This is a genomic window from Streptomyces viridochromogenes DSM 40736, from assembly GCF_000158955.1.
GTDB classification, from domain to species: Bacteria; Actinomycetota; Actinomycetes; order Streptomycetales; family Streptomycetaceae; genus Streptomyces; species Streptomyces venetus.
This window is the reverse complement of the sequence record NZ_GG657757.1, coordinates 1,239,577-1,335,330: the sequence shown is the minus strand read 5'-3', so window position 1 is coordinate 1,335,330 and position 95,754 is coordinate 1,239,577. Positions and strand designations below refer to the sequence as shown.

Here is a 95,754-nt window from a genome sequence, read left to right as displayed (position 1 = left end):
CCGCCCCGGTCGTGCAGCGGGACGGCTCCCTCGGGAGTGGCCAGTTCGAAGTAGGTGGCGGCGGGCAGCAGGTGCTGGCGGCCGTGCGCGCAGGCCGCGGCCAGCGTGCCGGTCTCCGTGCTGCCGTAACTCGCGTCGTGGGCCTCGGCGTTCCACCACGTGCCCAGCCGTGTACGGAACGGCTCGGTGTTGACCTCGCCGAGCAGCATCAGCCGGTCGACCGACGAGCTCAGGTCGTCCAACTCCCCGCGCTGTGCCAGCAGCCGGGTGAACTGCAGGGCGACACCGGGGGCCACGAAGACCGTGGTGGGGCGGTAGGCCCGCCACATGGCCTCCAGCCGGTCCCAGCCGGAGATGCCGGTGGCGAACGGATAGGCCCGGATGTGGGCGACGTCCAGGTACTCGCAGACCCCGGCGACCAGATCCGCCACCGGAACGATGTCGGACGGCAGCAGGATCACCACGCGCTCGTCCGCTCCGAGCAGCGGACGCCACGCCTCGGCCACCGAGACGGTGTTCCAGATGGTGTCCTCGGCCAGGCGCGGGGTGGGCGTGGGCTGCCCGGTCGTGCCGGTGGTCTCGTAGTACTTCGAGGCGTCGGTGGGGGTGACGGCCGCGTAGCGCATGGGCTGCGCCTTCAGCGACTCACGCGGGGTCACGGGCAGGTCCCTGAATCGGTCGGGGGAGAACTCCCCGATATCGTCCCGGCCCTCACCAGGGCCGTAGGCCCTTGTTCCGCGCGCGCGTCGCCAGGCTTCGGAGAGTTTCCTCGCGTAGAAGTCCTCGGTCGGGATGCGGCCTTGATTCTCCCGAATCTCGGCCTGTGCCTCACGAAGTAATGTCTGGCGTTTGTCGGTGTGCAGGATCACACGAACCTCGCTCATTTATCGCTTGTCGCTTGCGCACAGCCGGAGAGGGGAGGGGCTGTGCGTGCTCCCGTGACGTCGGCGTCGACGGGCCGCCCGGCGGGAGTCGGGAGGCCACAGCTCAGGGCTTGGCAGAGGGGCCAGGAACCCGACTCGCAGCGAACGTATAGCACTAAAGGTCGACGGTGCAACCGGCCTCGGGGGCCTCAATCGGCCATGTGCGACTGAAAATCGACGGACCTGTTGTCATGTCAACGCGGCTACCGATCGGTACGTTGCCCGAGTCGGTTTTCCGGCTTAGCCTCTATGGCGCCGGTGTGAATCCGGAGTCTTTTCGAAGTCGCGGTTAAATGATCTCAAACAGCGGGTTTCGCGCTCATTGAAGCGCCTGCCGCACGCCGTTTTCCACGGCCGTCCGCGACCCTCATCCGAATCCGTGAGCACGCATTTTCACTCCCTCACTTGGAGCTTTCTCATGTGCGGAATCGCAGGCTGGGCCGACGTCGGAGGCGACCTGACGCGGGAGGTGGACAGCGTCGAGCCGATGGTGCGGACCATGGCCTGCCGCGGGCCGGACGCCGCCGGGATCCACGTCGGCGCGCACGCCGTCCTCGGACATCGCCGACTGGCCATCATCGACATCGAGGGCGGCAGGCAGCCCATGGCCGCGTCCGCGGAGCCGGACCGGCCCGCCGGTGAGAAGCCGGCCGTGGTGCTCAGCTACAGCGGCGAGGTGTACAACTTCCGCGAACTCCGGGAGGAGCTCCGTGGGTTCGGTCACACCTTCCGCACCCGCTCGGACACCGAAGTCGTCCTGCGCGCCTACCTCCAGTGGGGTCAGGACTTCGTCAGGCGCCTCAACGGCATGTTCGCCTTCGCCCTGTGGGACGAGCGGGATCGGCGCCTTCTCCTGGTACGTGACCGGCTCGGCATCAAGCCCCTGTACGTCGGACGGCTCGCCGGCGGCGTCCTGTTCGGCTCCGAACCCAAGGCGATCCTCGCCCACCCGCGCTTCCGGGCCCGGCTCGACAGCCAGGGACTCGCCGACCTCCTCGGCCTGATGAAGTCACCGGGCGTCACCCCCTACCGCGACATCGAGGAGGTGCCGCCGGGGTGCGTGGCCGCCTACGACGCCGACGGGCTGCGCGTCGAGCGGTACTGGAGCCTGGAACGGCAGCCCCACGAGGACGACGCCGGCACCACCGCCGACACCGTGCGGGCCCTGCTGGAGGACACGGTCTCCCGCCAGATGGTCACCGACGTGCCGCTGTGCACCCTGCTCTCCGGAGGCCTGGACTCCACCGTCCTCACCGCACTCGCCGCCCGGGTGCAGGCCGACGCCGGGGAGCCTCCCGTGCGGTCCTTCGCGGTGGACTTCACCGGCAGCGAGGCCGACTTCCGGGCCAGCGACTTCCGGCCGGAGCGCGACTCCCCCTACGCCCTCGAAGCCGCACGGCACATCGGCACCGACCACCGGCTCATCGAGCTGTCCGCCGACGAGCTCACCCGAGACGTCAACCGCGACGCAGTCCTGCGCGCCCATGATCTGCCCTACACCTTCGGTGACGTGGACACCTCGCTGCACCTGCTCTTCCGCGGGATACGCGAGCACTCCACGGTCGCCCTGTCCGGCGAGTCGGCCGACGAGGTCTTCGGCGGCTACGCCTGGTTCCACGACCCCGCCGTCATCCGGGCGGCGGCGTTCCCCTGGCTCAGCCGGATGCAGCTCATCACTCCCGAGCTGCTCTCCCCGGCCTTCCGCACGGCCACCCGCTTCGAGCAGTACCGCGCCGACCGCTACCAGGAGGCCCTCGCCGAGGTCCGGCACCTGCCCGGCGACTCCCCGTCGGAACGCCGCATGCGCGAGATCAGCCACCTGCACCTCACCCGCTGGCTGCCCGCCCTGCTCGACCGCAAGGACCGGCTCAGCATGGCCGCCGGCCTGGAGGTCCGCGTGCCCTTCTGCGACCACCGGCTGGTCGAGTACGTGCACAACACGCCCTGGGACCTCAAGACACCCGACGGCGACCCCAAGGGTCTCCTCAAGCGGGCCACCCGCGACATCGTGCCGAGGTCCGTGCTGGAACGGCGGAAGAGCCCCTACCCGACCACCGCCGACCAGCTCTACGAGAAGGACCTGCGCACCCGGACCCAGGCACTGCTCGCCGACCGCTCCTCACCCGCCTTCGACGTGGTCGACATCACCGAGCTGACCCGGCTGCTCGACCTCCCGCAGGGCCACTTCCACACCCAACTGCACCGCAACGGCCTGGAGACCGCCCTGTACCTCGACCGGTGGATGCGGGAGTACGACATCGCCCCGGAGTGACCCGATCCACCCGCGATCACGGACAATTCCGGTGATTCGGCACCGGTTGTGAGTGGTGTGCCGAGGTTCGTGGTGGACCAGGTGCCCGCACGCGTTAGCGTGGTGGGTGCTGACAGCGGGCCACTCCGGCCCGCCCGGATCGTGGAGCGGTAACAGGGGGAGACATGCAGGTCGGAGCAGGGTCTTGAGACTGCTGCACACGTCCGACTGGCATCTCGGCCGGTCGTTCCACCGGGTGAACATGCTCGGCGCCCAGGCCGAGTTCATCGGCCACCTCGTCACGACCGTGCGGGAGCGGGCCGTGGACGCGGTGGTCGTCTCGGGCGACGTGTACGACCGGGCGGTGCCACCGCTCGCCGCGGTCGAGCTGTTCGACGACGCCCTGCACCGGCTCGCCGCCCTGGGCGTGCCCACGGTGATGATCTCCGGGAACCACGACTCGGCCCGCCGGCTGGGGGTCGGAGCGGGCCTGATCGGGCGGGCCGGGATCCACCTGCGGACCGAGCCCTCGGCGGCGGGCACCCCGGTGGTCCTGGCCGACGCCCGGGGAGACGTCGCCTTCTACGGGCTGCCGTACCTCGAACCGGCGCTGGTGAAGGACGAGTTCGGCGTGGAGAAGGCGGGGCACGAGGCCGTGCTGGCCGCCGCCATGGACCGGGTCCGCGCCGACCTCGCCACGCGCACGCCCGGCACCCGCTCCGTCGTCCTCGCGCACGCCTTCGTCACCGGCGGCGAACCCAGCGACAGCGAACGGGACATCACCGTCGGCGGCGTGGCGGCGGTGCCCGCCGGCGTGTTCGACGGTGTCGACTACGTGGCGCTCGGGCATCTGCACGGGTGCCAGACCCTCACCGACCGCGTCCGCTACTCCGGCTCCCCGCTGCCCTACTCCTTCTCCGAGGCCACCCACCGCAAGAGCATGTGGCTCGTCGACCTGGCCGCCGACGGCACCGTCGACGCCGAGCGCCTCGACTGCCCCGTGCCGCGCCCCCTGGCCCGGATCCGGGGCCCGCTGGAGGACCTGCTCGCCGACCCGGAACTCGCGCGGCACGAGGAGGCCTGGGTCGAGGCGACGCTCACCGACCCGGTCCGCCCGGCCGACCCCATGGCCCGCCTCACCGAGCGCTTCCCGCACACCCTCAGCCTCGTCTTCGACCCCGACCGGGCCGAGGACGACCCCGAGGTGTCCTACGCCCGGCGTCTCGCCGGCCGCACCGACCAGCAGATCGCGGAGGACTTCGTCGCCCACGTGCGCGGCGCCGGACCCGACGCCCGCGAACAGGGCGTGCTGCGGGACGCGTTCGACGCCGTGCGGACCGACGAGACCGTACGGGAGGTGGCCCGGTGAGGCTGCACCGGCTCACGATCACCGCCTTCGGCCCCTTCGGAGGCACCCAGACCGTCGACTTCGACGAACTGTCGGCGGCCGGGCTGTTCCTGCTGCACGGACCGACCGGCGCGGGCAAGACCTCCGTCCTCGACGCCGTGTGCTACGCCCTGTACGGCTCGGTGCCGGGCGCACGGCAGGGCGGCGGACAGGGCGTCACCCTGCGCAGCGACCACGCCGCGCCCGCGACCCGCACCGAGGTCGCCCTCGAACTGACCGTCGCCGGACGCCGGTTGGAGATCACTCGGCAGCCGCCCTGGGAACGCCCCAAGAAACGCGGCACCGGCACGACCCTGGACAAGGCCCAGACCTGGCTCCGCGAGTACGACTCCACAGCCGGCGCCTGGAAGGACCTCAGCCGCTCGCACCAGGAGATCGGCGAGGAGATCACCCAGCTGCTCGGCATGAGCCGGGAACAGTTCTGCCAGGTCGTCCTGCTGCCGCAGGGCGACTTCGCACGGTTCCTGCGCGCCGACGCCGAGGCCCGCGGCAAACTGCTCGGCCGGCTGTTCGACACCCGCCGCTTCGCCGACGTCGAGAAGCGCCTCGCCGAGCGCCGCCGGGCCACCGAGGCCCGGGTACGGGACGGGGACGCCGAACTGCTGGCCGACGCCCACCGCATGCAGCAGGCCGCGGGCGACGCCATGGAGCTGCCGGAGCTGGCCCCGGGCGAACCCGGACTGGCCGAGGCGGTCCTGGGTGCGGCGGCCGTCGCCCGCAGCACCGCCCGCGAGCAGCTCACCGTCGCCGAGCGCACCCTCACCGCCGCCGAGTCCGCCCAGGCCGCCGCCGACCGCGCCCTCGACGACGTACGCGAACTCGCCCGGCTCCAGGGGCGGCACGCGCAGGCGCGGGAACGCGCGGCGCGCCTGGAGGAGGGCGCCGAGGCGTACCGGGAGGCACAGGCGCGCATGGAGCGCTCCCGCAAGGCCGAGGCGGTCGCGCCCGCACTCGACCTGCGGGAGTCGGCCGAGGCCGAACACCGGCGGGCAGCAGCCGCCGAGACACGCGCGCGTGCCCTGCTGCCCGAGAGCTTCGCCGACGCGGGCGTGGCCGGACTCGCCACCGCCGCCCGCCGCACCGCCGAGGAACTGGGCGGACTGGACTCGGCCCGCCGCGCCGAATGGCGACTCGCCGAACTCCTCGACGAGCGCACCGGCCTGGACCGCCAGGAGCGCGCCGACGCGGACGTCCTCCAGGAGGCGGAGGCCTGGCTCGACGGCTGGGAGGAGACCCGCACCGCCCTGCAGGACCGCGTCGACTCCGCGCAGCGGGCCGCCGCCCTCGCCGAACAGCTCGCCGAACGGCGTGAGCCCGCGCGGCAGCGGCTGAAGGCGGCCCGGCAGCGTGACCGGCTCGCCGAGGACACGGACCAGGCCGCCGACCGGGTCCGCGAGGCGCGGGACCGGACACTGCGCGCCAAGCAGCACTGGCTCGACCTCAAGGAACAGCGCCTGACCGGCATCGCCGCCGAACTCGCCGCGAACCTCGCCACCGGCGAGCCCTGCGCCGTCTGCGGCGCCACCGAACACCCGGCCCCCGCCCGCAAGGTCGCCGGACACGTCGACCGCGAGGCGGAGGAAGACGCCCTGGCCGCCTACCAGCGCGCCGACGAACAGCGCGCCGAGGACGAGCGGCGGCTGGGTGTCGCCCGGGAGGCGCTCGCCGCCGCCACCGCCGAGGCCGGTGACACCCCCACCGACCGCCTCGCCCAGGAGGCGGCCGAGTTGGAGCAGCGGTACACGCGGGCCCGCGACGGCGCCGCCGGACTGCACTTCGCGCAGGAGCGGCTGCGGCAGGCCGGGCACGAGCACGAACAGCGCGTCGCCGCCCGGCAGGAGGCCGCGGTGCGGACCGCCGCACGGGTGGGCCGCCGGGAGCGGCTGGAGCGCGAACGCGCCGCCCTGGAGGAGGAACTGGACCTGGCGCGAGGCACCCTGGACAGCGTCGCCGCACGGGCCGCACAGCTGGAGCGCCGCGCCGCGCTGCTCACCGACGCCGCCGACACCGCCCGCGCCGCCGCCGACACCGCACAGCGGCTCAAGGACGCCGACGCCCGGCTCGCCGACGCCGCCTTCCGTGCCGGCTTCGACACCCCCCAGGACGCGGCCGCCGCCCTCCTCGACCACGAGACCCACCGCGAACTGCAACGCCGCCTGGACGCCTGGCAGCACGAGGAGGCCGCCGTCCGGGCCGTCCTCGCCGAGGCCGACACCACGGCCGCCGCCGGGCGGCATCCCGCCGATGTCGTCTCGGCGCAGCAGGCCGCCGACGAGGCGGCCCTCCGCCTGCGCGGCGCCGCCTCCGCACACGACGCCGCCCGGCGTCGGTGCGCCGAACTCGACCGCCTGTCCGCCAGGGCGACCGCCTCCGTGCGCCGGCTGGCGCCGCTGCGCGAGGAGTACGACCGGGCCGCCCCGTATGGCCCGGCCTCACCGCCGGCACATCGACCGACAACGAACGCCGGATGCGGCTGGAGTCGTACGTGCTCGCGGCCCGGCTGGAACAGGTCGCCGCGGCGGCGACCCGTACGGCTGCGGCGCATGTCGTCCGGCCGCTACACCCTCGTCCACTCCGACGACCGCACCGGACGCGGCCGCAGCGGACTCGGACTGCACGTCGTCGACGCCTGGACGGGCCGCGAGCGGGACACGGCGACGCTGTCGGGCGGCGAGACGTTCTTCGCCTCCCTCGCCCTCGCCCTCGGACTCGCTGATGTCGTCACGGACGAGGCGGGCGGGGTGCGGCTGGACACCCTCTTCATCGACGAGGGTTTCGGCAGCCTCGACGACCAGACGCTCGACGAGGTCCTCGACGTCCTGGACTCCCTGCGCGAACGCGACCGCAGCGTCGGCATCGTCAGCCATGTGGCCGACCTGCGGCGGCGCATCCACGCGCAACTGGAGGTCGTCAAGGGCAGGTCGGGATCGGTGCTGCGGCAGCGCGGCACGTGAGGATTGTCGGAAGGTCCTAACCCGCTACGTGATGTGGCGAGCTGGCCTTGTAGGTTCTTGCCCCATGGTGCGATACGCGGAGCCGGGCGCGGTGGAGTGGGTCGAGTCGGGCGGCGGGCCGCTGATAGCGGTACCCGAGACGGTCCTGCCGTTCTGGGCGGGCGCCGACGGTGAGGAGACGGCGTCGGACTACGACCGGGCCTGCGAGGTGGACGGACACGTCGGACTGCTGCCGGTCGGCGACTGCACGGCGCTGGTGCTCGGCGGCGAGCCCGCATCCACCGCCTACCTGCCTGACCAGGGTGTCTTCGTCCGGTGGTGCGCGGGCGACTCCGAGGCCGAACTGCTGGCGAGCGTCCCACCGGCCGTCGCCGCCGCGGAGTGGGAGCCGGAGGTGCACTGGGACGTGCCGGGCACGGTCCTCCTGTTCGACGCCGCGTGGCCCGGCACGGACCCGTCGGCATCCGACCACGTACGAGTCCGCTTGGAGCCGGGCAGATACGCGGTGCGCGCGGCAAGGGTCCAGCCCGGCCCCGAGACCTGGCTGGACCTCGTCCAACTCCGCCTCGTGTCCCCCCGGTAGCCGCCACGCCTCAGCGACGCCGGCGGCTTCCGGCGGTGGTCCCCTCCTACAGCTGCGACAGTTCGTCCACCAGGTCGTCCAGGCCCAGCGAGCCCTGCGACAGGGCGGCCATGTGCCATGCCTTCGGGTCGAAGGCGGCACCGTGACGTGCGCGGGCCTGCTCACGGCCCAGCAGCCAGGCCCGCTCGCCGAGCTTGTAGCCGATGGCCTGGCCCGGCATGGACAGGTAGCGGGTCAGCTCGCTCTCCACGAAGTCCGCGGGACGGCTGCTGTGCGAGCCGAAGAACTCCTGCGCCAGCTCGGGCGTCCACCGCTCGCCGGGGTGGAAGGGCGAGTCGTCGGGGATCGTCAGCTCCAGGTGCATGCCGATGTCGATGATGACGCGGACGGCCCGCATCATCTGCGCGTCCAGGTAGCCCAGCCGGCGCTCCGCGTCGGTCAGGAAGCCCAGTTCGTCCATCAGCCGCTCCGCGTACAGCGCCCACCCCTCGGCGTTGGCGCTCACCATGCCGACACCGGCCTGGTAGCGGGAGAGGTCCTGCGCCACGTGCTTCCACTGGGCCAGCTGGAGGTGGTGGCCGGGCACGCCCTCGTGGTACCAGGTGGAGACCAGGTCGTAGACCGGGAAACGTGTCTTGCCCATGGTGGGCAGCCAGGTGCAGCCCGGCCGCGAGAAGTCGTCCGACGGCTCCGTGTAGTACGGGGCCGCGGCGCTGCCCGGCGGGGCGATGCGCGACTCGACCCGGCGGACCCGCTCGGCCAGGTCGAAGTGGGTGCCGTCGAGCGCCTCGATCGCCTCGTCCATCAGCGACTGGAGCCACTCCCGCACCTCGTCGACGCCCTCGATGTGCGTGCCGTGCTCGTCCAGGTGCGCCAGCGCCACCCATGGCGTGGCCGCGCCGGGCAGGATCTTCTCGGCCTCCGCCTTCATCTCGCCGAGGAGGCGGTGGTACTCGGACCAGCCGTACGCGTACGCCTCGTCCAGGTCGAGGTCGGTGCCGTTGAAGTAGCGCACCCAGCGCGCGTACCGCTCCCGGCCCACCACGTCCGGGGCGCCCTCGACCGCCGGCGCGTACACGTCCCGCATCCAGTCCCGCAGCCGTACGACGGCCTCGGTGGCCTGGCGGGCCGCGGTGTCCAGCTCGGACCGCAGCGCGTCGGGGCCGGTGGCCGCGAAGGTCTCGAACCAGCCGAGCCCCTGGCCGTCGGTGTCCGCCCACTCGCCGAGCTGCCGCACGAACGTGGCCGTGGCACGCGGCCCGCCGTACAGCTTCCGTTCCAGGCCGAGGGCCAGGGACTCACGGTAGCCCTCCAGGGCGGTGGGGACCGCGCGCAGCCGCTCGGCGATCGCGGCCCAGTCCTCCTCCGTCTGCGCCGGCGTCACGGTGAACACCTGCCGCACCGCATGGGCGATCGAGCTCAGGTTGCTCACGGAACGCAGGCTCTCGTCGGCCTCGTGCACCGCGAGTTCGGCGGTGAGCCGCTCGCGCAGCAGCCGCGCGCAACGGCGTTCGACGTCACTGTCCGCGCCGGGCCGCCGCTCCGCCTCGTCCAGCCGCGCCAGCGTGCGGCGCGCCAGCTCGGCGACCGCCTCCTGGCCCGCGGGTGAGGTGTCGGGCAGCCTGCTCGAACTCTCCTTCACGCCGAGGAACGTGCCGGTGATCGGGTCGAGGGCGACGAGCTCGTCGACGTACGTGTCGGCGACCTCTCGGGGCAGCGGGCTCTTGATCTCAGACATGCCGACCATCCTGGTACGCGGGGCAGCGCGCGTCATCCGGATTGAGCCGAGGGCGTAGGCGGCAGCAGCGGACCGCACTCCCACTGCTGGAAGATCAGCCGGGTCTCCACCCGGGCGACCTCCCGGTGCGCGGTGAACTCGTCCAGCACGAGCCGCTGAAGGTCGGCCATGTCGGCGACCGCGACATGCACGAGATAGTCGTCCGGCCCGGTCAGATGGAAGACGGTCCGCGACTCCGGCAGGGCCCGGATCCGCTCCACGAACGGCCCGACCAGCTCCCGCCGGTGCGGCCGGACCTGCACCGACAGCAGCGCCTCCAGCCCGCGCCCCAGCTTGGCCGGATCCAGCTCCAGACGGTGGCCGAGGATCACGCCCGAGCGGCGCAGCCGGGCCACCCGGTCCAGGCACGTCGACGGCGCCACACCGACCTGTGCGGCGAGGTCCCGGTACGTCGTCCGGGCGTCGTTCTGCAGCAGCCGCAGCAGGTGGAGGTCCACCGGATCCAGTACGACGGTTTCAGCCATAGGCCGAACGTAACACGGGGTTTCCCGTCGAAGACCCGCTCGGTGTTCACCCTTCCGTCATGGACACAGCGAGCATGGGCGCCCACGGCGACATACGTACCGCACCACGAGCACTCGCGACCGAGGCCGTGCACGCCGGGCGGGACGACCTCGCCCGACAGGGGCTGCACGCCCCGCCGATCGACCTGTCCACCACCTACCCGTCGTACGACAGCCGTGGCGAGGCCGCCCGTATCGACGCCTTCGCCGCCACCGGCGCGGAGCCGGACGGCCCGCCCGTGTACGGGCGGCTGGGCAATCCGACCGTCGCCCGCTTCGAGACCGCGCTGGCCCGCCTGGAGGGCACCGAGGCGGCGGTCGCGTTCGCCAGCGGTATGGCGGCGCTGACCGCGGTGCTTCTCGTGCGGGCCTCGATGGGATTGCGCCACGTCGTCGCCGTGCGGCCGCTCTACGGGTGCAGCGACCACCTGCTGACCGCCGGACTTTTGGGTTCGGAGGTGACCTGGACCGACCCGGCCGGGATCACCGACGCGCTGCGCCCGGACACCGGCCTGGTGATGGTGGAGTCCCCGGCGAATCCGACCCTCGCCGAAGTCGACCTGCGGGCGGTGGCGCATGCCTGCGGTTCGGTCCCGCTGCTCGTGGACAACACCTTCGCGACACCCGTCCTCCAGCGCCCCGCCGAACAGGGCGCCCGGCTGGTGCTGCACAGCGCCACCAAGTACCTCGGCGGGCACGGGGACGTGCTGGCGGGTGTCGTGGCCTGCGACGAGGAGTTCGCGGGACGGCTGCGGCAGGTGCGGTTCGCCACGGGCGGCGTGCTGCACCCGCTGGCCGGCTACCTCCTGCTGCGCGGCCTGTCCACCCTCCCCGTCCGGGTCCGCGCGGCCTCCGCCACCGCCGCCGAACTCGCCCGCCGCCTCACCGCCGACCCGCGTACGGTCCGTGTGCACTACCCGCGCATCGGCGGCGCGATGGTGTCCTTCGAGGTGCACGGCGACCCGCACGAGGTCATCGCCGGAGTCCGCCTGATCACCCCCGCTGTCAGCCTCGGCAGCGTCGACACCCTCATCCAGCACCCGGCGTCCATCAGCCACCGCATCGTGGACACGGAGGACCGCAGGGACGCCGGGGTGAGCGACCGACTGTTGCGCATGTCGGTCGGCCTGGAGGACGTGGAGGACCTGTGGTCGGACCTGGACGCGGCGTTGGGACAACGCCCCTCCAGGGGCGCGGGGAACCGCGCGAACGACCACACCGAACCCGCACCCGCACGCTGACCAGGGCGCCTACGGCGCTGAGGCGTTCCCCAGACTGGCCGCCTGCTCGGCGGCAGCGTCACCGAGTCGTGCGGTGATCACCAGCGTCCCCTCCTCGACCTGGTAGTCGAGAGGAAGCTCCAGCCCCCGCATCGCCGCGACCATCCCGGTGTTGGACGCCTGCGTCACGGCGTACACACTCGAGCACCCCGCCTCGCCGGCCATCCCCACCAGCCTGCGGAGCAACTCCGCCCCCACACCCCGCCGCTGCCAGGCGTCCTCGACGATCAGCGCGACCTCCGTCTCGTCCCCGTCCCACAGCAGATGACCGAGACCGACGAGGCGCCCGGAAGCCGTCTGCACGGCGAGCGTGCGGCCGTAGCGGGGACTCAGGAGGTGGTTCAGGTAGCGACCGGCGTCACCGACCGGCCCGTGGTAGCGAAGCTTCAGCGTGCGATCCGAGCACCGCTCGTGCATCGCCCGCGCGGCCTCCAGATCACGCGTGTCGGCCCGCCGCACGGTGATGTCGCGCCCCTCGGCGAGGGTGAGCACGTCCCGGCCGTGCGGAACGCGCGGACCGAGCCGGGCGTCCAGTTCCACCAGGGCCCTGGCCCGGGCGAACTCGGTCGGCGTGAACGGCAGGTACGGCCGCTCCACGGTGATCACTCCGCCTTCCGGGCCGCGCAGGCGCATCACCGTCTCGTCGAGGGCTCCCTCCACGGGCACCCCGTCGGGCGCCCGGCCGCCGCCGGCCTGCGCGGGCAGCGAGCGGATCGTGCACCGGCCCAGCAACTGGCGCAACGCCAGGGGCAGTTCCGCGGCGTCCACGGCGGTGCGGGCGGCGAGCCCCAGGACCCGGGTCGGCGCGTCCACCAGGTCGTGGGCGTCGGCCCGTTCGATCCAGGTGTCGGTGCCGCCGGCCGTCCGGACCGCCGTGGCGATCCCGGACGCCGGGAGCTCGCCAGGGGCACGCAGCAGGAACTCGTCCACCGTGCCCGCGGCCAGCGGATGCGTCTGCAGGCTCAGGATGTCGACCCGGTGCTCGGCGAGGGCCGTGCACAGAACCGCCAGGGACCCCGGCTCGTCCTTCACCGTCGTCCGCATTCGCCACAGCGTGCTCGCCCCCGGCACCTGCTCCGGTGCCGAGGACCCGGTATCACCCGTCGGCGGCGCGTGTTCGTGGCGTCGTGTTCGCCAGGCGTGGACCGCGCCCGTGACCCGCTGCCACGGGGTGGCGGGGCGGCAGTCGTTCAGGTCCGACACTTCAGTCACTTTTCGCGTCATGCACCCACTGTGACCGAACGGTGTTGCGTGATCACAAACGCCCTGTGACTGGCGGGTAAAAGAGTTGGCTTGCCCTCCTTATCGATCCTTCAAACGTTGTGCTCCGTACCGTACTTCGTCCCTCACTGGCCGACCAGGCCCGGCTGGAGCACCTTCGTGAACAGCACGGTGCCGTCCTGTTCCCGCAGACGGACCGTCAGCTCGCCGCTGCCGCCGTCGATGGCCACCTCGCCGAAGAACTGGTAGCCACCGGCGGGCGAGACGTTCGCGGTGGTCGGCGCCTTCACGAACACCCGGTCCGGGCCGAAGGTGCCGTCGAGCGCGTTCGCCGGGAAGGCGCCGGCGTTCAGGGGACCCGACACGAACTCCCAGAACGGCTCGAAGTCGGTGAAGGCGGCCCGCGACGGCTGGTAGTGCTGCGCCGAGGTGTGGTGCACATCGGCCGTCAGCCACACCGTGCCCGTGATGCGCTGGTGCTTGACGAACCGCAGCAATTCGGCGATCTGGAGCTCTCGGCCGAGCGGCTTGCCGGGATCGCCCTGCGCGACGGCCTCGATGTTCGGCTTGCCGTCACCGGTGTCCGGGACGACCAGGCCGATCGGCATGTCGGAGGCGATCACCTTCCACACCGCCCGGGAGCGGGCCAGCTCGCGCTTGAGCCACTCCAGCTGCTCGCGTCCGAGGATGCCCTGCGGGTCGGTGGGCTGGTCGTCCGGCGAGTTGGCGTTGCGGTAGGTGCGCATGTCCAGGACGAAGACGTCCAGCAGCGGGCCGTGGTGCTGGACCCGGTAGACACGGCCGTCGGGGCGGCGCAGCGTGGAGATCGGGAAGTACTCCGAGAACGCCTGACGGGCGCGGGCGGCGAGCACGTCGACGCGCTTCTCGGTGTACCGGGAGTCGGTGAGGATCTCGCCCGGGTACCAGTTGTTGGTGACCTCGTGGTCGTCCCACTGGATGATCGACGGGATCCGGGCGTTGAAGGCGCGCAGGTTCTCGTCCAGCAGGTTGTAGCGGAAGTTGCCGCGGAACTCCGTCAGGGTCTCGGCGACCTTCGACTTCTCCTCGGTGGTGATGTTCCGCCAGGTGCGCCCGTCGGGCAGGGCGACCGTCTCGGTGATCGGGCCGTCGGCGTAGATGTTGTCGCCGCTGCACAGGAAGAAGTCCGGGTCGAGTGCGGCCATCGCGTCGTAGATCCGGTAGCCGCCGAACTCCGGGTTGATGCCCCAGCCCTGCCCGGCCAGGTCGCCGGACCAGACGAACCGTACGCCGTCGCCGCGCTTGGCGGACGCCGTGCGGAAGGTTCCGGTGACCGGTTCGCCGGTGCGGCGGGGGTCGTCCGGGTCGGCGAGCAGCACCCGGTAGTGGATCTGCTCGCCGGGCGGCAGGCCACGCAGCCGGGTGGTGCCGGTGAAGTCCGTGCCCGAGCCCAGCAGCGGGCCCTGCCATCTGCGCGGATTGCGGAACGACTCGGTCGCCGACGTCTCGACGATCATCCGGGCGGGACGGTCGGACCGCACCCACACCAGCCCGGAGTCGGAGGTCACGTCGCCCGCCTGGACGCCCCACCCCGCCTTCGGGCGCCCCGACCGTGCGAAGGCCGGTGCCGCGCCGAGCGCGGTGGGCAGGGACAGGGCCGCCGACGCGACGAGCGAGCCACGCAGGACGCTACGGCGCCCGGGGAACGGACGGTGTGACATGGATACGCCTCCAGGGACGGGATCCGGCCAGGTGTGCACAGCCACAACTACTGGCACGCCGCAGCGCACACGCGAACCCCAAGTGAACAACTGACCGCGGGGGGAGGGGAACCGGCAAAAGCGCGCGAGCCCGGGGGAGTCACCCCGTGGCGGCCTCCGCCATCAGGCGTATGCCCTCGTGGATCCGGGCGGGCGGCACATGGGCGTAGCCCAGGACCAGCCGCGTCTTCTTCCCGTCCGCGGTCCCGGCTCGCGTGTGGGCGTAGGCCGACAGGGGGCGTACCGCCACTCCGGCCGTTGTCACGTGCTCCAGGAAACGCTCCTCGGGGCCGTACCGCTCGGGGAGGGTGGCGATCACGTGCAGGCCCGCGGCGATCCCGGAGACCTCGGAGCCGGGGAAGTGCTCGGTGAGGGCCGTGGTGAGGGCGTCCCGGCGGTCGCGGTAGGCGCGCTGGCAGCGGCGCAGCTGGCGGTCGTAGTCACCGCGCTCCAGGAAGCAGGCGAACAGGGCCTGGTCGAGGGCCGGGTGCCCGAGATCCATGGTGCGCTTGCGTTCGATGATCTCCTCCGCCCACGACTCGGGCACCAGCAGCCAGCCCAGCCGCAGTCCCGGGGCGAGGGACTTGCTGACCGAGCCGGTGTAGGCGACGTGGTCCGGGTCGAGGCCCTGGAGCGCGCCGACCGGGGCACGGTCGTAGCGGAAGTCGCCGTCGTAGTCGTCCTCCAGGACGATGCCGTCCACGTCCCGCGCCCAGTCGAGCAGGTCCGCACGGCGCCGCGCCGAGTAGGCGATCCCGGTGGGGAACTGATGCGCCGGTGTCGTCACCACGGCGCGGACGCCCGACGCCCGCAGCGGCTCCAGGGTGATGCCCTCGCCGTCCACGGGCAGGGGTACGACGGTGACGCCGGCCGAGGCGTACAGCGCGTCGTGCTGGGGACTGCCCGGGTCCTCCACACCGACCGTGCGCACACCGCGCGCGTGCAGCGCGAATCCGAGCAGCGTCGTCGCCTGGGCCACCCCCGAGACGACGACGATCCGCTCCGGGTCGGCCACCACGCCCCGCCGCCGGGCGAGCAGTTCGGCCAGCGCGGTGCGCAGCCGGGGCAGCCCGCGCGGATCGGGATAGCCCAGCTCCTGGTGCGGCAGCTCCGCCAGCACACCGCGCTGCGCTGCCGCCCACGCCGAGCGCGGGAACAGTGACAGGTCCGGCGTCCCGGGTACGAAGTCCGCCCGGGCACCGGGCAGGCGCGGAGCGAGGTCCCGCGCCCGAGGCCGGGCGGACCGCACCGCCGCGCCGACCCACGTCCCGGCGCCCTGGCCGCTGCGCAGATAGCCCTCCGCCGTCAGCTGCTCGTACGCCTGGGTGACGAGCCCGCGCGAGACCCCCAGGTCCGCCGCGAGATCCCGGCTCGACGGCAACCGCGTGCCCGGCGCCAGCCTGCCCGAACGCACCGCCTCGCGCAGGGCCGTCTGCAGCGCCCGGCCACGGGTGCGTGCCGGTGCCGAGACGGCGGGGAGCAGCAGTTCCCAGGCGGCGGACGCGGGAGCGTTGCGGTTCATGCCGTCAGTCTGCCCGACGGGCGGGGCGTTCCCCGAGCAGGTTCGAGGGGCACGACCGTGTCCGGTCAGCGGCTGCCGTCGAGGACGACCCGGGCGACGAGGGCCGGGTCGTCGTTCATCGGGACGTGGCCGCAGCCGGGCAGCCGCACCAGCCGGGCACGGGGAATGACGCCCTTGGCCCGCACGCCCTGGCGGGGGATGAGCAGCCGGTCCCGGTTGCCCCACGCCACGGTGACCGGCGTGCCGACGATGTCCTCGGTGAACTGCACGGTCCTGCCCGAACGCAGGGTCTCGGAGAAGCCCTGGGCCCGGGCCAGCGCGAGGGTCTCGGCGATCACGGCCTCGGGCGAACGGCGGCCCGGGCGGGCGTAGATGGTGCTCGTCAGCAGGGTGCGGCCGATCGCCGGGCGGGCCAGCCGTTCGACCACGGGCAGCGGCATGCGCCGGGCGATCTGCCGCATCGCCGTCAGCACCGCGAACGCGTAGCGGCGCTCGGCCTCGTTCCAGAACCCGGCGGGCGACAGGGCGGTGACGGAGCGGACGAGCCGGGCCCGGGCGAGCTCCAGGGCCAGCAGGCCGCCCAGCGAGTTGCCCGCCACGTGCGGCCGTTCGATCGCCAGCGCCTCGCACAGTGCCGCGAGGACGGTGTTCATCGTCGGCAGGTCGTGCGCCATGCCGTCCGGAAGCGCCGGCGACTCGCCGCATCCGGGCAGGTCCACGGCGATCACGTCCCGCTCGGCCGCCAGCGCCGGGATGACCGGGTCCCACACCTGCCGGTGGTGGCCGATGCCGTGCAGCAGGAGCAGCGGTTCGCCGCTGCCCTCGCGCGTGTAGGACAGGGTCACGTTCTGCTCGCCTCGCGCGGAGGCGACCTTGAAGGAGACGGTGGCGGGCATGGAGGTGCTCCTCGGCTGGACTCGCTGACGGACGCTGTAGACAGCTTGTCAGCAATTACTACCGGCGGGTAGCCCCGAGTCGCGACCACCTTCCCGGCGCCCGCCCGGCTCAACGCGCCCGGCGCAGCTCCAGGTTGAAGTCCGCGTGCCCGAACTTCTGCATCAGGCCCATCCACAGCGGCAGCCACATCTCGACGGCGCGCGCCGCCCGGATGCCCCCGAGATCGAGCACCCGGTCGGCCGGCCAGCCGAACTCCCCGAGCAGGGCCGTCACCTGTTCCTTGGCGCGCGCGTCCTCCCCGCAGACGAACACGTTGTGCTCGCCCGGCACCCGCCCGGGGTCGACCATCACCTGGCAGTTGACGGTGTTGAGCGTCTTCACCACGCGCGCGTTCGGAAAGGCCCGCTGGATCTGCTCGCCCACGCTGTCCGACTCCACGGGGGACAGCCGCAGCTCGCCCTCCTCGAACGCCAGCGGGTTGGAGACGTCCACGAGGACCTTCCCGTCGAGGTCCTCCGGCCTCACCGCCTCCAGTGCCGCGAGCGCAACTCGCCCGCCGACCGCGTTCACCACGACCTCGCCGAACGCCGCCGCCTCCGCGAACGTCCCCGCGCTCGCCCCGGCGCCCGCGGCGGCGGCCCACTCCACGGCGGCCGGATTGTCCGCCGTCCGCGAGCCGAGCCGCACCTCGTGCCCCAGCTCCACCAGCCGGCCACCGAGCGTGCGCCCGACCTGCCCCGTGCCCAGAACCGCGTACCGCATCGCCACCTCCTGTGCTGTGCCGCCGATCACCGGCGTCCTGCCGGCCATTCTGTCCGGCAACGGGCGATTCCGCCTGGACAGGGCCGCACCCGTGGGCTGGGATGGAGTCCGTGACCACCGAGACCGCGACCGACGTCTTCGAAGCGCACCGCCCCGTCCTGACGGGCGTCGCCTACCGCATGCTCGGCCGTGTGGCCGACGCGGAGGACGTGGTCCAGGAAGCCTGGCTGCGCTGGTCGGGCGGGGACCGCCGTGATGTGCGCGAACCCCGCGGCTACCTCGTCCGGATCACCACCCGTCTCGCCATCGACCGGCTGCGCCAGATCAAGGCGCGCGGGGAGACGTACGTGGGCCCCTGGCTGCCCGAGCCGTACGTCACCGACTTCGGCGACACCGTGCCGGACACCGCCGAACGGGCCGTGCTCGCCGACTCCGTCTCGCTCGCCGTCCTCGTCGTGCTGGAGTCGCTGTCGCCGCTGGAGCGGGCGGTGTTCGTGCTCCGCGAGGCGTTCGGCTTCCCGTACGCCGACATCGCCGCCATGCTCGACCGCGGCGAGGCGGCGGTACGCCAGCTGGCCGGGCGGGCCCGCAAACACGTCGAGGAGCGCCGGCCGCGCTACGAGGTCGACCCCGCCCAGCGCCGGGACCTCACCGAACGGTTCCTCGCCGCCGCGACGGACGGCGACCTCGAAGGGCTGATGGAACTGCTCGCCCCCGACGTCCGTCTCGTCGGCGACAGCGGCGGCAAGTCGCGGGCGCCGCTGCGGGTGCTGCGGAGCGCCGACAAGGTGGGCCGTTGCCTCGTCGGTGCCGCGCGGAAGGGCGTCCCGGATCACTCCTTGCGCTTCCTGGAACTCAACGGCGGCCCGGCCGTGCTGGTCCTGTCGGGCGACAGGCCCGACAGTGTCTTCCAGCTCGACATCGCCGACGGCCGCGTCCAGGCCGTCTACATCATCCGCAACCCCGACAAGCTGGGGTCGCTGGCCACCGCGTAGACGGCGCCGCCGCAGCCCGTACGCCACCGTCCTTACCGCGCGGACGAACGCCCCGTGAACGTTCCCGGGCATTGGTCTTGACCAAGGATCAGGGCGGACCTATGGTCGCAGAGAAGTGAAACAACCTTTAAAAAACAAGGGCGCTAAAACGCCGCCGACCACGGCGATCGCGGAGGACAGGGTGGGGACCACGCAGCTGGAATCGGTGCCGGAACCGAAGTACTTGCACCTCAAGACCGTGCTCAGCGAAGCGCTCGACTCGGAGTTCGCGGTGGGGGAGATCCTGCCCAACGAGCGCGACCTCGCGGCCCGTTTCGGCGTCGCCCGCGCCACGCTCCGTCAGGCCCTGGAGCAGCTGGAACTGGAGGGCAGGCTGCAGCGCCGCCGCGGTGTCGGCACGACCGTCGCGCCGCCCCGCATGGGCGTCTCCCTCGGCGCCGGCCCGCACACCTGGCCGGGTGGTTCCGAGGACGCCTGGCAGCCCGTCGACTGCACGGCGGCCGTGCCGCCCGCGGCCGTCGCCGACGCACTGGAGACCGGACGCGACGAGTCCGTGCACATCGTGCGCCGCTCGCGCGTCTCGCAGGGCAGGCCGGTGGCCGCCGAGCTGCTGTACGTCCCGCGGTCATCGGTGTCCGAGCTCTCCGCGATCGACGCGTCCTCGGGGGCGGCACGGGCGCGTGCGGTGCTGAGGGACTTGCGGCGTGTGGAGCTGGAGCGCCAGGAGAACGCGGTGGAGCTCGGCTCCGCCGGGGCGGACGACGCGAAGGAGCTGGACCGGCTTCCCGGGGCGCCCGTTCTCGTCGTCACGACTCGGTTCGTGTCCGCGGGGCGTGCGGCCGCGCTGTCGGTTGCGACGTATCGCGCTGACACGTGCCGACTGACCTTCGGTGACTCGGGTGGGGTGGAGATTCACACCGGGCCTCAGCGGCAGGCGTCCTGACCGTCACGTCGGTTTCAAGGGGGCGGTGAGCCGGCGGCCGCGGGTGCGTCGTGGCTGGTCGCGCCCACGCGGCGGAGCCGCACATCGACACAGCCCGCGCCCCCGAGAGGGGCGTTGTCGTCAGCGGCGTTCCACCGTGAACAGCTGTTCCTCCACGTGGTCCAGGGCCAGGCGCAGGGCGCCGGTCGCCACCGCCGCGTCCCCGAGGCGGGATAGGGTCACCTCGGGTGGGCGCAGGCAGTAGCGGGCGAGTTCGTGACGGAGGGGGTCGAGGACACCGTCCAGGCCCGCGGCCCAGCCGCCGATGACGACCAGTTCCGGATCGAGGGCCAGGGCGAGGGCCGCCACGTCGTGGACCAGGCGCTGGATGAAGCGGTCCACGGCCGCGCGGGCCCGCTGGTCGCCCTCCCGGGCCTGCGCGAAGACCTCGGCTACCGCCTGCTCGTCCAGCGGGTGGAGGGGCTCGTCCGTGGTGGACAGGAGCGTCTCGGGCGTCACCTCCCGGCCCAGCAGGTGCAGCGCGCCGATCTCGCCGGCCGCCCCGCCGTAGCCCCGGTGCAGTCGGCCCCCGATCAGCGCGCCGGCCCCGGGACTGAGCCCCGCCAGCACGAACACCACGTCCTGCGACTCGGAGGCCGCGCCCTTCCAGTGCTCGGCGACCGCCGCCGCGTTCGCGTCGTTCTCGACCAGCACCGGGCACTTGAAGGACCGGCTCAGCCGCTCGCCCAGCCGCAACCCCGTCCACCCGGGCAGCGCCGTGCCCAGCCGTACCGTGCCGTCCGCCTCGACGATCCCTGGTGTCGCCACACCCACAGCCCGCAGCGAGCCGCGGGCGACACCGGCCCGGCGCAGCAGCTCGGCGACGACCCCGCGCAGCCGTTCCAGGCGCTCGTCGGCCCCGGCCGTCTCGGCCACCTCCCTGGCCTGGGAGCCGATCACCCGCCCGTCCAGGTCGGCCAGGAGCGCGGCCACCCGGTGCGCCCCGATCTCCAGCCCCAGCAGATGCCCGGCCTCCGCACGGAACCGGAACCGCCGCGCCGGCCGCCCCTGCCGCCGCGCCGCACCCTCCTCGGCCGCCTTCTCGACGACGAGCCCGGCCTCGATGAGTCCCTCGACCACGCCCTCGACGGTCGGCCGGGACAGCCCCGTCACCCGGGTGATCTCGGTCAGCGTCGCGCTGTCCGTGGCACGCAGCGCGTGCAGCACCACCGCGGAGTTGATCCTTCGCAGCAGCGAGGGGTCCCCGCCGGTCAGCCGCCCCACCGTCCGTCCTCCCAGCTCGTGCGCGTGTTGGCCGGATCGTACTCGGCCCGCCGGGCCCCGGCGAGGGGCAGGCACCCGGCCCGCCGCTCACCCCGGCGCCACGAACCCGGACTCGTACGCCGCGATCACCGCCTGGGTACGATCCCGCGCTCCCAGCTTCGCCAGCACGGCGCTCACATGCGACTTGACCGTCTCCGTACCGACGACCAGCCGGCCGGCGATCTCCGCGTTCGACAGCCCCCGCGCCATCAGCCGCAGTACCTCGGCCTCCCGCTCGGTCAGCTGCGCCCGTTCCATCGCCGCCCGCGCGGCCCGGTTCCCGCCCTCGTCCCCGTACTCGGCGGCGAGCTGCCGTACCGAGGCCGGGAAGAGCAGCGAATCGCCCTCGGCGATCAGCCGCACCGCGTGCACGATCTCGGCCGGCCGGGCCCTCTTCAGCAGAAACCCGTCGGCCCCCGCCCGCAGCGCCTCGTACACGTACTCGTCGTTCTCGAACGTCGTCACCACGAGGATCCGCGGCGGATCGTCGACCGTCCGCAGCAACGCCCGGGTGGCCTCGATACCGTCCAGCAGCGGCATTCGTACGTCCATGGCGACCACGTCCGGCCGCAGCCGACGCACGAGCGGGATCACCGCCGCCCCGTCCGCGGCCTCCCCGACCACCTCGATGTCGGGCTGTGCCTCCAGCACGGCCCGCAGACCCGCGCGTACCAGGGGTTCGTCGTCGACGAGGAGAACGGTGACCGGCATCCGGCCAGCCTAGATCAACTCAGTGGAAGCTCGACATGAACCTGCCAGTCTCCCTCGTCCGGTCCGGTCCGGGCGCGTCCGCCGAGCAGGGCCGTGCGCTCGCGTATGCCGCGCAGGCCGCTGCCACGTCCGGGGCCGGGTATCGGCGAGGTCAGCGGGTTGCGTATCGCGAGGACGAGGGTGTCGCCGGTGACCTGGACGCGTACGTGAGCCGGAACCGCCCCCGCATGCCCGCAGCACATTGGTCAGCGCCCTCCTGGAGGATCCGGTAGGCCCTCCACGGGACACCCGGACCCCGGCACGGTGTCCACGGGGTCCGGTCACCTCGGCCTCGACCTTCGCTCCGGAGGCCCGCGCGGACTCCAGCAGCCGGTCCGCGTCCGCCAGGGTCGGTCTGCTGCTCACGGGCTTCCGCGACTCGCGCAGAACGCCCAGCACCCGCTCCAGGTCCTCCAGGGCGGCCCGGCCGGTCTCCTCGATGGCGACCAGCGCCCGGTCCGTGAACCCCGGGTCACCGGCCGCCCGTGCGGCGCCCGCCTGCACCACGGCGACCGTCAGCGCGTGCCCGATGGAGTCGTGCAACTCGCGGGCGATACGCGTGCGTTCCAGCAACTGTTCGGTGCGCTCCTCCAGCGCCGCCATCCGCTCGGCGGGCGACGGCCCGAGGAGCCGCCCGGCCAGCACGGTTTATTAGGCGGCCGGACCACACCACGACGACGGGGCACAGAATCAACGGCACGGGTGCGACCACGGCGTGCCACCAGTGGTTCTCCTCGACGGTCACGAATCCATCGGCCCAGGGCCCGAGACCGAGCCCGGTCGTCAGCAAGTCGATCGCGAAAAGGGGCAACTGGAGGGAGAGGTGGGCCACGGCCCAGCCGAAGACAAGCCGCGCCTCCAGCCACACCACCGTTCGCCCGCGGTCCCCCCATGTGGCCGACGGGGTGGTCGCGATCTCCGGGCTGTCACCCTCCTGCCGGTGGTCGATCAGCAGCAGCCTGGCCTGGAATCCCTCCACGACCCGTGTGATGGGCACGAGACCCGCGAGCCCCAGCAGCACGGCGGCCGTGACCTGGGTCCACCACGCTTCCTGGATGAAAATCCACAACGACGGCCACACGATGGCCACCACCATGTGCAGCCACCGTTTGTACGTCACCGCCCGCGTGAGCGGGCGCAGCATGCGGACCATCGCGCCATCGTGCCAGCCGCCACTGACAGCGAGCCTCCCCCGCACGGGGGAGAGGATCTCCACGGCCGGGGGAGGACGGCACCCCCGGCGGAACGCCACGCTGCTGCCATGACCAGCATCGAAGTCCAGGATCTCACCAAGGAGTTCGGCACCGCACGAGCCGTGGACGACCTCACCTTCCGTGTCCTGCCCGGCCGTGTCACCGGCTTCCTCGGCCCCAACGGAGCCGGAAAGTCCACCACCATGCGGCTGGTGCTCGGCCTCGACCGGCCGACCGCCGGTTGCGCCACCATCGGCGGCCGCGCCTACCGGGCCCTGCGCGAACCCCTGCGCCACGTCGGCGCCCTGCTCGACGCGCAGGCCGCACACGGCTCCCGTACCGCCCGCGACCATCTCCGTGTGCTGGCGGTGAGCAACCGCATCCCGGACCACCGCGTGGACGAGGTGCTGGAGGAGACGGGCCTGGCCTCGGTGGCCCGGCGCCGGGTGCGGACGTACTCCCTGGGCATGCGCCAGCGACTCGGCATCGCGGCCGCCCTGCTGGGCGATCCCGAGGTGGTCATGCTGGACGAGCCGTCCAACGGCCTCGACCCGGAAGGCATCGTGTGGATCCGGCAGCTGCTGCGCCGGCTCGCGGGGGAGGGGCGCACGGTCCTGGTCTCCAGCCATCTGATGAACGAGACGGCGTCCTTCGCGGACCACCTCGTCGTCCTCGGCCGGGGCCGGCTCCTGGCCGACACCCCGATGCGCGAGTTCATCCACGCACGCGTGCGACCCCGGGTGCGGATCCGTACGACCGACCCCGTGGCGCTCAAGAGTGCTCTCGCCGAGCACGGCCACGAAGCCGTGGAACACGTGGACGGGCACTGGAGCGTGGACCACGCACGCGTGGACGACATCGGTCGCGTCACCTCCGCCGCGGGTGTGCCGGTCCTGGAACTCGCGGCCGAGGAGGGCACCTTGGAACAGGCCTATTTCGACCTCACCTCGGCCGAGGCCGAGTTCACCGCGCAGCCGCAGGAGGCATGACCATGGAACTCACCCCCGTCCTCCGCTCCGAGTGGCTGAAGATCCGCACACTGCGCTCCCTCCCGGGAACGCTGCTGGCCCTGTTCGCCGCGACCACGGCGTTCTCCGCGATCGCCGGTGCCTCGAACACCTCGGACCCCGGCTTCGACCCGCTGTTCATGGCCCTGTCCGGTGTCGTCCCCGGCCAGATCGCCGCCGTCTCCTTCGGGGCCATGGCCGTGTCCTCGGAGTTCCGGCCGGGCGCGCTCCGGCTCTCGCTGGCCGCGGTGCCGCAACGCGGCAGCTGGTTCGCGGCCAAGTCGGCCGTCATCGCCGTGCCGACCCTCCTCGTGGGATGGGTGACCGCCCTCGCCGCCCTGCTCGTCGCACGGGCGGGGCTCGGTCCGGCGGCGGACGGGCTCACCACCGGCGAACAGGTGCGCGGTGTCGTGGGCTGCGGTGTCTACCTCATGCTGATGGCCCTGTTCGCCGCCGGGCTCGCCGCCCTGCTGCGCAGCGGCACGGCCACCCTGTCCCTGCTGATCCCGTTCATCCTCGTCGTGTCGTTCGTGATCGGCGACGCGACGGGCACGGTCGCCGACTTCCTGCCCGACAAGGCGGGCCAGTTGGTCATCCGAGGGACGTACGCGGGATCGTCCCTCGGGCCGTGGTCGGGGCTCGCGGTGACCGCGCTCTGGACGGCGGCCGCCCTGCTGGCGGGAGCGTGGAGCCTGCGCCGGCGGGACGCCTGACCGGCAACAGGTGTGATGCCCCGCCAAGTGTCAGTGGCGGCGGGTTTACTGGACCTCATGAACATCGCGCAGCACATCGCCTTCGTCGACGAGCTGTGCTTCCGCCCCTTTCCGGCGGAACACGGCCCGTCGGACGTCGGCACCTCGGGCCCCGGCTACCACGTCGCGGTGTTAGAGAGCGCGGCCGACGGCGACCCCGCGACCCGGGCGGTGACGGTCGACCAGTTCGAGAAGGACCGGGACGCCGTCTACGAACTGCTCGCCTCGCGCTGGGGCGACACCGATCCCTACAACCTGCAGACCGTCCTCCTGCGCACCGAGCGGGAAGCAATTCCCCGGCCGTGGGCCGAGCTGAGCGCATGGGCCGGCGTGGCGCACGTGTGGGAGGTGGAGGGCACCGGCCGCTGGGTCGCCGTGGCGGTCGCGGACCGGGACCCCTCCCAGGACGTGCGGCTGCTCGCCGTGGTCACGGAGACGGACCCGCCGTGACCGGTCAGGACTCCGCGGCCTCCCGCAGGCGCCGGAACTCCTCGGCCATGGTCTCGGCCGTCCAGTGCGCGTTCAGCCCGCTCGGGTTGGGCAGCACCCACACCCGCGTGTCCCCGATGGTCCGCGACTGCGGTCCCACCCGGGCCTTGCGGTCGTCGAACGCGGCGCGGTAGGCGGTCACCCCCACCACGGCGAGCAGCCGCGGCCGCAGCCGTTCCACCTTCAGCGCGAGCAGCCGCCCGCCCTCCCGGTACTCCTCGGGACTCAGCTCGTCGGCCCGCGCGGTCGGCCGGGCCACGACGTTGGTGATGCCGAGCCCGTACGACAGCAGCTCCTGCTGCTCCGCCGGTTTCAGCAGCCTGGGCGTGAACCCGGACCGGTGCAGCACCGGCCAGAAGCGGTTGCCGGGGCGGGCGAAGTGATGGCCCGTCGCGGCGGTCATCAGACCGGGATTTATCCCGCAGAACAGCACCCGCAGACCGTCCGCGACCACGTCGGGCACGACGCGGTCACGGGCGGCCTCCAGTTCCTCGGGCGTGAAGCGCGCCATCGTGAGCGGCGCGTCAGAGGATCGCGCCGGGCGTGTAGCCCGCGGCCCGGGGGTGCTGCTTCACGATCTCCTCGACCCGGGCGACGACGGTGGCGACCTGGTCGCCCGCGGCACCCGTGAAGGACAGCTTGTCGGCCATCAGGGCGTCCAGCCCGGCCCGGTCGAGCGGGATGCGCGCGTCGGCGGCCAGCTTGTCGAGCAGCTCGTTGCGCTCGGCGCCCTGCTCGCGCATCGCGAGCGCGGAGGCGACGGCGTTCTCCTTGATCGCCTCGTGCGCCAGCTCCCGGCCCACGCCCGCGCGCACCGCGCCCATCAGCACCTTGGTGGTGGCGAGGAACGGCAGGTACCGGTCCAGCTCACGCGCCACGACCGCCGGGAAAGCGCCGAACTCGTCGAGGACCGTCAGGAACGTCTCCAGCAGACCGTCCAGCGCGAAGAACGCGTCCGGCAGCGCGACCCGGCGCACCACCGAGCAGGACACGTCGCCCTCGTTCCACTGGTCGCCCGCCAGCTCACCGGTCATCGAGGCGTAGCCGCGCAGGATCACCATCAGGCCGTTGACCCGCTCGCAGGAGCGGGTGTTCATCTTGTGCGGCATCGCGGAGGAGCCGACCTGGCCCGGCTTGAAGCCCTCGGTGACCAGCTCGTGCCCGGCCATCAGCCGGATCGTCTTCGCCAGCGACGACGGCGCCGCCGCCAGCTGCACCAGCGTCGTCACGACCTCGTAGTCCAGCGAGCGCGGGTAGACCTGGCCGACCGAGGTGAACGCCTGCGAGAAGCCCAGATGCCCGGCGATCCGCTGCTCCAGCTCCGCGAGCTTCGCGGCGTCCCCGCCCAGCAGGTCCAGCATGTCCTGCGCGGTGCCGACGGGGCCCTTGATGCCGCGCAGCGGGTAGCGGCCCAGCAGCTCCTCGATACGGCCGTACGCGACGAGCAGCTCGTCGGCGCCGGTGGCGAAACGCTTGCCGAGGGTGGTGGCCTGCGCGGCCACGTTGTGCGAACGGCCGGCCATGACCAGCTCGCCGTACTCGCCGGCGAGCTTGCCCAGCCGCGCCAGCACGGCCACCGTGCGGTCGCGCACCAGCTCCAGCGAGAGCCGGATCTGGAGCTGCTCGACGTTCTCGGTGAGGTCGCGGGAGGTCATGCCCTTGTGCACGTGCTCGTGCCCGGCGAGGTCGTTGAACTCCTCGATCCGCGCCTTCACGTCGTGCCGCGTGACCTTCTCACGCTCGGCGATGGAGGCCAGGTCGACGGTGTCGAGGACGCGCTCGTAATCGGCGAGCGCCGCGTCCGGCACCTCGATCCCGAGGTCCTTCTGGGCCCGCAGCACGGCGAGCCAGAGCTGCCGCTCCAGCTTCACCTTCTGCTCGGGCGACCAGAGCGTGGCGAGCTCGGCGGAGGCGTAGCGTCCGGCGAGGACGTTCGGGATGCGGGGCTTGGCGGGCGCAGAAGTCACGTGGACGGATTCTACTGGCGATTCGTGCAGGCCAGCGCACCGGCCTTTTCGTCGGAACCTACGAGAGGTGCTCGTGCACCGGGCCCTACAGCTCGTACGGCAGCAGCTCGGGCCGCTTCGGCGGCAGTCCGTCGCCCGAGGAGCGGCCCGTCAGACGGCGTCCTATCCAGGGCAGCAGGTGCTGCCGGGCGAACCGCGCGTCCGCCACGCGCCGTTCGACCCAGCCGGGCGGCAGCGTCGCCGGCATCGGTGTGTGCCACTCGGCGTCCTCGGGCTCGTGGCCGAGCGCCTGCCACACCGCCTCCGCGACCCGTCGGTGGCCCTCCGCCGTCAGGTGCAGCCGGTCCACGTCCCACAGCCGCGGGTCGCTGAGCGAGGGGGCGCCGTAGAGGTCGACGACGAGCGCGCCGTGCCGCGCGGCCAGCTCGTCGACGCAGGCGAACAGCTCCTCCATGCGCGGCCGGAACCGCTCCAGGACCGGCCCCTGCCGGCCGGGGCTGCGCATCAGCACGAGCTGCTCGCACGAAGGGGTCAGCTTCTCCACGGCCTCTTCCAGGAGCGCGCGCACCCTGCCCATGTCGCACTTGGGGCGCAGCGTGTCGTTGAGCCCGCCGACCAGGGTGACGACATCGGCCCGCATGGCCGCGGCCACGTCCACCTGCTCGTCGACGATCTGCTGGATCAGCTTGCCGCGCACCGCGAGGTTGGCGTACCGGAAGCCGGGCGTACGGGCCGCCATCCGGGCGGCGAGCAGGTCGGCCCAGCCCCGGTAGGTGCCGTCGGGCAGCAGGTCCGACATGCCCTCGGTGAAGGAGTCGCCGACCGCGACCAGGCTGCTGTAGGTGGGATTCGTCTGCATGGCGACGGAAATAGTATCCCGTGCACATACCCAGCGGTCGGTCGGTCCCGCCGGACCCGGTTCTCACGCCCTCTGGCCGAACAGCTCCCGCAGCACGTCCTCCATGGTCACCAGACCGGCCAGCCGCCCGTCCGCGCCGAGCACGGCCGCGAGGTGCGTACGGCTGCCCCGCATCGCCGTGAGGACGTCGTCGAGCGGCGTGTGTTCCCGCACCCGGGCGATGGGCCGCATGTCGCGCAACCGGAACGGCGTATTCCGCCCAGCGGCGTCCAGGGCGTCCTTCACGTGCAGGTAGCCGACGATCCGCCGGCCCTCGTCCACCACCGGGAAGCGGGAGAACCCGGATTCCGCAGACAGCCGCTCCAGCTCGTCCGGAGTGACTCCCACACGCGCGTACACCACGCGTTCCAGCGGCAGCACCACGTCGCGCACGGGGCGGCGGCCCAGTTCCAGCGCGTCGTGCAGCCGCTCCTGGGCGCGGTCGTCGATGAGACCGGCCTCGCTGGAGTCCTTCACGATCTGCGCTATCTCCGCGTCCGAGTAGGAGGCGGCGACCTCCTCGCGGGCCTCCACCCGCAGCAGCTTCAGCAGTGTGTTGGCGAAGGTGTTCACCGTGAAGATCACCGGGCGCAGCGCCCGGGACAGCGCCACCAGGGGCGGGCCGAGCGCCAGCGCGCTGCGCACCGGCTCCGCGAGCGCGATGTTCTTCGGCACCATCTCGCCGAGCAGCATGTGCAGATACGTCGCCAGGGCCAGCGCGATCACGAAGGACACCGCGTGCCCCGCGCCCTCGGGCACACCCACCGCGTGGAACACCGGCTCCAGCAGATGCGCGATCGCCGGCTCGGCGACCACACCCAGCACCAGCGTGCACAGCGTGATGCCGAGCTGTGCCGCCGCCATCAGCGCGGACACGTGCTCCAGCCCCCACAGCACACTCTTGGCGCGCCGGTCGCCCTGGTCGGCGTAGGGCTCGATCTGGCTGCGGCGCACGGAGATCAGCGCGAACTCCGCGCCGACGAAGAAGGCGTTCACGACGAGCGTCGCCAGACCGATCAGCAGCTGGACGGCGGTCACAGCTTCACCCCCTTCTCGTCGGGCTTCTCGTCGTCGAGGGGCGCGCGCAGCAGGACGCGGGCCGCCCGGCGCCCGGTCGCGTCCAGGACCTCCATCCGCCAGCCCGCGACCTCGAGGGTGTCGCCGACGGCCGGTATCCGGCCGAGCACCGTCGCCACCAGCCCGGCGAGCGTCTCGTACGGCCCCTCCGGCGCGCGCAGCCCGATGCGCTCCAGGTGGTCCACGCGCGCGGAGCCGTCGGCCGAGTACAGGGCATGGCCGGACTCGTCCGTGCCGGCGGGTGCGAGGTCCGGCAGCTCGTGCGGGTCGTGCTCGTCGCGCACCTCGCCGACGACCTCCTCGACGATGTCCTCCAGGGTGGCGACACCGGCGGTGCCGCCGTACTCGTCGATCACCACGGCCATGGTGCGCTTGCCGGAGAGCCGGTCCAGGAGCCGGTCGACCGTGAGCGTCTCGGGGACCAGCAGGGGTTCGCGCATCAGCTCGGAGACGAAGATCCTGGTCCGGCGCTCCGCGGGTACCGCCAGGACGTCCTTGACGTGCGCGGTTCCGACCACCGAGTCGAGGGTGCCGCGGTAGACCGGGAACCGGGACAGGCCGGTGGCCCGGGTCGCGTTCGCCACGTCCTCCAGGGTCGCCTGCACCTCCAGGGCGACGACCTGGACCCGGGGCGTCATGACGTTCTCCGCCGTCAGGTCGGCGAGGTTCAGGGTCCGCACGAACAGCTCGGCGGTGTCGGCCTCCAGGTCGCCCTCCTTGGCGGAGTGCCGGGCGAGCGCCGCCAGCTCCTGCGGACCGCGCGCCGAGGCCAGCTCCTCGGCCGGTTCCACCCCGATCCGGCGCACGACCCGGTTCGCCGTGTTGTTCAGGTGGGTGATGAAGGGCCGGAACGCGGCGCTGAACCAGCGCTGGGCGTTGCCCACGGTCTTGGCGACGGCCAGCGGCGAGGAGATCGCCCAGTTCTTGGGCACCAGTTCGCCGACGACCATCAGGAACACCGTCGACAGGGCGGTGCCGAGCACCAGCGCGAGACTGTGCGAGGCGGAGCGGGAGACGCCGGCGTCCTCCAGCGGCCCGGCGATCAGCGCGGCGATCGACGGTTCGGCGAGCATGCCGACGACCAGGTTCGTGACCGTGATGCCGAGCTGCGCCCCGGAGAGCTGGAACGTCAGGTTCCGTACGGCCTTGAGCGCGCCCTGCGCGCCTCGCTCGCCGCGCTGCACCGCCTGCTCCAGCTCTGCGCGCTCGACCGTGGTGAGCGAGAACTCGGCCGCCACGAAGGCACCGCAGGCGAGTGAGAGCAGGATCGCCGCCAGGAGCAGCAGCACTTCGGTCATCGGTTCACCCCCGTTGCATGCTTCTCCAGGACGGGGCGGAACGCGCGATGTCGCGCACGGGGAGGCTCGCCCATGGACGGACGCTCACAACCTTTCATGCAGAACCGAGTGGCCATCCAAGAGTAAAGGATGGGCAAAGTCCTGTGGGGGGACTCACGCGGGGCCGGCGGGGACGGATGAGAGCCGGTACGCACCCTGGTGGGAGACGACGCGGCCCCCGGTGGGCGGTGCGAAATGGGTGCCCAGGAGAAGGGTGTCCGTACCGGCGAGCGAGCCGAGCAGCTCGCGGCGTGTGACCTCGGACCGGCCGGGGTCGATGTCCACGCAGGCGCCGATGCCCGGGTGGGCGAGCTGGACGGGGTGGTGGACGCAGTCGCCGGTGATCAGCGCCGTCCGCCCGCGGCTGGTCAGCTCGACGGCGACGTGGCCGGGCGTGTGACCGGGCGTCGGGAGCAGGCGCAGGCCCGGAGCGACCTCGACGCCCTCGGCGGGAACGTCCACGAGGTCGAGCAGTCCCGCCTCCTCCACCGGGATCACGGAGTCGCGGAACATCTGCCGGCGCGCCTCGTCCATGGCGTACCCGGCCCAGAACTCCCGCTCGGTGCGGGAGGTCAGGTACCGGGCGTTCGGGAAGGTGGGGACCCACTCGCCGTCCGCCTCCCGGGTGTTCCAGCCGACGTGGTCGGCGTGCAGGTGGGTGAGGAGTACCAGGTCGACCGAGTCCGGGGAGTGCCCGGCGGCGGTGAGGCGCTGCGGGAAGTCGGTGTCGAGCCGGTGCCAGGCGGGGTTGGCCCGCTCCTTGCCGTTGCCGATCCCGGTGTCCACCAGGATCCTCAGCCCGTCGACGGTGAACGCGAAGCTGTGGCTGTCGATGCGCAGGATGTTCTCGTCGTCGGCGAAGTCGGGGCGCAGCCAGGCTTGCCCCGCGACGACGTCCGGTGTGGCGTCGGGCAGAAGCCAGGGCCCGGTGGCGCGAGGCAGCAGGATCTCGTCGACGCGGTGAACCGTGACGTCGCCCACGGTCCAGGAGGCGGGTGTGGTCATGGGAGCTCCTTCGACCGTCATTAAAGCAATCTGTTTGCGTTAAGGCGACCGTAGGTCCTAGTGTCCCCTAAAGCAAACGTTTAGCTTTTGTGGAGGGTCGATGTCTCAAGCCGAAGTGACGCCGCGTGAAGCTGCCCACCGTGCCGCGGTCGCGGCCACCGCCGACCACATTCGCTCCGTCGTCGCGGTCCTGCGGGAGCTGGACTTCGGCGACACCCCGCCCGCCTTTGCCTATCGCGCCGCGGCGACGAAGGAGACGCACGATGCAGCCCAGTGAACTGACCCTGAGCGCCGCCGCCGACGAGATCCGGGCCCGGCGGCTGTCCCCCGTCGAACTGGCGGACTCCGTGCTGGAGCGCGTCGAGCGGGTGGAGCCGCACCTCGGGGCCTACGTCACGGTCAGGGCCGAGCGCGTCCGCCGGGCGGCGCGCGAGGCCGCGGACGACATCGCCGCCGGGCGCCACCGCGGTCCGCTGCACGGCATCCCGATGGGTCTGAAGGACCTGATCGATGTCGCCGGCCTGCCCACGTCGGCCAGTTCGCGGGTCAGGTCCGGCCACCGCGCGCCGGCCGACAGTACCGTCGCCGCACGGCTGTCGGACGCCGGAGCCGTCCTGGTGGGCAAGACCCACACCCACGAGTTCGCCTACGGCCTGACCACACCGCAGACCCGCAACGCCTGGGACCCCGGCCGGGTCGCCGGCGGCTCCAGCGGTGGATCGGCCGTCGCCGTGGCCGCGGGCACCGCCACCTTCGCCCTGGGCACCGACACCGGCGGATCCATCCGGGTGCCCGCCGCACTCAACGGCGTCGTCGGCCTCAAACCGACCTACGGCCTCGTGCCGCGCCACGGCGTCACGTCCCTGTCCTGGTCCCTTGACCATGTCGGTCCGCTCACCCGCACCGTCGAGGACGCGGCCCTGGTCCTCGCCGCCGTGGCCGGCCACGACCCGCGCGACTCCGCATCCCTGGCCACACCCCCGGCGCGGTACCTGCCGGGCCCGGACACCGACCTGACCGGGCTGCGGATCGGCGTGCCGCGCACCTACTACTTCGACCGTGTCGACCCGGAGGTGGAGGCCGCCGTCCGCCGCGCCATCGGGCAGCTCGAGGCCCTCGGTGCCCGGCTCGTCGACGTCGAGATCCCCATGGCCCGCTACGTGAAGCCCACCCAGTGGGGCCTCATGGTGCCCGAGGCCACCGCCTACCACGAGGACACCCTGCGCACGGTCCCCGAGCTCTACCAGGACGACGTCCGGGTCCTTCTCGAGGCCGGTGAGCTGATGCCCGCGGGCGACTACCTGCGCGCCCAGCGCTCGCGCACCCTCATGCGACAGGAGTGGGAGCGCGTGCTGCGGGACGTCGACCTGATCGCCGCCCCCGCCGTCCCAGTCACCGCGGTCGAGGCCGGCCAGGAGGCGATCACCTGGGCCGACGGCACCGTCGAGGATGTCGCCGACGCCTATGTGCGGCTCTCCGCCCCCGCCAACATCACCGGCGTGCCCGCCCTGTCCGTACCGGTCGGCCACGACACCGCGGGCTTGCCGATCGGCATGCAGCTCCTCGGCAGGCCGCTCGGCGAGAGCCTGCTCCTGAGGGTCGGCCACGCCTACGAACAGACCCGGCCCGCCCACGGGCTCGCGACGGCGACCGCGGCCGCTCGTCAGACCGCGGCCGCCCGTTAGACGCAACGATTTCGCTTTAAGCTGGGTGTCATGAGCAGGCAGATGGTGCGCCCCGGCGGGCGCAGCGCCCGGGTCCAGGCGTCGGTCCACGCCGCCGTGCGCGAACTCGCGTCGGAAGTCGGCCGGGACGCGCTCACCGTGCCGATGATCGCCCAGCGCGCGGGCGTGACACCGTCGACGGTCTACCGCCGCTGGGGAGACCTCCAGGAGCTGCTGTCGGACGTGGCGGTGGAGCGGCTGCGGCCGGACACCGCGCCACAGGACCACGGCACCCTGTCTTGCGACCTGACGGCATGGGCCGAGCAGTTCCTCGACGAGATGTCCTCGCCCGCCGGCCGCGCCTACATCCGCGACGCCCTGCTCGGCGACCCGGACGGCGGCAACGCCGGCCGGTGCTCGGCCTACGCCGCCGAGCAGATCGGTGTCGTCCTCGCCCGGGCGGCCGGGCGAGGGGAGCCGGCACCCGGCGTGGAGACAGTCATCGACCAGGTCGTCGCCCCCATGATGTACCGCATTCTCTTCCGCCCGGACGGCCTCGACACCTCTTACGCCCACCGGCTCGTGGCAGGCGTCCTCACCCCGGCCGGTGAGAGGGTTTCCCCCGGCTAGTGCCCCGACAGGCGACGTTCGCCCCGTCGCGACGCCCGGCACGCTCCCCCGAGCTCTTCGAGCAGGGGGTACCCCCAGAGCACGCACCGGACGCCGCTCCTCGACGGGCAAACGGTGCCTGCCGCGGCACTAGTCGGTGAGGGGCTTCACCCAGCGTCGCCACTGCTCCTCGGGCCCGTAACCCGCGGCACCCCACGCGTGGTGCGCGGTCTCGTTGCGCGTCAGCACCATCGCGTCCGCGCGCCGCCCGCCGAGCCGTACGAACCGCTCCTCGGCCGCGGCGAGCAGCGCGGAGCCGATGCCCCGGCGGCGGAGGTCCGGATGAACGGCCAGCCGGTACAGATGGCAGCGCCACCCGTCGAACCCCGCGATCACCGTGCCGGCCGGCTCGCCGTCCCACTCCGCCAGGATCAGGGCCTCGGGGTCGCGCGCGATCAGCCGCTCCACGCCGGCGCGATCGTCGCTGATGCTCGTGCCCTCGGCGGCCACCTTCCAGAAGGCCAGCACGGTGTCGAGGTCCTCGGGCGTCGCTGCCCGGATGCGCAACTCGGTCATGCGATGATCACACCACGCGCCGTGAGTAGCGGTGCATCATTCCAGGATGCGGACGTCAGAGTCCGCGCACCCGCTCCATGACCGGCGCGAACGCCTCCATGTAGGGCTCCAGGACCGTGAAGTACGTGAAGCCGTACCGCTCGCGCCGGGCGAGCACCTGCTCCGTGATCTCGTCCACGGTGCCGAGCAGGGTGATGGGGAGCTCCAGTACCTGATCCACCGTCATGTCCGGGACCAGTTCGAGGAACGGCCGGACGGCGGCCTCGCGGTCCTCGGTGCCGATCACCATCTGGATGAGCAGGTTCAGCTCGGGCGGCTCAGCACGGTGCTCCGCGAACTCCAGAGTCCGCCCCACGCGTTCGTCCAGCTCGTCCGCCGAGATCGGTGTCAGCTGCCCGGTCGTGCTGCCCGGCGCGGTACGTGCCCCGGTGAACGACGCGATGTCCGCGTGCTCGGCGCTCAACCGCAGTATGCGGTCGCCGTTCCCGCCGATCAGCAGCGGCACCCGGGGCCGCTGCGTGGGCTGCGGCTGGTGCTCCTTCGAGCCCAGCAGTCGCTCCAGTTCTTTCACCGTGCGCCGCAGGTGGTCCACCCGCTCGCCGGGCGAGCCGAAGGGCAGCCCGGCCGTCTCGTGTTCCTCCCGGACGTAGCCGGTGCCGAGGCCGAGCTCCAGGCGGCCGCCCGTCAGCGCGTCCGTCGTGGCCACCTCGCGGGCCAGCAGGGCCGGGTTCCAGAAGGCCGCGTTGAGCGTGAAGGTGCCGACCCGCGGACGTTCGGTGGCCTCGGCCGCCGCCACGAGCGCCGGGAACGGCGCGGGCATGCCCAGGTGGTCGGGGACGAGGATCACGTCGTAGCCGAGTTCCTCGGCCCGGCGGCACTTGGCACGCCACTCCTCGGCGGAGGCGGGTTCGAGCAGGTTGACGGCGAAACGGAACGGACGCGACATGAACTCTCCTCACACATCAGCGGACTTGAGTACCCGTCGCGATTCCATCATTCGTGCGCGATCGCCGCCAGTACGTTCATGCGGGATGCCCGCAAGGCCGGCAGCAGCGCCGCCACGACCCCCACCACCGCCGAGCCGATCACCACCGAGACGATCGTGCCCCACGGGATCGCGAGGGCCGTCATGCCCTGGAGCGCCAGCACCTGCTGCATGCACACGCCCCACACCAGTCCCAGCGCGAGCCCCAGAACCGCGCCGAACACCGCGATCACCACCGACTCCAGACGGATCATCCGCCGCAGCTGACGCCGCGCCAGCCCGATCGCCCGCAGCAGCCCGATCTCCCGGGTGCGTTCGACGACCGACAGCGCGAGGGTGTTGACCACGCCGAGCACCGCGATGACGATCGCCAGCCCCAGCAACGCGTACACGAGGTACAGCAGGACGGCGATCTGGTCGTGGACCAGCCGCTTGTAGTCGGCCAGGTCCCGCACCTGCACCTGGGGGTACGGGTCCAGGGTCTCCTCCAGACCGGCGCGCAGGTCGTCGTCGCTCGTGCCGGGGGCGGCGTTGACGTACAGCGCCGCGTCCTGTCCGCCCGGCGCGTACCGTTCGAGGGTGGCGAGCCCGAAGTAGAGTCCGCCCTGCGTGCCGAAGCCCTCGGCGGTGTCCTGGTCGGTCAGGGCGCCGACCGTCAGCGCGGCCCGGCGTCCGCCCTGGAACTCCACCGGGACCGAGCTGCCCACCCGGACGCCGTGGTCGCGTGCGAAGTCCCGGTCCATGGCGAGGTGCCCGTCCGCGAGCGCGGCGGCCGAGTCCCCTCGCGCGTAGGTGATGTCGGCGACCTCGTCGAGCCGTGGGTCGTAGCCCGCGGCGGTCGTCTCCACCCGGTCGCCGTCCGGGAGCCGCACCGCGACCGGCGTGAACCGTCCGCGCACCACCAGACCCACGCCGTCGGTGTCCCGCACCGCCTCGGTGATCTCCCGCGGGAAGGGCATGAAGGTGCCGTTCTGGATCACGAAGTCGGCGCCCAGCGTTCTGTCGATCTGCTGGTCGAACGACCGGTTCATCGAGGCGCTCGCCACCGACATCCCGCCGACCAGGGCGATGCCCACCATCAGGGCGGCCGCGGTGGCCCCCGTCCGGCGGGGGTTGCGCAGGGCGTTGCGCTGGCTCATCCGTCCGATCGGCCCGAACAGCGCGGGGAAGGCCGAGCCGAGGACCCGGATCACGGGGCGCACCAGCAGCGGCCCGGCGATCACGGTCGCGATCAGGGTGAGCACGACACCGAGCCCCAGCAGGGACGCCGCAGACGACGTCCGCTCCGACACCGCGCAGCCCACGAGCGCCGCCGCACCCACCGCCCCGACCACCGCGCCCGCCACCGCGCGCATCCGCAGCGGCCTGCCGACCCCGGCGACCTCGGCGTCCGACAGCGCGGCCATCGGAGAGACGCCCGCGGCCCGCCGCGCCGGCAGATACGCGGCCACGAAGGTGACGCCGAGACCCACGACGTACGCCGCCACGGGCGTCGCCCAGCCGATCACCATCTCGTCGGCGTCGATGTTCATGCCGAGCAGGCCCATCAGCTCGATGAGCCCGGCCGCGAGCCCGATGCCCGCGGCGAGCCCCAGCGTGGAGCCGGCCAGACCGAGCAGCAGCGCCTCGGCGAGCACCGAGTCGCGGACCTGGCGCCGGTCGGCGCCCAGCGCACGCAGCAGGCCCAGCTCGCGGGTGCGCTGGGCGATGAGCATGGAGAAGGTGTTGACGATCAGGAACACGCCCACCAGCACCGCGACCCCGGCGAAGCCGACCATCACGTACTTGATGACGTCGAGGAACCCGCCGAGCTTGTCGACGTCCGACTCGGCCTGCTCGTCGGCCGTCCGGAAGTCGTAGGTGTGCGCGCCGAGCGCGGCGGCCACACGCCGCTTGAGCTGCCCGTCGCCGACCCCGTCGGCGGCGTCGGCCTCGATGCCGGTCGCCGCCCGCGGGTCGCCCAGCAGCTTCGTCCGCGCGGTGGGGACGTCGAAGTAGACCCGGGCGGAGCCGGGGTTGGTCGTGGTGAACGTGACGATGCCGACGACCCGGACCCGGAACGAACCGGGCGGTGCGATCACGGTGAGGGTGTCGCCGATGCGCACGTTCCTGCGGTCGGCGGTCTCCGAGTCGAGCAGCGCCTGGGCGGGACCGCGCGGTGCGTGGCCGGAGGTCAGTTCCACGGGGCTGCGACCGTCCGGCTCCCAGGAGTTGCCGAGCGTCGGGGCCCCGGTGGTCGGCCCGACCGGTTCGTTGTCCTTGTCGACGACCGTGATGCCGTTCACCTTCACCTCGGCGCGGGCCGCCGCGACCCCGTCGACCCGCCGTACCCGGTCGGCGAGCGCGGCCGGCAGGGTCGCCGTCCGGCCGGAGGGCACCGCCTCGTCGAGGCCTTCCTTCGGGCTGACCGTGACATCGGCCGCGGTGGAGGCGAAGAGCCGGTCGAAGGTTCGGCCGACGGTGTCGGAGAAGATGAGGCTCCCCGTGACGAACGCGACGGACAGCAGGACGGCGAGCGCGGAGAGCAGCAGCCGCCCCTTGTGCGCCAGAAAGCTCCTCAGGGTCGCCTTGAGCACGGCGTCAGTTCTCCTCGCCCCGCGCCGGGGCGTCCTCGTGCCGGACGCGGATGGCATCAAAGCGCTTCATGCGTTCCAGCACCGCCTCCGCCGTCGGCCGGGGCATCTCGTCGACGATCCGGCCGTCACCCAGGAAGAGCACCAGGTCCGAGTGGGCGGCGGCGCCCGGGTCGTGGGTGACCATGACGACCGTCTGACCGAGCCGGTCCACCGCCTCGCGCAGGAAGCCCAGCACCTCCAGGCCCGCGCGCGAGTCGAGGTTGCCGGTCGGCTCGTCCGCGAAGATCAGCTCGGGCCGCGAGGCCAGCGCTCGCGCACACGCCACGCGCTGCTGCTGGCCTCCGGAGAGCTGCGACGGCCGGTGCCGGAGCCGGTCCCGCAGCCCCAGCGTGTCGATGACCTGGTCCAGCCACGTCGCGTCGGGCCGGTGCCCCGCGATGTCCATGGGCAGGGTGATGTTCTCCAGCGCGTTCAGGGTGGGGATGAGGTTGAACGACTGGAACATGAAACCGATCCGGTCGCGGCGCAGCCGCGTCAGCTCTCGCTCCTTCAGCCCCGTGATCTCCGTGTCGCCGAGCCAGACGTGACCGGCCGAGACGGTGTCGAGCCCCGCCAGGCAGTGCATGAGCGTGGACTTACCGGAGCCCGAGGGTCCCATCACCGCGGTGAACCGGCCGCGCACGACGTCCACGTCCACCGAGTCGAGGGCCAGCACGGCCGTCTCGCCCGAGCCGTACGCCTTGGTCAGACCGCGGGCACGGGCCGCGATCCCGTCGGCCGGCGCGAGGCCGGGGGCATGCTCCGCAGCAGGTGTGGACAAGGCCGCCTCCTCGGGGTGGACGTCAGGACTTCCCCGCCCCGCTCGAGCGTAATGTGACCCGGCCCACACCCGGTATCCTCCGCGCGTCGGAGCCCCGGCCTTGCCGGTGCTAGCACCTACGCGCTAGCTTCGAGGTATGGCGAAGACCCAGCTGAACGTGCGAGTCGACGAGGGCACCGCCCGAGCCGCCCGCGAACGCGCCCTGGCCCGCGGCATGAGCGTCAACCGCTACATCGAGGAGCTGGTCAGGCAGGACACCGGCGAGGTGGGTCACACCTTCGTGGAGGCCGCCGCCGACTTCATGAAGCAGTACGAGTCGGTCTTCGCCGAGGAATTCGGCCCGGACCGCGAGGGCACGCGCGAAGGTCGCCACTGAACCCTTGGACAACCTCGAGATCGACCTCGCCTGGCTGCTGATGCTCGCCGAGCAGAAGACCCCGGGAGACCCCCAGGTCACCGACTGGGGAGCCCTCGTCGCCGCCGTCGCACGCCACCAGGCCGAGATATTCGACGTCCCCGTCTACGACAGCCCCCACGCCCGAGCCGCCGCGCTGCTCCAGCTCCTGATCCACGTCCCCGCGCTGGAACGCTCCAACGCCCTGTTCGCCTCCGCCGTGGCCTACGCGTACCTCGTCGCCGGCGGCGCCAAGGTCGTCACCTCGCCCGAGCAGGTCCGTGACCTCGCCCGGCTGGTCAAGAGCGGCGAGGCGTCGGTGCGGGACATCGAGCAGGAGCTGCGTCAGTGGAGCCTGTGACCGCCCGACACCGCCCGGCTACGTGTCGAGCGGGCGCCACGCCGTGCCCAGCACGCAGTACGAGCTGGGCAGGACCGGCCCCTGCTCCGGCATCAGCACCCGCCGGTAGGGGCCGAGTTCGAAGCCGGCGTCCCGCAGCGCCCGTACCGGCTCCCGCGACAGGTGGCAGCCCCCGGCCAGCACCGGCCAGACCGTCCTGTCCAGGGCACGCTGGCTGAAGGCCATCACCCGGCCGCCGCCCCGCCCGTGCTCGAAGAACCGCAGCTCGCCGCCCGGCCGCAGCACCCGCCGCAGCTCCCCGAGCGCCCGGGGCACGTCCCGCACACTGCACAGCACCAGGGACACCACGGCCGCGTCGAAGGCCTCGCTCTTGACCGGCAGCGCCTCGGCCGCGCCCGGCACCACGTCCACCGGGACCTCCGCGCGCAGGGCGGCCTCCACGGCGAGGTGCCGCAGCCGCCGCTCCGGTTCGACGGCCACGACCTCCGAGACGGTGCCCGGGTAGTGCCCGAAGTTCAGCCCGTTGCCCGCGCCGATCTCGATCACCCGCCCGGACAGCCCGGCGAGCAGTCTCCCGCGCACCCGGCCCATACCCATCCGGGTCTCGGCGGCCACGCTGACGCGGGCGTAGCAACGGGCGAACAGCGGATGGTGCACGGCATCCCGGGGCACCTTGCCGGAGCGCAGCGGCATGGGGACCTCCCTGTCGAGACGGGCCTATCGCGATTGTCCCCCTCAGGAGCCCGGCCCACCCCTGCCGCCTACCGCGGGACTAGGCGGTCCAGCACCGGAAGGTGGTCACTCCCGCCGGCCTCACCCCGGCCTCGCTAGCCGAGTTCCGCCGCCAGCAGCGCGGCCGTCTCGGCCACCAGCGGGTTGTCGGCCGGGGCGTCCTCCTCCGGCTGGGTGGTCAGGACGGACATCACGATCGGCGGGCCGTCCGGCGGCCAGGTGATGCCCACGTCGTTGTTGCTGCCGTACTGTCCGCCACCCGTCTTGTCGGCGAGCAGCCAGTCGGCGGGCAGGCCCTTGCGGAACCTGTCGATGCTGGTCGTGTTGCGCAGCAGCCAGTCCGTGAGCCGGGCCCTGTCCCGGGGCTCAAGCACGTCGCCGAGCACCAGCCGGGCGTAGGTCAGGCCGATGGCGCGCGGGGAGGTCGTGTCGGTCACGCGCCAGGGCTCCGCGGAGTTGAGCTCGGGCTCCCAGCGGTCGAGCCGGGTGACGCGGTCACCGACCGAGCGGCAGAAGCGCGTGACGGCGGTCGGCCCGCCCAGCTCCTTCAGGAGCAGGTTGCCCGCGGTGTTGTCGCTGAAGCGGATGGTGGCGTCGCACAGTTCGCCCACGGTCATGCCGGTCGCGACGTGGTCCTCGGTGACGGGGGAGAAGCCCGACTCGGTGACGTAGTCCTGGGTGTAGTGGATGCGCCGGGCCAGGAACTCGCCGTCGCGGTCGAGGTCGCGCAGGACGGCGGCAACGGCGAGCGTCTTGAACACCGAGGCCATCGGGAAGCGTTCGGCGGCCCGGTACGTCACCGTCCGGCCCGTGCGCAGGTTCCGCGCGTACACGCCCAGGCCGGGCGGTGTGCTCCTGCTCGATCTCCCGGAGCCGCGCGGTGACGCCGCCCGTGCCGGGTGACGCGAAGGCCGTGCCGCCGCCCGCCGCGAGAGCGGCGGCCGTGCCCAGCACGAGGGCCGCACGGCGGGACGGACGTAATCCGTTGGTGTGCACAGTGGTCCCTTCGGATGTGATCACTTACGTGGTTCAACACGCGACCACACCCGCGCCGGTTCCACCGCGCGCCTGCCGGGACTCTCAGGACACCCGCGGCGCCTCCCGCACCTGGAACGCCGCCGCGTCCCACGTTCCGTCCAGACGCGGCGCCAGCCAGTGCGGTGCCGCCGTCCGGAAGGCGGCCGGGTCGAGACCCCCCGACCCGGCGGGAACGGCGCCCAGCAGCGGCGCTCCGGCCACGTCCGGCAGGTCCGCGAGATTGCAGCGCGCGGCGAGGTCCGGCGCGGCGGGCCAGCTCCCGATCACCACGCCCGCGAGGTCCAGTCGCCGGGAACGCAGTTCACGCGCCGTCAGCTCCGTCGAGTTCAGGGTGCCGAGCCCCGCCGGTGTCACCACCAGCACCGGGGCCGACAGCAGCCCGGCCGCGTCGGCCAGGGTGCCGCCGCCCGCGTCGAACCGTACGAGCAGTCCGCCCGCGCCCTCGACCAGCACCAGGTCGTGCTCGGTGGCCAGTTTGGCGGCGGCCTCCGCGACCGCGTGCGGATGCACCGGGGCGCGACCGGCCCGGCGGGCCGCCGTGGCCGGCGCCAACGGCTCCGGATAACGCGCGAGTTCGGCCGTCGTGACGGCGCCCGCGAGCCGCGCGACCTCGGCGGCGTCCCCCGGCTCGTCCGGCCGTACACCCGTCTGCGCGGCCTTCAGCACGGCCACCGAACGGCCGGCCGCCCGCGCCGTCGCCGCGACGGCGGCGGTCACGACCGTCTTGCCGACCTCCGTGCCCGTGCCCGTGATCACCAGTACCGGCATGTCATCCCTCCCGTGCCGCCGCGCACACCGCACGCGCGATCCGCGCCACGTCCGCGTCGCCCGTCACGTACGGCGGCATGGTGTAGATCAGATCGCGGAACGGCCGCAGCCACACGCCCTCGCGTACGGCCGCCTGCGTGGCCGCCCTCATGTCCACGGCGTGGTCCAGCTGCACGACCCCGACGGCGCCGAGCACCCGCACGTCCGTGACGCCCGGGAGCTCCGCGGCCGCCGCGAGCCCGTCCCGCAGTCCCGCCTCGATCCGCTTGACCTCCGCGAGCCAGTCCTGGCCGAGCAGCAACTCGATGGAGGCGCACGCCACCGCCGCCGCCAGCGGGTTGCCCATGAAGGTCGGCCCGTGCGCGAGCACCGGGACCTCGCCGCGCGAGATGCCGTCGGCCACCCGAGCGGTGCACAGCGTCGCCGCCATCGTCAGGTAGCCGCCGGTCAGTGCCTTGCCGACGCACATCACGTCCGGTGTCACGGCGGCGTGCTCCGCCGCGAACAGCGCGCCCGTACGGCCGAAGCCGGTCGCGATCTCGTCGAACACCAGCAGCACGTCGTGGGCGTCGCACGCCTCGCGCAGCACGCGCAGATACGCGGGGGAGTGGAACCGCATCCCGCCCGCGCCCTGCACCACCGGCTCGACGATCACCGCGGCCAGCTCGTCGGCGTGCCGCGCGACCGTCGTGCGCAGGTGCTCGGCGTACGCCTCGTCGTACTCGGCCGGCGGCGGGTCGGCGAACACCTGACGCTGGAGCACCCCGGTCCACAGCTCGTGCATCCCGCCCTCGGGATCGCACACCGACATCGGCTGCCAGGTGTCGCCGTGGTAGCCGCCGCGCCAGGTCAGCAGCCGTCGCTTGCCGGGGCGGCCCAGCGAACGCCAGTACTGCAGGCACATCTTGACCGCGACCTCGACCGATACCGACCCGGAGTCGGCGAGGAACACGTGCTCGAGACCCTCGGGCGACATGTCGACAAGGAGTTTCGCCAGCCGTACGGCGGGCTCGTGGGTGAGCCCGCCGAACATCACATGGCTCATCCGCCCCAACTGCCCGCGGGCGGCCTCGTTCAGCACCGGGTGGTTGTAGCCGTGGATCGCCGACCACCAGGACGACATGCCGTCGACCAGTTCGCCCGAGCCGTCGGCGAGCTTCAGCCGCACTCCGCTCGCCGACTCCACGACCAGCGGTTCCTGCCGGCCGGGCATCGGACCGTACGGATGCCACACATGCCGTCGGTCGAGCTCCAGCAGGGCGGGCACCGACAGCTCAGGCATTGGGCGCGAGGTCCGTCCCGGCGCCCCGGCGGCGCACGGCGACCAGGTCGGTCCGGGCGTCGGCGGCCGTACGGGGCTCGGAAGCCTCCGGCGCGGCCCCGGAGCCGCAGACGCCGCCGCCCTCGGAACCGCAGGCACCGCCTCCGTCGTGGCATCCGCCGGCGGCGCGGTGGTCGGGCAGCGTCACCTGGTCGGTGCCCTCCACCTCGAACCCGGCGTCCGCGATCATCTCCAGGTCGGCCTTGCCGGCCTGGCCCTCACTGGTGAGGTAGTCGCCGAGGAAGATCGAGTTGGCCAGGTGCAGGGCGAGCGGCTGCAGGGTGCGCAGATGGACCTCGCGCCCGCCCGCGATCCGCACCTCGACGTCCGGGCAGACGAACCGCGTCATCGCCAGGATCCTGAGGCACCGCTGCGGGGTGAGGTTCCATTCCTTGGCGAGCGGGGTGCCCTCGAACGGGATCAGGAAGTTGACCGGCACGGAGTCCGGGTCCAGCTCACGCAGCGAGAAGACGACGTCCACCAGGTCCTCGTCCGACTCGCCCATGCCCGCGATCAGCCCGGAACAGGCGGAAAGGCCCGCCGCATGGGCCTTCTCGACCGTGTCGACGCGGTCGGCGTAGGTGTGGGTGGTCGTGATGTCCCCGTACGTCGCCTCGGACGTGTTGAGGTTGTGGTTGTAGGCGTCGGCGCCCGCCTCGCGCAGCCGCTCGGCCTGCCCGTCGGAGAGCAGTCCGAGGCAGGCGCACACCTCGACGCCCTCGTTGTTCTCCTTGATCGCCTTGATCGTGTCGGAGACCCGGTCCACGTCCCGGTCGGTCGGGCCGCGCCCGCTGGCCACCAGGCACACCCGCTTGGCGCCTCCGGCCACTCCGGCCGCCGCGGCGTCGGAGGCCTGGTCGGGTTTGAGCCAGGTGTACTTCAGGATCCCGGCCTCGGAGCCCAGACGCTGGGAACAGTAGGAGCAGTCCTCGGGGCACAGCCCCGACTTCAGGTTGACGAGATAGTTGAGTTTCACCCGTCGGCCGAACCAGTGCCGACGCACCTTCCCGGCCGCGGCCACCACATCGAGCAGGTCGTCGTCGGACGTCGAGAGGACGGCGAGTGCCTCTTCGCGGGTCGGCAGCTCGCGCCGAAGCCCCTTGTCCACCAGCGTGTTCAGCAGGTCCATGAAAGTCGATCCTGTCCTACGGAGCCGTCCCTGGCCAAGGAGAGTTCGCACAACAGAGTCGCTTCGAGGTGTGGGTATTGCCACACACTGACCTGCTGGTGGTCCCGCTAGTGTCTGTGCACTGCCTACAAATTCCGCGGAGGACCACCCATGGCGTTCGGCTGGATCGACGAGCAGGCGCGAGCGCGCGGCCGCGCGGGACTCGTACGGACTCTGCGCCCCCGTCCGGCCGCTTCACCGCTCCTCGACCTGGCGAGCAACGACTACCTGGGTCTGGCCCGCCATCCCGAGGTCACCGAGGGGGCGGCTCGCGCCGCGCGGGTGTGGGGCGGCGGCTCGACGGGCTCCCGGCTCGTGACCGGCAGCACCGAACTGCATGCCGAACTGGAACGGGAGCTGGCCGATTTCTGCGGTTTCGAGGCGGCCCTCGTCTTCTCCTCCGGCTACGCGGCCAACCTCGCCGCGGTCACCGCGCTGGCCCCGCACGGCTCCCTGATCGTCTCCGACGCGGGCAACCACGCCTCGCTGATCGACGGCTGCCGGCTGGCCCGCGGCGCCACCCAGGTCGTGGCGCACGCCGAACCGGACGCCGTCCGCAAGGCGCTCCAGACGCACGAGGGCACGGCGATCACCGTGTCCGACACGGTCTTCTCGGTGGACGGCGACGCCGCCCCGCTGGCCGCGCTCGCCGCGGCGTGCCGGGAGCACGGCGCCGGGCTGGTGGTGGACGACGCCCACGGCCTGGGCGTGCTCGGCGACGGCGGCCGCGGCGCCCCGTACGCGGCGGGGCTCGCGGGCGCCGACGACGTGGTCGCGACGGTCACACTGTCCAAGTCGCTCGGCAGCCAGGGCGGAGCGGTCCTCGGTCCCACCCGGGTCGTCGAGCACCTGGTCAACGCGGCACGGACGTTCATCTTCGACACCGGACTCGCCCCCGCCGCGGCGGGAGCGGCCCTGGCGGCCCTGCGGCTGCTGGTCCGCGAGCCGGAACGGGCGGCGCGGGCCCGCGCGGTGGCCGGCGAGCTGCACGCACGCCTGACCGCCGCGGGTCTGGAAGCGGTACGTCCGGACGCCGCGGTGGTCTCGGTGCGGGCGCCCTCCGCCGAGGACGCCGTGCGCTGGGCGGCCGAGTGCCGCGCGGCGGGCCTGGCCGTGGGCTGCTTCCGTCCTCCTTCCGTGCCCGACGGCATCTCACGGCTCAGGCTGACCGCCCGCGCGGACCTGACCGCGGAACAGATCGAACGCGCTGTACGGCTGATCGACGGGACGCGACCATGAGTCGGCGTGACACGGCCGGGTACCGGACGATGACGGACTGATCAGGAACGGTTGGAGAAGCGGGTTCAGATGCGCTCGACCGCGGCCGTGAACTCCGCCCAGCTCTCCGGGGAGAAGAGCAGCGCGGGCCCGGCGGGGTCCTTGGAGTCGCGCACGGCGAGCAGCCCGGACCGGTCGGGGGTGACCGGACGCGCGGTCTCGACGCAGTTGTTCGCGCCGGTGCTGTAGCTGCTGCGCAACCACCGCACACCGTGCAGTTCGAGGCTTGAGGGGACATGACGAGGCAGTGCACGCATGGTGCCTCCTTAGGCGCCGGCGGCTGTCCCGGCGATGAAATCCAACGAGTCCTCGGGTGAAAGGGCGTGGATCTGAAGGGTGTTGAAGGCCTCCGAGTAGACCCGGAGGTCTTCTTTCCGTTCGAGGTAGAGGCTACTCGTCAAGTGGTCGAGAACAACCACATCCAGATCGGCGGTGCTCGAAAATGAGAAAATAACGAAAGGGCCGGTGACGCCGATGTGCGCCCCGGCGGTGAACGGCAACACCTGCAACCGCACTTGAGGCAACCGCGCCGCCTCGACCAGTCGTTCCAGCTGCCGCGCCATGACCCCGGGCCCGCCCACCTCCCGCCGCAGCACCGCCTCGTCCAGGACGGCGCTCAGCTCCAGCGGCGGATCCGCCCGCAGCACGTCCTGCCGGGCCAGCCGCACCTCGACCAGTGTGTCCAGCCGCTCCTCCGACAGGCCCTCCACCGCGGCCCTCGTCACGGCACGCGCGTACTCGGGGGTCTGCAGCAGCCCCGGGACGACCGTGGTCTCCAGCGTGCGCATCGTGCCGGCCTGGGACTCCAGGCTGATGAAGTCCCGGTAGGTCGGCGGCAGGACACCGCGGTAGGCGTGCCACCAGTGATGCCGGCCCCCGCTGTCGTCGGCCCCCGCCAACACCATGAGCAGCTCGCGCAGTTGGGAGTCCGCCACACCATAGGCGTCGAGCAGTAACCGCACATCGGCCGGTTTCACCCCGCTCGTGCCCGTCTCGATCCGGCTGACCTTCGACTGGTGCCAGCCCACCAGGCGGGCCGCCTGTCCACTGGTGAGCCCCGCCGAGGTGCGCAGTGCGCGGAGTTCGGCGCCCAGTTTCCGGCGGCGCACCGCGGGACCGTGCTGCATGGGTTCTCCTTACTCCTTACGAGCCACCCAAATACGGTCTCGCGTCGCAGAGTTCACCGCTTTGAGCGACAGATATATGCATCTCTTGGTGGATCGCCGCCCCTCGCGGGTGTTCTGGTGGCAGTCTGACGACGAAGCACCAGTCCGGGACCGTACTCGAACCATCCGCTCCGTGTCGGACTGCGGTCCCGTGGGAAAGGGACGACGTCGCCATGGCAGACCATCTGGAAGCATCCGTCACTCTGCCGAGCGATCCGGCCTCGGTCTCCGCGGCACGCGCCTACGTGGTGGGCACGCTCACGGAGTGGGGCCTGCCGGCGGACACGGAAGTGTCCGACACCGTCAGGCTCATCGTCTCCGAACTCGCCACCAACGCCGTCCAGCACACCTTCGGCCAGTCGCCCACCTTCACGGTGGACGTCGTACTCGACCGGGACGAACGACTGAGCATCGGCGTCACGGACAGCCACCCCCGGCTCCCCAGACGGTTGCCCGCCGCCGTCCAGCAGGACAACGGGCGCGGGCTGGTCATCATCCGCTGGCTGACCGCGGAATGCGGCGGCAAGCTCAGGATCCGCCCGACCCGTGAGGGCGGCAAGACCATCCTCATCGAACTCCCCTGGGCCGTCCCCGCTCAGCCCGTCACGGGACCGTGAGTCATCGGCGCCGCGCTGACGCCTCCCGGTGAGCTGCTCCCCCTCGAACCGCTGACGGCGGCCTGATGGTGCCGCGCAGCGGTGCGGGGATCTGGACCGTGCCCTGGGGCGCCGGTCGCTCGACGGGGGTGTCCGGTTCCTCGGAGGCGCCGTCCGCCCTGTCGCGCTGCCCCGCCCGCCGCACCAGCCGGGGGAGCAGCCCCCACAGGCCGGTGCAGACCAGGAAGGTCGCCGCGCCCGCCGCGATCCCGCCGGCCCGGAGGGTCGTCACATCCACCACCAGCAGTACGGACCCACTGAAAGCGAACACCAGAACGATAAGCCCGGTGGTGGCCAGGCGTGAGGAGACCTGCACGATGCGCGGCTTGGCGCCCTGCTGGAAGAGCGAGCGGTGCAGCGCGGCCGGCGCGGTGAACAGCGCCGCGGCCAGGACCGCCAGCAGCAGCGTGACGACGTAGACGACGCGCTGGAAGGAGTCGAGGGACCCGAAACGCGAGGTGAAGGCCAGCGACAGCAGGAAGGCGAAGAGGATCTGTACGCCCGTCTGGGTGACCCGGAGTTCCTGGAGCAGCTCGACGAAGTTCCGGTCGGCGCGCTGCAACGGCGTCTCGCCGCGTGCGGTGCAGGGACGGTGCTCGGCCATGGAGTCACGGGTAACCACTTCAGCCCGTGTCACGCTCCGGCGTGCGGCGGCGCGTCAGGACGCCGCCGCACGCCGGGCGGATCACTTCACGCGCCCGTACCAGACGCTCTTGGTCCAGAGCTTCTGCAGTCGCACGACGTCCCCGCTCTTCGGGGCGTGCCAGAGCTTGTTCTTACCCGCGTAGATACCGACGTGGTACACGTTGCTGCCCGAGTGGAAGAACACCAGGTCTCCCGCCTTGCGGCTCTTGGCGGAGATGTGGCGCGTCCTGTTGTACTGCTGGGCGGCCGTGCGGGGGAGCTTCTTGCCCGCCTTCTTGAACGAGTACAGCGTCAGACCTGAGCAGTCGAACCGGTGCGGCCCGGTGGCTCCGTACTTGTAGGGCGAACCCTTCTTCGAGGCCGCTATCTGGAGCGCCTTCGTCGCCGGCGTGGCCGCCGCTGCTTCGGAGGAGAAGCCGGGGGCCACGATCGAGCCGCCCACGGCGGCGATGGTGAGGGCCGAGGCCGTACCGGCCCGGACCATGAGCGACGGGACACGATTGAGCGCAGTCATGCGCAACCCTTCGTCAGCCGCCTGTGAAGGATGACCTGTCGGATTCGGGCTGGCGAAGTTGCCCGGCCGCTGACGCGGCTTCACCCCAAGGGCTGCTCGGGCCCGGTCATGGCGTGACCGTCCCGGCGACCCGTCGTGCTTGGGTCCTCCACTCCTGCCGATGCACTTCTGTCGACCGGTCATCCGGGCGGCGGCAGGACTCGGCGTCCGCCCGGACCGCCCCGCCGCTGTGGCGGGGGCTTGTCGTCAGTCAGGGATCTTGGCGCATGGATGTCCGGAAATCCCAACGGAACCTGGGATTTGTGTTGTTACTCACCACTCATCCGTTCGGGTGGACACCCCTGCGTTCGAGTCGCCGTCCACAGGCGCACAGGCCGCCGGACCTGGGATGGAATGCCTTATTCCGCCCCTCGGTCAGGCGTGTTGCGCAACTGCGAGGGCCCGAAAATACGATCCCCGTCTACTCCGAACAGGGGTACGTCTTTCGGGCCGTTTCGACTCGGGCCCGGACGCCTTGTCGTCGAAGCGAGCGTCCGGGCCGATGAGTCCGCGTCAACTGACGGACTCCGGGGGCAGGGTGACGCGCGCCGTGCGCCGCTCGCCGTCGAGCACCCGCAGGGCTCTGGCGAGTGTGGCGGAGTGCAGTTCCGTCTCGCCTCGTTGGTGCATCAGGGTGAGTGCGTCACGTAGCGCGGTCGCCTTGCCGACCAGGGCCTGGGCGGCGCGCAGTCCACGGTAGGTGTCGCCGTCCAGGGCCGGATTGATCCGGCCGAGCAGGTCGACGACCTCGAGGTACCGGTCGATCAACTCCGCCTCGGCGCGGGTCAGGGCGGGCAGCGGCGGCAGTTCGGGAGGAAGCACCGGAGGCTCACTCTCCGGTCGGCGGGGCCAGGGTGGCCTTGCGGTTCGGGACGATCCGGTCCACCAGGCCGTACTCCACCGCCTCCTGGGCGGTGAGGATCTTGTCGCGCTCGATGTCGGCGCTCACCTGCTCCCGGGTGCGGCCCGTGTGCCGCGCGAGCATCTCTTCCATGCGCGTCCGGATGCGCATCAGCTCGTCGGCCTGGATCGCCAGATCGCTGGCCTGTCCGTGGACCGGCTCGGGCAGCGCGGGCTGATGGATCACCAGGCGCGCGTCCGGCAGTACGGATCGCTTGCCGGGCGTCCCCGCCGCCAGCAGCATCGAGGCGGCCGCCCCGGCCTGGCCCAGGCAGACCGTCTCCACGTCGCAGTTGATGTACTGCATCGTGTCGTAGAGGGCCGTCATCGCGTGGAACGTGCCGCCGGGGGAGTTGATGTAGAGCGAGATGTCGCGGTCGGGCGCATGGTGTTCCAGGTACATGAACTGGGCCATCACGTCGTTCGCCGAGGTCTCGTCCACGGGCGTCCCGAGGAAGACGATCCGCTCCTCCAGGAGCTTCGAGTACGGATCCATCGTCCGTTGCCCGGACCCCGTCCGTTCGGTGAACTCGGGCAGCACGTAACGGGCGGACGGTCGGGTCATGGTGAACCCCTCCTCGCGGGCAGGGCTGTCTCCGGCGACAGCTGTCTCTGTAAAAAATGTACAGGACGTACGTGCCGTTATGATGGGGACATGGCCTACGAGATTCCGGTGACGCAAGCCAGGGCTGAGCTCGCCGACCTGATCAACCGCGTGGTGTACGCCGGCGAGCGTGTCGTCGTCACCCGGCACGGCAAGCCCCTCGTCGCCCTCGTCTCCGCCGATGACCTGCGGCGACTCGAAGAGGCCCAGGAGCTTGCGGAGCCCGCGGAGGAGGCGGTGATCAGCGCCGTCTCCACGGTCCACGAGGTCGCGTCCGCTTCTCGCGAACGGCAGCGATTCGGCATCGCGGCGGAGCACCGGGGCCCGAACCCCGCCTAGCCCGGCCCGGAGCAGACGGAAGACCGTGTATTCCCGTCCGCTGTGCGGGGATGCACGGTCGTTCTTCTTCCGTGTGCTCGTTGTTCCGTCGTGGCGCACTCGGGTGCCGGTGCGTCTGCGCGCGGGGCCACGGTTCAGCCGACGGTCGCGAGTTCCCGCCTGTCGGCCGTGGGCGCGCCGCCCGCCTTCCGTGCCCGGAGTGAACCGCCGAGCAGTACGGCGCCCAGGCCCAGCGCCGCCCACCAGGCCAGGGTGAGGGCCGGGCCGGTCGCCGCCGCCCCGTCGAAGTACGACACCGAGCGCAGCAGCGTCGCGCCCGCGCCGGGCGGCAGCCACTGGCCGATCGCGCCCGCCGGCTCCGGCAGCATCTCCGGTGCCGTGGCGGCCCCGGAGAAGGGGTTGCCGAGGAACATCACCACGGCTCCGGCGATCCCGATGCCCGCCGTGCCGAGCAGGGCGGCGAGGCCGGCGACGGCGCCGCTGACGGCCAGCGCCGACAGACCCAGCGCGGCCGCCTCCGCCCACCAGTCACCCGTGAGCACCCCGAGCCGGCTGTGCGCGATCCCGGCCGCGACCACACCCACCAGGGCGGCCGCGCCGAGCAGCGCGATCACGGCCCGCACACCGCGCAGCCCCAGCAGGGTGACCACCGCTCCCGCCGCGATGCCGGCCAGCGCGAGCGGCAGCACGGCGGCGCCCAGTGCCGCGCCGCGCGGATCACCCGCCGGGGCCGCCACCACGTCGACCGTCTTCACCTGCGCGCCCTCGGCGGAGGCCTGCCGTGCCACGGCCTGCTGGAGGAACTGGGCCACGGCCGGCCCGGCGGCGGACGCCGTGAGCAGCTCGGGCCCCCGGGGCGTGACCACGACCGCGCCGTACACGGTCCGGTCCTCGACGGCGCCCCGGGCCGCCGCCTCGTCGGCGTAGCGGTGGATCTCGAAGGCGCCCCCGTGGCCTTCCAGCCGCTTCTCCAGCTGCGCCGTCGCGGCGGGCGGCCCCGCGACACCCAGAGGCAGGTCGCGCGGCGCGGTGCGGGCGGCGGGCCAGGTGAAGGCCCACAGGGCCAGGGCCGCGAGGGCGGGCACGAGGACGATGACCGCGATCAGGCGGTGGTGGGTCGTGGAGGGCATGGGATCTCCTGCGAACGGCTGCACCGGCTAAAAAGAAGGATCGTTCGTTTTTGCTGTGTTCCCCACCGTGCTCCGCCCGGACGGCCTTGTCAAGAATGAATATTCGTTTTATTTTGCTGACCATGGCCCGCGTGTCCCAGGAACATCTCGACGCCCGCCGCCGCCAGATCCTCGACGGCGCCGCCCTCTGCTTCGCCCGCAACGGCTTCCACGCCACGTCCATGCAGGACGTGCTCAAGGAGGTCGGCCTCTCCGCCGGCGCCGTCTACCGCTACTTCAGCGGCAAGGAGGAACTGATCGGGGCGATCGTCGGCGACGTGCTCGGTTCCGTCCGCGAGGCCTTCGAGGAGGCGGCACGGCAGAGCCCGCCCCCGCCGCCGGACGAACTCGTCGCCTCCGTCCTCGGCAAGACGCTCGCCGCCCGCGAGTCCCTCGTCGTCGACGGCCGGCCCGCCTTTCCGCGGCTCGTCGTCCAGGTCTGGACGGAGACCCTGCGCAACGAGGAGCTGGCGGCCGTCCTGCGGGAGGGGTACGGCTCGGTCCGCGCGAGCTGGGGGCGGATCGTCGAGGGCTACCAGGAGGCCGGGATGATGCGGGCGGACGTGGCGCCGGACCACGTGGCCCGCACGATGATCGCCGCCGTGCTCGGGTTCATCGCACAGCAGTCCCTCTTCGGGCCCGCTCCGGTCGAGGTTCTCCGGGACGGCCTGCGGGCGCTGACGAGCATGCCCGACGGCCCCGCGGCAGCCGAGGGGACACGGCTCGGTTAACGTGCCTGAAACCCGATCCAACTAGCCTGCCGCCACGCCACCAGGGCTTTTCCCCCCGGGGCTGCGGCAACCGGGCCCCGCACGGTCCGGAGCGACGACTGTGAGGTGGGACGTGCAGCTGACCCCGCACGAGCAAGAGCGACTCCTGATCCACGTGGCGGCCGACGTGGCCGAGAAGCGCCGGGCCCGTGGTCTTAGGCTCAACCACCCCGAGGCGGTCGCCCTCATCACGTCGCACCTCCTCGAAGGCGCCCGTGACGGCCGTACGGTCGCCGAACTCATGTCCTCCGGACGCAAGCTGCTCACCCGGGACGACGTCATGGAAGGCGTCCCGGAGATGATCCACGACGTCCAGGTCGAGGCCACCTTCCCGGACGGCACCAAGCTCGTCACCGTCCACGAGCCGATCGTCTGAGGGAGGGTTCCGATGATTCCCGGAGAGATCCTCTTCGCCGACGGGCCGATCGTCTGCAACGAGGGCCGCGAGGTCACGCGGCTCACCGTCCTCAACGCCGCCGACCGGCCCGTCCAGGTCGGCTCCCACTACCACTTCGCCGAGGCCAATCCCGGGCTGGAGTTCGACCGCGCCGCCGCGTACGGCAAGCGGCTGAACGTCGCCGCCGGCACGGCCGTGCGCTTCGAGCCCGGAATCCCGGTCGACGTCGAACTCGTTCCGCTCACCGGCGCCCGTGTCGTGCCCGGTCTGCGCGGGGAGACCGGAGGTGCCCTCGATGCCTGAGATCTCGCGTGCCGCGTACGCCGACCTGTTCGGCCCGACGACCGGCGACCGGATCCGGCTCGCCGACACCGACCTGCTGGTCGAGATCGAGGAGGACCGCTCGGGCGGGCCCGGACTCGCCGGTGACGAGGCGGTGTTCGGCGGCGGCAAAGTGATCCGCGAGTCCATGGGCCAGTCCCGTGCCACCCGCGCGGAGGGCACCCCGGACACCGTCATCACCGGCGCGGTGATCATCGACCACTGGGGGATCGTCAAGGCCGACATCGGCATCCGCGACGGGCGGGTCACCGGGATCGGCAAGGCCGGCAACCCCGACACGATGGACGGCGTGCACCCCGACCTCGTGATCGGCCCGGAGACGGAGGTCATCGCCGGGAACGGGCGGATCCTCACGGCGGGCGCGATCGACGCGCATGTCCACTTCATCTGCCCGCAGATCGCCGACGAGGCGCTGGCGTCGGGCATCACGACGCTGGTCGGCGGCGGCACGGGCCCCGCCGAGGGCTCCAAGGCCACCACCGTGACCCCCGGCCCCTGGCATCTCGCGCGCATGCTGGAGTCGATGGAGGCCCACCCGCTCAACATCGGCCTGCTCGGCAAGGGCAACACCGTCTCCCACGAGGCGATGCTGTCCCAGATCCGGGGCGGCGCGCTCGGCCTGAAACTGCACGAGGACTGGGGCTCGACCCCGGCCGTCATCGACGCCGCGCTCACCGTCGCCGAACGGACCGGCATCCAGGTCGCCATCCACACGGACACCCTCAACGAGGCCGGGTTCGTCGGCGACACGCTCGCCGCCATCGCCGGGCGGGGCATCCACGCCTACCACACCGAGGGCGCGGGCGGCGGGCACGCGCCGGACATCATGACCGTGGTCTCCGAGTCGTACGTGCTGCCGAGTTCCACCAACCCGACCCGGCCCTTCACCGTCAACACCGCCGAGGAACACCTCGACATGCTGATGGTGTGCCATCACCTCAACCCGGCGGTGCCGGAGGACCTGGCCTTCGCCGAGTCCCGGATCAGGCCGTCCACGATCGGCGCGGAGGACGTGCTGCACGACCTGGGCGCGATCTCGATCATCTCCTCCGACTCCCAGGCGATGGGGCGGGTGGGCGAGGTCGTCATGCGGACCTGGCAGACCGCGCACGTGATGAAGCGGCGCAGGGGTGCGTTGCCCGGGGACGGGCGGGCCGACAACCGCCGGGTCCGTCGCTATGTCGCCAAGTACACGATCAACCCGGCGCTCGCCCAGGGCCTGGCCCGGGAGATCGGTTCGGTGGAGAGCGGCAAGCTGGCCGATCTGGTGCTGTGGGAGCCCGCGTTCTTCGGCGTCAAGCCGCAGCTCGTCATCAAGGGCGGGCAGATCGCGTACGCGCAGATGGGCGACGCGAACGCCTCCATCCCCACCCCGCAGCCCATCCTGCCCCGCCCGATGTACGGGGCGATCGGGCGGGCGCCGGCCGCCAACTCCGTCAACTTCGTCGCGCCCCTCGCCGTCGAGGACGGGCTGCCGGAGCGGCTCGGTCTCGGGAAGCGGTTCGTGGCGATCGACTCCACGCGCGGCGTCACCAAGGCCGACATGCGGGAGAACGACGCGCGGCCCGAGGTGCGGGTCGATCCCGACAGCTTCGCCGTGCACATCGACGGAGAACTGGTCGAGGCGACGCCTGCGGCCGAACTTCCCATGGCCCAGCGGTACTTCCTGTTCTGAGGCGGTCCTGATGTCACGTGCGGCGCTTCTCGTGCTGGCCGACGGCCGCTTTCCCGCCGGGGGACACGCCCACTCCGGCGGGGCCGAGGCGGCCGTCAAGGCGGGCCGGATCAGCGGCGCGGCGAGCCTGGCGGACTTCTGCCGCGGGCGGTTGCACACGGCGGGGCTGGTGGCCGCGGGGCTCGCGGCGGCCGCCGCGCTCGGGACCGACCCCGTCGCGCTCGACCGTGCCGCGGACGCCCGTACCCCGTCGCCCGCGCTGCGGCTCGCCGCGCGCAAACTGGGACGGCAGCTGTTGCGGGCCGCCCGTGCGACCTGGCCGTCCGCCGAACTGGACGCCCTGGGACGGGAGTTCCCCAAAGGGGCGCACCAGCCGGTGGTGCTCGGCCTAGCGGCCCGGGCGGCGGGTCTGGGGCCGGTCGACGCTGCGTACTGCGCGGCGTACGAGAACGTGAGCGGGCCGGCCACGGCGACCGTGCGGCTGCTGAGCCTGGACCCCTTCGACGCCACGGCGGTCCTGGCCCGGCTGGCACCGGAGGTGGACCGCGTCGTGGACCGGGCGGTGGAGGCCGCACGCCAGGCCGTCGACGGCGGGGTCGACGCCCTGCCCGCCGCGTCGGCGCCCCTGCTGGAGATCGGGGCGGAGGCGCACGCGGCCTGGCCGGTACGCCTGTTCGCCTCGTAGCCGCCTGCTGACAACGCCGAGCGGGAACACACCGCCTTGACGGGCGCGGGGCCGTATTCGATGTGCGGCTCCGCCGCGTGAGCGCGACCAGCCCTCACTCACCCGCACCCCGACACCAGCGCCCGCCATCCCGCATCGCCCGCACAACCCGGACCCACCACCCCACCAGGAGCCGCACATGCACCTCGACCACCACCACGACGGCCCGTCCCCGGTGAGCGCCGACGCCCGCCGCCCCGACGGCTCCCGCCGCGCCCTGCGCATCGGACTCGGCGGACCCGTCGGGTCCGGAAAGACCGCCACCGTCGCCGCGCTCTGCCGCGCGCTGCGGGACGAGTTGTCACTCGCGGTCGTCACCAACGACATCTACACCCGGGAGGACGCCGAGTTCCTGCTCCGGGAGGCCGTGCTGCCGCCCGAGCGGATCACCGCCGTGGAGACCGGGGCCTGCCCGCACACCGCGATCCGGGACGACATCTCCGCGAACCTGGAAGCGGTGGAGGACCTGGAGGACGCCATCGGGCCGCTCGACCTGGTCCTCGTGGAGTCCGGCGGGGACAACCTCACCGCCACCTTCTCCCGGGGGCTGGTCGACGCGCAGATCTTCGTGATCGACGTGGCGGGCGGGGACGACATCCCGCGCAAGGGCGGGCCGGGCGTGACCACAGCCGACCTGCTCATCGTCAACAAGACCGACCTCGCCCCGTACGTGGGCTCCGACCTGGCGCGGATGGCGGCCGACGCCAAGGCGCAGCGGGCCGAACTGCCGGTCGTCTTCCAGTCGCTGCGGAGCGAAGCCGGGGTGACGGAGGTCGCCGCCTGGGTGCGTGCACAGCTCGACGCGTGGGCGGCTCGGGCGTGAACAGCTCCGGGGTGCGGTCCGTCGCGCGGATCGTCGCGCGTGACGACGGCCGGGGCGGCACCGCCCTGCCCGTGCTGGAGAGCGACGGGCCGCTGGCGCTGCGGCGCACCCGGGGGAGCGGTGCCGAGGCGCGGGTCATGCTGGTCGGCGCGATGAGCGGGCCGCTCGGCGGCGACCACTTCACCGTCCGGGCCCGCGTCGAGGAGGGAGCGCGGCTGTCCGTCGGGTCCGCCGCCGCCACCATCGCCCTGCCGGGACAGGCCAAGGGCGAGGCCCGCTACGACGTCCGGCTCGACGTCGCCGACCATGCCGAACTGCACTGGACGCCCGAGCAGCTGATCTCCGCGAAGGGCAGCGACCTGCACGTCACGACCCGCGTCGACCTCGCCCCCGCGTCCCGGCTCCTGCTGCGCGAGGAGCAGGTGCTCGGGCGGGCCGGTGAGGAACCCGGGCGGCTGACGAGCCGTCTGACCGTGCGGGTCGCCGAGCGGGTCGTACTCGACCAGGAACTGGCCTGCGGCCCCGGCGCCCCGGGCGGCTGGGACGGGCCCGCCGTGCTCGCGGGGCACCGGACCGTCGGACAACTGGTCGTCGTACGACCGGAGTTCGGTGCCGATCCGGTGACGGCCCGGGTGCTGGGGGAAGGAGCCTCGGTCGTTCCGCTCGCCGGGCCCGCCGCACTGGTCACCGCCGTGGCCCCGGACGCCCTGCGGCTGAGACGGCTGCTCGACGAGGCGCTGACGTCCCTCTTGTAGCCGTCCGCAGAGCAGAACGCGCCTCACCGGTTATCGGATTGGCAAAGAAGGACGGCTGCCCCCTGTTCTCAGGGACCTCACAGCCGGGAGGATCCCCGTACTGATCGCAACGATGTACGGGGAGGTCACACTTGAGGGGTACGAGACCGAAGAGACGGACGGCGGCGCTCGGTTCGGCCGGAGCGCTCGTCGCGGCCACGCTCATAGCCGGCGCCGTCGCGGCGCCCTCGGCGAACGCGAGCGCGAGCGCGGGTACCCGCCACGGCCAGGACCGCGAGGCCCGGGGCGCCGCGCTCGCCGCCGCCCGGGCCGCGAAGGCCGGTATCGACTGGCAGGACTGCCCCGCCGACTGGAACCTGGCCAAGCCGATCCAGTGCGGGTACGTCACCGTGCCGCTCGACTACGCCGAGCCGCACGGCAAGCAGATCAAGCTCGCCGTCGACCGCATCGGCAACACGGGCACGAAGGCCGAACGGCAGGGCGCGCTGCTCTACAACCCCGGCGGCCCCGGCGGCTCCGGACTGCGCTTCCCGGCCCGGGTCACCAGCAAGAACCCCGTCTGGGCCAACACGGCCAAGGCCTACGACTTCGTAGGCTTCGACCCGCGCGGCGTCGGCAGGTCCACGCCCATCTCCTGCGTCGACCCGCAGGAGTTCGTCAAGGCGCCCAAGATGGATCCGGTGCCCGACTCCGAGGCCGACAAGCTCGCCCAGCGCAAGCTGGCCCGCGAGTACGCCGACGGCTGCTACGAGCGCAGCGGCTGGATGCTGCCGCACATGACCACGCCGAACACCGCGCGCGACCTCGACGTCATCCGCGCCGCCCTCGGCGAGAAGAAGCTCAACTACCTCGGCGTCTCCTACGGCACCTACCTCGGTGCCGTCTACGGCACCCTGTTCCCGGGGCACGTGCGCCGCATGGTCGTCGACAGTGTCGTCAACCCGTCCCGCGAGAAGATCTGGTACCAGGCCAACCTGGACCAGGACGTCGCCTTCGAGGGCCGCTGGAAGGACTGGCAGGACTGGGTCGCCCGCAACGACGCGACCTACCACCTCGGCACCACCCGCGCCGCGGTCCAGGCGAAGTGGCTTCAGCTGCGCGCCACGGCGAAGAAGAGCCCCATCGGCGGCGTCGTCGGCCCGGCCGAGGTCATCTCCTTCTTCCAGAGCGCCCCGTACTACGACTCCTCGTGGGCCCCGGTCGCGTCCGTCTTCAGCAAGTACGTCGCCGGTGACACCCAGGCGCTCGTCGACGCCGCCGCTCCGGACCTGTCCGACACCGCGGGCAACGTGGCCTCGGAGAACGGCAACGCCGTCTACACGGCGGTCGAGTGCACCGACGCCAAGTGGCCCACCAGCTGGCGCAGATGGGACCGGGACAACACCCGGCTGCACCGCGACCACCCGTTCATGACCTGGGCCAACGCGTGGATGAACCTGCCGTGCGCCACCTGGCCGGTGAAGCAGCGGACGCCGGTCGACGTCCGCACGGGCAAGGGACTGCCGGGTGTGCTCATCGTCCAGTCCGAGCGTGACGCCGCCACGCCGTACGAGGGCGCCGTCGAGCTGCACAAGCGGTTCAGGGGCTCGCGCCTGATCACCGAGAAGGACGCCGGTTCGCACGGCGTCACCGGCCTGGTGAACGCGTGTGTCAACGACCGGGTGGACGCGTACCTGCTCACCGGGAAGCTGGACGGTGCCGATGTGACGTGCGCGCCGCACGCCACACCGAAGCCGTAACCCGCGCTGTACGAAGGTGAGGGGCGGCCGGGCATCCGGCCGCCCCTCACTCACGCCGCGAACCAGGCGTCCTCCGCCGCGTAGTCGAAGAGGTCCGGGTAGACCCGCGCGAGGGTGGGAAACGCCTCCTTCCAGTCCTGCCCGGACAGCCGCCGGGTGAGCCACTCGACCGTCTCCGGCAGGGCGTCGGGGTAGGACACGACGGGACGGTAGCCCAACTCCCGTTCCGCGGCGGCCATGTCGAACACCACCGGCAGCTCCGCCGACCAGGGCGAGCTGCCCACGGACGGCGAGGGAGCGGGCCCGTCCACCAGGACGGTCTCCGTCTCCACCCCCATGACGGCGTCCACCGCCGCCCCGATCTCGGACACCGTCGGCGGCTGCGGATCGCAGGCGTTGAGCACCCGCGAGCCCGGGCGGGCCGCCGCCAGCCGGATCAGCTCGGCGAGGTTGCGGGCGGCCGACGGGTGGAAACGGCTCTCGCCCCGGAAGGCGAGCACCCGCCTGCGCCGGCCGTCGAGGTTCCGTTTCACGAAGTACAACTCGCGGGGGAGCGGGCTGTGCGGCCCGTGGACCGCGCCCGGGCGCAACACCGTCGTGGGCAGCCGGTCGCCCGCCGCCAGGAGTTCTCTCTCCAGCGCGGCTTTGCCGGTGCTGTATGTGGCGTCCCCCGGCGCGATGGTCGGCTGGTCCTCCGGTATGGGCACGGGGTACCGCGGACAGCCGTCCGGCTCGCTCATCGTTTCGAAGCCGCGGCCCTGGCCGTCCTCGTACACCATCACCGAGGACACGACCACGGCCGAACCGATGCGGTCCGCCAGTGCAGTCAACTGCCGTGCGTGCCGGGCCCCGTAGGCGACCATGTCGACCACGAGGTCGCAGCCGTCGCCGATCAGCTCGCTCAGCGCCGCGTCGTCCTCGCGGTCCAGCCGCCGCGCCCGTACCCCGTCGGGCCAGCTCTCGTCCCGGCCCGCCCCGCGCGAGGCGGCCGTCACCTCCCAGCCGTCCCGGGCCAGCGCCTCCACCGCCGGCCGTCCGATCTGCCCCGCCGCCCCGATCACCACAGCACGTCTCATGCCGGGAACGTAGATCGCCGGGGCCGGACGGGGAAACGGTTTCTGCCGACAGCAGACCTCAACGGAGCGGCAGCCGCGGGAACTTCCGCTCCTTGGTGGCGGCCTCCTCGGCCTTCACGACCGCCGCGTACTGGTCGACGTACTCCTGCTCGGACAGGGAGAGGACCGCGTACATGATCTCGTCGGTGACGGCGCGCAGGACGGCCTTCTCGTTCTCCATGCCGGCGTAGCGGGAGAAGTCGAGTGGCTTGCCGAAGCGGATCGCGACCGGGTGGATGTTGGGGATGACCTTGCCGGGCGGCTGCGCCTCGAAGGTGCCGATCATCGCGCAGGGGATCACCGGGACACCGGCCTTCAGGGCCATCACCGCGACGCCGACCTTGCCCTTGTAGAGCCGGCCGTCGTGCGAGCGGGTGCCCTCGGGGTAGATGCCGAGCAACTCGCCCTTGCTCAGCACGCCGAGGCCCTCGCGGATCGCGGCCTGCCCGGCGTCCTTGCCGGAGCGGTCGACGGGGATCTGCCCCGCGCTGCGGAAGAAGAAGGCCGTGAGCCGGCCCTTGAGGCCCGGCCCCGTGAAGTACTCGGCCTTCGCGAGGAAGGTGATGCGCCGCTTGAGGATCGCGGGCATGAGGAAGTGGTCCGAGAACGACAGGTGGTTGCCGGCGACGATGGCGGCGCCCTCCGACGGTACGTGTTCCAGACCTTCTATGCGAGGCCGGAAAACCAGTCTCAGCAGCGGGCCCAATAGTACGTATTTCAGCAGGTAGTAGAACAAAGCGGGCGCTCCTCGACTCTCGCGGTGGACTCGCCGCCGCGTTCCAGCAGGTCAACCGGCATGTCGTGGGGTGCCAGTGTAGGTGCAGGCGCGACCACCGGGCACCTCGTGCGGCGAGACCGCGTCGATCCTTCACCGTTTGACTGATGGTCAGTCAGGTGGGTGCGTCCGGTGGTGCTCATGCGGCTGGGGAGGACCGCGGGACCAGCGTGCTGCTCCATGCGGGTGATCGGCAAGCCGAACGGGTGGCATGGCGGGATACGAAGGGTGCCTGGCCAACCGCTGGTTCTTGCGGTCCTCCCGAGTAGTCTGCGAGACATGCGGATCTCTGTTTCCTCGGACATGGACGAGCCTGTCGCTCGCTCCCTCGTGGCCGCGCTGCAGGACAGAGGGCACGAGGTGCGCCCGTACGGCGCGCTGCGCCCCGGGGGCGACGCACAGTGGGCGGTGTGCTCCGAAGCGGCGGCCCGCGAGGTCGCCGAGGGGACGGCCGACCAGGCCGTGGTGTGCTGCTGGACCGGCACGGGCGCATCGATCGCCGCGAACAAGGTGCCGGGCGTCCGGGCCGCCCTGTGCACGGACGCCTACACGGCCGACGGGGCCCGCCGCTGGAACGACGCCAACGTGCTGGCGCTCAGCCTGCGGCTGACGTCCGAGCCGCTGCTGTCGGAGATCCTCGACGCCTGGTTCGCGGGCGAGCCCAGCGCAGACGCCGAGGACCGGCAGAACGTGGACCGCGTCAGACTGCTCGACCACGGAAAGGACCGGCTCTAGGTGTAAGGACCGGCTCCAGGCGTGCTGTCCGGCTCACAGCCGCACGATGATCAGCGCGGTGTCGTCGGTGCTCCCGCCGGGCGGCAGCAGTTCCAGCAGGACGGTGTCGGCGAGGGCCTCGGGGTCCTGGTCCCGGCTCCGGTGCAGCGCGTCGGCGAGGCGGGCCAGGCCGGTGTCGATGTCCTCGCCGCGCCGCTCGACCAGACCGTCGGTGTAGAGCACGAGTGTGGCGCCCGGCGTGAACGTCGTCTCGGCCTGCGGTCTCGGGATCGGGTCGGGACGGGCGTCCAGCGGCGTGTCGGTGGCCCCGTCCAGGAACTCCGTACGGCCGTCCGGGTGGACCAGTACGGGCGGGAGATGACCGGCGCTGCTGTACGTGATGCGCCGCCGGTCGAAGTCGATGAAAGTCGTCACGGCGGTCGCCGACTCGGCGCCCTCGACCACGTGGGCGTAGCGCCCCAGCACGTCCAGCGCCTGGGCCGGGCCGTCGGCCACGCGGGAGGCCGCGCTGAGCGCGCTGCGCAGCTGGCCCATGACACCGGCGGCCTCCAGCCCGTGCCCGACCACGTCGCCCACGGACACGCCGACCCGGTGGCCGCCGACCAGGTCGACCAGGTCGTACCAGTCCCCGCACACGTTGAGGGCGCCGACGGCGGGCCGGTACCGGACGGCGGCCCGGTGGTGGTGGCTGACCTGGCGGCGGTCGGGCAGCATCGCTTCCTGGAGGGCGAGCGCCACCTCCCGCTCCCGGGAGTGCGCCTGGCGCAGCCGTTCGTTCAGCTCCTGGAGCTCGCGGGCGCGGGTGTACAGCTCGGCTTCCAGGACCCGGGCCCGGCTGCCCTTGTTCCCTCCCGAGCGGCCCCGGGCCCGGATCAGCTCCGTGACCTCCTCGACGCGGTGCAGCACCAGCACCACGTTGCCGTCGGGGCCGAGCAGCGGGGCGTTCACCGGGCTCCAGTAGCGCTCCTCCCACTCCCCGGGCCGCTGCGGATCCTCGACGTCGTAGCGCTGCAGGGCCATCGCGTCCCGCTCGCCGGTCGCCAGCACCCGGTACAGCGAGGCCTCGAGATTGCGCATGCCCGTCGCGCTCGGGTTGTTGGGGTTGTCGGGGAAGACGTCGAACAGGTACTTGCCGATCAGCTGCTCGCGGGAGCGGCCGGAGACCCGGACGAACTCCTCGTTGACGTCCGCGTACACGAACTCGGGCGTCAGTAGCGCCACCATGCCGGGCAAGGCTTGGAACACCGCCGCGTAGTCGATCGCCGAATCGCTCATGGCAGCCGCCTCACCAGTGCCGAGGTCATACTATTTTCCCACGGTATGGGGTGTGCGCCCTCGTCCTCACTCCAGGAGATCGGACAGCGACTCCCCGGCGAAGGCCGCGGGCGCCGGTGGGGCGAAGCCCGTGAGCGGCTGCTCGGCCCAGATGATCTTTCCGTCCGGGACGAAGCGCGTGCCCCACCGCTGGGCCAGCTGGGAGACCAGCAGCAGTCCGCGCCCGCCCTCGTCGGTGGCGCGGGGGTGACGCAGATGGGGCGCGGTGGCGCCGCCGTCGAAGACCTCGCAGACCAGGGCACGCTCCCGGATCAGCCGGAGCCGGATGGGCCCGGTGGCGTACCGGATGGCGTTGGTGATCAGCTCGCTCACCACCAGCTCCGTGGTGAAGGACAGCTCCTCCAGGCCCCAGCCGGACAGCCGCCGGGTGGCCGCGCGGCGGGCGTCGGCGACCACGGCCGGGTCGGGCGGCAGCTCCCAGACCGCGACCTGCCCGGAGTCGAGGCGCCGGGTACGGGCCATGAGCAGGGCCACGTCGTCGTGCGGTCGCGCCGGGACCAGGGCGTCGACCACGGTCCGGCAGTGGTCGTCGAGCGGGCCGCCCTGTTCCAGCGCCCGGCGCAGCCGTTCCCGGCCGGCGTCGACGGCCCAGGTCTCGCCGCGGGCCAGCAACCCGTCGGTGTGCAGGGCCAGCGTGCTGCCCTGTGCCAGGGACAGCTCCACCGCCTCGAAGGGCGGGCCGCCCACCCCGAGCGGTGGCCCCTGCGGAAGATCGACGAACGTCACCGAGCCGTCCGGCAGCACCACCGCCGGCGCGGGATGGCCCGCGGCCGCCATCGAACACCCGCCGTCGACCGGGTCGTACACCACGTACAGGCATCCCGACCCCATGGACTGTGCGCCCGCGTTGCCCGACGCACCCGGCTCCACACCCGCCTCCCGCGCCGAGTGCCCCACCAGGTCGTCGAGGTGCGCCAGCACCTCCTCGGGCGGCAGATCCAGGGCGGCCAGGGTCCGTACGGCGGTCCGCAGCTGCCCCATGGCCGCGGCGGCGTCGATGCCGTGCCCGGGCACCTCGCCCACGACGAGCGCCACGCGCGCGCCGGAGAGCGGGATGAGGTCGTACCAGTCGCCGCCCAGGCCGGTCAGCTCGTCGGCCGGCCGGTAGCACGCGGCCACCTCGACCGCGTCCTGCTCGGGCAGCCGGAGGGGCAGCAGACTGCGCTGCAGGACGAGCGCCGCGTCCCGCTCACGCGCGTAGCGCCGGGCGTTGTCCACGCAGACGGCGGCACGGGAGACCACGTCCTCGGCCAGCCGCAGATCCTCCTCGTCGAAGGGCTCCAGGCGGCGGCGCCGGAAGAACGTGGTGACGCCCAGGGTGGTGCCGCGCGCCCGGACCGGCACGATCATCACACTGTGCAGGCCCAGCTCCAGGAACGTGGTGCGCGGGTCGCCCGGGGCGTTCCTGGCCCAGGTCCGGGTCCGCGGGTCGAGCCGTTCCTCGCGCCAGGACCGGCCCGTGGCCAGGCAGCGGATCGGGGGCGAGTCGGCCAGGTAGGTCGCGACCTCGCCGACCCCGACGACGGCCTCCGGGAGGTCGCCCTCCGCGGCCCGGTGCCCCGCGCGGCGCAGCGCCACCGGTTCCGAGTCCGCGAGCGGCCCGGGCGCCGGCTCGGCGCCCCCCAGCACCGTCTCCAGCAGGTCCACGGTGACGAAGTCGGCCAGTCCGGGCACGGCCACGTCGGCCAGTTCCTGCGCGGTGCGCATGAGGTCGAGGCTGCGGCCGATGTTCTCGCCGGCCCGGTCCAGGAGCGCCAGCCGCTGCCGGGCCCGGTGCAGCTCGGTCACGTCGACGACCGTGTAGGACACGCCGATGGGCCGGCCCCGGTCGTCGTCGAGGCGCATGAACGACAGCATGTGCGCCGTCTCGCGCAGCGGAGCCGACCGCACCTGGCCCACGTGCTCGTAGCCGGAGACGGCCTCCCCGGTCGCCAGCACGTGCCGCATCTGCGCCTCGACCGCTTGGGCGTCCAGGCCGGGCTGGACGTCCGCGAAGCGCAGACCGAGGCGCCGGGGTGCCGGTCCGCCGCCGAACTGCTCCAGGGCGGTGTTCGACCACACGAACCGCAGGTCCGTGTCGACGATCGCGATGCCGACCGGGGCGTTGCCCAGCATCCGTTCCAGCACCGCGCGGCTCATGTGCGAGCCGGGTGCCCCGGCCAGTTCCGACAGGAGCGCCATCCAGCGAGAGCCGCCGTGCGCGTCCTCGGCGGAGGCGATCCGCGCCACGACCCGCACCGCCGCGCCGTCCTTGCGGCGGACCGTCAGCACCCCGGTCCAGCCGCCGTCCCCGCGACACCGCTCGACCAGGTCCGGCACGCGCTCCGCGTCCTCGGCGGTCAGCAGTTCGGCGAGCTTCCTGCCGACCGCCTCGGGAGCCGTGTATCCCAGCAGTCGCCGCGCGGCCGTGCTCCAGCCCGTCACCACGCCCTGCGGATCGAGCAACAGGGGCGCGGCGTCGGCCACGTCGAACCGCCGCCGGGCACCGCCGTACTCCTCGTCTCCGCCCACGGCCGACCTCTCTGTCGCTGAGAGTGGTCTACCACCTCTTGTCTCAATCTTCACCCTTCCTGCGGAAGGGGGCGGCTTGTGCGGGTCCTGCGGGGGCGGCCCTCGCCGTCGGTCCTCCTTATCCGGGGAGCCCGAGGACCTTCTCCAGCGATTCCAGTGCCCCCACCAGCTCGTCATCGGTGACGGTGAGCGGCGGGGCCAGGCGGATGGTCGAACCGTGGGTGTCCTTGACCAGGACCCCCTCCCGCATGAGCCGTTCGCTGATCTCGCGGCCCGTGCCGATCGCCGGGTCGATGTCGACGCCCGCCCACAGGCCCCGCGCGCGGAAGCCCACGACGCCCTTGCCGACCAGGCGGGCCAGTCCCTCCCGCAGGGTCACGCCCCGTTCGGCCGCGCGCCGCTGGAACTCACCCGTCTCCAGCAGTTCGACGACCGCTGTGCCGACCGCGGCCGCCAGCGGATTGCCGCCGAACGTCGACCCGTGCTCGCCCGGGTGCAGCACCCCGAGCACCTCCCGGCGCCCGACCACCGCGGACACCGGTACGATCCCGCCACCCAGCGCCTTGCCCAGCAGCACCACGTCCGGCGCGACCGACTCGTGCTCGACCGCCAGGGTGCGCCCCGTGCGGCCCAGTCCGGACTGGATCTCGTCGGCGATGAACAGGCACCCCTCGCGGCGGGTCAGCTCGCGCACCCCGGCCAGGTAGCCGTCGTCCGGGATGATCACCCCCGCCTCGCCCTGGACCGGCTCGATCAGCACCGCCGCGGTCGTCTCGTCGACCGCGGCCTCCAGCGCCGCCAGATCGTTGTACGGCACGACCCGGAAGCCCGGGGTGAAGGGGCCGAACCCGCGCCGGGCCGTCTCGTCCGTGGAGAAACTGACGATCGTCGTCGTGCGGCCGTGGAAGTTGTCCGCGGCCACCACGATCGTCGCCCGGTCGGCCGGGACGCCCTTGACGTCGTAGGCCCACTTGCGGGCCACCTTCACCCCGCTCTCCACCGCCTCCGCGCCGGTGTTCATGGGCAGCACCATGTCCGTCCCGGTCAGCGCCGCGAGCCGCTCGGCGAACTCGGCGAGCCGGTCGTTGTGGAAGGCGCGCGAGGTCAGGGTCAGCCGGTCGAGCTGACGGTGGGCCGCCTCGATCAGCGCCGGATGCCGGTGGCCGAAGTTGAGGGCCGAGTAGCCGGCCAGCATGTCGAGGTAGCGCCGCCCCTCCACGTCCTCCACCCTTGTTTTCTTTCGGCACGGGCGACGACCACGGGCAGCGGGTGGTAGTTGTGCGCGAGGACCGGCTCCTCCGCGCGGATGAGCTCCTCGGAGCCACGGGTGCGGACAGGTGCGGTCATGAGCGGATCTCCCGGATCTCCTGGGTGCAGCACTTGATGCCGCCACCCGCCTTGTGGAACTCGGACAGGTCGACGGGGACGGGGACGTAGCCACGGTCGGCGAGTTGCCCGGCCAGGCCCGTCGCCCCCGGCGAGATGAACACATGGCGCCCGTCGGAGACGGAGTTGAGCCCGAACGCCATCGCGTCCTCGCGGGTGGCGAGCACCGCGTCCGGGTACAGCCGGGCCAGCACCTCGCGGCTGCCCGGCGAGAACGCCTCGGGGTAGTAGGCGATGTTCTCGTCGTCGAGGACGAACAGCGCCGTGTCCAGGTGGTAGAAGTACGGGTCCACCAGCGTCAGAGCGATCACCGGCGCCCCGAAGTACTCCTGCGCCTCGCTGTGGGCCTCCCGGGTGGTGCGGAAGCCCGTCCCGGCCAGGATCCAGCGGCCGGCCGGCACCAGGTCGCCCTCGCCCTCGCACACCGACTCGGGGTGGTAGACCTCGTAGCCCTCCGCCTTGAACCACGCCTCGTACGGCACGGACTCGGGACGGCGTTCGGGCGCGTGGAAGAGAGAGCCGAAGACGCGGCCGTCGACGACGACCGCCGCGTTCGCGGCGAAGACCATGTCCGGCAGGCCGGGAACGGGGTTCACAGTGTCCACGGTATGGCCGTGGGTCCGGTAGGTCTCGACCAGCGCCTGCCACTGGTCCAGGGCGCGGATGACGTCGACGGGTTCGTCGGGTCGCATCCAGGGATTGATCGCGTACTGGACGGCGAAGTGTCTGGGCTCGCAGACGAGGAAGCGCCGCGGGCGCGGCACACAGGAGTCGGGCACAGAGGGGTTCCTCCGCTTCCTAACGGTGTGTGACTGAGGGTTGACACCAAGGTAGGAACTGACGGAGGCGACCGACAAGAAACATCAGTTGCGCGTCAGCGCAGGAACGCTGCGTCTTCGGGCCTCTCGGCGCAGGTCTGGTGCGCCGCTCCTGGGGCCCTACTCCGGAGCGGGCTGGCTGGCGCCCGCCTCCGGGCTCTCCGGGAGGAGATGCGACAGCACCATCACGCTGATCGTCTTCCGGATGAACGGCTCCTGGCGGATCCGCTCCAGCACCTCCTCGAAGTGCTCCACGTCCCGCGCCCGCACGTGCAGCAGCGCGTCCGCACCGCCGGTCACGGTCATCGCCGCGGTGATCTCCGGGTAGTCGCGCACGACCTCGGCCAGCCGCCGCGGCGGGGCCGCGCCCTCGCAGTACACCTCGACATAGGCCTCCGTGCGCCAGCCCAGCGCCGACGGCTTCACCGTGGCCGTGAACCCGGTGATCACGCCCGTCTCCCGCAGCCGGTCGACCCGGCGCTTGACGGCCGTGGAGGACAGCCCGATCGCCGTGCCGATCTCGGCGAACGACGTCCTGGCGTTCGCCATCAACGCGGTGATGATCTTCTGGTCGAGTTCGTCGAACGCCGTGGACCTGCTGTTCATGCGGGCACTGTATCCAGCGGGAACGTGCACCCCCGGCACATGTCCAGACGTGCGGATCGCCCCTAGACTCCGGGGTCATGCTGCGCGCCCTGGCTGTCGACGACGAACGCCCCTCGCTGGAGGAACTGCTCTACCTGCTGCACGCGGACCCCCGCATCGGCAGCGCCGAGGGCGCCGGTGACGCGACCGAGGCGCTGCGCCGCATCAACCGTGCCCTGGAGTCCGGCCCGGGCGGCCCCGAGGCGATCGACGTCGTCTTCCTCGACATCCAGATGCCCGGCCTCGACGGCCTCGACATGGCGCGGCTGCTCACCGGCTTCGCCCGGCCGCCGCTCGTCGTGTTCGTCACCGCCCACGAGGACTTCGCCGTCCAGGCCTTCGACCTCAAGGCCGTGGACTACGTCCTCAAACCCGTCCGCAAGGAGCGCCTCGCCGAGGCCGTACGGCGAGCCGCCGAGCTGCGCGGCTCACCGCCCCGCATACCCGTGAGCGAACCCGACCCCGACCAGATACCCGTCGAACTCGGCGGGGTGACCCGCTTCGTCGCCGTCGACGACATCACCCATGTCGAGGCCCAGGGCGACTACGCACGCCTGCACACCCACAAGGGCAGCCACCTGGTCCGCATCCCGCTGTCCACGCTGGAGGAGCGCTGGCGCTCCCGCGGCTTCGTCCGCATCCACCGCCGCCACCTCGTCGCCCTGCGTCACATCGGCGAACTCCGTCTCGACGCGGGCACCGCCAGCGTCCTCGTGGGCGCCGAGGAGCTCCAGGTCAGCCGGCGCCACACGCGCGAACTGCGCGACCTGCTCATGAGGAGGCCCTGACGGTGCCCCAGGACCACACCGAACGCCGCGTCGTCGTCACCGGCCCGCCCCGCCGCGCGCACCGGGCCTCCGGCTACTACCGTCCGCGCACCGAGATCGACGAACAGACCACCCTCGGCCACACCTACGTCCGCTCCCTGATGCGCACCCAACTGCGCGCCGCCCTCACCGTGTTCGCGATCCTCGGCCTGCTCGTCGGCCCGCTGCCGCTGCTGTTCGCGGCGATGCCCGACGCCCGCCGCCTGGAGTGGGCCGTCCTCGGCTTCGGTCTCTACGCCCCGCTGGTCCTGCTCGCCCGCTGGTACGTCCGCCGCGCCGAGCGCAACGAGCGCGACTTCGTACGCCTCGTCGAAGACCGCTGACCGGCGGCCGGCCCACCCACGACCCATGAACTCCAGCTACGCCGTCCCCGCCGTCGCCCTGGTCGTCGTCGCGACCGTCCTGGTCGGCGCCTTCGGGCTGCGCATCTCCCGCACCACCTCGGACTTCTACGTCGCCTCCCGCACCGTCGGTCCCCGCCTCAACGCGGCCGCCATCAGCGGCGAGTACCTCTCCGCCGCCTCCTTCCTGGGCATAGCGGGCCTGGGCCTGGTGCAGGGCCCCGACATGCTCTGGTACCCGGTCGGGTACACCGCCGGCTACCTGGTCCTGCTGCTCTTCGTCGCCGCCCCGCTGCGCCGCTCCGGCGCCTACACGCTGCCCGACTTCGCCGAGGCCCGCCTCGACTCCCAGGCCGTACGGCGGCTCGCCGGGGCCTTCGTCGTCGGCGTCGGCTGGCTGTACCTGCTGCCCCAGCTCCAGGGCGCCGGACTGACCCTGACCGTGCTGACCGGGGCGCCCGACTGGCTCGGCGGGGTGATCGTCGCCGTGGTCGTCACCGCCACGGTCGCGGCCGGCGGTATGCGCAGTATCACCTTCGTCCAGGCCTTCCAGTACTGGCTGAAGCTCACCGCCCTGCTCGTCCCCGCCCTCTTCCTGGTCCTCGCCTGGCAGAGCGACGGAGCACCCCGCCACGCCTTCGACGAACCGGCGAGCTTCCGCGAGCAGCGCGTCGTCCGCGTCGGCGACAGCATCGACCTGAAGCTGGACCGGCCGCTGACCGTCACGGTGAGCGGCACCGTGGACGGCCGTACGCACGCCGGCACCCGCCTCGAACTCCCGGCCGGCACCCACCACGTCGAGCGCGGCACCCGGCTCACCTTCGCCGCGGGAGCGACCGTCCCCAAGGCCGAGCGCAGCGGCGGCGGCGACCTGTCGCCCACCCAGGCCGAGAGCCGCGAGGAACGCCCGCTGTACGCCACGTACGGACTGATCCTCGCCACGTTCCTCGGCACCATGGGCCTGCCGCACGTCGTGGTCCGCTTCTACACCAGCCCGCACGGCGTCGCCGCCCGCCGCACCACCGTCGCGGTCCTGGGTCTGGTCGGCGCCTTCTACCTGCTGCCACCCGTCTACGGCGCACTCGGCCGCCTCTACGCCCCCGAGCTCACCCTCACCGGTGACACGGACGCCGCCGTCCTGCTCCTGCCCGACCGCCTGATCGGGGGAGTGGGCGGCGATCTGCTGGGCGCGCTGGTGGCGGGCGGCGCCTTCGCCGCGTTCCTGTCCACCGCCTCGGGGCTGACCATGGCGGTCGCGGGCGTCCTCACCCAGGACGTCCTGCCGTCCCGGGGCGTACGGCACTTCCGGCTCGGGACCGTCTTCGCCATGGCCATGCCTCTCGCGGCGAGCGTCCTGGTCGGCGGGCTCCCGGTCGCCGACGCCGTGGGACTCGCCTTCGCGGTGTCCGCCTCCTCGTTCTGCCCACTGCTCGTCCTCGGCATCTGGTGGCGCCGGCTGACCCCGCCCGGCGCGGCGGCGGGGATGCTGGTCGGCGGCGGCTCGGCCCTGCTCGCCGTCGCCGCGACCATGGCCGGCTACCCGGGCGAGGGCGCCGCCCTGCACGCCCTGCTCGCCTGGCCGGCGCTCTGGTCGGTGCCCCTGGGCTTCCTCACCATGGTCCTGGTGTCCCTGGCCACTCCCGGCCGGGTGCCGCCGGACACGGCGGCGGTCCTGGCCCGGTTCCACCTGCCCGAGGAACTGCGCACGGAGGTGACGGCATGAGCGGATTCCTGGCGGGCCTGTGCGTCGCCGTGCTCCCGGTGCTGGCCGCGGGGGTCTGGCTGGGCCGGCGCACGGCCCGTCCCAAGAGCCTCGGCGGCCTCGGCACGCCCGTCGAGCACGCCACCTTCGAGACCCTGCACACCGCCTCCCTCGCCGCGCCCCCGCTGCGGGCCGGGCTGACCGAGGAGACCGCCCGCAAGTCCGCCCGCAAGCTGCGCTCCCTGCTCGGCACGGACGCCCTCTGCCTCACCGACCGCGAGCAGGTCCTGGTCTGGGACGGCGACGGCGACCACCACCGCACCGAGATCATGGAACGCCTCGCCGGCGCCCTGGACACCGGCCGCGGCGAGGCCTTCCGCCTCACCTGCGAGATCCTCGACTGCTCGGTGCGCTGGGCGGTCGTCGCCCCGCTCACCGTCGACGAGCGGGTGCACGGCGCCCTGGTGGCGTGCGCGCCCCGTGAGTCGGCCGTGCTCGTCCGGGCGGCCGGCGAGGTGGCCCGCTGGGTGTCCGTACAGCTGGAGCTGGCCGACCTCGACCAGTCCCGCACCCGTCTCATCGAGGCCGAGATCAGGGCGCTGCGGGCGCAGATCTCCCCTCATTTCATCTTCAACTCGCTCGCGGTGATCGCCTCGTTCGTCCGCACCGACCCCGAGCGCGCCCGCGAACTGCTCCTCGAGTTCGCCGACTTCACCCGCTACTCGTTCCGCCGGCACGGCGACTTCACCACCCTCGCCGACGAGCTCCACGCCATCGACCACTACCTGGCGCTGGTGCGGGCCCGCTTCGGCGACCGCCTCTCCGTTACCCTCCAGATCGCCCCGGAGGTGCTGCCGGCCGCCCTGCCCTTCCTCTGCCTCCAGCCGCTCGTCGAGAACGCCGTCAAACACGGACTCGAGGGCAAGGCCGTGTCCTCGGGCAAGTGCCACATCCAGATCACCGCCCAGGACGCGGGTGCCGAGGCCCTCGTCGTCATCGAGGACGACGGCGCCGGCATGGACCCCGGCCTGCTGCGCCGTATCCTCGCCCGCGAGGTCAGCCCCTCGGGCGGCATCGGCCTCTCCAACGTCGACGACCGGCTCCGCCAGGTCTACGGCGACGACTACGGCCTCGTGATCGAGACCGCCACGGGCGCCGGGATGAAGATCACTGTACGGATCCCGAAGTACCAGCCGGGCGTGCACTCGGCGGGCCGGCTGACCCGGGAGTGAGCCGTCAGGTGCTGCGCGAGGTGACCACCATCCCGAGGGTGATCAGGCCCAGGACGACCCAGCCGAACCACAGCCAGCCGTTGCTCCCGAGCGCCACCGTGTAGGCCGTCACCATGACGAGGCCGCCGACGGTGAGTACCCCCATGGTCTTGGTCGAGTTCGAACCGTTCGTGGAACCGGGCATCGCAACACCCTCCTCATGGTCCGGTCCCTCCATGGTGCCTGCCGGAAGTCCGGCGCGCACGGGCCGTGCCACAAGAGGTTTCTAGCGCCCCTGTCCGTTCAGGGAGGCCAGATAGGCGTTGTACGCCTCGAGCTCCTTGTCCCCGTCGCGGTCCGCGGCCCGGTCCTTGCGCCTGGCCTGCCGCTGATCCGAGGCGTACCACTGGAACAGCAGCGCGACCAGCACGAGCACGGAGGGGATCTCGCTGAACGCCCAGGCGATACCGCCCGCCGCGTTCTGGTCGGAGAGCGCCTCGATGCCGAGCGAGGCGGGCGGGTTCTTGAACGTCTCGACCATCGGCTCGGACGCCATCATCAGCGCGATCCCGAAGAACGCGTGGAACGGCATGCCCGCGAACAGCTCCAGCATCCGCATCAGGTAGCCCGGCCGGTTCGGCCCCGGGTCCACGCCCATGATCGGCCAGAAGAACACCAGGCCCACGGCGAGGAAGTGCACCATCATCGCGACGTGCCCCGCCTTGGAGCCCATCAGGGTGTCGAAGAGCGGAGTGAAGTACAGCCCGTACAGGCTCGCGATGAACAGCGGGATCGTGAACGCCGGGTGCGTGACGATCCGCATGTACCGGCTGTGCAGGAACATCAGCAGCAGCTCGCGGGGCCCCTTACGACCCCGCCCGGCTGTCGGCAGCGCCCGCAGCGCCAGCGTGATCGGCGCGCCGAGCAGGATCAGGATCGGCGACACCATGCTGATCACCATGTGCTGCACCATGTGCACGCTGAACATGACCATGCCGTAGTCGTTCAGCTGGGTGCACATCATGAGCATGATGCTCAGCACACCGATGACGTAGGCGACGGTCCGCCCCACCGGCCACTTGTCCCCGCGCCGCACCAGCCGCACGACACCCCACCCGTACAGCGCCAGCCCGACGAGACAGGCGACGAGGAAGAACGGGTCCGCCGACCACTCCAGCCCTCGTCCCAGCGTGAACGGCGGCAGATCCATGGTCATGCCGTGCCCGCTGTGATCCATTCCGCCGGCTCCTGTTTCGTGGGGGTGTGCAGCAGTCTGTCCGCCCACAAGAGTAGAACCGCCCCCGGTCGCGGCTACGACCGGGGGCGGCTCATCGCCCTTCAGGGGCGCGGGGCTGTGTTCGATCTGCGGCTCCGCCGCGTGGGCGCGATCAGCCACACACGACCCGCACCCGGCGAACGAGCATCACCTCAGAGAACGGTCTCCGCCTCGTCGTACCGTTCCTCCGGCACCGTCTTCAGCGTCTTGACGGCCTCGGCCAGGGACACCATCACGATGTCGGTCCCCCGCAGCGCCGTCATCTGCCCGAACTCCCCGCGATGCACGGCTTCCACCGCATGCCACCCGAACCGCGTGGCGAGCACCCGGTCATAGGCGGTAGGCGTACCACCTCGCTGCACATGCCCGAGAATGACGGGCCGGGCTTCCTTCCCCAGCCGCCCCTCCAGCTCCACGGACAGCTGCCGGGCGATCCCGGCGAACCGCTCGTGCCCGTAGATGTCCTTGCCGCCCTCGTCGAACTCCATGGTCCCGGCCCGGGGCTTGGCCCCCTCCGCCGCGACCACGATCGCGAAGCGCTTGCCCGCCTCGAACCGCTCGCCGACCCGCTTGGTCAGTTCCTCTATGTCGAAAGGGCCGTTCCGGAACGACGATGGCGTGCGCACCGGCCGCCATGCCGGAGTGCAGCGCGATCCAGCCGGTGTGCCGGCCCATGACCTCGACCACGAGCACCCGCTGGTGCGACTCGGCCGTGGTCTTCAGGCGGTCCAGGGCCTCGGTCGCCACTCCGACGGCCGTGTCGAAGCCGAAGGTGACGTCCGTGACCGCGATGTCGTTGTCGATGGTCTTCGGCACACCCACGACGGGCAGACCGCTGTCGGACATCAGCCGGGCCGCCTTGAGCGTGCCCTCGCCGCCGATGGGGATGATCGCGTCGAGGCCGAGTTCCTCGACATGGCCCTTGGCCCGCTCCACGCCGTCCCGCAGATGGGAGGGCTGGACCCGGGAGGACCCGAGAATCGTGCCGCCGCGGGCGAGGATGCCACCCACCGCGTCGAGGTCGAGCTTGAGGTAGTCGCACTCCAGGAGGCCCTTCCAGCCGTCCCGGAAGCCGATGACCTCGTCGCCGTGGTCGACGACGGCGCGGTGCACGACGGACCGGATGACGGCGTTCAGGCCGGGGCAGTCGCCGCCGGACGTGAGGACACCAATGCGCATCGCCCGAAATACCTTCTCAACGTGGGCCGGGGACCGGACCACGTTGTCCGGCTCGAATCCCCGCCACCCTAGCGGCATCGGGGGGCTGGACCGAACCTCGCGTCCGCCTGCTGGACGACCCCGCTCACCTGTGCGGATGTGCCGTCAGACGGGCTGTTGACCAGCAGGTTGACGCGAACCCCGGGCCGGCTGCGGACCAGCGCCTAGGCAGGCTGCTGAGCAGCGGCGATGCGCTCGTCGCGCAGGGCCTCGTACCAGCGGTCGTCGGTCGGCGGCAGCGCGTTGACGTCGAGGGCCAGCTTCAGCAGCAGGTCCGCGATCAGCGGGTTGCGCGCGAGCACGGGGCCGTGCATGTACGTGCCGAAGACGGTGTCGTTGTACGCGCCCTCCGTGCCGTCGCCCGTGCCGTTGCCGTTGCCGAACTGCACCCGGGCGAGCGGGCGGGCGGTGGGGCCGAGGTGGGTGACGCCCTGGTGGTTCTCGAAGCCGGTCAGCGGGGGCAGCCCGAGACGCGGATCGATGTCGCCCAGTACGTCACCGACGCACCGCGCGCCCTCGCCCCGCACGGAGACGACGTCCAGCAGCCCGAGACCGGGCTCGCGCTGGCCGAGGTCGTTGATGAACTCGTGGCCGAGGATCTGGTAGCCGGCGCACACGGAGAACACGATGGCGCCGTTCTCCACGGCCCGCTGCAGTCCGCCGTCCCGGCGCAGCCGCTCGGCGGCGAGCCGCTGCGGGCGGTCCTCGCCGCCGCCGATCAGATAGATGTCGCCGGAGGTCGGGATCGGCTGGTCGCTGCGTACGTCGAGCCGGGCCACGTCCAGGCCGCGCTGCTGGGCCCGGCGCTCGACGACGAGGACGTTGCCCTGGTCGCCGTAGGTGCTGAGCAGGTCGGGATAGATCCAGACGACCCGCAGTTGGTTGTCGCTCACAAAAGTCCCCTGACGTCTCGTGCTCAGTTGCCGACGCGGCGGCGCAGGTCCTGGAACGCCGTGTAGTTGGCGATGACCTCGATCCGGCCCGGCGGGCAGGCCTGTACGGCCTGGTCGAGGTTCTCGTAGACCTGGAAATGCTGGTTCGCGACCTCCAGGCGCACCGCCAGGTCCAGCCTCCGGTCGCCGATCACGCAGATCGGGTGGCCCGTCAGGCGCGAGTAGTCGACGTCCCACAGCCAGGAGGTGTCGGTGCCGTCGGCCGAGCGCGCGTTCACCGACAGGATGACCGGCGTGGGCGGCGGATCGATCAGGGAGAACGTCTCCAGCCAGCCGGCCGGGTTCTTCGCGAGCAGCAGCCGGAGGTCACGGCCCTGGAACTGGACCACGTCGTACCGTCCGGCCACCGCCTGCACCTGGTACATGCGCTCCAGCGCGACCTGCGGCGGCACGCCGAACACGGCGGCGACGGCGGCCGAGGAGGCGGCGTTGGCCTTGTTGGCGCGGCCGGGCAGCTGCAGGTGGATCGGCCAGGCCGAGCCGTGCGGGTCGAGGACGTGGTCGCCGGAGAGCGCCCAGCTCGGCGTCGGACGGCGGAAGCCGCACTCACCGCAGAACCAGTCGTCGCCCGGGCGCTGCATCACACCGCCGCACGACGGGCAGGACCAGGCGTCGTCCTTCCACATCTGCCCGGCGGCGACCCAGATCACATTGGGGGAGGAGGACGCCGCCCAGACCACCAGCGGGTCGTCGCAGTTGGCGACGACCACGGCCTTGGAGCCCGCGAGTCCCTCCCGCCAGTTCTCGGCGAGCATGCGCGTCTCGGCGGCCCGGTCGAGCTGGTCGCGGGAGAGGTTGAGCAGCGCGATGCACTTCGGGGCGGTGTCCCGGGCGACGCCCGCGAGGTACTTCTCGTCGACCTCGATCACGCCGTACCGCGCGTCCGAGCTGCCCGCGAGCGCCGAGGTGATGCCGGCCGGCATGTTGGCGCCGAGCGCGTTGGAGACGACCGGTCCGGCCGCTCGCAGTGCCTCGGCGATGAGCCGGGTGGTGGTGGTCTTGCCGTTCGTCGCCGAGACCAGGATCACGTCCAGGTTCTGCGCGAGCCGGGCGAGGAGGTCGGGGTCGAGCTTGAGCGCCACCCGGCCGCCGATCACCGAACCGCTGCCGCGCCCTGCGGCGCGGGATGCCGCTGCGACCGCCTTGCCCGCGGTCACGGCCAGCTTGGCCCGCGGCGAGAGCGGGTCCGAGTTGCCTGCCATCAGTTCTCGATCCTCCTTGCGTACGCGCCGCGCTTTGAAGCCTGACGGCCACGTGGTGTGGACCTCAGCCTATCGAGATCCATTAGCACTCCCGAACCGCGGCACTGTGGCGAACTCGTGTGGGAGGCGCGGACCGACAGGACCTTACTCTTGCCGCCATGCGACAGAGCCCCATCCCCGGCGCTCACGGCAACGTGAGACCCCTCACCCTGCACGGCGACCCCGTGCTCCACACGCCCTGCGCGGAGGTCACCGACTTCGGCCCCGAACTGGCCCGGCTCGTCGAGGACTTGTTCGCGACCATGTACGCCGCCCAGGGCGTCGGCCTCGCCGCCAACCAGATCGGCGAGCCGCTGCGGGTCTTCGTCTTCGACTGCCCCGACGACGAGGACGTCCGCCACCTGGGGCACGTGGTCAACCCGCGCCTGGTCGAGACGGACGGAGTGGTGATCCGCGGCCCGGAGGGCTGCCTGTCCCTGCCGGGCCTGGAGGCGGGAACGGAGCGTTACGACCACGCGGTGGTCGAGGGCTTCACGATGACGGGAGAGCCCGTCACGCTGCACGGCACGGGCTTCTTCGCCCGCTGCCTCCAGCACGAGTACGACCACCTGGAGGGCCGCATCTACGCGGACCACCTGAGCGGCTGGCGCCACCGCAAACTGATGCGCCAGGTGGCCCGGGCTTCCTGGTGCCGGGCTGAGTAACTCAGGGGCGCGGGGCTGCGTTCAATATGCGGCTCCGCCGCGTGGGCGCGACCAGCCCCCACCGGCCCGCACACGACACACGACAGTCAGAACCCCGGACCCCCGACCCGGTCCCCCGCGGCAGCCAGCCGCCCCCACAACAGATCAGCCAGACTCCGCACCAACTCGGCACGAGAACAAGGCCGTTCTCCGAGCCACCAGTCCCCGGCCGCATGCATCATGCCGACAATCCCATGCCCCCACACCCGCGCCAGCTGCTGCCCACCCGGCCCGAGATCCAGCCGCTCCTCGATGACCTGAGCCAGCTCCTCGCCCATCCGCCGCAGCAACGGCGCACTGTGCTTGCCGACATCGAACCCCTGGTCCCCCGGCTGGCTCCCCTCCGCCGGGTGCATCAGAAACCGGTACACCTGGGGCCGCGCCTCGATCGCCGCGAGGTACGTGTCCAACGTCGCCTCGACCCGCTCCCGACGATCGGCCGGGGCGTCCAGCGCCGCCCGCAGTGAGTCCAGCAGCGCGTCGGTGTGCCGCTTGGCAAGGGCGGCGTAAAGTCCGCCCTTGTCGCCGAAGTGCCGGTAGAGGATCGGCTTCGTGATACCCGCCTCGGCGGCGATGGCGTTCATCGAGGCATGCGGGCCGTCGCGCAGCACCACTCGGTCGGCGGCCTCCAGCAGCTCACGCCGTCGGCGGTCGGCGGACCGTTGCTGATCGGTCCGCTGCGTGGTGTCCATGTGCTCTCCCCACCCGTGCTGATTCGATGACGCCTGCGCAAACTAACACTGAAGCGTGTCCTGGACACCGAAAGGGTGCCGACCGGTCGGTAGGAGTTGACGCGGACTACCCGCCGGTAACAGACTGGTGTTACCGCAAGTAACAGGCACCTCGTGCCGCCGCTGGAGGGGACCGACATGGCCGAGTTCACCATGGAGCTCAACGACGAACAGAAGGAGGTCCGGGACTGGCTGCACGGCTTCGCGGCCGATGTGATCCGCCCCGCGGCCGCCGAATGGGACGAGCGTGAGGAGACTCCCTGGCCGGTCATCCAGGAGGCCGCCAAGGTCGGCATCTACTCCTTGGACTTCTACGCCCAGCAGTACTTCGACCCCACCGGCCTCGGCATACCGATGGCGATGGAGGAGCTGTTCTGGGGCGACGCGGGCATCGCCCTGTCCATCGTCGGCACCGGCCTCGCCGCCGTCGGCGTCCTCGCCAACGGCACCGAGGAGCAGGTCGGCACCTGGATCCCCCAGATGTACGGCGACGCGAACGACGTCAAGGTCGCGGCCTTCTGCTCCTCCGAGCCCGACGCCGGCTCCGACGTCGCCTCCATGCGCACCCGGGCCGTGTACGACGAGGCCAAGGACGAGTGGGTCCTCAACGGCACCAAGACCTGGGCGACCAACGGCGGCATCGCCAACGTCCACGTCGTGGTCGCGGTGGTCGACCCGGAGCTCGGCTCCAAGGGCCACGCCTCCTTCATCGTCCCGCCGGGCACGCCCGGGCTGGCCCAGGGGCAGAAGTTCAAGAAGCACGGGATCCGCGCCTCGCACACCGCCGAGGTCATCCTGGACAACGTGCGGGTTCCCGGCTCCTGCCTGCTCGGCGGCAAGGAGAAGCTGGACGAGCGGCTGGCCCGGGCGCGGGAGCGGGCGAAGCAGAGCGGGGAGCGCGTGAAGAACGCGGCCATGGCCACGTTCGAGGCGAGCCGCCCCGCGGTCGGGGCCATGGCGGTGGGCACCGCCCGGGCCGCGTACGAGGTCGCCCTCGACTACGCGAAGACCCGCGAGCAGTTCGGCCGGCCGATCATCGACAACCAGGGCGTCGCCTTCCAGCTCGCGGACATGCGGACGTCCATCGACGCGGCGCGGCTGCTGGTGTGGCGGGCGTCGTGGATGGCGGTCAACGGGAAGCCGTTCACGGCCGCCGAGGGGTCGATGTCCAAGCTGTTCGCGAGCGAGACGGCGAAGAAGGTCACCGCTCAGGCGATCCAGATCCTGGGCGGGAACGGGTACACGCGGGAGTATCCGGTGGAGCGTATGCACCGTGATGCGGCGATCTACACGATCTTCGAGGGGACGAGCGAGATCCAGCGGCTGGTGATCGCGCGCACGCTGGCGGGCGTGCCGATCCGTTAGACCGGGCCCTGGCTCACCACGTCACGGGAAGGGTCTCGGGCACGCGGCTCAGCGGGCCCTTCCCGAGGGGCACCTCTCCGGCGGGTACGGCGAGCCGCAGGCCCGGTACTCCGTCGAGGAGCGCGTCGACCAGAAGCTCGGCCTCCAGCCTCGCCGGCGTGCCGCCCAGGCGATCCGCCGTCCCCGGGCGGCGCAGCAGTGCGTGGACGGCGCGGGGGCGGATCTCCGGTTCGGCACGCAGCCGTTCGGCGAGTTCCGGGTGGGTCAGCAGGACGTGGAACAACCGGCCGCTGGTGCCCATGACCGTCTCGCCGCCGGTCTGGAGCGGCACCGCGAGGCCCACCGCCTCCGCCGGCGTCATCCCGCCCCGGCCCACGGCGGCGGCGAGCAGGGACGTGACGTCCTCGCCCGTGCCGTCCCGGCGCAGGCCGATCAGCTCGGAGAAGCAGGCGCCCATGTCCCTCTTCGCCCTCTCGCCGCTCTCGGTGCCGTGCGGGGCGGACAGGATCAGCCGGGTCGGGACCGCTCGCGCTCCCGCTCCACCCCGCGCGCCGCGACGAGCCTGCCCCGGGGGACCGGGGGCGGCGTCCGGGTGATCGTCCCTTCGCTCATCCCACCTCGTCTCGTCCCCGCCGTGCCTGCGGCCCAAGGTGCTTCCACGGTCACCCGATGGGACGCCGGGGTCGCGTCGGGCTGCTCCGTACCGGGGACGCTGCGCCAGGCTGGGCGAAGACCCGCACCCGCACCGAGGGAGGACGCGATGACGCGCACGGCCCGGGACCTGCTGAAGACTACCACTGCCCGGCTCGCCCCGGATCCCTGCTCCAACCCCGTGGTCCCCCGGATCGCCCGTGGCGAGGCACCCCGCTCCCGTGCTCGCCGCCCTCGCGCTGGAACAGGCCGCGGTCATCCCCCGCGGACCGCCGCGCGTTCTAGCACCTTGGCCGAGCGCTCTCTTGTGACCGATCCCGAGGCCGCTGCCTTCTTCGGATGCTCGTCGGAGGGCGAGGCGCTGGCGCAGGAACCAGCTGGGAGGCCTTCGTGACGGCGTGCGGTGTGGACGCCGAGGGCGCGGCGTCGTACGCACCGCGCCCGGGCTGTCAGGCCTACCCCTCGTACGTCGCCTGGCTGGCCCTGAACGGCTCGCCCGCCGATGCCGTCCTGGCCCTGACGGCCAACTTCTCGGCGTGGGGAGGCTATTGCGCGACGATCGCCACGGCGTTGCGCCGGCACTACGGCTTCGACGACACGGCCTGTGCCTTCTTCGACTTCTTCGCGGAGCCCTCGCCCGAACTGGACGAGACGGCGACGGCGGCGGTGCGGGCGGGTCTGGACGCCGGGCGACTCACCGAGTCACTGGCACACGAGTACGGCCGCCTGCTGCAACACTACGAGGCGATGTTCTGGTCCACGCTGGTGGAGCCGACCCCCTAGGGGCGCGGGGAACCGCGCGAGCGGCCACAGCCGAACCCGCAGCCGCACGACTCACGACGCACCCCCACTGCTGTGCGCGATACAAGCCACGTCGATACGGTCGGCCAGCTTCGCGAGCTCGATCGTCAACGCCGCCACCGTGTCCTCGTCGAGCCCCGACTCCCCGGACTCCACCAGCCGCACCCACCGGCCCCCGACCGTCCGCAACAGCTTGCTCACATCGGCAGCAGCCACCTGCAAGGCCCCGCGGTCGTCGACGATCAACGGCAGAGTCACTTCGCGGTTCACAGACGGGATCGTAGCCCCGCAACACTCACGCACCATGCCAAACAGTCGTGATGTTGCAGAACTCGCGGATTCCGTGCCCGGACAGCTCACGCCCGTACCCGGACCGCTTCACCCCGCCGAACGGGAACGCCGGATGGGACGCCGTCATGCCGTTCACGTACACCCCGCCCGCCTCCAGATCGCGGACGAACCGGTCCACCTCGGCCTCGTCGCGGGTCCACACGTTCGAACTCAGCCCGAACGGCGAGTCGTTCGCGATCAGCACGGCCTCGTCCAGGTCGGCCGCCCGGTACAGCGTGGCGACCGGCCCGAACGCCTCCTCCCGGTGGATGCGCATCTCCCGGGTGATGCCCGCGAGGATCGTCGGCCGGAAGTACCAGCCGGGCCCGTCCGGCCGTTCGCCACCGCACAGCACCGCCGCACCGCCGCGCACCGCGTCGTCGACCAGTTCCTCCAGATCGCGCAGTCCCTGTTCGCTGGAGAGCGGCCCGATCTCGGTGTCGTCGGCCAAGGGGTCGCCGACCTTCAGCGCCTCCATGCCCGCGGTGAAACGCTCGGCGAACGCGTCGTAGACGTCCGTGTGCACGATGAAGCGCTTGGCTGCGATGCACGACTGCCCGTTGTTCTGCACGCGCGCGGTCACCGCGACCTTGGCGGCCCGGTCGATGTCGGCGGAGGGCATGACCACGAACGGGTCGCTACCGCCCAGCTCCAGCACCGTCTTCTTGATCATCTCGCCGGCGGTGGAGGCGACCGCGCGGCCCGCCGGTTCGCTGCCGGTGAGGGTGGCCGCCTTGACGCGCTCGTCGCGCAGGATCTCGTCGACCGCGCCGGAGCCGATCAGCAGCGTCTGGAAACAGCCCTCGGTGAAGCCGGCCCGGTGGAACAGGTCCTCCAGGTAGAGGGCGGTCTGCGGGACGTTGGAGGCGTGCTTGAGCAGGCCCACGTTGCCCGCCATCAGCGCGGGCGCGGCGAAGCGGACCACCTGCCAGAGCGGGAAGTTCCACGGCATCACCGCCAGCACCGGCCCCAGCGGCCGGTAGCGGACCCGTACGCGGGACGCGCCGGAGTCCTTCACGTCGGTGTCGGAGGGTTCCTCCTCGGCGAGCAGTTCCTCGGCGTGGTCGGCGTACCAGCGCATCGCCTTGGCGCACTTCGCCGCCTCGGCGCGTGCCTGCTGGACCGGCTTGCCCATCTCCGTGGTCATCACGCGGGCGATGTCCTGCTGGTCCTCGTCGAGGAGGTCGGCGGCCCTGTTCAGCAGCCGGGCGCGCTCCTCGAACGTCGTCGTCCGGTACGTCCGGAAGGTGGCCTCCGCGAGCTGGAGCCGACGCTCGATCTCCTCCTCGCCCATGGCCTCGTACGTCTTGAGCGTCTCGCCGTTCGCCGGGTTCACCGTTGCGATGGGCATGGCTGACCTCCCTCGGAGCGGGCTGTGTCTCGACCTTCCCGCGCGGCGGACGGGACCGCAACGCGGGAGCGTCTCCTCAGGCCGAGTGCTCCGCCAGGCGGTCGAGAAACGCCACCTGCGCCTTGACGATCACCTCGCGGCCCCGGTCGAGACCGAACCACGCCACCCGGTCGAGCTCGGGAAACTCCTGGAGCTGTCCCGAGCGCGGCGGCCACTCCATCCGGAACGTGCCGGGCGTGATCGTCGCCGGGTCGAGGTCGGCCTCGATCGCCCAGACCGTGACGATCTTGCCGCCTGTCTGCCGGACCTCGCCCAGGGCGATGGCCTCGCCGTCGGGCGGGGGCAGCCCCAGCTCCTCCTCGAACTCGCGGTGGGCGGCCGCCCAGGCGGACTCGTCGGGCTCGTACTCGCCCTTGGGGACGGTCCAGGCCCCGGCGTCGCGCCGGGCGAAGAAGGGGCCGCCCATGTGGCCGAGCAGCACCTGGAGGCCGTCGGCGGTGTGGTGGAAGAGCAGCAGGCCGGCACTGCGCTTCACGGGCCCACCCCCGGGTGCGCGGCCAGCAGCGTCTCCACCGTGTCGGCGTCCTCCGGGCGCTTGTCCTCGCGGTAGCGGACCACGCGGGCGAAGCGCAGGGTGACACCGGCGGGGTAGCGGGTGGAGCGCTGCAGGCCGTCGTAGGCGATCTCGACGACGAGCTCCGGACGTACGGTCACGACGTATCCGTTGTCCTCGACGGCGAGCCGCTGGAGCCGTTCGGTCTGCCAGGTGAGCATCGCGTCGGTCATGCCCTTGAAGGTCTTGCCGAGCATGGCCAGGCCGCCGTCGGCGGTGCGGGCGCCGAGGTGGAGGTTGGAGAGCTTGCCGGTGCGGCGGCCGTGGCCCCACTCGGCGGCCAGGACGACCAGGTCGAGGGTGTGGACGGGCTTGACCTTCAGCCAGGCCGCACCGCGCCGGCCCGCGCTGTAGGGGGCGTCCAGCGCCTTGACGACGACGCCCTCGTGGCCTCGCTTCAGGGTCTCTGCGAGGAACTCCTCCGCCGTGCGCACGTCGTCCGGGCCCGACACCGTGGTGCGCCGGACCCGCGTCGGCTCGGGGACCAGCCGGGCCAGTTCGGCGTGCCGCTCGGCGAACGGCAGGTCGAGCAGGTCGTGGCCGTCGACGGACAGCGCGTCGAAGAAGACGGGCGAGACGGGCACCGCACGGGCGGCCGTCGCCACGTCGGTACGGGAGCCGACGCGCCCGGCGGTCTCCTGGAACGAGCGGGGGCGGCCGCCCTCGTCGAAGGAGATCACCTCGCCGTCCAGGATGAACCGCTCGCCCCGCAACTCCAGCGCGGCGGCCGTCACTTCGGGCAGCCGGCCGGTGATGTCGTCGAGGGTGCGGGTGTAGAGCCGCACCGAGTCGCCGTCCCGGTGCACCTGGACGCGGATGCCGTCCAGCTTCTCCTCGACCGCGCAGGCGCCGAGCTTGTCCACCGCCTCGGCCACCGAGGAGGCGCTGTGCGCCAGCATCGGCCAGACCGGGCGGCCGACGGTGAGGCGGAACCGGTCCAGGGCGGCGGGGCCGTCCGCGAGCAGCGCCTCGGCCACTGCCTGCAGCGAGCCCGCGAGCATCACCGCCCGCCGTACCTCTGCCGGCGCCGCCCCGGTCGCCTGGGCCAGTCCCTCGACGGCGACCGCGTCCAGCGCGCCCTGCCGCACCTCGCCGGTGAGCAGCCCGATGAGGAAGCGCTGCTCGTCCTCGGTGGCCGCGCCCATCAACGCGCCCACCAGCCGGGCCCGTTCCGCCTGGGAGCCGGGGCCGGACACCTGGGCGAGCTCCGACAGCCGTACGTCCACCTCCCGTACGGTCAGGACCGGATCGCAGGCCGGGGCGACGGGGCGGCTCAGGACCTTCCACCCGACGCCGATCCGGCCCTGCGGCAGCCGTCCCGCCAGGTAGGGGATGACGATCGGCACGTCGTCGGCCTCGGCCTCCCGGAAGAGCTCCGCGAGCAGGGCGGTCTTCCGGGACCGCGCCGAGGTGGCGGCGACCTCCTGGGACACTCGGGCCAGCCGGTGCAGCAGCATGCAGCCATGGTGCACCGCAGGGGGCGCCTCTACACCCGCACGGCGGCGTCGAGGTCCGTCATCAGCAGGTCACCCACGATCGCCGACGCCGCCCGGTAGCCGCCGCTCGCCGCGTGGACCACCTGCTCGGCGAAGCCGATCGCGTTGCCCGCGGCCCACACGCCCGGCACCGTCGTCAGCCCGGTCGGGTCGACCACCGGATAGGCGCCGAAGGGCGTCTCGTGCAGCTCGGCGCCGAGCCGTTCCAGGAGCCCGTTCCGCGGGACGGCGTGCGGGGCGACGAACAGGACGGAGCGGGCGTGCATCGACCCGTCGGTGAGCCGGACGCCGGTCAGCCGGTCGTCCTCGACCACCAGCCCCGCGACCTCGCCCGGCACCACGTCCACCCCGGCCGCGGCGAGCCGGCGCAGATCGTCGTCGGACAGTTCCTCCTCGGCGACCGTGTGCAGGAAGAACCGCACGTCCTTCGACCACCGGGAGACCATCAGCGCCTGGTGCACGCTGTTCGGGCTGGTGCCGAGCACGCCGAACGGCTGGTCGCGCACCTCCCAGCCGTGGCAGAAGGGGCAGTGCAGCACGTCCCGGCCGAACCGGTCGGCGACCCCGGGAACCGTCGGCAGCTCGTCCCGCAGCCCGGTCGCGACGACCAGCCGCCGGGCCCGCACGGTCCGCCCGCCGGCCAGCCCCACGGTGAAGTCCTCGTCCTCGGCCCCGCCCTTCGCCACCTCCACCACCCGGTCCCGCACGAACTCCACGCCGTACCGGGCGATCTCCTCCCGGCCGATCGCCAGGAACTCGGCGGGTGGCATCCCGTCCCGCGTCAGGTAGCCCTGCATGTGCGCGGCCGGGGCGTTGCGCGGCTCGCCCGCGTCGACCACCAGCGTGCGCTGCCGGGCCCGGCCGAGCACCAGCGCGGCGGACAGGCCCGCGGCACCCCCGCCGACGACTGCCACCGCGTACTTCTCGGTCATGGTGACCACCTCCGCCGCCGAGAGTCGCCCCGGCCCTTCGGTATTGACAAACGTGTTTGCCGAATCTGCAATACGACCATGACTACGGACCAGGTACTCGCGGGCGTCGGCCCCCGGCTGCGGCAGATGCGCAAGGAGCGGGAGGTGACCCTGGCGGCGCTCTCCGAGACCACCGGCATCTCCGTCAGCACCCTGTCGCGACTGGAGTCCGGCCTGCGTAAGCCCAGTCTGGAACTGCTGCTGCCGATCGCGCGCGCTCACCAGGTGGCGCTGGACGAACTGGTCGGAGCCCCGTCGGCCGGTGATCCGCGCGTGCGGTCGAAACCGATCGTGATGGGCGGCCGCACCCACTGGCCGCTCACCCGCCAGCCCGGCGGCCTGCAGGCGTACAAGGTGCTGGAGCCGAAGCGCAGGCAGGAGCCGGACACGCGCACGCACGAGGGCTACGAGTGGCTGTACGTGCTGTCCGGAAAACTGCGTCTCGTGCTGGGCGAGCACGACGTGGTGCTGACGGCGGGGGAGGCCGCCGAGTTCGACACCCGGGTTCCGCACTGGTTCGGGTCGACCGGGGAGGGGCCCGTGGAGTTCCTCAGTCTGTTCGGCCCGCAGGGCGAGCGGATGCACGTCCGGGCACGGCCGAAGCGGTCGTGACGCATCTGACTGTTCCCTGATCGGCAAGCGACCGCTTAGTATGCGAACGACCCCGGTCAGACGAAGCAGTCCCCCGTGGAGGCACCGCATGCAGGCATGGCACGTGCACGAGAACGGCGAGCCGAGCGAGGTGATGCGGCTCGAGGACGCCGAGCCGCCCACGCCCGGTGACGGCCAGGTCCTGCTGAAGGTGCGCGCCGCGAACATCAACTTCCCCGACGCGCTGCTGTGCCGGGGTCAGTACCAGGTCAGGCCGCCGCTGCCGTTCACCCCGGGCGTGGAGATCTGCGGCGAGACCGAGGACGGCCGCCGGGTGATCGCCAACCCGGCACTGCCGCACGGCGGCTTCGCCGAGTACGCCGTCGCCGACTCCGCCGCCTTGCTGCCGGCGCCGGACGCCCTGGACGACGCGGAGGCCGCCGCCCTGCACATCGGGTACCAGACGGGCTGGTTCGGTCTGCACCGCCGGGCCGGTCTGGAGGCGGGGGAGACCCTGCTCGTCCACGCTGCCGCTGGAGGGGTCGGCAGCGCGGCCGTGCAGCTCGGGAAGGCCGCCGGCGCCACCGTCATCGGTGTCGTCGGCGGCTCCGGGAAGGCGGCCGTCGCCCGTGAGCTGGGCTGCGACGTCGTGATCGACCGGCGCGCCGAGGACGTCGTCGCCGCCGTCAAGGAGGCCACCGGCGGCCGGGGCGCCGACGTGATCTACGACCCGGTCGGCGGCGAGGCCTACGCCCAGTCCGCCAAGGTCGTCGCCTTCGAGGGGCGCATCGTGGTCGTCGGCTTCGCCAGCGGCACGATCCCCAGCCCCGGCCTGAACCACGCCCTGGTGAAGAACTACTCCATCCTGGGGCTGCACTGGGGCCTGTACAACACCAAGAACCCGAAGCTGGTCCAGCACTGCCACGAGCAGCTCACCGACCTGGCCGCCCGGGGCGCGATCAAGCCGCTGGTGAGCGAGCGGGTGCCGCTCGCCGGGGCCGCCGCGGCCGTGCAGAAGGTCGCGGACGGACTCACCACCGGCCGGGTCGCCGTCGTCATGGAGGAGGCAGCAGCATGAGCAGTGCCGAGGAACTGCGCCGTCGTACACGGGAGTTGCTGGCCGCCCTGCCGCCGGCCTCGACCGACCGCCTGGACTTCCTCCGGGCCCGCTTCGACGCCGGGCTGGCATGGGTGCACTACCCGGAAGGTCTCGGCGGACTCGGTGCGCCCCGTTCCCTCCAGGCCGTCGTGGACGCCGAGCTGGAGGCGGCCGGCGCCCCCGACAACGACTCGCGCCGCAACGGCATCGGGCTCGGCATGGCCGCCCCGACGATCCTCAAGTACGGCACCGAGGAGCAGAAGCGGCGCTTTCTGCGGCCGCTGTGGACCGGCGAGGAGGTCTGGTGCCAGCTGTTCAGCGAGCCCGGCGCCGGCTCCGACCTCGCGGCGCTCGGCACCCGTGCCGTCCGGCAGGACGACGGTGACTGGGTGGTGAACGGGCAGAAGGTGTGGACCTCCGGGGCGCACAACTCCCGCTGGGCCATCCTCATCGCCCGCACCGACCCGGACGTGCCCAAGCACGCCGGCATCACCTACTTCGTCTGCGACATGACCGACCCCGGCGTCGAGGTCCGGCCGCTGCGGCAGATCACCGGTGAGGCCGAGTTCAACGAGGTCTTCCTCACCGACGTCCGCATCCCCGACTCCCGCCGCCTCGGCGAGATCGGCGACGGCTGGCGCGTCGCGCAGACCACGCTCAACAACGAACGCGTCGCCATCGGCGGCATGCGGCTGCCCCGCGAGGGCGGCATGATCGGACCGGCCGCCAGGACCTGGCGCGAACGCCCCGAGCTGCGCACCCACGACCTGCACCAGCGGCTGCTGAAGCTCTGGGTCGAGTCCGAGGTCGCCCGCCTCACCGCCGAACGCCTGCGCCAGCAGCTCGTCGCGGGCCAGCCCGGCCCCGAGGGCGCCGGCATGAAGCTGGCCTTCGCCCGCCTCAACCAGGAGATCAGCGGCCTGGAGGTCGAACTCCTCGGCGAGGAGGGGCTGTCGTACGACGACTGGACCATGCGCCGCCCGGAACTGGTCGACTTCACCGGCCGCGAGGCCGGCTACCGCTACCTGCGCTCCAAGGGCAACAGCATCGAGGGCGGGACCACCGAGGTCCTGCTGAACATCGTCGCCGAGCGCGTCCTCGGCCTGCCCGCCGAACCGCGCACCGACAAGGACGTCGCCTGGAAGGACCTGACCCGATGAGCGCACAGCCCGATCTGCTGTACTCGGAGGAGGAAGAGGCGCTGCGCGCCGCCGTCCGCGACCTGCTCGCCGACCACTGCGACGCGCCCGGCGTGATCGCCCGCACGGAGTCCGGTGCCCCGCACGACCGCGCGGCGTGGAAGGCGCTGGCCGACGGCATGGGCCTCGCCGGTCTCCTGGTCCCGGAGTCCCTGGGCGGTCAGGGCGCCACCCACCGCGAGGCCGCGGTCGTCCTGGAGGAGCTGGGCCGGGCCGTCGCGCCCGTGCCGTACCTGACGAGTGCCGTCGTCGCGACCGAGGCCCTGCTGGCCTTCCCCCACTCTCGGCTCCGCTCGAGCGGGGGGACCCCCATCGCCGACGAGCTCCTCGGCGAACTGGCGTCGGGGCGCAGGATCGGCGCCCTCGCGGTCGCGCTGAACGTCGCGCCGGGCGGGGCGTACAAGGCCGTACGCCACGAAGGCGGGGCGCTGCGCGGTGAGGTGACCGGCGTCGCCGACGCCGGCGCCGCCGACGTGCTGCTCGTACCCGCGGACGACGGCGGGCTGTACGCGGTCGACGCCACGGCCGCGACCGTCACGCCCCAGGTCTCCCTGGACCTGACCCGGCCGCTCGCCACCGTCACCCTCGACGGCGCCACCGGCCACCTCCTGGGCGACGCCGAACCCGCCGTACGCCGTGCCCTGCGCGCGGGCGCCGGGCTGCTCGCCTCCGAACAGTCCGGCCTCGCCGAGTGGACGCTGACCGAGACCGTCCGCTACCTGAAGGAACGCAAGCAGTTCAACCGGCCCGTCGGCGGCTTCCAGGCGCTCAAACACCGGCTGGCCCAGCTGTGGCTGGAGGTCGTCAACCTCCGCGCGGCCGCCCGCAACGCCGCCGACGCGCTGTCCACCGGCGAGGACGCCGACGTGGCGGTCGCCGTCGCCCAGGCCTTCGCGGCGCCCGTGGCCGTCCACGCCGCCGAGGAAGCCCTGCAACTGCACGGCGGCATCGGCATGACGTGGGAGCACCCGGTGCACCTGTACCTGAAGCGCGCCAAGGCCGACTCGATCGCGTACGGCACGGCGGGCGCCCACCGGGAGGCACTGGCCGCACTGGTCGACCTCCAGGCCCCCTGACGTACACCTGGCTCACGGCCGCGGAAAGCCCGCCCCACCTGGGGCGGGCCTTTTCGTGCAGCCCCCTCGGGCGAAGTGAACGCCGGGCGGCAGTCCGGCCAACTCCACGCGCGGGCCTGCTCCTTGGACCTGCCGGGACCCCATACTCGCAGGGTTCCCGTACGGCACTTCCAGGGAGGCAGAGCATGGCCCTCACCACCCGTCGCAGAGCCCTCACCACGCTCGGCGCCGCCCTCGCGGGCTCGGTCGCCCTCCCCGCCGGCCCCGCGACGGCGGGCGAACGGGGTCACGGGACCCGTCCGTTGTGGCGCGCCCACGCCCACAACGACTACGAGCACCCACGCCCCCTGCTCGACGCCCTGGACCACCGGTTCGGCAGCGTCGAAGCCGACGTCCACCTCGTCGGCGACCAGCTCCTCGTCGCCCACGACCCTGAGGACCTCGACCCGGCGCGGACCCTCGAATCCCTCTACCTCGACCCCCTCGCCGCGCGCGTCCGGGCCAACCGCGGCCGCGTGTACCGGGGGTACCGCGGGTCGCTGCAGCTCCTCGTCGACATCAAGACCGAGGGCGCGTCGACGTACCGCGAACTCGACCGCCACCTCGGGCGCTACCGGCACCTGTTCACGACGTACGCCCACGGCCACGTCCGGCACGGCCCCGTCACCGCCGTCGTCTCGGGCGACCGCGCGGCCCGCGCGCCCATGGAGGCGCAAACCGTCCGGCGCGCCTTCTACGACGGCCGCCTCGCCGACCTCGGCAGCCCTGCGCCGGCCTCCTTCATCCCGCTGATCAGCGACAACTGGACACTCAACTTCACCTGGCAGGGCGTGGGCGCGTTCCCGGACGCCGAACGGGAGAAGCTGCGGGGCATCGTCCGCACCGCGCACCGGCGGGGGCAGAAAGTGCGGTTCTGGGCCACCCCGGACCTGGCCGGACCCGCCCGCGACGCGCTGTGGGGCGAACTGCTCGCCGCGGACGTCGACTTCCTCAACACCGACGACCTCGCCGGACTGGAGGAGTTCCTCGACACCCGGCGGGCGGTGCGGGACCGGTAGGACATCACACGTTCGGCGGACAGGTCAGCCGCCCGGACGAACCCTCCGCTACGCCACACTTACGGCCGAACGCCGTGAACCGGACATGGCGGCGTGGCGGAGGAGTTGACGATGGCCATTTCCATCTCTGTGGTGCTGCTGCTCTTGATCCTGACGCTGATCTTCCTGCGCAGCGGCGGGCTGAAGGTCTCCCATGCGCTGGTCTGCCTGATGCTCGGCTTCTACCTGGCCAGCACGAGCATCGCCCCCTCCATCCAGAGCGGGCTCACGGCGACGGCGGACATCGTCAGCAGTCTGCGGCCCTGAGGTCAGGACCCCGAGAACACGCCGATGCCGTTCGGGACGGCCCGTTCGGCGCCGCCGCTCGGGTGGTTGCGTACGGAGACGCTCTTCGCGCCCGGCTTCCGGGCCACCAGCGTCGACGACCCGCCGCCGTCCAGGCTGAAGGCGTCCGCGGAGCCCAGCCGGCGCATGGCGGCGGCCACTTCGGCGATCGTCAGCCCGCTGCGGTAGGCGGGCGCGCCGTCCAGTGCCAGCAGCAGCATGCGCCGCCCGCCGTCGGCGATGCCCACGGCCGTCCGTACGGCCGAGGTCGTGTCGTCCAGGCCCGGCAGCGGCCGCCCACCCGTGAGGACCGGGTAGCCGCCGAGGGCGAGCCGGTACGGCACGCCGTTCCCGGCCGCCACGAGACGGTGCTCGACCTCGACCGCGTCGCCGGTGGAGAGCTTCCGCAGCTGCTGGGCACCCCCCTCCCGGCCGACCAGCACGGTCGTGCCCTTGCTGATGCTGCCGCTGCCGGGGGTGTCGGCGGCCGAGACGACCCGGCCGCCCCGGACCGTCACCTCGTACGTGTCCGTGCTGCACGGAGCGGCCCGGTCGGTGTCCGTGCCGCAGGTGGCGCGCACGCGCGAGACGCCGCCCCAGTCGGTGGTGAACGCGCCGACCGAACCCACCGGCAGCGCGTACTGATTGAGCCCGCCGAGCGGCAGCCGCGCCTCCGGGGTACGGACCGAGCCGTCGAGGGCCAGTCGGTCCAGCCGGGCACGCCCGTCGGTGCCGACGCCGAACACGTCCTCGGTGGTCGTGCCGGGCGGCAGCGCCGGCCCGAAGCGCTGGCCGTCGGGCACGGCCGCCTTCAGTGTCTGCCCGCCCGCGATCGCGGGCCCCACGCTCGCGCCGGTCGCCTCGACGCCGGGGTGCTGGGCCTCGCTGATGTTGAAGAAGTCCCCCGTTGACACCGGCGACGGCCCCCTGGCCGTCGGCCATCCGCGAGACCGCCGCGCGGGAGGCCACCGCCCCGGGGTACAGCAGATCCACCCGGACACGCGGATGGTCCAGGTCGACGCTCAGCACATGCGCGTGCGTCGTCCCTGCGGCCGCGGGGATGTCGAACTGCTCGTACGTCACGCCCGGAGCGACCGCGACGGCCTCCTGGGCGGCGCCGGCCGGTGCCGCCCCCACCAGGGCCGCACCGGCCAGCGCGCCGAACGCCGTGAGAAACGCCAGGACCGTTCTGCCTGCTCCCCGTCGCTTGTGACGACCTGTCACCATGCCCCCTGATGTCTCGTCAGGTTTTCCGACTGTCAGAGGAAGTGCAGCAGACAGCGGGGGGCGGACGGAGTACCTCTGCGCCGACTACGCGGGAACGGGTGAGAAAACGTACCCCTCCGGGTGCTTCAGCTGTCGTCCGTTCCAGTGGCGTACGGCGTGAAACGAGCGGGCGCGTGGTCGATCGGCAGGCCGGGCCGCCAGGCCGTGAGCGCCTGCGCGCTGCACACGAACAGCTCCTCCGGCAGGCGGTCCAGACCGAACCAGCGCCAGCGGCCCACGCTCTCCCCGGGCTGGTCCGACGGCTCGCCGCGCCAGGCCGTGACCCGGGCGGCCACGGTCACCCGTACGACACCGCCCGCGTCGTCGAGGAGCGTCCCGAGCAGCCGGACGTCCTCCGGGCGGGCCTCGAGGCCCGTCTCCTCGCCGAGTTCGCGCACGACCGCCTCCCGCAGGGACTCGCCGGGCTCCACGGTCCCGCCGGGCAGCTCCCACGTGCCGTGCCGGTGCCGTCCGAGGAGCAGCCCGCGGGGACCGTGCAGGAGGGCGCCGACCCCGAGGGCGGCATGGGCCACGGGCGGCTTCCCGGTGCGCGGCCGGGAGGAGCGGCGCAGGGGCCGTGTCACCTGGAAGAGCCGGTAGGACGCGTGGTTTGCGGCCTGGGGCGCGTCGAGGACGTCGACGTGTTCCACCCGCATCCCGTGCTCGGTGAGCAGGGCCGTCCAGAGGTCCTCGGCGAGGACCCACATCTGGACGGTCACGTCACCACCACCGCCGGCCAGCCGCAGGGTCTCCGGCCGGGCGGCGGCCCCCTGCGACGGCCCCGCACCCAGCGAGTTCGTGTGCAGCACGGTGAAGCAGAGCCTGCCGCCCGGCTTGAGAGCCCCCGCGAGCGCGGGCAGCAGCCGGTGCGGGTCGATGTACGGGACGGCGTTGACCGAGTAGATGACGTCGTACGGCTCCGCCGTGCGCAGATGCTCCAGGGCGTCGGACAGGACCAGGCGCAGCCCGGGCAGGGTCCCGTAGCGGGCGCGCGCCCGCTCGTGCTGTCCGGGCGAGGCGTCGACCGCGTCCACCAGCGCGCCGTGGTCACGGACCAGATGGGCGGCGTGGCGGGCCGTACCGCACCCGAGGTCCAGCACGCGCCGGCCCGTGAGCTCCCCGAGGACCGCGGTCCCCGGCCCCCCGTCCTCGAAGCCCCAGCCGATCCCGGCCACTTCGGGCAGCACGGTGCCGCGCCGCAGATGGTGTTCCCCGTACGCGCGCCAGGCCTCGGCGTTGACCGCCTCCGGTCGGGCCGCCAAGGCTCAGCCGCCCGCCGCCACGTCACGCGGAAGCACCGTGACGCGGTGGAAGTTGCACCGGGCGGGTAGCGGCTCGTCGGAAGCGGGCCGGGACTGGTGGGCCTTGAGGGCGATGCTGACCAGGCCCAGCAGCAGGTCGACGTCCGCCGAGCAGTCGAGGTGGACCGTCACCCAGCACGAGCCGGGAACCAGGTGGATCGCGCTCGAACCCGCGAGGTCGTAGTGGATGCGCTGGATGGCCCGGCGGGTGAGGTGGAGGTCCACGTCCCGCGTCGAGTGGAAGTGGACTATCTCGTCACGGGCGGATCGGAGCGCCCGTCCGGTACCGCAACTCGCCGGGCCCGCCATCAGGTCGGGCCAGGCCTGCAGGCGCTCCAGGGCGCGCTGGGCCAGGGTCATGGTCCCATCGTCGCCCGCTCACCGGCCCGCAACCAGAGGTTGAGCGGTTTGTAACCGGGACGTGAGGTGCCGGGGCACGCGAGTTCGATCCGGCGTTGTCCGGGAGGAGTTGACGACCGGTCTCATGCCCGCGCGGCGACGGTGGCGGGATCGTCCAGCACCGCCCGCACGACCGAGTGCGCGGCCCCGAGCAGCGGCCCCTGCGGGCCCAGCCGGGACACGGACACGGGGCAGGCCGGGCCCGCCGTGCGCCGCGCCAGCTCGTTCCGCAGCGAGGGCAGCAGCCAGGGCGCCAGCCCGGACAGCTCCCCGCCCAGCACCACGCGCTCCGGGTCGAGCAGGTTGACCGCCCCGGTCAGGGCGACACCGAGCGCGGTACCGGCGTCGCGCAACACACGGACCACGTCCTCGTCGCCCTCCGCGGCACGCGCCGCGAGCAGCCCGACCCGGTCCTCGTCCGGCTCCAGTCCGGCCGCACGCAGCACCGCTTCCTCGCCGGCGTACTGCTCCAGGCACCCGCGCCCGCCGCACGGGCACTCCGGGCCGTCCGGCCGGACCGGCACGTGTCCCAGCTCGCCCGCGAAACCGCGGGTCCCGCGCAGCAGTCCGCCGTCCACCACGACCGCCGCACCGATACCGATCTCCGCCGACACGTGCAGGAAGTCACGCGGTGTGCCGTCGCCCAGCCAGAGTTCCGCAAGCGCGCCGAAGTTGGCCTCGTTGTCCACGGTCAGCGGGAGGCCCGCCGGCAGCAGGTCACCGAGGTCCGTGTCCTGCCAGTCGAGGTTCGGGGCACGGACCACGGTCCGGGCGTCGCGCGCCACCAGACCCGGCACGGCCACGGCGAGCCCCGCCGGCCACAGGCCCTCGTCCTCCGCCTCGGCGACGACCCGGCGTATCAGCTCGGTGAGTTCCTCGACGACCGGGCGTGGGGAGCGGCCCCGGTTCGGTCCCTGCCGCACCGCCTGCGACCGCAACCGGCCGCGCAGGTCGACCGCGCAGACCGCCAGGTGGTCGACGCCGACCTCCGCGCCGATCCCGGCGGGTCCGCGCCCGCTGACGGCGAGCGCCGACCCGGGGCGGCCCACCCGCCCCGGTCGCTCCGGACCCAGCTCCTCGAGCAGCCCCGAGCGGATGAGTTCGTCGACGAGCGTCGACACCGCGGCCCGGGTCAGACCGATCCGCGAGGCGACGGCGGCCCGGGACAGCGGCCCTTCGGCGCTGACGGCGTGCATCACCCGGGCGAGGTTGCGGCGGCGCATGCCTTGCTGGGTG

90 protein-coding genes, 8 pseudogenes and 1 riboswitch are annotated in these 95,754 nt (G+C 72.5%); of the genes and pseudogenes, 40 read left to right on the top strand and 58 right to left on the bottom strand.

Going from position 1 to position 95,754, the window contains the following annotated elements:
• A pseudogene (locus tag SSQG_RS05675) lies at nucleotides 1–659 on the bottom strand (phenylacetate--CoA ligase family protein); the annotation flags it as partial.
• A gap of 682 nt (nucleotides 660–1,341) precedes the next feature.
• On the opposite strand from SSQG_RS05675, the gene asnB reads away from it, so the two are divergent.
• The 4 genes and pseudogenes from asnB (at nucleotide 1,342) to SSQG_RS05655 (ending at nucleotide 8,119) form a co-directional block, all read left to right on the top strand.
• Nucleotides 1,342–3,195, top strand: a complete 1,854-nt coding sequence (gene asnB / locus SSQG_RS05670) for an asparagine synthase (glutamine-hydrolyzing) (RefSeq protein WP_003988761.1) — start codon at nucleotides 1,342–1,344, stop codon at nucleotides 3,193–3,195.
• 184 nt (nucleotides 3,196–3,379) lie between these two features.
• Nucleotides 3,380–4,543, top strand: a complete 1,164-nt coding sequence (locus SSQG_RS05665) for an exonuclease SbcCD subunit D (protein WP_003988760.1) — start codon at nucleotides 3,380–3,382, stop codon at nucleotides 4,541–4,543.
• A pseudogene (locus tag SSQG_RS05660) lies at nucleotides 4,540–7,536 on the top strand (AAA family ATPase). Before SSQG_RS05665 ends, SSQG_RS05660 begins: the two are co-directional and overlap by 4 nt.
• Nucleotides 7,537–7,600: 64 nt before the next feature.
• Nucleotides 7,601–8,119, top strand: a complete 519-nt coding sequence (locus SSQG_RS05655) for an immunity 21 family protein (protein ID WP_003988758.1) — start codon at nucleotides 7,601–7,603, stop codon at nucleotides 8,117–8,119.
• Between the two features lie 46 nt (nucleotides 8,120–8,165).
• On the opposite strand, the gene SSQG_RS05650 is transcribed toward SSQG_RS05655, so the two are convergent.
• Together SSQG_RS05650 and SSQG_RS05645 are read right to left on the bottom strand one after the other, a co-directional pair.
• Entirely contained in the window at nucleotides 8,166–9,857 is a 1,692-nt protein-coding gene (locus SSQG_RS05650; protein WP_003988757.1) for a DUF885 domain-containing protein, read from the bottom strand.
• 32 nt (nucleotides 9,858–9,889) lie between these two features.
• The gene (locus tag SSQG_RS05645) at nucleotides 9,890–10,381 is read right to left on the bottom strand and encodes an Lrp/AsnC family transcriptional regulator (RefSeq protein ID WP_003988756.1); all 492 of its coding nucleotides are present in this window, start codon (nucleotides 10,379–10,381) and stop codon (nucleotides 9,890–9,892) included.
• Between the two features lie 59 nt (nucleotides 10,382–10,440).
• Between SSQG_RS05645 and SSQG_RS05640 the strand changes: the two genes are divergently transcribed.
• Entirely contained in the window at nucleotides 10,441–11,661 is a 1,221-nt protein-coding gene (locus tag SSQG_RS05640; RefSeq protein ID WP_003988755.1) for a trans-sulfuration enzyme family protein, read from the top strand.
• A gap of 9 nt (nucleotides 11,662–11,670) precedes the next feature.
• On the opposite strand, the gene SSQG_RS05635 is transcribed toward SSQG_RS05640, so the two are convergent.
• The 5 genes from SSQG_RS05635 to SSQG_RS05615 form a co-directional block, all read right to left on the bottom strand.
• A complete protein-coding gene (locus SSQG_RS05635) occupies nucleotides 11,671–12,924 on the bottom strand; it encodes a GNAT family N-acetyltransferase (protein WP_003988754.1) in 1,254 nt (417 codons plus the stop codon).
• A 122-nt stretch (nucleotides 12,925–13,046) separates the two neighbouring features.
• Nucleotides 13,047–14,621, bottom strand: a complete 1,575-nt coding sequence (locus SSQG_RS05630; RefSeq protein ID WP_039932007.1) for an alkaline phosphatase D family protein — start codon at nucleotides 14,619–14,621, stop codon at nucleotides 13,047–13,049.
• A 139-nt stretch (nucleotides 14,622–14,760) separates the two neighbouring features.
• Nucleotides 14,761–16,182, bottom strand: a complete 1,422-nt coding sequence (locus SSQG_RS05625; protein ID WP_003988752.1) for a PLP-dependent aminotransferase family protein — start codon at nucleotides 16,180–16,182, stop codon at nucleotides 14,761–14,763.
• Between the two features lie 65 nt (nucleotides 16,183–16,247).
• A complete protein-coding gene (locus SSQG_RS05620; protein ID WP_003988751.1) occupies nucleotides 16,248–17,078 on the bottom strand; it encodes an alpha/beta fold hydrolase in 831 nt (276 codons plus the stop codon).
• A 109-nt stretch (nucleotides 17,079–17,187) separates the two neighbouring features.
• Nucleotides 17,188–17,841 carry an NADPH-dependent F420 reductase gene (locus SSQG_RS05615; protein WP_003988750.1) on the bottom strand — a complete coding sequence of 218 codons (654 nt, stop codon included), beginning with the start codon at nucleotides 17,839–17,841 and terminating at the stop codon, nucleotides 17,188–17,190.
• Nucleotides 17,842–17,951: 110 nt separating this feature from the next.
• Between SSQG_RS05615 and SSQG_RS05610 the strand changes: the two genes are divergently transcribed.
• Together SSQG_RS05610 and SSQG_RS05605 are read left to right on the top strand one after the other, a co-directional pair.
• Entirely contained in the window at nucleotides 17,952–18,836 is an 885-nt protein-coding gene (locus SSQG_RS05610) for an RNA polymerase sigma-70 factor (RefSeq protein WP_003988749.1), read from the top strand.
• A 181-nt stretch (nucleotides 18,837–19,017) separates the two neighbouring features.
• Nucleotides 19,018–19,779, top strand: coding sequence for a GntR family transcriptional regulator (locus tag SSQG_RS05605; protein ID WP_003988748.1), 762 nt, complete (start codon nucleotides 19,018–19,020; stop codon nucleotides 19,777–19,779).
• Nucleotides 19,780–19,899: 120 nt separating this feature from the next.
• Here SSQG_RS05605 and SSQG_RS05600 read toward each other — a convergent pair whose 3' ends face one another.
• The 5 genes and pseudogenes from SSQG_RS05600 to SSQG_RS43915 all read right to left on the bottom strand — a co-directional run bounded on the left by SSQG_RS05600 (nucleotide 19,900) and on the right by SSQG_RS43915 (nucleotide 22,984).
• Complete coding sequence (locus SSQG_RS05600) at nucleotides 19,900–21,042, bottom strand: ROK family transcriptional regulator (RefSeq protein WP_039932004.1); 1,143 nt, start codon at nucleotides 21,040–21,042, stop codon at nucleotides 19,900–19,902.
• A gap of 87 nt (nucleotides 21,043–21,129) precedes the next feature.
• Nucleotides 21,130–21,792: a response regulator transcription factor gene (locus tag SSQG_RS05595; RefSeq protein WP_003988746.1), complete on the bottom strand. Its 663-nt coding sequence runs from the start codon at nucleotides 21,790–21,792 to the stop codon at nucleotides 21,130–21,132.
• A gap of 14 nt (nucleotides 21,793–21,806) precedes the next feature.
• On the bottom strand, nucleotides 21,807–22,034 hold the full coding sequence (locus SSQG_RS43925) for a hypothetical protein (protein ID WP_425315029.1): 228 nt from the start codon (nucleotides 22,032–22,034) through the stop codon (nucleotides 21,807–21,809).
• Nucleotides 22,035–22,266: 232 nt separating this feature from the next.
• A pseudogene (locus SSQG_RS43920) lies at nucleotides 22,267–22,338 on the bottom strand (hypothetical protein); the annotation flags it as partial.
• The gene (locus SSQG_RS43915; protein WP_003988744.1) at nucleotides 22,304–22,984 is read right to left on the bottom strand and encodes a hypothetical protein; all 681 of its coding nucleotides are present in this window, start codon (nucleotides 22,982–22,984) and stop codon (nucleotides 22,304–22,306) included. The gene SSQG_RS43915 and the pseudogene SSQG_RS43920, both read right to left, overlap by 35 nt.
• A gap of 108 nt (nucleotides 22,985–23,092) precedes the next feature.
• Between SSQG_RS43915 and SSQG_RS05585 the strand changes: the two genes are divergently transcribed.
• Genes SSQG_RS05585 through SSQG_RS05575 form a run of 3 tightly spaced genes read left to right on the top strand, consistent with a single transcriptional unit; the run spans nucleotide 23,093 to nucleotide 25,233 of the window.
• Nucleotides 23,093–24,013: an ABC transporter ATP-binding protein gene (locus tag SSQG_RS05585; RefSeq protein ID WP_003988743.1), complete on the top strand. Its 921-nt coding sequence runs from the start codon at nucleotides 23,093–23,095 to the stop codon at nucleotides 24,011–24,013.
• 2 nt (nucleotides 24,014–24,015) lie between these two features.
• Nucleotides 24,016–24,744 (top strand): ABC transporter permease, encoded by a 729-nt coding sequence (locus tag SSQG_RS05580; protein WP_003988742.1) that lies wholly within the window; start codon nucleotides 24,016–24,018, stop codon nucleotides 24,742–24,744.
• A 57-nt stretch (nucleotides 24,745–24,801) separates the two neighbouring features.
• A complete protein-coding gene (locus SSQG_RS05575; protein WP_003988741.1) occupies nucleotides 24,802–25,233 on the top strand; it encodes a hypothetical protein in 432 nt (143 codons plus the stop codon).
• A gap of 4 nt (nucleotides 25,234–25,237) precedes the next feature.
• On the opposite strand, the gene mug is transcribed toward SSQG_RS05575, so the two are convergent.
• The 6 genes from mug to SSQG_RS05545 all read right to left on the bottom strand — a co-directional run bounded on the left by mug (nucleotide 25,238) and on the right by SSQG_RS05545 (nucleotide 31,556).
• The gene (gene mug / locus SSQG_RS05570; protein ID WP_039932003.1) at nucleotides 25,238–25,783 is read right to left on the bottom strand and encodes a G/U mismatch-specific DNA glycosylase; all 546 of its coding nucleotides are present in this window, start codon (nucleotides 25,781–25,783) and stop codon (nucleotides 25,238–25,240) included.
• A gap of 13 nt (nucleotides 25,784–25,796) precedes the next feature.
• Nucleotides 25,797–27,239 (bottom strand): adenylosuccinate lyase, encoded by a 1,443-nt coding sequence (gene purB, locus SSQG_RS05565; protein ID WP_003988739.1) that lies wholly within the window; start codon nucleotides 27,237–27,239, stop codon nucleotides 25,797–25,799.
• Nucleotides 27,240–27,324: 85 nt separating this feature from the next.
• Nucleotides 27,325–28,098 carry an SGNH/GDSL hydrolase family protein gene (locus tag SSQG_RS05560; RefSeq protein ID WP_003988738.1) on the bottom strand — a complete coding sequence of 258 codons (774 nt, stop codon included), beginning with the start codon at nucleotides 28,096–28,098 and terminating at the stop codon, nucleotides 27,325–27,327.
• 63 nt (nucleotides 28,099–28,161) lie between these two features.
• Nucleotides 28,162–29,175: a hemolysin family protein gene (locus tag SSQG_RS05555; RefSeq protein WP_003988737.1), complete on the bottom strand. Its 1,014-nt coding sequence runs from the start codon at nucleotides 29,173–29,175 to the stop codon at nucleotides 28,162–28,164.
• Nucleotides 29,172–30,512, bottom strand: a complete 1,341-nt coding sequence (locus tag SSQG_RS05550) for a hemolysin family protein (protein WP_003988736.1) — start codon at nucleotides 30,510–30,512, stop codon at nucleotides 29,172–29,174. Before SSQG_RS05550 ends, SSQG_RS05555 begins: the two co-directional genes overlap by 4 nt.
• A gap of 153 nt (nucleotides 30,513–30,665) precedes the next feature.
• On the bottom strand, nucleotides 30,666–31,556 hold the full coding sequence (locus SSQG_RS05545; RefSeq protein ID WP_003988735.1) for an MBL fold metallo-hydrolase: 891 nt from the start codon (nucleotides 31,554–31,556) through the stop codon (nucleotides 30,666–30,668).
• 100 nt (nucleotides 31,557–31,656) lie between these two features.
• Here SSQG_RS05545 and SSQG_RS41720 point away from each other — a divergent pair, with 100 nt between their 5' ends.
• From SSQG_RS41720 to SSQG_RS05535, 3 genes are read left to right on the top strand one after another with little or no spacing between them, the layout of a single operon-like run.
• Entirely contained in the window at nucleotides 31,657–31,833 is a 177-nt protein-coding gene (locus SSQG_RS41720; protein WP_003988734.1) for a hypothetical protein, read from the top strand.
• Entirely contained in the window at nucleotides 31,820–33,241 is a 1,422-nt protein-coding gene (locus SSQG_RS05540; RefSeq protein ID WP_003988733.1) for an Asp-tRNA(Asn)/Glu-tRNA(Gln) amidotransferase GatCAB subunit A, read from the top strand. The genes SSQG_RS41720 and SSQG_RS05540 overlap by 14 nt, the downstream gene beginning before the upstream one ends.
• Before the next feature lie 30 nt (nucleotides 33,242–33,271).
• Complete coding sequence (locus tag SSQG_RS05535; protein WP_078506813.1) at nucleotides 33,272–33,850, top strand: TetR/AcrR family transcriptional regulator; 579 nt, start codon at nucleotides 33,272–33,274, stop codon at nucleotides 33,848–33,850.
• A gap of 129 nt (nucleotides 33,851–33,979) precedes the next feature.
• Here the strand turns inward: SSQG_RS05535 and SSQG_RS05530 are convergent, their stop codons facing one another.
• From SSQG_RS05530 to SSQG_RS05515, 4 genes are read right to left on the bottom strand one after another with little or no spacing between them, the layout of a single operon-like run.
• Nucleotides 33,980–34,405: a GNAT family N-acetyltransferase gene (locus SSQG_RS05530; RefSeq protein WP_003988731.1), complete on the bottom strand. Its 426-nt coding sequence runs from the start codon at nucleotides 34,403–34,405 to the stop codon at nucleotides 33,980–33,982.
• A 55-nt stretch (nucleotides 34,406–34,460) separates the two neighbouring features.
• Nucleotides 34,461–35,351, bottom strand: coding sequence for an LLM class F420-dependent oxidoreductase (locus SSQG_RS05525; RefSeq protein ID WP_003988730.1), 891 nt, complete (start codon nucleotides 35,349–35,351; stop codon nucleotides 34,461–34,463).
• 47 nt (nucleotides 35,352–35,398) lie between these two features.
• On the bottom strand, nucleotides 35,399–37,966 hold the full coding sequence (locus SSQG_RS05520; protein ID WP_003988729.1) for an ABC transporter permease: 2,568 nt from the start codon (nucleotides 37,964–37,966) through the stop codon (nucleotides 35,399–35,401).
• A gap of 4 nt (nucleotides 37,967–37,970) precedes the next feature.
• Nucleotides 37,971–38,786 carry an ABC transporter ATP-binding protein gene (locus SSQG_RS05515; RefSeq protein WP_039931999.1) on the bottom strand — a complete coding sequence of 272 codons (816 nt, stop codon included), beginning with the start codon at nucleotides 38,784–38,786 and terminating at the stop codon, nucleotides 37,971–37,973.
• A gap of 136 nt (nucleotides 38,787–38,922) precedes the next feature.
• On the opposite strand from SSQG_RS05515, the gene SSQG_RS05510 reads away from it, so the two are divergent.
• Complete coding sequence (locus SSQG_RS05510; protein WP_003988727.1) at nucleotides 38,923–39,162, top strand: hypothetical protein; 240 nt, start codon at nucleotides 38,923–38,925, stop codon at nucleotides 39,160–39,162.
• 4 nt (nucleotides 39,163–39,166) lie between these two features.
• Nucleotides 39,167–39,541, top strand: coding sequence for a hypothetical protein (locus SSQG_RS05505; RefSeq protein ID WP_003988726.1), 375 nt, complete (start codon nucleotides 39,167–39,169; stop codon nucleotides 39,539–39,541).
• An 18-nt stretch (nucleotides 39,542–39,559) separates the two neighbouring features.
• Here SSQG_RS05505 and SSQG_RS05500 read toward each other — a convergent pair whose 3' ends face one another.
• The 5 genes and pseudogenes from SSQG_RS05500 to bioB form a co-directional block, all read right to left on the bottom strand.
• On the bottom strand, nucleotides 39,560–40,234 hold the full coding sequence (locus SSQG_RS05500; RefSeq protein ID WP_003988725.1) for a class I SAM-dependent methyltransferase: 675 nt from the start codon (nucleotides 40,232–40,234) through the stop codon (nucleotides 39,560–39,562).
• Nucleotides 40,235–40,368: 134 nt separating this feature from the next.
• Nucleotides 40,369–41,269 (bottom strand): annotated as a pseudogene (gene bla / locus SSQG_RS05495) (class A beta-lactamase).
• Between the two features lie 84 nt (nucleotides 41,270–41,353).
• On the bottom strand, nucleotides 41,354–42,079 hold the full coding sequence (gene bioD / locus SSQG_RS05490) for a dethiobiotin synthase (RefSeq protein WP_039931997.1): 726 nt from the start codon (nucleotides 42,077–42,079) through the stop codon (nucleotides 41,354–41,356).
• Nucleotide 42,080: 1 nt separating this feature from the next.
• The gene (locus tag SSQG_RS05485) at nucleotides 42,081–43,361 is read right to left on the bottom strand and encodes an adenosylmethionine--8-amino-7-oxononanoate transaminase (RefSeq protein ID WP_003988722.1); all 1,281 of its coding nucleotides are present in this window, start codon (nucleotides 43,359–43,361) and stop codon (nucleotides 42,081–42,083) included.
• Nucleotides 43,354–44,529, bottom strand: a complete 1,176-nt coding sequence (bioB, locus tag SSQG_RS05480) for a biotin synthase BioB (RefSeq protein WP_003988721.1) — start codon at nucleotides 44,527–44,529, stop codon at nucleotides 43,354–43,356. The genes SSQG_RS05485 and bioB overlap by 8 nt, the downstream gene beginning before the upstream one ends.
• A 150-nt stretch (nucleotides 44,530–44,679) precedes the next feature.
• On the opposite strand from bioB, the gene SSQG_RS05475 reads away from it, so the two are divergent.
• Nucleotides 44,680–45,807 (top strand): 8-amino-7-oxononanoate synthase, encoded by a 1,128-nt coding sequence (locus SSQG_RS05475; protein WP_003988720.1) that lies wholly within the window; start codon nucleotides 44,680–44,682, stop codon nucleotides 45,805–45,807.
• Nucleotides 45,808–45,872: 65 nt separating this feature from the next.
• On the opposite strand, the gene SSQG_RS05470 is transcribed toward SSQG_RS05475, so the two are convergent.
• Nucleotides 45,873–46,103, bottom strand: coding sequence for a DUF397 domain-containing protein (locus SSQG_RS05470; RefSeq protein WP_003988719.1), 231 nt, complete (start codon nucleotides 46,101–46,103; stop codon nucleotides 45,873–45,875).
• Nucleotides 46,104–46,112: 9 nt separating this feature from the next.
• Nucleotides 46,113–46,973 (bottom strand): helix-turn-helix domain-containing protein, encoded by an 861-nt coding sequence (locus tag SSQG_RS05465; protein ID WP_003988718.1) that lies wholly within the window; start codon nucleotides 46,971–46,973, stop codon nucleotides 46,113–46,115.
• Between the two features lie 212 nt (nucleotides 46,974–47,185).
• Between SSQG_RS05465 and SSQG_RS05460 the strand changes: the two genes are divergently transcribed.
• Nucleotides 47,186–47,629, top strand: coding sequence for an ATP-binding protein (locus SSQG_RS05460; protein WP_003988717.1), 444 nt, complete (start codon nucleotides 47,186–47,188; stop codon nucleotides 47,627–47,629).
• Between the two features lies 1 nt (nucleotide 47,630).
• Here the strand turns inward: SSQG_RS05460 and SSQG_RS05455 are convergent, their stop codons facing one another.
• The 4 genes from SSQG_RS05455 to SSQG_RS05440 form a co-directional block, all read right to left on the bottom strand.
• A complete protein-coding gene (locus SSQG_RS05455) occupies nucleotides 47,631–48,272 on the bottom strand; it encodes a DUF6328 family protein (RefSeq protein WP_003988716.1) in 642 nt (213 codons plus the stop codon).
• Between the two features lie 81 nt (nucleotides 48,273–48,353).
• Nucleotides 48,354–48,827, bottom strand: a complete 474-nt coding sequence (locus SSQG_RS05450; RefSeq protein WP_003988715.1) for a C40 family peptidase — start codon at nucleotides 48,825–48,827, stop codon at nucleotides 48,354–48,356.
• A 3-nt stretch (nucleotides 48,828–48,830) separates the two neighbouring features.
• Nucleotides 48,831–49,002, bottom strand: a riboswitch (cyclic di-AMP (ydaO/yuaA leader).
• A gap of 377 nt (nucleotides 49,003–49,379) precedes the next feature.
• Nucleotides 49,380–49,688 carry a hypothetical protein gene (locus tag SSQG_RS05445; RefSeq protein WP_003988714.1) on the bottom strand — a complete coding sequence of 103 codons (309 nt, stop codon included), beginning with the start codon at nucleotides 49,686–49,688 and terminating at the stop codon, nucleotides 49,380–49,382.
• A 7-nt stretch (nucleotides 49,689–49,695) separates the two neighbouring features.
• Nucleotides 49,696–50,331, bottom strand: a complete 636-nt coding sequence (locus tag SSQG_RS05440) for an ATP-dependent Clp protease proteolytic subunit (RefSeq protein ID WP_003988713.1) — start codon at nucleotides 50,329–50,331, stop codon at nucleotides 49,696–49,698.
• 90 nt (nucleotides 50,332–50,421) lie between these two features.
• Between SSQG_RS05440 and SSQG_RS05435 the strand changes: the two genes are divergently transcribed.
• Entirely contained in the window at nucleotides 50,422–50,709 is a 288-nt protein-coding gene (locus SSQG_RS05435) for a type II toxin-antitoxin system Phd/YefM family antitoxin (RefSeq protein ID WP_003988712.1), read from the top strand.
• Between the two features lie 134 nt (nucleotides 50,710–50,843).
• Here the strand turns inward: SSQG_RS05435 and SSQG_RS05430 are convergent, their stop codons facing one another.
• The gene (locus SSQG_RS05430; RefSeq protein WP_003988711.1) at nucleotides 50,844–51,839 is read right to left on the bottom strand and encodes a hypothetical protein; all 996 of its coding nucleotides are present in this window, start codon (nucleotides 51,837–51,839) and stop codon (nucleotides 50,844–50,846) included.
• 122 nt (nucleotides 51,840–51,961) lie between these two features.
• Between SSQG_RS05430 and SSQG_RS05425 the strand changes: the two genes are divergently transcribed.
• The 8 genes from SSQG_RS05425 to SSQG_RS05390 all read left to right on the top strand — a co-directional run bounded on the left by SSQG_RS05425 (nucleotide 51,962) and on the right by SSQG_RS05390 (nucleotide 59,103).
• Nucleotides 51,962–52,609 (top strand): TetR/AcrR family transcriptional regulator, encoded by a 648-nt coding sequence (locus SSQG_RS05425; RefSeq protein ID WP_003988710.1) that lies wholly within the window; start codon nucleotides 51,962–51,964, stop codon nucleotides 52,607–52,609.
• A 112-nt stretch (nucleotides 52,610–52,721) separates the two neighbouring features.
• Nucleotides 52,722–53,024, top strand: a complete 303-nt coding sequence (locus SSQG_RS05420; RefSeq protein WP_039934796.1) for an urease subunit gamma — start codon at nucleotides 52,722–52,724, stop codon at nucleotides 53,022–53,024.
• 12 nt (nucleotides 53,025–53,036) lie between these two features.
• Entirely contained in the window at nucleotides 53,037–53,348 is a 312-nt protein-coding gene (locus tag SSQG_RS05415) for an urease subunit beta (protein WP_003988708.1), read from the top strand.
• Nucleotides 53,341–55,062, top strand: a complete 1,722-nt coding sequence (locus SSQG_RS05410; protein WP_003988707.1) for an urease subunit alpha — start codon at nucleotides 53,341–53,343, stop codon at nucleotides 55,060–55,062. The genes SSQG_RS05415 and SSQG_RS05410 overlap by 8 nt, the downstream gene beginning before the upstream one ends.
• A gap of 10 nt (nucleotides 55,063–55,072) precedes the next feature.
• Nucleotides 55,073–55,747, top strand: a complete 675-nt coding sequence (locus tag SSQG_RS05405) for an urease accessory protein UreF (RefSeq protein WP_003988706.1) — start codon at nucleotides 55,073–55,075, stop codon at nucleotides 55,745–55,747.
• Between the two features lie 178 nt (nucleotides 55,748–55,925).
• Nucleotides 55,926–56,609, top strand: coding sequence for an urease accessory protein UreG (gene ureG / locus SSQG_RS05400; RefSeq protein WP_003988705.1), 684 nt, complete (start codon nucleotides 55,926–55,928; stop codon nucleotides 56,607–56,609).
• Entirely contained in the window at nucleotides 56,606–57,364 is a 759-nt protein-coding gene (locus SSQG_RS05395) for an urease accessory protein UreD (RefSeq protein WP_003988704.1), read from the top strand. Before ureG ends, SSQG_RS05395 begins: the two co-directional genes overlap by 4 nt.
• A 131-nt stretch (nucleotides 57,365–57,495) precedes the next feature.
• Nucleotides 57,496–59,103 carry an alpha/beta hydrolase gene (locus SSQG_RS05390; protein WP_003988703.1) on the top strand — a complete coding sequence of 536 codons (1,608 nt, stop codon included), beginning with the start codon at nucleotides 57,496–57,498 and terminating at the stop codon, nucleotides 59,101–59,103.
• A gap of 50 nt (nucleotides 59,104–59,153) precedes the next feature.
• Here the strand turns inward: SSQG_RS05390 and SSQG_RS05385 are convergent, their stop codons facing one another.
• Both SSQG_RS05385 and SSQG_RS05380 read right to left on the bottom strand, forming a co-directional pair.
• The gene (locus tag SSQG_RS05385; RefSeq protein WP_003988702.1) at nucleotides 59,154–60,179 is read right to left on the bottom strand and encodes an NAD-dependent epimerase/dehydratase family protein; all 1,026 of its coding nucleotides are present in this window, start codon (nucleotides 60,177–60,179) and stop codon (nucleotides 59,154–59,156) included.
• Nucleotides 60,180–60,237: 58 nt separating this feature from the next.
• A complete protein-coding gene (locus tag SSQG_RS05380) occupies nucleotides 60,238–60,954 on the bottom strand; it encodes a lysophospholipid acyltransferase family protein (RefSeq protein ID WP_003988701.1) in 717 nt (238 codons plus the stop codon).
• A gap of 318 nt (nucleotides 60,955–61,272) precedes the next feature.
• Between SSQG_RS05380 and SSQG_RS05375 the strand changes: the two genes are divergently transcribed.
• Entirely contained in the window at nucleotides 61,273–61,728 is a 456-nt protein-coding gene (locus tag SSQG_RS05375; RefSeq protein ID WP_003988700.1) for an RpiB/LacA/LacB family sugar-phosphate isomerase, read from the top strand.
• 33 nt (nucleotides 61,729–61,761) lie between these two features.
• Here the strand turns inward: SSQG_RS05375 and SSQG_RS05370 are convergent, their stop codons facing one another.
• The 5 genes and pseudogenes from SSQG_RS05370 to SSQG_RS05350 form a co-directional block, all read right to left on the bottom strand.
• Nucleotides 61,762–63,003, bottom strand: a complete 1,242-nt coding sequence (locus tag SSQG_RS05370; RefSeq protein ID WP_003988699.1) for a PP2C family protein-serine/threonine phosphatase — start codon at nucleotides 63,001–63,003, stop codon at nucleotides 61,762–61,764.
• Between the two features lie 66 nt (nucleotides 63,004–63,069).
• On the bottom strand, nucleotides 63,070–65,574 hold the full coding sequence (locus SSQG_RS05365; protein WP_003988698.1) for a SpoIIE family protein phosphatase: 2,505 nt from the start codon (nucleotides 65,572–65,574) through the stop codon (nucleotides 63,070–63,072).
• 118 nt (nucleotides 65,575–65,692) lie between these two features.
• Nucleotides 65,693–66,921 (bottom strand): annotated as a pseudogene (gene rocD, locus SSQG_RS05360) (ornithine--oxo-acid transaminase).
• Nucleotides 66,918–67,739, bottom strand: coding sequence for a dimethylargininase (gene ddaH / locus SSQG_RS05355; RefSeq protein WP_039931994.1), 822 nt, complete (start codon nucleotides 67,737–67,739; stop codon nucleotides 66,918–66,920). Before ddaH ends, rocD begins: the two are co-directional and overlap by 4 nt.
• Nucleotides 67,740–67,898: 159 nt before the next feature.
• Nucleotides 67,899–68,384, bottom strand: coding sequence for an Lrp/AsnC family transcriptional regulator (locus SSQG_RS05350; RefSeq protein ID WP_003988695.1), 486 nt, complete (start codon nucleotides 68,382–68,384; stop codon nucleotides 67,899–67,901).
• Between the two features lie 77 nt (nucleotides 68,385–68,461).
• Here SSQG_RS05350 and SSQG_RS05345 point away from each other — a divergent pair, with 77 nt between their 5' ends.
• From SSQG_RS05345 to SSQG_RS05330, 4 genes are read left to right on the top strand one after another with little or no spacing between them, the layout of a single operon-like run.
• Nucleotides 68,462–69,211, top strand: a complete 750-nt coding sequence (locus tag SSQG_RS05345) for a LytR/AlgR family response regulator transcription factor (protein ID WP_003988694.1) — start codon at nucleotides 68,462–68,464, stop codon at nucleotides 69,209–69,211.
• A 2-nt stretch (nucleotides 69,212–69,213) separates the two neighbouring features.
• Nucleotides 69,214–69,573, top strand: coding sequence for a hypothetical protein (locus SSQG_RS05340; protein WP_039931992.1), 360 nt, complete (start codon nucleotides 69,214–69,216; stop codon nucleotides 69,571–69,573).
• Nucleotides 69,574–69,598: 25 nt separating this feature from the next.
• On the top strand, nucleotides 69,599–71,314 hold the full coding sequence (locus SSQG_RS05335; protein ID WP_003988692.1) for a cation acetate symporter: 1,716 nt from the start codon (nucleotides 69,599–69,601) through the stop codon (nucleotides 71,312–71,314).
• Entirely contained in the window at nucleotides 71,311–72,525 is a 1,215-nt protein-coding gene (locus SSQG_RS05330; RefSeq protein WP_003988691.1) for a sensor histidine kinase, read from the top strand. Before SSQG_RS05335 ends, SSQG_RS05330 begins: the two co-directional genes overlap by 4 nt.
• Before the next feature lie 4 nt (nucleotides 72,526–72,529).
• On the opposite strand, the gene SSQG_RS05325 is transcribed toward SSQG_RS05330, so the two are convergent.
• The 5 genes and pseudogenes from SSQG_RS05325 to SSQG_RS05305 form a co-directional block, all read right to left on the bottom strand.
• Nucleotides 72,530–72,709, bottom strand: a complete 180-nt coding sequence (locus SSQG_RS05325) for a membrane protein (RefSeq protein ID WP_039931991.1) — start codon at nucleotides 72,707–72,709, stop codon at nucleotides 72,530–72,532.
• Nucleotides 72,710–72,790: 81 nt separating this feature from the next.
• A complete protein-coding gene (locus tag SSQG_RS05320; protein ID WP_003988689.1) occupies nucleotides 72,791–73,741 on the bottom strand; it encodes a cytochrome c oxidase assembly protein in 951 nt (316 codons plus the stop codon).
• A gap of 191 nt (nucleotides 73,742–73,932) precedes the next feature.
• Nucleotides 73,933–74,959: pseudogene (locus SSQG_RS05315) on the bottom strand (6-phosphofructokinase).
• A 203-nt stretch (nucleotides 74,960–75,162) separates the two neighbouring features.
• Nucleotides 75,163–75,891 carry a type 1 glutamine amidotransferase gene (locus tag SSQG_RS05310; protein ID WP_003988687.1) on the bottom strand — a complete coding sequence of 243 codons (729 nt, stop codon included), beginning with the start codon at nucleotides 75,889–75,891 and terminating at the stop codon, nucleotides 75,163–75,165.
• 23 nt (nucleotides 75,892–75,914) lie between these two features.
• Entirely contained in the window at nucleotides 75,915–77,153 is a 1,239-nt protein-coding gene (locus SSQG_RS05305) for a MurT ligase domain-containing protein (RefSeq protein ID WP_003988686.1), read from the bottom strand.
• 158 nt (nucleotides 77,154–77,311) lie between these two features.
• Between SSQG_RS05305 and def the strand changes: the two genes are divergently transcribed.
• Nucleotides 77,312–77,857: a peptide deformylase gene (gene def / locus SSQG_RS05300; RefSeq protein ID WP_039931989.1), complete on the top strand. Its 546-nt coding sequence runs from the start codon at nucleotides 77,312–77,314 to the stop codon at nucleotides 77,855–77,857.
• A gap of 86 nt (nucleotides 77,858–77,943) precedes the next feature.
• On the opposite strand, the gene SSQG_RS05295 is transcribed toward def, so the two are convergent.
• Nucleotides 77,944–78,588 carry a TetR family transcriptional regulator gene (locus SSQG_RS05295; protein WP_003988684.1) on the bottom strand — a complete coding sequence of 215 codons (645 nt, stop codon included), beginning with the start codon at nucleotides 78,586–78,588 and terminating at the stop codon, nucleotides 77,944–77,946.
• A 177-nt stretch (nucleotides 78,589–78,765) separates the two neighbouring features.
• Between SSQG_RS05295 and SSQG_RS05290 the strand changes: the two genes are divergently transcribed.
• Nucleotides 78,766–79,992 (top strand): acyl-CoA dehydrogenase family protein, encoded by a 1,227-nt coding sequence (locus tag SSQG_RS05290; protein WP_003988683.1) that lies wholly within the window; start codon nucleotides 78,766–78,768, stop codon nucleotides 79,990–79,992.
• Nucleotides 79,993–80,005: 13 nt separating this feature from the next.
• On the opposite strand, the pseudogene SSQG_RS05285 reads toward SSQG_RS05290, so the two are convergent.
• Nucleotides 80,006–80,509: pseudogene (locus tag SSQG_RS05285) on the bottom strand (cytochrome P450); the annotation flags it as partial.
• Nucleotides 80,510–81,033: 524 nt separating this feature from the next.
• On the opposite strand from SSQG_RS05285, the gene SSQG_RS43640 reads away from it, so the two are divergent.
• Entirely contained in the window at nucleotides 81,034–81,426 is a 393-nt protein-coding gene (locus tag SSQG_RS43640) for a hypothetical protein (protein ID WP_338117244.1), read from the top strand.
• A 51-nt stretch (nucleotides 81,427–81,477) separates the two neighbouring features.
• Here the strand turns inward: SSQG_RS43640 and SSQG_RS05275 are convergent, their stop codons facing one another.
• From SSQG_RS05275 to SSQG_RS05255, 5 genes are all read right to left on the bottom strand, one after another.
• Nucleotides 81,478–81,714, bottom strand: a complete 237-nt coding sequence (locus tag SSQG_RS05275; RefSeq protein ID WP_003988680.1) for a DUF6213 family protein — start codon at nucleotides 81,712–81,714, stop codon at nucleotides 81,478–81,480.
• A 25-nt stretch (nucleotides 81,715–81,739) separates the two neighbouring features.
• Entirely contained in the window at nucleotides 81,740–83,125 is a 1,386-nt protein-coding gene (locus SSQG_RS05270; protein WP_003988679.1) for an NADP-dependent succinic semialdehyde dehydrogenase, read from the bottom strand.
• Nucleotides 83,126–83,201: 76 nt separating this feature from the next.
• Nucleotides 83,202–83,660 carry an NUDIX domain-containing protein gene (locus SSQG_RS05265; RefSeq protein ID WP_003988678.1) on the bottom strand — a complete coding sequence of 153 codons (459 nt, stop codon included), beginning with the start codon at nucleotides 83,658–83,660 and terminating at the stop codon, nucleotides 83,202–83,204.
• Nucleotides 83,657–85,195 (bottom strand): ATP-dependent DNA ligase, encoded by a 1,539-nt coding sequence (locus SSQG_RS05260; RefSeq protein ID WP_003988677.1) that lies wholly within the window; start codon nucleotides 85,193–85,195, stop codon nucleotides 83,657–83,659. The genes SSQG_RS05265 and SSQG_RS05260 overlap by 4 nt, the downstream gene beginning before the upstream one ends.
• A 29-nt stretch (nucleotides 85,196–85,224) precedes the next feature.
• Nucleotides 85,225–86,166, bottom strand: coding sequence for an NAD(P)/FAD-dependent oxidoreductase (locus SSQG_RS05255; protein WP_039934792.1), 942 nt, complete (start codon nucleotides 86,164–86,166; stop codon nucleotides 85,225–85,227).
• A 78-nt stretch (nucleotides 86,167–86,244) separates the two neighbouring features.
• On the opposite strand from SSQG_RS05255, the gene SSQG_RS05250 reads away from it, so the two are divergent.
• The 6 genes from SSQG_RS05250 to SSQG_RS05225 all read left to right on the top strand — a co-directional run bounded on the left by SSQG_RS05250 (nucleotide 86,245) and on the right by SSQG_RS05225 (nucleotide 91,534).
• The gene (locus SSQG_RS05250) at nucleotides 86,245–86,817 is read left to right on the top strand and encodes a helix-turn-helix domain-containing protein (protein ID WP_003988676.1); all 573 of its coding nucleotides are present in this window, start codon (nucleotides 86,245–86,247) and stop codon (nucleotides 86,815–86,817) included.
• An 88-nt stretch (nucleotides 86,818–86,905) separates the two neighbouring features.
• A complete protein-coding gene (locus SSQG_RS05245; RefSeq protein WP_039931987.1) occupies nucleotides 86,906–87,874 on the top strand; it encodes an NADPH:quinone oxidoreductase family protein in 969 nt (322 codons plus the stop codon).
• The gene (locus SSQG_RS05240) at nucleotides 87,871–89,055 is read left to right on the top strand and encodes an acyl-CoA dehydrogenase family protein (protein WP_003988673.1); all 1,185 of its coding nucleotides are present in this window, start codon (nucleotides 87,871–87,873) and stop codon (nucleotides 89,053–89,055) included. The genes SSQG_RS05245 and SSQG_RS05240 overlap by 4 nt, the downstream gene beginning before the upstream one ends.
• Entirely contained in the window at nucleotides 89,052–90,170 is a 1,119-nt protein-coding gene (locus SSQG_RS05235) for an acyl-CoA dehydrogenase family protein (RefSeq protein WP_003988672.1), read from the top strand. Before SSQG_RS05240 ends, SSQG_RS05235 begins: the two co-directional genes overlap by 4 nt.
• A gap of 185 nt (nucleotides 90,171–90,355) precedes the next feature.
• Entirely contained in the window at nucleotides 90,356–91,228 is an 873-nt protein-coding gene (locus tag SSQG_RS05230; protein ID WP_003988671.1) for a phosphatidylinositol-specific phospholipase C/glycerophosphodiester phosphodiesterase family protein, read from the top strand.
• A 111-nt stretch (nucleotides 91,229–91,339) separates the two neighbouring features.
• A complete protein-coding gene (locus tag SSQG_RS05225) occupies nucleotides 91,340–91,534 on the top strand; it encodes a hypothetical protein (RefSeq protein WP_003988670.1) in 195 nt (64 codons plus the stop codon).
• Between the two features lie 2 nt (nucleotides 91,535–91,536).
• Here the strand turns inward: SSQG_RS05225 and SSQG_RS05220 are convergent.
• The 4 genes and pseudogenes from SSQG_RS05220 to SSQG_RS05205 form a co-directional block, all read right to left on the bottom strand.
• Nucleotides 91,537–92,779 (bottom strand): annotated as a pseudogene (locus SSQG_RS05220) (phosphodiester glycosidase family protein).
• 125 nt (nucleotides 92,780–92,904) lie between these two features.
• The gene (locus SSQG_RS05215; RefSeq protein WP_039931986.1) at nucleotides 92,905–94,080 is read right to left on the bottom strand and encodes a bifunctional class I SAM-dependent methyltransferase/NUDIX hydrolase; all 1,176 of its coding nucleotides are present in this window, start codon (nucleotides 94,078–94,080) and stop codon (nucleotides 92,905–92,907) included.
• Between the two features lie 3 nt (nucleotides 94,081–94,083).
• Nucleotides 94,084–94,479, bottom strand: a complete 396-nt coding sequence (locus SSQG_RS05210; protein WP_003988667.1) for a luciferase family protein — start codon at nucleotides 94,477–94,479, stop codon at nucleotides 94,084–94,086.
• 122 nt (nucleotides 94,480–94,601) lie between these two features.
• Nucleotides 94,602–95,754: ROK family transcriptional regulator (locus SSQG_RS05205; RefSeq protein ID WP_039931983.1), on the bottom strand; the 1,153-nt coding region annotated here is incomplete at its 5' end.

Coding starts and splice junctions, on each gene's coding strand:
- SSQG_RS05335 (WP_003988692.1), top strand. CDS start 69,599: ATGAACTCCAGCTACGCCGTCCCCGCCGTCGCCCTGGTCGTCGTCGCG.
- SSQG_RS05640 (WP_003988755.1), top strand. CDS start 10,441: ATGGACACAGCGAGCATGGGCGCCCACGGCGACATACGTACCGCACCA.
- SSQG_RS05290 (WP_003988683.1), top strand. CDS start 78,766: ATGGCCGAGTTCACCATGGAGCTCAACGACGAACAGAAGGAGGTCCGG.
- SSQG_RS05645 (WP_003988756.1), bottom strand. CDS start 10,381: ATGGCTGAAACCGTCGTACTGGATCCGGTGGACCTCCACCTGCTGCGG.
- SSQG_RS05250 (WP_003988676.1), top strand. CDS start 86,245: ATGACTACGGACCAGGTACTCGCGGGCGTCGGCCCCCGGCTGCGGCAG.
- SSQG_RS05630 (WP_039932007.1), bottom strand. CDS start 14,621: ATGTCACACCGTCCGTTCCCCGGGCGCCGTAGCGTCCTGCGTGGCTCG.
- SSQG_RS05460 (WP_003988717.1), top strand. CDS start 47,186: ATGGCAGACCATCTGGAAGCATCCGTCACTCTGCCGAGCGATCCGGCC.
- SSQG_RS05320 (WP_003988689.1), bottom strand. CDS start 73,741: ATGGATCACAGCGGGCACGGCATGACCATGGATCTGCCGCCGTTCACG.
- SSQG_RS05530 (WP_003988731.1), bottom strand. CDS start 34,405: ATGACCGAGTTGCGCATCCGGGCAGCGACGCCCGAGGACCTCGACACC.
- SSQG_RS05575 (WP_003988741.1), top strand. CDS start 24,802: ATGAACATCGCGCAGCACATCGCCTTCGTCGACGAGCTGTGCTTCCGC.
- SSQG_RS05270 (WP_003988679.1), bottom strand. CDS start 83,125: ATGCCCATCGCAACGGTGAACCCGGCGAACGGCGAGACGCTCAAGACG.
- SSQG_RS43915 (WP_003988744.1), bottom strand. CDS start 22,984: ATGGTCCGCATGCTGCGCCCGCTCACGCGGGCGGTGACGTACAAACGG.
- SSQG_RS05430 (WP_003988711.1), bottom strand. CDS start 51,839: ATGCCCTCCACGACCCACCACCGCCTGATCGCGGTCATCGTCCTCGTG.
- SSQG_RS05470 (WP_003988719.1), bottom strand. CDS start 46,103: ATGCGTGCACTGCCTCGTCATGTCCCCTCAAGCCTCGAACTGCACGGT.
- def (WP_039931989.1), top strand. CDS start 77,312: ATGCGACAGAGCCCCATCCCCGGCGCTCACGGCAACGTGAGACCCCTC.
- SSQG_RS05650 (WP_003988757.1), bottom strand. CDS start 9,857: ATGTCTGAGATCAAGAGCCCGCTGCCCCGAGAGGTCGCCGACACGTAC.
- SSQG_RS05540 (WP_003988733.1), top strand. CDS start 31,820: ATGCAGCCCAGTGAACTGACCCTGAGCGCCGCCGCCGACGAGATCCGG.
- SSQG_RS05235 (WP_003988672.1), top strand. CDS start 89,052: ATGAGCGCACAGCCCGATCTGCTGTACTCGGAGGAGGAAGAGGCGCTG.
- SSQG_RS05550 (WP_003988736.1), bottom strand. CDS start 30,512: ATGACCGAAGTGCTGCTGCTCCTGGCGGCGATCCTGCTCTCACTCGCC.
- SSQG_RS05405 (WP_003988706.1), top strand. CDS start 55,073: ATGTCACGTGCGGCGCTTCTCGTGCTGGCCGACGGCCGCTTTCCCGCC.
- SSQG_RS05225 (WP_003988670.1), top strand. CDS start 91,340: ATGGCCATTTCCATCTCTGTGGTGCTGCTGCTCTTGATCCTGACGCTG.
- SSQG_RS05585 (WP_003988743.1), top strand. CDS start 23,093: ATGACCAGCATCGAAGTCCAGGATCTCACCAAGGAGTTCGGCACCGCA.
- SSQG_RS05455 (WP_003988716.1), bottom strand. CDS start 48,272: ATGGCCGAGCACCGTCCCTGCACCGCACGCGGCGAGACGCCGTTGCAG.
- SSQG_RS05615 (WP_003988750.1), bottom strand. CDS start 17,841: ATGCGGTACGCGGTTCTGGGCACGGGGCAGGTCGGGCGCACGCTCGGT.
- bioD (WP_039931997.1), bottom strand. CDS start 42,079: ATGCCGGTACTGGTGATCACGGGCACGGGCACGGAGGTCGGCAAGACG.
- SSQG_RS05410 (WP_003988707.1), top strand. CDS start 53,341: ATGCCTGAGATCTCGCGTGCCGCGTACGCCGACCTGTTCGGCCCGACG.
- SSQG_RS05545 (WP_003988735.1), bottom strand. CDS start 31,556: ATGACCACACCCGCCTCCTGGACCGTGGGCGACGTCACGGTTCACCGC.
- SSQG_RS05535 (WP_078506813.1), top strand. CDS start 33,272: ATGAGCAGGCAGATGGTGCGCCCCGGCGGGCGCAGCGCCCGGGTCCAG.
- SSQG_RS05560 (WP_003988738.1), bottom strand. CDS start 28,098: ATGCAGACGAATCCCACCTACAGCAGCCTGGTCGCGGTCGGCGACTCC.
- SSQG_RS05580 (WP_003988742.1), top strand. CDS start 24,016: ATGGAACTCACCCCCGTCCTCCGCTCCGAGTGGCTGAAGATCCGCACA.
- SSQG_RS05475 (WP_003988720.1), top strand. CDS start 44,680: ATGGCGTTCGGCTGGATCGACGAGCAGGCGCGAGCGCGCGGCCGCGCG.
- SSQG_RS05465 (WP_003988718.1), bottom strand. CDS start 46,973: ATGCAGCACGGTCCCGCGGTGCGCCGCCGGAAACTGGGCGCCGAACTC.
- SSQG_RS05510 (WP_003988727.1), top strand. CDS start 38,923: ATGGCGAAGACCCAGCTGAACGTGCGAGTCGACGAGGGCACCGCCCGA.
- SSQG_RS05370 (WP_003988699.1), bottom strand. CDS start 63,003: ATGAGCGATTCGGCGATCGACTACGCGGCGGTGTTCCAAGCCTTGCCC.
- SSQG_RS05210 (WP_003988667.1), bottom strand. CDS start 94,479: ATGACCCTGGCCCAGCGCGCCCTGGAGCGCCTGCAGGCCTGGCCCGAC.
- SSQG_RS05305 (WP_003988686.1), bottom strand. CDS start 77,153: ATGGCAGGCAACTCGGACCCGCTCTCGCCGCGGGCCAAGCTGGCCGTG.
- SSQG_RS05440 (WP_003988713.1), bottom strand. CDS start 50,331: ATGACCCGACCGTCCGCCCGTTACGTGCTGCCCGAGTTCACCGAACGG.
- SSQG_RS05500 (WP_003988725.1), bottom strand. CDS start 40,234: ATGCCGCTGCGCTCCGGCAAGGTGCCCCGGGATGCCGTGCACCATCCG.
- SSQG_RS05260 (WP_003988677.1), bottom strand. CDS start 85,195: ATGCTGCTGCACCGGCTGGCCCGAGTGTCCCAGGAGGTCGCCGCCACC.
- bioB (WP_003988721.1), bottom strand. CDS start 44,529: ATGGACCTGCTGAACACGCTGGTGGACAAGGGGCTTCGGCGCGAGCTG.
- SSQG_RS05425 (WP_003988710.1), top strand. CDS start 51,962: ATGGCCCGCGTGTCCCAGGAACATCTCGACGCCCGCCGCCGCCAGATC.
- SSQG_RS05330 (WP_003988691.1), top strand. CDS start 71,311: ATGAGCGGATTCCTGGCGGGCCTGTGCGTCGCCGTGCTCCCGGTGCTG.
- SSQG_RS05350 (WP_003988695.1), bottom strand. CDS start 68,384: ATGAACAGCAGGTCCACGGCGTTCGACGAACTCGACCAGAAGATCATC.
- SSQG_RS05635 (WP_003988754.1), bottom strand. CDS start 12,924: ATGACGCGAAAAGTGACTGAAGTGTCGGACCTGAACGACTGCCGCCCC.
- SSQG_RS05295 (WP_003988684.1), bottom strand. CDS start 78,588: ATGGACACCACGCAGCGGACCGATCAGCAACGGTCCGCCGACCGCCGA.
- asnB (WP_003988761.1), top strand. CDS start 1,342: ATGTGCGGAATCGCAGGCTGGGCCGACGTCGGAGGCGACCTGACGCGG.
- SSQG_RS05345 (WP_003988694.1), top strand. CDS start 68,462: ATGCTGCGCGCCCTGGCTGTCGACGACGAACGCCCCTCGCTGGAGGAA.
- SSQG_RS05245 (WP_039931987.1), top strand. CDS start 86,906: ATGCAGGCATGGCACGTGCACGAGAACGGCGAGCCGAGCGAGGTGATG.
- SSQG_RS05230 (WP_003988671.1), top strand. CDS start 90,356: ATGGCCCTCACCACCCGTCGCAGAGCCCTCACCACGCTCGGCGCCGCC.
- mug (WP_039932003.1), bottom strand. CDS start 25,783: ATGGCGCGCTTCACGCCCGAGGAACTGGAGGCCGCCCGTGACCGCGTC.
- SSQG_RS05385 (WP_003988702.1), bottom strand. CDS start 60,179: ATGAGACGTGCTGTGGTGATCGGGGCGGCGGGGCAGATCGGACGGCCG.
- SSQG_RS05255 (WP_039934792.1), bottom strand. CDS start 86,166: ATGACCGAGAAGTACGCGGTGGCAGTCGTCGGCGGGGGTGCCGCGGGC.
- SSQG_RS05415 (WP_003988708.1), top strand. CDS start 53,037: ATGATTCCCGGAGAGATCCTCTTCGCCGACGGGCCGATCGTCTGCAAC.
- SSQG_RS05525 (WP_003988730.1), bottom strand. CDS start 35,351: ATGTCGCGTCCGTTCCGTTTCGCCGTCAACCTGCTCGAACCCGCCTCC.
- SSQG_RS43925 (WP_425315029.1), bottom strand. CDS start 22,034: ATGTGCTGCGGGCATGCGGGGGCGGTTCCGGCTCACGTACGCGTCCAG.
- SSQG_RS05435 (WP_003988712.1), top strand. CDS start 50,422: ATGGCCTACGAGATTCCGGTGACGCAAGCCAGGGCTGAGCTCGCCGAC.
- SSQG_RS05620 (WP_003988751.1), bottom strand. CDS start 17,078: ATGCCCGCCACCGTCTCCTTCAAGGTCGCCTCCGCGCGAGGCGAGCAG.
- SSQG_RS41720 (WP_003988734.1), top strand. CDS start 31,657: ATGTCTCAAGCCGAAGTGACGCCGCGTGAAGCTGCCCACCGTGCCGCG.
- SSQG_RS05625 (WP_003988752.1), bottom strand. CDS start 16,182: ATGAACCGCAACGCTCCCGCGTCCGCCGCCTGGGAACTGCTGCTCCCC.
- SSQG_RS05325 (WP_039931991.1), bottom strand. CDS start 72,709: ATGCCCGGTTCCACGAACGGTTCGAACTCGACCAAGACCATGGGGGTA.
- ureG (WP_003988705.1), top strand. CDS start 55,926: ATGCACCTCGACCACCACCACGACGGCCCGTCCCCGGTGAGCGCCGAC.
- SSQG_RS05375 (WP_003988700.1), top strand. CDS start 61,273: ATGCGGATCTCTGTTTCCTCGGACATGGACGAGCCTGTCGCTCGCTCC.
- SSQG_RS05485 (WP_003988722.1), bottom strand. CDS start 43,361: ATGCCTGAGCTGTCGGTGCCCGCCCTGCTGGAGCTCGACCGACGGCAT.
- SSQG_RS05240 (WP_003988673.1), top strand. CDS start 87,871: ATGAGCAGTGCCGAGGAACTGCGCCGTCGTACACGGGAGTTGCTGGCC.
- SSQG_RS05595 (WP_003988746.1), bottom strand. CDS start 21,792: ATGCCGGTCACCGTTCTCCTCGTCGACGACGAACCCCTGGTACGCGCG.
- SSQG_RS05450 (WP_003988715.1), bottom strand. CDS start 48,827: ATGACTGCGCTCAATCGTGTCCCGTCGCTCATGGTCCGGGCCGGTACG.
- SSQG_RS05655 (WP_003988758.1), top strand. CDS start 7,601: ATGGTGCGATACGCGGAGCCGGGCGCGGTGGAGTGGGTCGAGTCGGGC.